This is a genomic window from Domibacillus tundrae, assembly GCF_000970675.1.
GTDB lineage: Bacteria > Bacillota > Bacilli > Bacillales > Domibacillaceae > Domibacillus > Domibacillus tundrae.
Map to the genome: position 1 here is coordinate 1 of NZ_LAJA01000005.1, position 97,859 is coordinate 97,859.

Consider the following 97,859-nt stretch of genomic DNA (forward strand, 5'->3'; position numbering starts at 1 on the left):
GAAAGGTACAGAAGAAACGGATGAGCAGGATAAAAAAGAACTTTCTACTTGGATAGAAGCAAAGGATGAGAGAAGAAAAAATGAATCATCTTTGAAAGGTACAGAAGAAACGGATGAGCAGGATAAAAAAGAACTTTCTACTCGGATAGAAGCAAAGGATGAGAGAAGAAAAAATGAATCATCCTCCGAAGGTAAAGCAGATATGGGTGAACATGAAGAAAAAGAACTCACCGCTCGGACAGAAGCAAAAGATAAAACAAGTGAAAATAAAACATTTTCTAAAGATAAAGAAAAAATGGAAGTGGTAAAAAAGATAAAGAACCAATTAAAACAAATAAAAAAATCACAAAATTCTGCAAAGCCTCAAATTCCTAATGAGGCAGATGAAGAGATAGTGACTGGGGAGAAGATGGGAAAAGATGTTTCTGCTGTTAAAGCGATAAAAAAGGTTATCAAGAATTCCCAGGAAGATTCTCCATTTAATCAAACACATGCTCAAAAAAGCCGAGCGAGAAAAAGATTGAAAACAAGAAAAGCGGAAAAGTGCGCGGATTCAACAATAGACGAGTTAAGTACACATGCTCCTCTAGAGATAATAGTAGAAGAAACCAAAGAACCATGGACATCTGTCATTACAATCGAAGAAACAGAAAAACAGCTTGAATCTCAATATTATTCCCTGATGAAGCAGACAGAAAAACAGCTTGAACCTCAATATTATTCCCTGATGAAGCAGGCAGAAAAACAGCTTGAACCTCAATATTATTCCCTGATGAAGCAGGCCGAAAAACAGTATAGGGAATTACGAGAAAAAAGGATCGGACGGGAAATGATGAACAACTAATGTACTCTTTTTTTGCAGGGAGGAGGAGCAGGGATGGCGATGACGGTTTTTTATTTAGCGACTGGAGGCTGTTTTTACTTTCTGTTTATTAAACCATCTTTTTTAACCAATTCAAAGAGAAAGAAAAGTGAACTCCTCACTATGAAAGGAGCTTCTTTAAAGAAGAAGGCGGCGAAAACGAATGCTTGATTCAGAGCTTTTCTTAATGGCCATGACCTTTTTTGTTGTCATTACCATTATGCTGTGGAGGCCTTTCGATGTAAATGAAACCATCCCGACGTCGGCGGGAGCAGTGTTCGTTTTAGCATTAGGTATTGTACCGCTTGCGGATATTAAAGATATTTTCAACATCGTAAGTGGTGCTTCACTGACGATTTTATCAACAATTATGATGTCCATCGTGCTGGACAGCATTGGATTTTTTAAATGGATTGCACTAAATATCATCATTCGGTCAAAAGGGTCAGGGAGGCACTTATTTTTTTATGTTATTCTTCTCTGTTTCTTCATGACGATGTTTTTTAACAATGATGGCAGCATTTTAATTACAACACCGATTATTATTCATATTATGTTACTTCTGAAAATGAAGCCAAAACAGGCTTTTCCATACTTAATTTCAGGCGCTTTAATTGCCACTGCTGCAAGTGCCCCGATTGCCGTCAGCAATATTTCCAATCTGATCGCTATTAAAATTGTCGGACTTAGCTTAAACAGCTACATCGAGATGATGTTCGTTCCTTCTTTAGCAGGAATTCTTCTGATTGCGCTTATGCTTTATGTCTATTTTCATGGAGATATCCCGAGAAAAATACCTATTTTACAATTAAAGTGGAACCGATCCACAAACAATATAAAGCTGGACCACCCTTTGAAATTGACAGATACAAATGAAAAAGTGGATTGGTGGCTGTTTAAAGTTTGTTTATCGATCGTCGTGATCACCAGGGCCGGTTTTTTCTTGTTATCTCCACTTGGGGTTCCAATTGAATGGGTCGGGTTAAGTGGAGCATTTCTCCTTATTCTAATCAGGTGGTTCCGAACGAAAGATGGAATAATGGATATCGTGAAAAAAACACCGTGGCACATTTTATTGTTCGCTTTTAACATGTATGTTCTTGTATACGGATTGAAAAATGTCGGATTAAATGAACTTATTGTCGTTTATCTAAAAGAAATAGTCACAGAAAACCATTTTTATGCGAGCATGGTCATGGGGCTGTTTTTGACAATCCTTTCAAACATAATGAATAACCTGCCGGCTGTTATGATCGGTACATTGTCGATAACCGAAATGGGGCTGGATCATAAAACGATGCAGATCGCCTATCTGGCAAACGTAATCGGCAGCGATATTGGATCGCTTTTGACGCCTGTCGGAACATTAGCTACATTAATATGGATGTTTTTGTTGAAAAGACACAATGTTCATATTTCCTGGAGGCAGTACATGAAAGTAACATTTATCGTCATTCCGATCGGTCTTGTGGCCAGTCTTCTTTTTCTTTATTTATGGAACAGTTGGCTTTTTTAAGGGAGAAGGAGGTTTCATGAAATGAAGAAATACATTGGTGAACCGGTCTATTTAAATCTTGTCGGCAAAAAAGAGCTGACAGGTGTCTTGATTGATTACGGCAGCGACGTACTTGTGCTGCTAAGCCAAAACGACTTTTACTATATCCCGCTATTTCACATCCGGGAAATACGTTCTTTATCCAAAGAAGAAGCCGGCTCTTTTTCGCAGTCTGATACCGCCATGACACTTTCGTTTGATGAACAATTATCATTAAAAGAAGTTTTGCACGCTGCGGCGAAAGGAAGCTTCGTTGAAGTGAATATAACGGCCGCTCACGCTATTCATGGCTATATAACAAATGTGCTGGATGATTATCTGGTACTGTTTACACCTATTTATGAAACGATACTTATCCCGATTCATCATATCAAATTTCTAATTCCTTACTCTAAAGATTCCCGTCCTTACGGGTTCAAACTCACAAAAGCGCCTGTTTCAGTCATCAAAGGGCCTCCATCTGCTTTTGAAGACCATCTGGCAAAATTAAAAGGCTCTTTTATTACATTAAACATTGAAGGAAAAGACAGCATAAGCGGCCAACTGATTGGAAAAGAAGCTGAATTTATAGAATTGCTGACAGTGAGGGAGCAGCAAATTCATTTAAATATTCATCATATTAAAACGGTTATGCCATTTGTATTTAAAGAAGAAAAACAACAGTTATAAAAAAAGAAACGGCTCTGCTGTATGAACTGTATCCCGAATAGTGGACATTAAAAAAGTCTCTATTCGGGCTTTTTTATGTTTACTTTAACAAAAATGAAAAAAAGATTTAACGTCAACACAAAGCACATCCCGGTGTGGCAGGTGGTTGTCACCAAATGGCAACACCATAATCGTCACCCGCAGCGAAGTGAATGGACACGATCTCATCCTTTGAACTGTAGCCTTCCAATTTTGAATATTGTTTCCGGACAGGAAGCCGGCTGCATTCAGAGACGATTCCATCCACTTTCAGTAAATGATCATCGCCAAGTGTATTACCAAAAATCACATAAGCACCAAAAGCGAACAAAAACGATAATGAAAAATAATGAATTTTTATCTTTGCTTTCATATACTCAGTACGATCAAGTTTCTCATATTGGCAATGAAATCCGAAATGTTTCGCATCCATTGCATAAGGAGATGATAAAGCAGAAAAGAAAAGGAACAGCATCTGTATTGGACATGTTTTTTTATAATAACTATAATGAACTTACTATGTGCAAAAAACAATTGCTTAAAGCAAAAGGAGCATCAATATATGAAAATGAATTCAAGTATCAATGTAGGCGGGCTTGACTTTGAATGGGATCTGGAAAAAGGAACATTTCTATTTGAAGGGGAGGATGCGGTTCTTTTCTGGGTTTCTTCCGCAATGAGAACGTTCTTCGATACGATTGAAGAAATTTCAGGCGAAGAAGCATCAAACCTTGTTTTTGAGACAACCGGTTTTCGGCAGGGATTAGTGGTAGGGCAGTACTTTGAGAAAATAAAGGATGTCAGTATCGCGCAAGCAGCAGAATTGATTACGAATACATATGCTTCAGCTGGCTGGGGACGGACCACGATTAAAAATTTAGACTTCGAATCAAAAGCGTTGACGGCTCATATTCAAGACAGCTGGGAATATAAAATCAACCTGGCACAAGGAAAGACACAGGGCGGCAATTATCTTCCCGCACACTATGCTGGAATCTTTACCGGACTGTTCGGTACAAATATTTGGTATAAAGTCGTGCAGCAGCAACTGGAAGGCCATGAATATAGTGTGATTGAATATTTTCCGTCAGATGTGACGATTACAAATAATATTCATCAATTAGCGAGAAAAAAGGAAGCAGAAGAAATTCTCCGCTTAGAAGCTCTTGTAGAAGAAAAAACGAGAGAACTAAAAGAACTGGTGAAAAAGCTTTCTTCACCCATTATTCCCGTTCTTGAAGGAATCGTGGTGGTCCCACTGCTCGGAAAATATGATGAGGAACGTTCAGAAGAACTTGTTGTTAAAACGTTAAATAATCTTCCTGCATATAAGGCGAACTATCTTGTGCTGGATTTAACTGGACTGGATAAAGACATAAGTGGCCATACGGTAAGCCTTATTGAAAAAATCGGCTCTGCGGCTTCTCTAATCGGGACAAATACGATCCTTGTTGGCATTTCTCCTGAACTCGGCATGATTATTTCGCAATCAAATATCAATTTGTCTATATTTGATTGTTTTCAAACTTTGCAGCATGGAATTTATTTTGCTTTAGGACAGCATGGGCGAAAGATTATTTAAAAACGAATGGAACACGAAACGGCACTTCACTAGAGGAAGTGCCGTTTTTTTGTATGCGTAAGATAAACTAACAGGCGCGTTCGTAAGGATAATGTCACGATTCATCCTTCATTCGCTCAGCAAGTTTGATCGGGACAATATTTTTCAGGCCATACGAGCTGTCTGTTCGTTTCAGCCGGCCATTTGTCTTAATGGATGGAACAGGTTTATTTTGCTTGTTTTTGCTGTTGGATGTGGACAATGCTTCGCTCCATCGCATCCATTAAGCTAAGAATATGTGAAGCGTCTGGAACCGGTTCAGCCCGTTTCGGCATTTTGGTTTTGATCAGCTTTTCCAGTTTCTCACGGTATTCGTCGTAGTAGTTGGATGGATCGAACTTTTCGGTCATCTGCTCAATCAGTGCAAGTGCCACTTCTTTTTCCTTCTTCGTCAACTTTATGCTGGATAGGTTGGACAGCTCCATCGTTGAGCGGATCTCGTCGGGAAAATGAAGCGTTTCAAGGACAAGATAATTATTAAAAACCCGGATTACTGCCAGCCGTTCCTTTGAGCGTATCGTAATTTTTACGATACCAACCTTTCTTGTTGTCATTAATGATTCTTTTAATAATGCGTATGCTTTTGTTCCTGCCGTATTAGAAGCCAAATAATATGTTTTGTCAAAGAAGATCGGATCGATTTCACTTAATCGAATAAATTCGATGATCTCGACCGATTTATCTTCAACGTCACTTTTTATACCTGCCAGCTCTTCATCCGAAATAACGATAAAGCGGTCCGAAGCATATTCATACCCTTTAACCAATTCATTTAAATCGACTTCTCTGTTACAAACTGGACAAAATTTAAGCTGCTTAACCGGATTTTTACATTCTGCATGCAGCTGGCGCAATTTAATATCTCTGTCTTCAGTAGCGGCATGAAGTTTGATCGGGATGGAAACCAATCCAAATTCGATTGAGCCTCGAAAAATTGTTTGCATATTTTTTCACCTCGGTCTTATTTTGTGGCCTAAGAGAGTTTGCTATGCATGAAGAGTGGCAATCATGGCCGTTTTTAACGAAAATATGTTAGCTGAATGATTGAAAGTGGTCTTAAAAAAGGAAAAGCATAAAAGGACTTTAAAAGGGCACAATTTGGATAATGATTTAGTTGGGGAGGAATATGATTTTGAACACAGCGGAAAATAAATTATCTATATTTGCTTTAGGCGGTGTGAATGAAGTCGGGAAAAATATGTATGCGGTACAATATGCAGACGATATTGTGGTGATTGACTGCGGGTCCAAGTTTCCAGACGAGAGTTTATTAGGCATTGATTTGATTATTCCGGATATTACATACTTGCGTGAAAACAAAGATAAAATCCGAGCTTTAATTGTGACACATGGTCATGAGGACCACATTGGCGGCATTCCCTATTTTTTAAAGCAATTGAATGTGCCTATTTATGCCACCCGGCTGACGCTTGGCTTAATTGAAATAAAGCTGACAGAACATGGGCTTCTTAGGGAAACAAAGCTTACGTCAATTGATTCCCATTCGAATATTGAGTTAGGAACGATCCACTTGACGTTTTTTAAAACAAATCACAGTATTCCTGATTGTTTAGGGGTGGCATTCCATACACCTGAAGGAACGATCGTACATACCGGCGACTTCAAATTTGATTTAACGCCGGTAAATGACCAATATCCGGATATTCATAAAATGGCCGATCTCGGCAAAAACGGTGTTTTAGCTCTCTTATCAGAAAGCACGAATGCGGAACGTCCCGGATTTACGCCATCAGAAAAGCTTGTCGGCACGCATATTCAAGAAGCATTTAACAAAGCGGATGGGAAAGTGTTTATCTCGACTTTCGCTTCGAATGTCCATCGTGTACAGCAGGTGGTGGATGCGGCGGTCAAAACAAACCGAAAGCTTGCTTTGCTTGGCCGGAGTATGGTGAATGTTGTGTCGGTTGCGATGGAACTTGGTTATTTGACGATCCCGGACGATATGCTGATTGAAGCAAATGAAGTGAATGACTGGGCTCCAGAAAGAGTGGCAATTCTTTGTACGGGAAGCCAGGGAGAACCGCTGGCGGCTTTATCCCGTCTGTCCAGTTCAAAATATCGGCAAGTGGAAATCTTCCCGGGCGATACGGTTATTTTCTCTTCAACGCCAATACCAGGGAATGAACGGAATGTTGCGCGGATCATCGACAATTTGTTCATGCTGGGAGCGAAAGTGATCTATGGATCGGGAACAGCCACGGGTATGCATGTTTCCGGACATGCTTACCAGGAAGAATTAAAATTGATGCTTACATTAATGAAACCAAAGTATTTTATTCCTATTCACGGTGAATACAGAATGCTGTATCAGCACCGCCTGCTGGCTGAGTCTGTCGGTGTCGAAAAAGAGAATATTTTTGTTGTGAAAAATGGCGATGTAGTCGATATCAGCCAATCGACTGCCCGCCAAACGCGGAAAATACCTGCAGGAAACATTTTTGTTGACGGGTTAGGGATTGGCGATGTGGGGGATATTGTTTTGCGTGACCGCAAACAGCTTTCCGAGGATGGAATGCTTGTGATCGTCATTACGTTAAGCAAAACAGAGAACAAGATTATCTCGGGTCCGGATACCATTTCCCGTGGATTCGTGTATGCCCGGCAGTCAGAAGAACTTTTAAAAGATGTAAATCAAATTGTAACATCGACCATTAACAAGCTGCAGGAAGCAAATGTGACGCAATGGAAGATCATGAAGCAAAACTTAAAAGAATCCGTCGGCAAATTTTTATACGCTCAAACGAAAAGACGGCCGATGATTGTTCCGATTATTATTGAAGTATAATCTGATTGACCAGGTATTTCTGTGTTTTTGCTGGTTGCATTCACCACTCAAAACGTGTCGAAGTGGCACTGTGCTGCCTGTATAAAAGTAAAAAACATCCCCGGGATATGAGTGCCGGGGATGTTTACTGTTTCTTTATATTAATCGGTGTAGCGTCTCGCTCCTGCATATTCCTGTTTATATGGAGCTGTATTCATTGAGATGATTTCCACTCGTTTGCCGGCTTTTGGTGAATGAATCATTTGGCCGTTTCCGGCGTACATGGCAACGTGGTGAACGCTTCCTTTCCCATTATTATAAGCGAAAAACAACAGATCACCTGGCTTTAAGGACGACTTCGCAATCGCTTTTCCTTTTTTCGCCTGATCGGACGCGTCACGCGGAATGCTGATGCCGTGGTACCGGTAAACAGAAGATGTAAAGCCTGAACAGTCATAGCCATAAGCCGACACGCCTGACCATAAATAAGGAAGACCGAGAAATTGCTTGCCGGTTGTGAGCAGCGCTGTGCCGATCGGCTTCGGAATGACCGGAGTGGCGGCGAGAATGCGAATATCGCCCTTTTTTAACCATTTAGCGCCGTTGGCCGGGGTCATCACCTGCACCCAATTGGTTTCTGATTTGATAATCGGCAGCTCAGTATTAAAGCTCAGTTCCATAAAGGATGTCTTTTTATCTTGAAACAGGACAGCCGTATTTGATTTTACACCCGCCGTCTCGCATGCTTCATATGCGGCCGGCTGTGTTGTTACTTGTGCTTTTGGCAGCCAGCCGGGATAGCCTTTGCTGTTTTTAGGTGTAGACTGGTCTTTAACAGCAACCTGTGCCCAGCTGCCGCTCGTTTTCAACACGGTTACTTCCTGGCCGTACAGTGCCTGCGTTTCAGCTTTTCCTGTCAGCCAGAGCCGATCTTTGACCGTTGTCATTTTTGACGTCCATGCTTTCATGTTGACGGGATTGGAGAGGACGTGCTGATCCATTTGCCGTTTCGTGCCGGGTTCTTTCCAAAGAGTGGCGACGGATACATTAATGTATGTTTTTTTAGCGGGTGTTTTCGCATAACAAGTGGCGGGGGCGGCTGCTTTTGCAGCAGGAGGGACGAGTGAAAAAGCCATTACACAAAGCATGATTGCCATCATCACCTTTTTAAAGGTCATATCTTGAAGCTCCTCTATCTATATGGTATTTGTTGTCATGACTATATCACGATTTGAAAGTGTTGTTAATAAAATTTTTTCGGCGTTTGTGCATTCACCATCGCAACCTTTAGCTTTTTGTTAATAGTGTATGTGCTGTGAAGGATGACGTTGAATGGAAATTGACGGATATGCGCCTGCATCATGTATAATAAAAAGGAAAGAAAAAGGAGGCGTTTGTATGGGCAAGAAATTACCGATAAAAGAACAGGTGCTTCTCGCATATTATGTGCAGTATTATTTGGAGAACAAGCCGGATGTCATGTATGAATTGCATGAACGGATGAGTGAAAACATGGAACCGGCTGTCTATGAGATTGCGATGAATGATTTATTTGACCAAGGGCTGATCAATGGACTCGAAAAAATCCGCCATTATGATGAAACAGATGGGCAGATTATCAAACCGATGATTACAAACGAAGGCATTTTATACATTAATAACGTACTGAATATTCAATCATACGCGAGCGATGGCAATAAGCTTGAGTACGTGAAAAATAGTTTGACGACGAGCGGCCTGGAATTATCGATTCCGATCATTGCGGAATACATTAACGAGGCAGCGGCAAAGAAATAAAAACCTCTTAAATTGAAGAGGTTTTTTTAATGGCTGCCTTCTACAAGGAAAGAAAAGAGGACTTAGACGTGAAAAAGTGGATGACAATCATTCTATCCGGGGTTGCGGCTCTTTTTTTATCAGCTTGCACATTAGATGAGGTGAATGATGTTCTCGAAGTAACAGAAGATGTATTGACAGCAATTGAAAAAGAAAAGCAGGACACTGCAAATACGGACGATTCACAGGAGCCGGTTAACGAAACAAACAATGTTTTAAAAACAAAAGGGACGATGGACCCGATTCCGGCAGACCTTGTCCGTCCGGTTGACGGCGATACGGCCGTATTTGCATTTGATGCGGACAACGATGGGGAAAACGAGGAGTTCAGCGCCCGTTTTTTACTTATCGACACCCCGGAAACGCGCCATCCACAGCTTGGCAAGCAGCCGCTCGGGGAAGAGGCGAAAGAGCGGACGGCGGAGCTGCTGGAAAGCGGTAATATCACAATCGAATTTGATATTGGCCAGCGCCTTGATAAATATAGCCGGATTTTAGTATACGTATATGTGAATGGAAAAAGCGTTCAGGAAACGCTTCTTCAAGAAGGATATGCGCGGGTTGCTTACGTGTATCCGCCAAATACACGCTACCTTGATGAATTTGAAGCAAAACAGCAAATTGCTAAAAAGAAAGAAAAGGGTATCTGGTCAATGGATGGATATGTGACCGAACGTGGATTTAATTCAAAGTAGGAGGGAATTTTATGATTCGACTGTGGGAAAAAGAAGCACCTTTTCAGATTGAAGAGGAGGAAGCACCATATATGACGGCTTATCCGGCTGGAACAGAAACGGCGCCCGCGATGCTGATTTTTCCAGGCGGAAGCTATCGAAGACGGGCCGATCATGAAGGAGAGCCTGTCGCAAAATGGTTAAACAGTCTGGGCATTCATGCGTTTGTCGTTCATTATCGGGTTGCACCGTATAAGCATCCCGTGCCGCTTTTAGATGCATCGCGTGCGATTCGTATGATCCGGCAACAGGCAGAAAAATGGAATGTGGACGAAAAGAAGGTTGGTGTACTCGGCTTTTCGGCAGGCGGGCATCTTGCCTCAACACTTGCCACGAAATATGACCATGGAATCAGCAGTGCGGCGGATCAGATCGAACAACAATCATCTCGGCCGGATGTCGTCGTGTTAGGGTACCCGGTCGTTACATTTGGGGAGCATCGCCATGAGGGGTCTATGGAAAACTTACTCGGTCTCGGTTCCTCGGGCGAGCAGCGTTTATTTTTATCTAATGAACGGCACGTAACGAAAGACACACCACCCGCATTTCTTTGGCATACAGCGGAAGATGAACCGGTTCCGGTTGAAAACAGCCTTTTATTTGCTGGTGCTTTAAGCCGTGCTGGTGTCCCATTTGACCTGCACGTTTTTCAAAGCGGCCGCCACGGTCTCGGTCTCGCATCTGATCATTCGGAAGCTTTTTTATGGACGGCTGTGTGTGAGAAGTGGCTGAGAAAACAAGGATTTTAACGTGTTTTTTCCGCCGATAATGCAATGCGGGAGTATAAAAGGGAACAAGCTGTCATTATAAAAACGATAAAAACCAGACGGCATGCCGCTGTTCATCCGCTGCTGCACGGTTGAATACTTTTTTTATATATGGAAGGTGAGAAGAATCCGCTATTTGCCGGTAAAATTCAGACGTTTCCTGCTCATCTTGAAACGATAAAAGAACGCCTTGTTTAAAGATTTTTGGACAAGGTTTATTCATTTTAGGAGATGGAGCAGATCCGGTTAATGCATGATAAAGAGCGGAGAATGCTTCAAAATGCTGCAGTTCATCTTCACGAATGGCCAAAATCCGTTTTTTCGCTGAAGGGTTTGTCGCTAGATTGGCAAGCTTTTCATACCAATGAATGGCCGTATACTCTCCATTTATCGCTTTTGTGAGCTGCTCAGTCATCATAGAGAACACGTCCTTTTCTACATAGTAGTGCTATATCATATGCATGCTGTCGTTTTCTTGTTAAAATGGACGGGTAAATGGATGAGAAACGTCAGACAAAGGGGGAAAAACAATGAAAGCCATTTTATTGAAAGAAACAGGCGGTCCGGACATGGCAAAGTACACAGAGGTGGAAAAACCAGTTCCGAGCAGCTGGGAAATCGTCGTAAAGCTGAAAAACGCATCATTAAATCGGCGTGACGTGTTTATAACATATGGGATGTACCCGGGCATAAAACTGCCCTCCATTCTTGGGGCGGATGGAGCAGGCGTCGTTGAATCAGTTGGAGACGGAGTGGAGAGTCTTTGCCAAGGCGATGAGGTCGTTATCAATCCAGGTCTTCAATGGGGGGATGATATTCGGTTTAGCAGCTCTAAATTTCATACTCTCGGTATGCCAACCGATGGTACATATGCAGAATACGTGAAAATATCATGTGAAAATGTGTATAAAAAGCCACCCTATTTAACATGGTCCGAAGCAGCGGCGATTCCGCTTTCTGCTTTAACGGCTTACCGGGCTCTTATTACGCGCGGCGAGTTAACAAAAGGAGAGACTGTATTTATTCCGGGTATTGGGAGTGGTGTTGCGCTATTTGCCCTGCAAATTGCTGTCGCAAAAGGAGCTCATGTTTTTGTTTCATCAAGCAGCGATGGAAAAATTGAACGGGCGAAAGAAATGGGCGCGGCCGGCGGCATGAACTATAGGGCAGATGGCTGGGTAAAAGCACTAAAGAGCGAAATGGGCGGCGCCGATGTCATCATTGATGGGATCGGCGGCGAAACATTTAAAGACTTAGTTCAGCTCGCGAATCCAGGCGGACGAATCGTCAACTTTGGTGCAACGGCCGGACCGGTGCCAGAGCTTGTACTGCCGCGTGTTTTTTTCAAGCACCTTGATATACGCGGAACGACAATGGGCAGCCCGCAGGAATTTGCGGATATGCTGACGTTGTTTGAACAGCACGAAATCCGTCCAGTTATCGATAAGCAGTTTCCGCTTGAGGATGCCGTTTCAGCCCTCAAGTATATGGAAGACGGCGACTCGTTCGGCAAAATTGTGCTGAATATTGAATGAAAAAGTGGACAGCCTTTTTAACAACAGCTTCTATTGCGAAAGCAACAGGTATCTTTCAGGGAAGCGGCCTCGCTTTTTTACCTGGAACCGATAGGTGTTTTAGAAAAGCAGCAAGGGGATATTCCGGTAAAAAATTTAATTTTTCTACAATCTGAGTGGGCGCTTCCTAATAAGGAACGTCCACTTTTTCATTAAAGACATACAAAACTGGCTCATGAAGGTAATCCAAAACAAACGCATTTTTTTTAGCCCGACGCAGCTGACGGTACATTGAAAAGTCGCCGGCCGCTCCACCGATTAAAAAAGCGGATGTAATCATTAAAACAGCACTATTCAGCCAAATTCCCGCGATGAACGGAAGCAGGCCTGTTACCCAGAAAGGAAGGAGCAGCGCTCTTTTCATAGCAGAAACGGGCAGTATTTTTTTCGTGCCCGCATACGCAATGCCAAGTTCCCGGTTAATTCCATAAATGAGGTCCCTTCTTCTGCATTTCCCCCAAACTATAAAACCGATCAAGTGGAATATCTCATGCAGAACAATTAAAAGGATATACAAAATTGCCCACAAAACAAATCCCCACAATGAAAAAGAAAAGCCGCTTTCTAAATGGAGAAACGCCATAAGAAAGGCCCCGATGAATACAGAGATGAGCGTGAGAACAATTGCCCAGATATGAATACTTTTCATGTTTAATGTAATGACCTGGTCCGGTTCACGAGGAAGATTCATCGAAGTCACCCTTTCATTCCAGTTTTTGACGCACACATTGAACGATGCCGCTTAAGCTACATGTTCACGTGTTCCACGCTCCTTCAATTTTTTCGTATACCAGCTGTGCAGGATCATGCCGATAATAATCAGCACAATACCGCCGGATGCAATTGGACCTGGAAACGCCGCACTGAAAAGCAGCACTTCACCGATCAAAGTAACCAATACCTGCGCGGACTGGGTCGCTTCAACAGACGCAAGCTGACCTGGATTGTGGCGGGATCGGTCAGTTGCGATAAAAAAGAGTGTTGTCGCAATAACACCAGATGACACGCTGACAATAAATGTCTGAACCAGCTGGCTTGAGGACGGTGCTCCATCCGTTGCCCAGCCAAATGCACTAATGAGAATCCAAAATGGGAGACTCGCAATAATCATGCCGAGAATCCGCGAAAATGTATCAAGCCGGCCGCCGCACAGTTCCATCATCTTCCGGTTGCCAAGCGGATACGCACAAGCCGCGATCAGCACCGGCAAGACACCGGTCATAAAGGCGGACGTTGTCAAGCCATCTGATTTTTCGAATTGAAGCAATGCAACACCAATCAAAATGACACAGGAAATCGCTAACGCGCCGAGCGGAATTTTATGACGGATCACCTGCCCGTTTATTTTCTCCGTAAACAGCGGCGTTAAGAGAACACCGGCGACAATCGTTAGCTGCCACGTGCCGCCGACAACCCAGCCCGGTCCGGATGCCGCTGCATACGTAATCGGAGCATAAAAAAGCACAAATCCGAAAAAGCTCCACACAACCCATGCAATAGGATTGCGCTTCATTTCTGTAAATAGTGGTCGCAGTCTGCCGCGCATGGCAACAATGATCGCAAAAAACGGCACCATAAAGAAAAAACGAAGGGAGGCACTCCACATCCAGCTGCCGCCCGACAGCTCCATCGAACGATTTAAGATAAAGGTTACTGCAAAAAACACCGAAGCTAAAATGCCAATGGCTATTTCTTTCATAAAGCGCCTCCTTCCCGGTATCTGTCCCCTAATTCGTTAATGTGTCCATGCGCTGGGTGACAGGCACCGTTATATGTATGTTAAAATCATATCATACTGACAAAAAACAAGGGGGAATTTCGATGAAGGCGATTGTGCATGAAGGAGCCGCCGGACTTAGCGGTGTTTCTTGCCGTGAAACAGAGGAAGCGGTACCAAAACAAGGGGAGGTGCGGATTCGGTTAAAAGCAGCGGGGCTGAATCATCGCGATTTATTTGTACTGCACCGTCATCAAGAGCATGAGCCGCCGCTTGTGATCGGATCAGATGGCGCGGGTATCGTGGATGAAGTCGGCGCGGGTGTAACATCGGTTAAAGTGGGAGACGAAGTGATCATCAACCCGGGACTTGGCTGGTCGGAAAAAAGCGATGCGCCGCCTGCTGGATTTGAGATTGTTGGCTTGCCGTTTCACGGAACATTTGCAGAATCAATCATTGTGCCCGCAGAAAATGCGGTACTGAAGCCGCAACACTTGTCATGGGAAGAAGCAGGAGTCTTGTCACTTGCCGCTTTAACGGCATACCGCGCACTATTTACAAGAGGCAATGTTAAACCTGGCATGACGGTATTAATTCCAGGCATCGGCAGCGGAGTAGCGACGTTTTTGCTTCAATTTGCAAAAGCAGCAGGTGCTGCTGTGTACGTCACGTCACGTTCGGAAGAAAAGCGCCAAAAAGCGCTGGAAATCGGCGCGGACAAAGCCATTGATTCAGCGGGCAGCTGGACTGAAGCGCTCGGCGGAGAAAAAGTCGATCTTGTTATTGAATCTGTCGGTGCGGCGACATTTAATCAGTCGCTTGAGCAGTTGAAAACTGGCGGTACCATTGTTACGTTTGGTGCGTCGGCCGGGGATGAGGTGATGATTAATTTACGAACCTTCTTTTATGGCCAGTTTAACATGCACGGCTCAACGCTCGGCAGCGGTGAAGAACTGAATGAAATGCTTCAGTTTATCGAAAAACATGAACTACATCCTATTATGGACCGGACGTATACACTTGATCAATTTGAAGAAGCCTTTACAAGAATGGAAAAAGCCGAGCAGATCGGGAAAATTGCATTTTCTATTGAATGAAACGCTTTAGTGTGATAAAACTAGTAACAAGATCAAATTAAATAGGAATCACCGCTGGGGGTGCCCGTAATGGGGCTGAGAGAGGCGAGCTGCCTTAACCCTTATAACTTGAACCGGTTTGAACCGGCGTAAGGAAGAGGTGTTTTGACGTTTTACTTCAATTTGTCATGACAGCCGTTTCTTCCTTGCGAAGAAATGGCTTTTTTACGTTTTAGAAAGGAAGGCTGCTATGACCACGATCACACAATTACATACACAAATTGATAAGAGGAAAGATGAACTTATTGATTTATTGAAAACATTGATTTCATTTAAAACGCCGGCACCGCCTGCCCGTAATACGGAAGAAGCCCAGCAGTTTGTTGCTGCTTTTTTGCGTGAAAAAGGCTTCGCAATTGATAAATGGGATGTATATCCGGGAGATCCGAATGTCGTTGGTACATTAAAAGGAACAGACAGTGCCGTGTATAAAAGTTTAATTATAAATGGCCACATGGACGTGGCGGAAGTGAGCGCGGATGAGAAATGGGACGCCGATCCATTCATGCCGATTATTAAAGAGAATGCTGTAGTCGGGCGTGGCGCAGCAGACATGAAGGGGGGTCTCGCCGGCGCTTTATTTGCGATTCAGCTTCTCCATGAGGCGGGTATTGGACTGCCGGGTGATTTGATTTTTCAATCTGTCATTGGTGAAGAAGTCGGCGAAGCGGGCACCCTTCAATGCTGCAAAAAGAGCTACAGCGCCGATTTTGCCCTCGTCGTTGATACGAGTGATCTGCATATTCAAGGCCAGGGCGGTGTCATTACTGGGTGGATCACACTAAAAAGCGATAAGACATTTCATGATGCTACGCGCCGGCAAATGATTCATGCAGGCGGCAAGCTGCTAGGTGCAAGTGCCATTGAAAAAATGACAAAAATTATTCATGGCCTGCAGGAGCTTGAGCGGCATTGGGCGGTCATGAAAAGTTATCCTGGATTTCCGCCGGGAACAACAACGATCAATCCAGCAGTGATTGAAGGTGGACGTCACGCCGCTTTTATTGCCGATGAATGCCGCCTTTGGATTACGGTCCATTTTTATCCGAATGAAACATATGAAAGTGTGGCAAAAGAAGTAGAAGAATTTATCGGAAATATAGCAAAAGGCGACTTGTGGATGCAGGAAAATCCGCCACAGTTTGAGTGGGGCGGCACGTCCATGATCGAAGACCGCGGAGAAATTTTCCCATCGTTTGAAGTGGATCCTGATCATGCGGCCGTTCACACATTGATGGACATACACAGCAGGGTGCTAAAAGAAAAGCCAATACTTGACGTGTCACCATCCGTAACTGATGGAGGATGGCTGGCGGATGCCGGCATTCCAACCGCAATTTACGGACCCGGCAAGCTGCATCATGCCCATGCGGTTAATGAGCAGCTCGATATCGATGAACTCGTTCAATACACGAAAGTGATGGCTTCCTTTATATACAATTGGACGCACCAAAAGAAAGGAGACCAGTGACATGAAATTCAGCGATCAGCTAAAAGAAAAATGTCTGCCGATCTGGCAGCAAAACCATTATCACCCGTTCGTAAAAGGAATGGCGGACGGCACGCTCGATCCGGAAAAATTCCGTTTTTATATGGTGCAGGATTACTTGTATTTAATTCAATATGCAAAAGTATTTGCGCTTGGCGCCGTTAAAGCGGACGACATAGCGACAATGGGCAAATTTGCAGCGCTGCTGGACGGAACACTCAATGAAGAAATGGCACTGCACCGGCAGTATGCGGCCCGGTTCGGCATCACAGAAGAAGAGCTTGAGCAGGCGAAGCCGTCACCGATCACACTTGCGTATACGCACTATATGCTGCACGCCGCTCAGAACGGGACACTTGCGGATGTCGTTGCGGCTGTTTTGCCTTGTGCCTGGAGCTATTGGGAAATTGGCAAAGAATTAAGTAAGCGGCCGGGTGCTGCGGATCATGAGTTGTACGGTGAATGGATTCAAATGTACGCCTCGGAAGAATTCGGCCAGCTTGCAAAGTGGTGCATCGAGTTGATGGACGAGCACGCGGCTGGAAAATCGGACAAAGAACGCGAACGGTTAGAAGAGATTTTCTTAAATACGACCCGGTTTGAGTACATGTTCTGGGAAATGGCGTACAACGGGGAAATGTGGCCGATTAATGCGTAAGCCAGTGCTTGAGTTTCAAGATGTGTCGTTTTCATACGGCGGCAAAAAGCCAATTCTCGACCATTTAAATGTAACGGTTTACGAACGGGAATTTGTCACGATTATCGGCGCAAGCGGCTCCGGAAAAAGTACGCTGTTTCGCTTAATTACCGGTCTCGAAACGGAGGAACACGGACGAATACGGATAAATAGTGAGCAGCCCAAAAACCGCCACGGCCGCACCGGCTATATGCCGCAGCAGGATTTATTAATGCCGTGGCGAACGGTGCTCGAAAATGCTGCAGTTCCACTTGAGCTTGCGGGAGTGAGTAAAAAAGAGTCATCTATCCGTATTTTACCGCTTTTGAATGAATTTGGACTAAACGGTGCAGAACATAAGTATCCGTCTGAGCTGTCCGGCGGCATGAAGCAGCGAGTGTCCTTTTTACGTTCGATTTTAACAGGGTCCAATATTCTGCTTTTGGATGAGCCGTTTAGTGCGCTTGATGCCATTACGCGGCTGTCTATGCAGGAGTGGCTGCTGGACCAGTGGGAAAAACGGGAAAAATCAATTTTGTTTATTACGCACGATGTGAACGAAGCACTGTTTTTATCCGACCGGATTTTCGTTTTTCAGGATACACCGGTACGCACACTTCAGGAAGTCGTTGTGCCACTTGGCCGTCCAAGATCGCTGCGTGATTTAAATGATCCGGCCGTGATGGAACTGAAAGACAAGCTTATTGATCAATTGCGGGGCGGGGTGAAGAGATTGTGATGAAAAAATATGGACCCGCCGTGCTTATTGTCATTTTCCTGTTTGGGTTATGGGAATTGGCTTCCCGTTTCGTAAACTTGTCGTTTATTTTTCCGCCGCCATCTGGCGTCGCGATCCGGTTTTGGGAACTGCGGGAAACACTTCTTTTTGACCATTTGCCATCCACGCTTGCCATCATTTTAATCGGTCTTGCGATATCGATTGTGCTCGGTGTGGCACTTGCCGTCTGGATGGCGGTTAGTGAAACAGCGGAACGGGCTTTTTATCCGCTTGTCATTTCATCACAAATGATTCCGACCATTGCGCTTGCGCCGATTTTTATTATGTTTTTTGGCTATGGGATTTGGAGTAAGGTCGTTGTGACCGTTCTGATTACGTTTTTTCCGATCACTGTCAATACATTTGACGGGTTGAAATCAAGCAGCAAAGAGCTGCGGGAATTAATGCTGACGATGGGCGGAACGAAAAAAGATATCTTTTTAAAAGTGCAGGTACCTTCTGCGAAACCGCACTTTTATTCCGGCTTAAAAGTAGCCGTTACACTAAGTGTGATCGGCGCGGCGATTGGGGAATGGCTTGGTGCCCAGGCGGGACTTGGATACTTCAGCCGCCGGATGATGACTCAATTTGACGGCGCGGCCGTTTTTGCGCCAATTGTTCTGTTATCTGCTGTCGGTATTGTTTTATTTTTACTTGTGAAGGTACTTGAAAAACGATCAATGAAATGGAGGAATAAAGAATGAAAAAATGGACAGCAGGTATTCTTGCGGCAATGATGCTCGCAGGGTGCGGGGCAAGTGAAGAAGAAACACAGACAGAAACAGCAGGGGGCGGCGATCAAGAGCTGCAGGACGTCAGCATTATGCTCGACTGGTATCCGAATGCAGTACACAGCTTTTTATATGTAGCAGAGGAAAAAGGCTATTTTGAAGATGAAGGCATTAATCTTGATATTCAATTTCCGGCGAATGCGACCGATCCGATTGCGATGGCCGCGTCTGATCAAGTCACGCTTGCGATTACATACCAGCCGGATGTAATCGTAGCAAGTACGGAACAAAATGTAGGCGTGAAGTCCGTTGGCGCGATTGTGCGTGAGCCGTTAAACCGCGTCGTATCACTTGCTGAAAGCAACATTCAGTCACCAAAAGATTTAGAAGGCAAAACGGTCGGCTATACGGGTATTCCACTCAATGAATCCATTGTCAAAACAATGGTGGAACAAGATGGAGGAGACCCATCGAAAGTAGAATTGATTGACGTCGGTTTTGAATTAAATGCAGCGTTGATCAGCAAAAAAGCAGATGCCGTTGTCGGTGCGTATATTAACCACGAAGTGCCACTTTTAGAGTTTGAAGGGTACAAGACCGCCAATTTTGATTTAACCAAATACGGTGTGCCATCGTTTTATGAATTAATTACGGTCACAAGCGACAAAATGTGGGAAGAAAACCCAGAACTCATCCAAGCGTTCTGGCGCGCGGCAGGGAAAGGCTTTGACGATGTGAAAGCGAACCCAGATGAGGCCCTTGATATTTTGATGGCGAATCAGGAAGCCGAAAACTTCCCGCTTGAAGAAGAAGTAGAAAAAGAGAGCATGGATATTTTATTGCCGTTAATGGATTCAGAGCAAGGCTTTGGCTACCAGGAAGAGCAGCCATGGGCAGATACAGCCAAATGGATGAAAGAGACAGGCTTAATTGAAAAGGATCCGAAAATCGACGAACTGTTCGTCAATATGCCGGAATGAGAAAGGAACTGTCCCAAAATTTGGGCAGTTTTTGCTGTTATCGTGTACAATGTAAAGATAGGCAGGATGTAAAGGAGAGGGATGCACTTGTTAACAAATGATCTCGATTTTCGACTAGAGCCAAGACTGAAAGTCTTATACGATGAACATAAAACACGTTCTGCTAAAATTGACTGGGGCTACCATGAATTTTTGCCATGGGACAAAGCGCAGGATTTCCGCCGCGTGCCTTGGGATCCGTCGCAGGTTACATTACCGCCGAACGTTGTCACGGCAATTGAAACCGCTCTTTTGACTGAAGTGAATCTGCCTTGGTTTACGTCGCATCTTGCGCAGACGTTTAAAGGCTCGCTTTCTATCGTTAAAGATTTTGTTTATACGTGGACTGCAGAAGAAGATCAGCATTCAAACTTACTTGAAACGTATTTGCTCATTACACGCAGTGTTGATCCAAATCGGCTGCATGAGCTTCATAAAATGACCGTTGAAAACGGCTGGGAGCCTGATTTCCACACGCCGTTTGAAACGATGGTGTACACGTCGATGCAGGAGCTTGCGACCATGGTGTTTTACAACAATGTCGCCAAAGAAGCGAACAAGCACGATCCGGATCTGGGCAAAATTTTACGCCGTCTCGCTAAAGACGAAACGCTTCATTATGCTTTTTACCGTGACGTGATCAAGTTTCATTTAGAGCTTGAGCCAAATTACTGCTACCATCTCGGGCACGTTATTAAAAACTTCCAGATGCCGGGTGCCGTTATGCCGGATTTTGAAAATCGGATGGCGATTATTGCAAAAGAGGCAAACTATGGACCGCTGGAATATTTTGATCAAGTGCTTGATGTTATTATTAAGTATTGGGATATTGAAAATCTTCGTCCAATTGCGCCAGAAGCAGAAAAGGCCCGTCTGGACATTTTAAATTACCATGCCCGGATGAAACGGGTAAAAGAACGGTTTATGCGTTCACAAAAGTAATTCACTCATGGATAATATGAATAAAAAGGATAAAATGATAACAATCTGTTCGGAAAAGGGATGCAGTGTTACGATTATTTCATCCCCTGATGTGAACAGAAGTGTTTCACATCCCCAGGGAAAACGAAGCGCCGCGCTTCGTTTTCTTTTTTTATTTATTGGAGGCGTTTACAAGATGGCAGTCTTCACAAATGTGCTTATTCAAATTATTCTTCCTATGTTTTTGCTTATTGCAGCCGGCGCTTTTTTGCACCGGAAATATACATTGCACATGCCGACATTATCACAGCTGACCATTAATTTCTTTTTGCCGATGGTGTGCTTTGTGAATATATATGAAACAGAGCTATCGGGTACAACCGCTGTTATCGTTTTTGTTTATTTGCTGCTGTTTAATGGACTGTTAATTGCGGCAGCCATGCTCATCTCCAAGATGGCAGGGTTTGAGCGGAAATTATCATCCAGCTTTCAAAACAGCGCCGTTTTAAGCAATTCAGGCAATTATGGTCTTCCGGTAAGCGGTCTTGTGTTTGCCGCAAATCCGCTTGGCTTATCTGTTCAAATTATTATTTCGATTTTTCAAAATCTGCTGACGTATACGTGGGGGTTTTACAACTCTGTTTCCGCTTCGGCCGATAATGAGAACGTGCTGAAAAAAGTACTCAAGCTGCCGGTGCTTCATGCCCTTGTATTAGCTGTTGTGTTAAAAGCAGCCGGCATCAAAATCCCATTCTTTTTATGGTCACCAATCGAAAATTCATCAAATGCTTTTTTAGCGGTAGCTCTTATTACGCTTGGCGCACAATGTGCTTATATGAAAATCACATCTGTTTCTAAGCCGCTCATACTTGCCGTTTCAACCAGGCTGCTGCTTTCACCGGCGATCGGTCTGCTCGTCATTTTTCTGCTGGATGTTCAAGGGACGCTCGCCCAGGCGATGTTTATTGCCAGTTCGTTTCCTACATCACGAAATAGTGCGCTCTTGGCGCTTGAATACGATAATTATCCAGAATTTGCGTCACAGGCCGTTATTGTTACCACTGTGCTCAGCAGTGTAACAGTGGCATTGGTCATTTATTTGGCAAAAATATGGTTCCCGTTGTAAGCGCCGTTTTTTCTAAACCGCGCTCTTTTTTGTTGTGGTAAAATGTAAAGGACGAGGGAGGGATATGGATGATTGAAAACTGGATGGCAGAAGTACAGAAAACGCGCCGCGCGCTTCGTTCAAATATATTAGAGACGGTGCTGAATGAATTTGACTCACGGATCACCGGCCTGAGTCATGATAAACGCAAGAATAAATACAGGCAAATGGCGGAAAATCCATTTCGATTTTTCCGGGGCAGCGCGTATTTATTTTATTATGATGTAACAAAAATCCCATTTTCATTTCATACACCGGACGATAAACCGACGTGGATTCAAGGTGATATGCACGTGGAGAACTTTGGTGCGTTTCAAAATAGTGAAGGGGATATTGTATACGATGCCAACGATTTTGACGAAGGCTACATGGGTTCGTACGTATACGATTTACTTCGCATGACTGTCAGTATTGCACTTTACTGTGAACAGTACGGCTTTGGTGACGCAGAGGAACGCATGCGTGTATTTCTTGAAGCTTATTATAAGCAGCTGAAAAAGTTTGTAAAAGGAAAAGAAGACCCAATCACCCTTTTTTACACGGAGCACAACACGAAAGGTCCAATCCGCAAAGTGCTGAAAAAACTTGAAAAACGTGATTCAACGCGGCTATTGGAACAATGGACAGTAAAAGAAGACAGTACACGGACGTTTGACCTTTCAGAAGAACTCACACCGGTTACACAAAAAGAGCAGGAGAAGATCGAAGCGGTCTGGCATGCTTATATAAGCAGCTTGGATGATGCAGACCGGAAAAAGAGCGAATTTTATGAAATAAAGCATATTGTGCGCAGGCATGGTTCCGGTACGGCTTCGATCGGTCTCGACCGCTATTACATTTTAATAGAAGGTAAGCAGGAATGCATAGAGCAGCTTGATGACTTGATTTTGGAAATGAAAGAAGTTCGTGCACCCGTACCGGCTTATTTTATGCCGTATAATGAAGAATTTTGGCTGAAATACAGCCATCAAGGTGAACGTGTGGTCACGACCCAAAAAGCGATGCATCACTACGATGACCCATTGTTAGGTTATGTCACGATCGACAACCGGCATTTTTACGTACGGGAACGGTCGCCATACAAAAAGCGGATCAAGCCGGAAGATATTGAAAACGAAAAAGAGTTCGATAAAGTACTCGACGTCTTTGGCGGCATTGCGGCGAAGATCCACGCCCGCGCTGATGTAGACATCGCACATTCACTCTTAGACTATCATAGTGAAGAAGAGATTTTAAATGCGATTGGCGAAGATTTTGATGCGTTTTCTGAACAGCTCGTTTTTATGTCAATGGCGTACAAAGAACGTGTTAAACAAGATTACGTGCTGTTTTGCGGCTGGCTGAATACAAAATTTACGTAAGGAAAAAACTGCCGAGTGGGGCAGTTTTTTTCATGGAACAAGTTTTAAACCGATCACAGCGGCGATAATCATGCCAATAAATAAAAGCCGCTTGGCGTCACGCGATTCATTGTAAACAATCATGCCGACGAGTGCGCTGCCGACGGTACCGATGCCTGTCCAGACGCTGTACGCGGTGCCCATAGGCAGCGACGTCATCGCAATAGATAGAAAAAGAAAACTTAGTCCGAAGCCGCCGGTCAGCATAACCCAGGAGCGGATATTTTTCTGCTGATTGACCATCGTCATGCCGGCAACACCCACTACTTCTAAAAGACCTGCTGCGATTAAGAGAGTCCATGTCATGATGCCGCCACATCCTTTTCATGCGTCACCATTTTCAAGCCAGTGATGCCGGTAAGAAGAAGCACGATAAGCGCCACTTTCATCCAGCTGAACGGTTCGCCAAACACGGTCATATCGAGCAAAACCGTTCCGGCGGTACCAAGGCCAACGAAAGCCGCATACACGGTAGTGGCTGGCAGCTTTTTGGAGCAATAAATGAGCAGACCAAAGCTGACGGCAATCGCCACGGCTGTTCCGAGCCATTCAAAAAGCGAATCAGCATGTTTTAATCCCGCAGCCCATCCGACTTCAAAAAATCCCGCTAATAGTACGAGAAACCATTTCGTATTCATTACTTTTCCTGTCCTTTCAAAAACTGCTGCTCGTAAACCCGCCATGCCACATCCAGCCGTTTCTCCGACTTCTTCCGGGTACCATAGCATAGTTCAACAAACAAGCTGTCTAAAATAATCGTATACATAACCGCTGCATCATCCGCCTGATCAGGAGGCAATTTCAACAATGCCCTCACTTTGCTTTCAAGAGCGTCAAGATACGCCTCGTACTGTTGAAGAATGTTTTCTTTTAAAAAGTCAGGCGGAAAAAAAGAACTCGTTAAGAAAAAGCGGAAAAGTGAATCTTCATCGTAAAGAAAAAGGTACGATTCAAGCAGTCCATATAAATTATTTGTTTCCTCTACGCGTTTCATTTCAGCATTAAATGCATCGTGAAGCATATATTCAAATAGATGATCCTTGCTTTTATAATGCGCATAAATAGACGGTTTTTTTATGCCAACTTTTTCACTTATTTGGGCAAGAGACGTTCCTGCATAGCCGTGCTCGGCGAAAAGTGAAGCGGCCGCTTGTTTAATCATTTCTTTCATTTTTATCCCTTCCTAACGTTCGTTAGTTTAAATGATAACATAAAGGGATGAAAAACAAAAACTCCCGCCTATAAAAGGCGGAAGAGGTATTATGTTGTATATTCACCATTAATTTTTACATAATCATACGATAAATCACAGCCCCAGACGGTTGCGGTACCTGCGCCATTTCCGAGCGAGATTTTAATAAGCACCTCATCTGTTTTCAAGTATTCTTCAAGCTCTGCCCGTTTGTCTTCTGTCGGCGACCCATCTTTAAACACATAAACGTCCGCAAATGAAACAGAAACAGAAGTGGTATCAACCGCGTCTTCTGAATTTCCGATCGTCGACATAATCCGTCCCCAGTTCGGGTCTTCTCCAAAAATAGCCGTTTTCACAAGCGGCGAGTTAATAATCGACTTGCCTATTTTTTTCGCTGCTGCATCGCTGTCGGCTCCTGATACTTGCACTTCAATGAGCTTCGTGGCGCCTTCGCCGTCACGGGCAATTTCTTTGGCGAGTTCAATACAAAGATCGGTTAAAACGGATTCGAATTCGACTAAGTCCACATCGCCCGCCAAACCGTTTGCGAGCATAGCGACTGTGTCGCTTGTGCTTGTATCACCGTCAACAGAAACGCTGTTAAACGAAACATTGACTGCTTTTTTTAGCATTTTGTTTAAATCAGCCGCTTCTATTTTTGCATCCGTTAGAATATAGCTAAGCATCGTCGCCATGTTAGGCTCAATCATGCCTGAACCTTTCGCCATCGCGGCAATCGTGATATTCCCGATCGTGCGTGTCCGGAATTTTGGATATGTGTCCGTTGTCATAATCGCCTTTGCTGACTGTTCAAGCCCATCTGCTTTCAGCTGTCCTTTTAAGCCAGGAACAGCAGAGACGATTTTCTCAATGGGCAGCGAAACACCGATGACACCAGTTGAAGAAGGGAGAACGTCAGCTGAGTTGATGCCAAGTTCAGCAGCAACGGTTTCTGTCATCGTTCGGGCATCTTGAAGCCCTTTATCACCGGTTGCGACATTCGCGTTTTTGCTGTTGACGGCAATTGCCTGCAAATAGCCGTCTGCCACATGCTCTTTTCCAACCACAATCGGTGCGCCGCAAAATTGGTTTTTTGTAAACATGGCCGCAGCCGAAGCGCGAACATCAGAGTAAATAATCGTGAAGTCAAGTGTGTCATCTTTTATTCCTGCATTGACCGAGCACGATGTAAATCCTTTTGGAAAATGAGTCAAAGAAAATCCCCCTAGCGTTTATTTCGATGTTTTTATTATACAACGAGATATTGATAAACGCGAAGAATATTTGAATAATTATTCAAATAAAATGAATATAACATCTTGACATATAAATGAAAATCAGTAAGATAGAAAGATAGCATAGGAACAGAAAGGGTGAGAAATCATGATCGAAGTACGCAAAGCGGTGCTGGCTGACGTGGAGCAAGTATTTGAACTCGTGAATCATTATGCAAATGAAGGGCTGATGCTGCCGCGAACGAAAGATTCGCTCGTTTTAAACTTGCAGTCTATTTTTATTGCAGAGGAGGAAGGAGAGATTCTTGGCATTGCCAGCCTGGCGATACTTGGTCATGATCTTGCTGAAATTCGTTCGCTCGGTGTGAAAGAAAATGCGAAAGGACGCGGCATTGGAAAAATGCTAGTTGAACGAGTGGTAGAAGAGACGAAATTAATCGGTATTCCCAAACTCATTTCGCTTACGTATCAAGTTGTTTTTTTCGAAAAATGCGGGTTTGAAGTTATTCAAAAAACAGAAATGCCGCAAAAAGTGTGGACAGATTGTATTCACTGTCCGAAATTTCCGAGTTGTGATGAAATCGCAATGGCGATTCAAACAGCGTAAAGAAAATCGGCCGCCTCTCGCCGGGCCGCCGGTTTATTTTCATTTGACTGATCATTTTTTATGAAATTAGGGTATAAAGAGTTTATACAGTTTTTCACAAGCAGATGACAGGAGAGATGAAAATGGAACGAAATCGTACAATGATGCAATTTTTTGAATGGCATTTGCCGGCAGATCAAAAGCACTGGGCAAGACTGGAAGAGCGAGCAAAAGAATTAAAAGATGCGGGCATCGGTGCCGTATGGGTTCCACCGGTGACGAAAGGGCAGTCTGCCGAGGATACTGGTTACGGCGTGTACGACTTATTTGATCTCGGTGAATTTGATCAAAAAGGGACGATTCCAACAAAATATGGAACAAAAGAAGAGCTTGAAGATGCCATTAAAGCCTGTCATGATGCGGGCATTCACGTATATGTCGATGTTGTGATGAATCATAAAGCAGGAGCAGATGAAACAGAAAGATTCGCAGTCGTTGAAGTGGATGAAAATGACCGTAAAAAGGTGATTTCAGAAGAACCATTTGAAATTGAAGGTTGGACTAAGTTTACATTTCCTAGCCGTAAAGGCAAATATTCCGATTTCCACTGGCGTTTTCAGCACTTTAATGGAACAGATTACGATGCGAAAGAAGACCGGACTGGCATTTTCCGTATCGAGGGTGAATATAAAAATTGGAATGATAATGTTGATGATGAATTTGGCAATTACGATTATTTGATGTTTGCCAATATTGACTACCGTCATCCAAGAGTGCGTGAAGAAGTGATTAAATGGGGCAAATGGATGGCAGAAACGCTGGACTGTGATGGTTATCGTTTGGATGCTATTAAACATATTGACCACAACTTTGTGAATGAATTTACAAAAGAAGTAGAAGGTGAACGGGGAGACGACTTCTTTTTTGTTGGTGAATTTTGGGTGGCAGATTTGGAACCATGTGCAAATATGATTGAAGAAACTGATGGCCGCATTCACTTGTTCGATGTGCCCCTTAAATATAATTTATATAGTGCTTCTCAAGAAGGAGCAAAATACGACTTAACGAAAATCTTTGAAGGAACAGTCGTGGAAAATTATCCACAAAATGCTGTTACATTCGTTGATAACCACGATACGCAGCCAGGCGAATCATTAGAATCGTTTTTGGCAGATTGGTTTAAGCAAAGTGCCTATGCATTAACACTGCTTCGCAAAGATGGCTATCCGTGTGTGTTTTATGGGGATTATTACGGCATTGGCGGTGACAACCCGGTCGATGCAAAAAAAGAAGCGATTGATCCGCTGCTGTACAGCCGTTTGCATAAAGCGTATGGTGACCAGGATGATTATTTTGACCATCCAAATACAATCGGCTGGGTACGCCGGGGTGTGGAAGAGATTGAGCGTTCAGGCTGTGCAGTTGTTATTAACAACAGTGAGGAAGGCGGAGAGAAGCACATGTGCGTCGGCGAAGAACGTGCCGGTGAAAAATGGGTGGATATGCTGAATTCCCGCGATGAAATTATTGAAATTGGCAAAGACGGCTGTGCAACTTTTCCTGTTAATGCGGGATCGGTTTCTGTTTGGGCACTTCCAGAAGTTGATGTAGAAGAACCAGATAAGGGAGAAGATCGAAAGCAGGAATTAATGCAGGAATTGATGCTGGAAGTAAAGCAAGAATTAAAAGAGGAAGTAAAACAAGAATTAAAAGAGGAAATAAAAGAAGAATTAGAGCAGGAAATAAAAGAAGAGTTAGGACAGGAAACAACGAAAGAAGCAAAAAAGGAAACAAAGAAAGAAGTGAAGAAAGAACTAAAGAAAGAAGAAGCGAAAAAAAAGAATGAAGAATAAAACGTAAAAGAAAAGGCAGCTCTCGCCTACGTCGAGAGCTGCTTTTTTTGTTATAAACGAAATGAGCTTTTTAATGAAACAATCTGGTTAAAAACTGGTTTGCCAGGCTCTGAATGTTTCGGATCAACGTTAAAGTAGCCATGGCGGAAAAACTGTAATTTTTCCTGCGCGTCAATGTCTTTTAAATTTGGCTCGATGAACCCATTTAATGTTTCTAAAGACTTTTCATTCACGTAATCTAAGAACGTTTTCTCTTCGTCTTCTTCTTCGCTGTCCAAGATAAGCGGCTCGTATAAACGAAATTCGGCAGGAACCGCGTGTAGGGCATCTACCCAGTGAATCGTTCCTTTTACTTTTCGCTCATTAAAGTCTGATCCACTTTTCGTCCGGGGATCGTACGTGCAATGGATTTCAACTACATTTCCTTCTTCATCTTTAATGAAATCTTCACATTTCACAAAGTAAGCATGTTTTAAGCGCACTTCATTGCCAGGGAAAAGACGGAAATATTTTTTTGGAGGCTCTTCCATAAAGTCTTCCTGTTCGATATAAATCTCACGTGAAAATGGAATTTTACGCAAGCCCATTTCCGGATTTTCCGGATTCACTTCCGCATCCAGCCACTCTACTTGACCCTCTGGATAGTTCGTAATGACAAGCTTTAGCGGACGAAGCACACCCATCGTACGCGGCGCTTTCAGTTTCAAATCTTCACGGACAAAATGGTCAAGCATTGCTGAATCAACAACACCAGAACCTTTTGAGACACCCGTTTCTTTGACGAATTCACGAATGGCTTCCGCTGTAAAACCGCGGCGGCGCATACCGGAAATCGTCGGAAGACGTGGATCATCCCAGCCGTCTACATGCTGCTCATCAACAAGCTGCTTTAGCTTCCGTTTACTCATTACAGTGTTGGTAATATTTAAACGGCCAAATTCGATTTGCTGCGGCTGCATCTCCATTTCGCATTCGCGGACAACCCATTCATAAAGCGGCCGATGGTCTTCAAATTCTGTCGTGCACAGAGAATGTGTTACGCCTTCAATTGCATCCTCAAGCGGGTGGGCAAAGTCATACATCGGGTAAATGCACCATGTATCACCTGTATTATGATGAGACGTATGAGACACACGGTATAAAACCGGATCGCGCAAATTTAAATTTGGTGATGTCATATCGATTTTCGCACGAAGCACTTTCGTCCCATCCGCGAATTGACCGTTTTTCATCTGTTCAAACAAATGAACGTTTTCTTCGACAGAACGGCTCCGGTGTGGACTTTCTTTGCCCGGTTCTGTTAATGTGCCGCGATATTCGCGAATTTCGTCAGCAGATAAATCATCGACATAAGCAAGCCCTTTTTTGATAAGAAGTACAGCACGCTTATACATTTCATCAAAGTAATTGGAGGCATAGTGAAGAGCGTCCCACTCATAGCCGAGCCAGGTGACATCTTCTTTAATGGAATCAACATATTCCTGGTCCTCTTTTAATGGGTTTGTATCGTCAAAACGCAAGTTTGTTTTGCCTCCAAAATCGTCCGCAAGCCCGAAGTTGATGACAATTGATTTTGCGTGTCCAATGTGGAGATAACCGTTCGGTTCAGGCGGAAAGCGGGTAATAACATGATCCCGTTTGCCTGTTTCTAAATCTTGCTTAATAATCGTTCGAATAAAATTAGATGATTGTTCCAAGGTGATATCAGCCTTTCTCTGTTAAGGTCATGTATGTTTATTATATTTCACTGACCGCGTGAAAGAAAGGGCTGGACACTATTCTTTCACTTTTGCGGTAAATTTGTCGAACCGTTCTGTCATTACGCCTTCCATTCTTGTCAGCAGGCGCACGATTATAATGGCAGCAAGGGAAAGCGCCGATCCTGGAATCAACTCATATAAAAGATTGGCATAAAAGTCAGCTGCTCATATCCGATACACTGGCAGAAAGCGCCGTTAAAGCAAGATCTAACCCACGGTCTCTGAGCATATAGTCTGTTAAAGCAGCCGGTTTTTTATTCGCAAACGATCCACTAAACAGCATGGCGGCCATGTGAATCACAAATCATCCATTAAGATATCCTTTCTGTTTTTTGAGCGTAACAGTACCCATTAGAAAGAAATGTAAAAAAAAGCTTTCCGGCGTGGAGCCGAAAAGCCTTTTGTTCCTATCATATTAAGCTTTTGCCATTTTATTATTTTTTCTTGAAGCAGCGGCTGTTTTCGCCAGAAATTTCGCGTTTTGCGGAAGTTGCTTCGCTTCATTAACAGTCAATGTAACCGCTTGTTTCGCATGATCAACATCTGCCATAATATGCTCCTGATGAACCTTTAATTCATCCGTTTCCGTTTTAATTTTATCTGTTTCAGTTTGAATACGCTGCTGTGCCGTTTTTAAATGATCCATTTTCGGTTTCATTGATTTAAATGTTTGAAAAGCCGAAATTCCGAGAAAAATAAGTGCACCGACAACAATAGCAAGACTAAGCCATCCAATCCATTCCATAAAAAAACCTCCTGAAAATTCAATGCTTTTTTCTACTTTACCCTGAATCGAAGGAAAAGTAACAGAAAACGTTTTGGAAAACAGCCAAAACGGAAAAAGAAAGGAGAGGTGATTGTATGTTAAAGGAACGGACGAAACTGAAGCTGTCCCGCCATATTTGGATCGTGCCGGGGATCTACAGCATCGGAGCTCTGCTGCTGGCCAGTTTAGTCATTTGGATTGATATATTTCATTATGAAACGGTGAAAAAAGTTGTCCCAAACCGGTTGTTGACGAGCACGTCATTAACGAAAACGATTCTTGGCTCCATCGCTGGCTCGCTGCTGACGATGACATCGATTACGTTCTCAACGCTCATGGTTGTGTTAACTACCTATTCAGGCCAATTTTCACCGCGTATTTTGCAGAATTTTATTCATGATAAAGTGACACTCCGGGTGCTCGGTGTGTTTATGGGCGGATTTGTTTATTCGATGTTTTCATTGCTCTTTATTCGCGAAGTGAACAATGACGATCCAGTTATTTCCGCAGCAGTCGGAGTGTTTGTCGCCTTTATCTGCCTGGTTTTCTTCGCCCATTTCCTGCAGCATGTCGCAAATTCCATTCAAGTAACAAAATTGATTGCCCGTCTTGGGGATGAAGCAGTAGAAGCGATTGAGAAAATCGAAACGTCGGGTGAACGTGTAGATGTACGGCCCGATGTGCTGAAAGTGGAACCGGATCTGCTCATTTCTGGAAAAAGAGGGTATATACAGTTGTACGAAACAGAAAAGCTTTTGGCGATCGCCGAAAAAAATGAATGTGTCATTGAATTGATCGAGCCGATTGGCGCGTTTGTCACGAAAAAAACTCCGATTGTAAAGCTGTATCGAAGGCATTCGTTTTCTGAAGATGTTCGTGAATATATAAAGGTCGGGGAAGAGCGGATACATGCACAGGATGTAGAATTTGCGATCCAAAAGCTGGCTGAAATTACACTTCGAGCTTTGGCGCCGGGGGCAAATGATCCAAATACGGCAATCGAAGGTATTCGTCATATTGGAATGGCGCTTGAAGAAGCGAGTCGTCTGGACGGAAAGTATGTCGTTTTTCGAGATCGGCTGATCGTTCCGCAGCGGCCGTTTGAAGATATTCTGTACGAAACGTTTTACGAAATTTGTTATTCAGGGCGGGATCGCGTCTCGGTGCTTCTAGCTGTTTTTGATGCACTGCAAATGATCTCACGTGATAATACCCCGGCAATTGGAGAAAAGGTCCGCCATTTCGGTGACTATGTCCGGGCAAAAGTAGAGGAGGATATTTTAAATGAGACAGACCGGCGAAAGATTACCGAACGATTCGAACAGCTATAAGCCGGTTGGCGAAGCTTTTTTTAAATTGCCGACACTCACACTGGCGCGCAATTTACTTGGATGTCTTCTTGTAAAGGAAACGGAAGAGGGCATTGCTTCCGGTTATATTGTGGAAACGGAAGCATACCGGGGACCGCTTGATCAGGCTGCTCACAGCTATAACAACAGACGGACGAAGCGTACTGAAGTGATGTTTGGAGAAGCAGGCCGTGTGTACACATATTTAATGCATACACATTGCCTAGTCAACGTCGTCAGCGGGGAAGCAGGAGTGCCGGAAGCCATACTTATCCGGGCGGTTGAACCGTGTGACGGAATTGATTTGATGATTGAGCGACGGGGCAGCATGACGATGAAAAATTTAACGAGTGGTCCAGGCAAGCTGACGAAAGCACTCGGTATTCATATGACTGATTATGGCAGACGATTTGATGAGCCGCCTATATACATTGCGCCAGGGTTTGCGCCCGAAAAAATTGTAACAGGTCCCCGGATTGGTATTCCAAATAGCGGCGAAGCAAAAAACTACCCGTGGCGGTTTTGGGTAGCCGGCAATCCGTACGTATCGAAATAAAAAGCAGCGGCTGCTCAGCCTAGCCGCTGCTTTCAGAGTGTAAACAAATAAGTATTTCTTTGCTCTCTACAGTGAAAGGAAGAGGAGAGAGGTTTCGTTTGTTGCTTTTAAACGAGCCAGTCTGAGCTGGTTCATGTGAATGACCTTATGCAATAAAAAGGAAACATCCCCTATGCCCTCTGCCCGTGGAAAGCGAAGTCCGGCTGGCTTCACCTATCGGCTCTTTTCAAAAAAGCTGCCGACTTTGTCGACAGCCTGAAAGAAGCGGCTAATTGGCTGCTTCTTTTATTTTGGGTATTTTTTTTCGCTGGATGATGAATCTTTTGTTTTGTGCTTGTCTTTTTCATCACGCTGTTCGATTTTTAAATCCTCTAACGGAATGGCATCAACGTTTTGTTCTTCTTCAAATTTGTCATACAAGCTTTCTTTATCTGTATCGATTTGTTCAGGATTATCCATTTTTCCCTGATCAAGCTTTTTATCCATATAAATCACTCCTAAAAAATTGTTTTCTGTACTGTAACCTTATTTTGTCATTGTTAAACATCTGAAAAAAATGGATAATAGATAAAAACGAAGAAGGAGCTTTTATGTCGACACAACCAGTCTTTTTATCATCATTACAGCCATTTTTACAGGAATCTTGGGAGAAAGCGGGCTTTAAACAGGCGATGCCTGTTCAGGAAGAAGCCATTCCATTTTTATTGAACGGACGTGACGTGATCGCGGAATCACCGACAGGAACAGGTAAAACATTGGCTTACGTTTTACCAATGCTTCAGAAAATAGACCCGAAGCGCAATCAAGTCCAGGCGATTGTGATGGCATCATCACGCGAGCTCATTATGCAAATTCAAGAAGAAATCCGCACATTTGGCGGGGGTATCATTACATCTGCGGGCATGATCGGCGGCGCAAATATTAAACGCCAGACGGACCGGCTGAAAAAGCCGCCGCACATCATTTGTGGAACGCCGGGACGGCTGCTTGAACTTATTCAAATGAAAAAATTGAAAATGCATGAAGTAAAATTAATCGTGCTCGATGAAGGAGACGAATTGTTTAGAACGGCTCTTTTAGAACCGGTTCAATCGATTATTAAAGCAACGCAAAAAGACCGGCAGCTCGCACTTTTTTCGGCAACGCTTCCCGCTGCCGCAGAGCTAAAAGCGAAAGAGCTCATGAATGATCCGGAAATAATTCAAATTAAAAAAGAAAGCATGCCGCAGGAAGGGACGGTCCGTCATCTTTACTTCACGTGCGAATGGAAAGAAAAGCAGCAAATGATTGAAAAAGTGATGCGCACCTTTGAACCGGAGCGCATGCTTGCATTTATTAAAGATATTACCGATGTAAACGTTATGTCGGAGAAGCTATCATTTAAAGGGGTAAAAAACGGTGTTTTGCATAGTGAACTCCGTAAAGAAGAACGTCTGAAAGCAATTCGTGATTTCCGAAGTGGAAAAGCACCATTGCTGTTTGCGACAGATGTAGCTGCGCGGGGGCTTGATGTTAAAGGATTAACACATGTGCTTCACTTTGAAGCGCCGCACAATTTACGCGAGTACACACACCGCTCCGGCAGAACTGGACGTGCTGGCGGAGACGGAACCGTGATTACCCTTATTACGAGTGAATTTCAAGAAAAAGAACTGAAAAAAATTGCCCGCCAAATGGGCGTAGAACTCGAGAAATATGAATTTTTCAAGGGAAAAGCATTTCCGGTGAATAAATAAGCAAAAAGGAGACAGCAGTCATGCCGTCTCCTTTTTTTCATATAAACAATTCCAATCGGTATGAAGCTTTTGATTCAAGCAAAGGCCCGGTTTTGATCGGAATCGGCTCTTGAAACAACGGACCATTATACACAAACGTATGATATTCACCATTTTCACCCATGGGACAGCAATCTGTTTGGGCGATGTCTTCCGCAAACGACGCGTTAAGTACCATTCCGAGGTATCGTGGGGCGAGCATATCTTTTCGCACGCGGATGACCATCGCTTTATAACCGGTCAAAATAAATTCTTCTAACATTTGGGCTGCTTTATCGGGTTCACCGCGCAGGGGAAAGATCGCTTTCAACCCCACAGCCAGGGCTGTATTTTCTCCCCATTCAAAATGGGCGTCTGTGTAAATGTCACCGTACGCGATGCCGTCTAGTGAAAAAGATTCCTTCAGCATCTTCAAATCTTGAATAAAGTCTTCAGTATAATGATCGTAACGGCAGCGGATAAAATGAACAGGAAGACCAAGCGCTTTTCCCTGCGCTTCAATGAGCTCCATTTTTTCATTATGCCCAAATGTCCGTCCTGTTTCGATTGGCGCTGTCGTGATAAGACAGGCAACGTCCATTTGCTGTTTTTTCATCTTATGCAAAACCATCATGCAGTCTTTGCCGCCGCTCCACGATAACGCAAATCGTTTTGTTGTTCCCATTAAAAGACCTTCGTTGTCCACGATTCGCCGTTCCAAATGCCTGTCACAATGTCCTGGTAAAATTCAGGTTCATGGGAAATAAGCAAAACGCTGCCTTTATAGTCTTTTAGAGCACGCTTTAGTTCGTCTTTCGCATCGACATCCAAATGGTTCGTCGGCTCATCGAGTACGAGAATATTGGATTCCTGATTAATCAATTTGCACAGGCGGACTTTGGCTTTTTCGCCGCCGCTTAAGACAGATACTTTGCTTTCGATATGTTTCGTTGTTAAGCCGCATTTTGCAAGCGCCGCCCGAATTTCATACTGCGTAAAAGACGGAAATTCAGTCCACATTTCTTCAATGCATGTATTTTTATTATTGACTTTTATTTCCTGCTGGAAGTAGCCGATCAACAAATTTTCACCGCGCTCAACGATGCCGGAAACAGGCTTGATTTCGCCGAGCAGGCTTTTCAGCAATGTTGTTTTCCCGATGCCGTTTGCGCCGGTCAAGGCAATTTTTTGTCCGCGTTCCATCTGTAAGTTTAATGGACGTGATAGCGGCTCATCGTACCCAATAACAAGATCACGTGCTTCAAAAATAAGCTTGCTTGGCGTCCGGCCTTCTTTAAACCGAAACTCTGGTTTTGGCCGTTCAGATGAAATTTCAATAATATCCATTTTATCGAGCTTTTTTTGGCGGGACATCGCCATATTACTCGTTGAGGCACGCGCTTTGTTGCGGGCGACGAAATCTTTCAAGCCGGCAATCTCCTGCTGCTGCTTTTTAAAAGCTGCTTCCTGCTGCTGTTTTTTCATTTCGTGTACTCTCAAAAATTCATCATACGTACTGGCGTAGCGGGTTAATTCCTGGTTTTCCATATGATAAATTAAAGTGACCACTTCGTTTAAAAAGGGAATATCGTGTGAAATTAGGACAAAGGCATTTTCATATTCCTTTAAGTAGCGCTTCAGCCATACAATGTGTTGTTCGTCTAAATAGTTTGTCGGCTCATCCAAAAGTAAAATATCCGGCTTTTCAAGAAGCAGTTTTGCAAGCAATACTTTCGTCCGCTGTCCGCCGCTCAAGTCGTGCACATCGCGCTCAAGGCCAATTTCATCAAGGCCGAGTCCACGCGCCGTTTCTTCAATTTTGGTATCGAGAATGTAAAAATCGTTGTTCGTTAATAAATCCTGCATTGTTCCAGTTTCTTCAAGAAGCTTTTCCAGCTCCTCCGGCGTTACATCGGCCATTTGGCCAAACAGTTCATTCATGTTTGTTTCGATATCGAATAAATATTGAAAAGCCGTCCGAAGCACATCACGAATCGTCATGCCGGTCTTGAGCACGGCATGCTGGTCCAAGTAGCCGACACGGACATTTTTCGACCATTCCACTTTTCCTTCATCCGGCTGCAGCTGCCCGGTAATAATATTCATAAAGGTTGACTTGCCTTCACCGTTTGCGCCAATAAGTCCGATATGTTCGCCTTTCAGCAGTCGGAACGAGACGTCGTTAAAAATCACGCGGTCGCCAAAGCCGTGGCTCAGGCGGCTTACTGATAAAATACTCATGTAAGATAAAAACTCCTTGTTCTTTTTTGATCATTATATCATTCCCCTAAAAAAACGGGGCAAAACTGTTAAACAGGCGGTACTCATTATAGAATAAAGGTATGAAGAAATTCGGGAGGGATTGTGGATGCAGGAAAAGCAGGAAATCAACGTGATCGGGACGAACCTTCAATGGGACCGAACGAACGGATCATTTCAGTTTGAAGGGGCGGATGTTGTTCTTTTTTGGACAAAAACGGCACTGAAAACATTCATTGATACAATCGAAGAAGTAACAGGTACGGAACCTGCCCGGATCGTAATGGAAACAGCGGGCTACCGGACAGGGAAAATTGTCAGCGGTTTTTATAAAGAAATCGGAGAAGAAACAGAAGATGTGCTTGCGTTATTGCCAAATATTTATGCGGCGGCAGGATGGGGAGCGATTGAATTCAAGCAGCTTTGCTTAACGGAACGCCGCGCCATCTTGTCTATTCGAAACGACTGGGAAAGCAAAGTCGTGCGTGCGCAAGGGAAAGAAAGCCCCGGCACGTTTTTAGGCGGTCATTGGGCAGGACTGCTCAGCGGCCTGCTTGAAGAAACGATTTGGTATAAAGTAACAGAATATACGTCGACAGAATATACGTCGACAGATGAAGGATCTTATAAAGAAATTGAATTATATCCGTCTCCAATGACACCATCAGAAAATGTCCGGGAGCACATTCAGACGCAAGAGCAGCAAACAATTACGCAGCTTGAGGCGATGGTGGAAAATCGCACAATCGAACTGCGTAAAATGATTCGTGAGTTGTCCTCGCCGGTTATTCCGGTGCTGGACGGTATTCTCGTGACGCCAGTCATGGGCCGGTTTGATCAGGAACGGTCGGATGATTTTACGGAAAAAGCGCTGCAGGCGATTGTTGATCATAAAGCAAGCATGCTTATTCTGGATGTCACCGGTATTAAAGCGATGAACAATTTAATTTTGAGTACGCTTGAAAAAGTGACGCAGTCCGTACAGCTGATCGGAGCTGTCCCGATCATTGCCGGCATTTCACCGGAACTTGGCATGGAAATGGCCTCAAAAGGCATTTATTTGAATAATTTAAAATGCTTTGCGACATTAAAGCATGCCATTCATTATGCGATTGCGCTTGAAGGCATACAGATTGTGAAAAAGGAAGACAAATAATTTCATAAAATTTAGTGCAATTTGGTATGATAAAAGAAAATACGGGTATAGAAAACAACAACTTTTTTGCCCCAGGAGGTGAGGGGAAAAAGCAGCCAAGCTGCTTTTTCCACATTTTGATAGCTGTCAATTTATTGTTATTTGCTTTACTTATCGTGTTAACTGGTTTTTTCGTTGCGACGGAATTTGCCATCATTCGTGTGCGCCAGTCACGTATTAATCAGCTCGTTGAAGAAGGAAACAAACGGGCGATTGCAGCACAAAAAGTAACATCTAATCTGGATGAATACTTATCCGCCTGCCAGCTTGGAATCACCATTACTGCGCTTGGTCTCGGTTGGCTGGGTGAACCGACAGTCGAGAAAATTTTGCATCCGGTCTTTGAACGGTTCGAGATTGCCTCATCTGTTTCGAGCATTTTATCATTTGTGATTGCGTTTTCTGTCGTGACATTCCTGCACGTGGTTGTCGGGGAGCTCGCACCGAAAACGGTCGCTATTCAAAAAGCAGAGTGGGTCACATTAACATTTTCGCCGCTCATTATCATTTTTGATAAAATTATGTATCCGATTATTAAAGCGCTCAACGGCTCTGCACGTGGGCTTGTCGGACTCTTCGGCTTAAAGCCGGCGTCTGAGCACGAGATGGCCCATTCGGAGGAAGAGCTGCGCATCATTTTATCCGAAAGTTTCAAGAGCGGAGAAATCAACCAGTCTGAATACAAATATGTTGATCGTATCTTTGAATTTGACGAGCGCGTGGCCAAAGAAATTATGGTGCCGCGTACCGATATGATTACGTTGTCAAAAGATTTAACGTGGGATGAAATTACATCAATCATTGAAATTGAGAAATACACACGCTATCCGGTTGATGATGGGGATAAAGATAATATTCTCGGCATGGTCAACATGAAAGAACTGCTGTCGTATTATTTAAGCCGTGACAGCGACCGGAGCCGCCCGCTTGAAGAATTCGTCAAGCCGGTGATCCGGGTGATTGAAACGATTCCCATTCATGACCTTCTATTGAAAATGCAAAAAGAACGTATTCATATGGCAGTGTTAATGGACGAGTATGGCGGCACGTCCGGACTTGTGACCGTTGAAGACATTTTGGAAGAAATCGTCGGTGAAATTCGAGATGAATTTGATACGGATGAAAAACCAGAAGTTCAAAAACTCGGCGAGAAGCATTATTTGCTGAATGCCCGCCTGCTTATTTCGGAAGTAAATGACTTGCTTGGCACGGATCTGTCGGATGAAGAAGTCGATACACTCGGCGGCTGGGCGCTCACAGAAAACATTGATGTGAAGCTCGGTGATTCGATTGAACAGGATGGCTATGAATTTATTATCCGCGATGCAGAAGGCCATCATATTCATGAGATTGAAGTAAAAAAAACGAAGCCGAAAGAAGAAGTGGCAGCTGAGGGTGATTAACGAAAAGAGTCTGCGGTTTATCGCAGACTCTTTTTTGAAATTCAAATTGACGCAGCTAAACTACTGATTCATTCAATAAAGTGCTTAGAATTAGCGGCTTCTTCATTGCTGATTGTTTTAAGCTGCCATTTAATCGTTTTTCTTATGATGTTAATACCCCGTTGGAATATTCTTTCTATTCACTTTTATCATAAGCAATGTGAAAGAAGACGTTTTTTCTTTCACATTTTAACAGCGAAAAAGCGCCCGCAGCTGATTCATTCAGTTGCGGGCGCTTGAAATATTAATCTAGTGTTTTAGAGCCGATATAACGTTTGCTCCAATAGGAATTGGATGTTTTATCAATTGTTACGCCTTTAGAAGAAGACGCGTGGATAAATTGATTATCACCAAGGTAGATGCCGACGTGTGAAGCACCTTTTTTATATGTTGTAAAGAACATTAAGTCGCCTGGCTCCATATTTGCTTTCGAAACGGCTTGTCCTTTTTTATACATTTCAGCAGCAGTACGGGGAAGTGAGTAGCCTGTTTGCTTATGGGCATATTGGATAAAGCCCGAGCAATCAAACCCTGCTGGTGTTGTGCCGCCAAATTTATAAGGTGTGCTAATATGTTCTTTTGCTTCCGCAATCGCTGCATCTGCGGAGTAAGCTGCTTTTGTTTCTTGTGCCGGCAACAGTCCGCCGAACATCATGAAACAAATACTGAAAATCATAAATAATCCTTTTTTCAATGTAGTCCCTCCGGTCTGCTTTACCGCTTCTAAACGGGTTGTATATATGAACTTATATAAATATATCAGAAAATTTGGGTTATTGAGTTACAGTTCCATGTGTTTCACATTACAGTTTCATGACAAAAACCGCCCGGGGACATCCCGGACGGTTCATTAACGTAACGTTTCTAGAATCGCATCGCCATTTTGGGCAATACGGACGATCGCATGTGTTTTTTCTTCCCATTCTGTTCCGGTGTTTTCAGGGATGAAGAAATGCTCGATCCCGAGCGTTAACGTCCCGTATTGGCCTTTTCCTTTCAGGAAGAGCTCTTTTTTTATACCCGCTTCAACAAATTCTTCTGCTTTATAAACTGGGATTTTCTGGCCATTATATTCAATCGAGGTGGAAGAAGGCTTCAAGATGACATCGATTTTCCCCTCGGGCGGAGCTGTTGAGCTGTTTAAAAATTGGTCATTGTAATCAGCCTGAACGTCGTACCCCAGCTGAACATAATCTCCTTGAATAAAAGAACGCGGATCAACAGGCGCCAGCTCCAGTGCTGCGATTTCCCCATTTTGGATAAGCTGTTCTTTTTGCCACGCGGTTACTAGCACGAAAGCAGATTGCAGTACGAGGATAGCTGCAAACAAACCGGCACTCCATTTTTTCACAGAAACAGGAGTGGTATGCTTTCGTCCCCACACAAACCAGATTGTGAAAAAGAGAACGCTGATCAGCAAAAACGTAAGTGATTTATGCAAAAGCAGCCAGGCGTATTCGTAATACTTCCAAATGAAAAATCCGATAAAAGCTGCCCAGACCGGCCAGCGGTACAGCCGCGTCTCAAGAATAGGCTTAAACAGGTGCCAAAAAATGCAGACGAGAAAAGCGGCATGCAGGAGCAAAGAATCCCAGCCTTTTTCCGTTAACGAATAAAGCGCAAAGACGAGTGACAGCCAAAAAGCAGAGAGGCCAATTGGAAGGTTCTTTAATAAAAGAAACACAACGGCATTGCCAGCTGCGGCTGAAAATAAAACCCACGTACTAATGGAAAGAGACACATGGTTTTCGGAAAGCAAATGAAGAATGCCATAAAGAAGAGATGCATTCGCTGCCGTATAATACAAAATGGCTTCTTTCTTTTTAAACAGCAGCACTGTCAGCAAAACCAACGGAGTGGTGATAAAGAATGCTGGCCATACGTGCGGCCATTCCGAAATAATATAAGAAAACAAAAAAACAATTCCAGTAATTTGTAGGGTCATGCGGACGACTAACCATGCTTCTTTTTTCACGGCAAGGCCGACACTAACACACAGCACTGCCAAAACAAGAAAGCTGAGCGAAAAATTACCGCTGAATCCAAAAATCATCCCGACAAACGAACTGAGGGAGAACACGGCGATCAGCGTTCCAATAAAAGCGAGCACACCGGTAAAAAAAGTCACCATGTATCTTGCCCATTTCCGGTCGTGTCCGGCAGAGGACAGCTTAATCTTTCGCAGGCCGATAATGCTGAAGGCGAAAAGCAGCAGCAGCATAGGGAAACCGGTGTAGAAAATAAATTCACCAATTAATTGAAACGTCATGTAAAAGACGTTCGGAACAACGTATAAACCAAAAAATAAAAGATGAACGGCCAGATCAAACGGATGACTTTTTGGCGCATTCATAAAAGCTCTCCAAAAAATTACTATAAATGCAATATACAGGATATGAAGAAGAATAAAGACAGCGCGATAATCCATTTCGCTTGCAAACGTGTCGTACAGCATATGCTTATTCAGCAAATAAACAGCACAGCTTTGCATGACAATGAGAGAAACAAATGAAAGTTTTTGCTCTTGAACTTTGCGCCAAAAAACGTAGATGGCTCCGTGGAGGACAATCGCTCCGAAATAAATGAGCAGCTGTTCGCCGTCTGTATACGTAAGAAATGTACTAGTCGGATAAAGCTTGAGCCAAAATGTCAGTTCAAACAGGAAAAACGACAGCCAGTAAAGCGGACGGTAGCGGGTAAAGACTGCCAGTAATACGGATGGAATAAGCGTAACAAGAAATAAAATGTACGAATCCGCATGTGAATTGTACATTTGCCCGAGGAGTGCCGTCGCGACCGCAAAAGCGATGACAGATAAGAAAAGCCACCAATTGCTAAGATACGCAAACGTATGGCTGCGCCGATAAAAAAAGGCTCCGGACGCACAAAGGAGTAAAATCGACATACACAGCCCAATTTTTACCGGACGATCAAAGCCGGGCCAGTTGGAGGCAAAAAAGTATACAACCGCAGCGATGAAAAAAATGAGTCCGAGTAAATACGGAATATCCCTCCGTTTTTGCGTAATCATCCTATAACCCCCTCCTACTTTTTCTGTAGTATAAGTATACTATCTTTCTAGAAAAGAAGAGAGCAGAACGGCAACAGAAGCGGTAATTGCTGCATATGCAGCTAATGGTTCGCCATCCCAGTTTTGGACAGCAATGCCGGTAAGCCTCTAAACGAAAACGAACGGGTACGTGCGGTCGTCGTGTGAAAGCTGGTGGAGTGAAGAGCACTATTAATTTATCGGAAATTTCACCAGTTGTCTGCCCGTTCAATGGCAGAGCATTCGCCAGGCCATTCACTGAAATGACAAATATAAGAGTCAAAAGATGAATCCAAGAAATTCACAGAAAATCGCTCCCTTTTTCTTTCTGTTCCCTTTAAAAGCTATGCACTAACACTTGTCCTTTTTCTGATTGCTATTTCGAAATAATTTATTTGATTGTGATTTATCTCTATAAAAATGAATTAAAGAAAGGAAAAAAGACGTTGGTTATCTGATTTTCGATAATCAACGTCTTTTTCATTTAAGGATTAGTCAAATTTTAAACCTTTTAACGCCTCTGCAAGTGCATTGTTTAAAGGTTCTTCTTGTTTATCTTGTTGGTTTAAATATTTCTGTACGGAACGTTTATCCACTTTACCACCAGATTCTTTCTTACGTCTTGCTTCAAAAGCAGATAATTTCTCGCGATACCCACATTTACATGTAAAGATCTGACCGTCTCCTTCACCACGAAGTTCCAGCTTTTTCTTACATTGCGGACAACGTGCATTCGTTACACGTGCGACGTTTTTACGGTGACCGCATTCCCGATCTTGACAGACAAGCATTTTTCCTTTTTTGCCGTTCACTTCAAGCATCGGTTTTCCACAGTCCGGGCAGGATTTCGTTGAAATATTGTCATGCTTGTATTTTTTATCGCTGGATTTAATTTCAGAAACGATTTTCTTTGCGTAGTTTTTCATCTCTGAAATAAATACTTCTTTTTTCAGTTTGCCGTTTGCAATAGCCTCTAGCTTTTGCTCCCATTCGGCTGTTAGGGTAGGGGATTGTAACTCTTCGGGCACTAAATCAAGCAGCTGCCGGCCTTTTGAAGTAATGTGAATGTCTTTGCCGCGCTTTTCAATTAAGAATGAGTTAAATAGTTTATCGATAATATCAGCCCGCGTTGCAACCGTACCTAAACCACCAGTCGATTTTAATGTGTCTGCAAGCTGTTTGTTTTGCGTGTCCATATACTTCGTAGGGTTTTCCATTGCCGAAAGTAATGTCGCTTCATTAAAGCGTGCAGGTGGCTTTGTCTGTCCTGATGTTTGTGCAATCAATTTTACGTTTAATGTATCGCCTTTTGCGATGCGGGGTAAAATTTGTTCTTTCAGATCATCTGCTGCCTCGCCATCTTCAAATTGATTTTCGTATGCTTCTTTCCAGCCACTAGATAAAATTGTTTTCCCTCTAGCAACAAAATTCTCATTACCAATTTTTGCCCGAAGCGTTAATTGCTCATATTCAAATGGTGGGAGTAATACAGCTAAGAACCGTTTAACAACTAAATCATAAATTTTGCGTTCTTTATCCGTAAAAGCTGAAAAATTTACGTAATCTTCTGTTGGAATAATAGCATGATGATCTGATACTTTACTGTCATCAACAAATGCCTTAGAAGCTTTTATAGGCTTGTTTAATATCTTGTTAGTTAATGAACGATATTCTCCTGCTCCACAGGCTTTAAGACGCTCAGGAAGAGTTTCCACGATATCTGAAGAGATATAACGTGAATCTGTACGAGGGTACGTTAACACTTTGTGCTGCTCATACAGCTTTTGCATAATGTTTAACGTTTCTTTTGCAGAGTAACCAAAAATCTTATTCGCATCACGTTGTAACTCCGTTAAGTCATAGAGGCCAGGAGCAAACGACTTCTTCGGCGTTTTTTCAATTTCTGTTACGGAAGCATTTTGTGTGCCCAGTTTTTTCACAATGTCATCGATTTTGTTTTTATCAAAACTGCGGCCATTCCCTTTTTCGTCTTGCCACGTGAGCTTCAACTTGTCTGATGTTTGAGCTTCGATGCCATAATATGTTTGAGCTTTGAAGTTTTTGATTTCGTCCTCACGCTCTGCAATGATCGCGACAACCGGCGTTTGTACACGTCCACAATTAAGCTGCGCGTTAAATTTTGTTGTCAGTGCACGAGTAGCATTAAGACCGATATACCAGTCTGCCTCAGACCGAGCTACTGCAGAATGATATAGGTTTTCATATGCTTTACCTGGTTTTAAATTATTAAATCCATCTTTAATTGCTTTATCCGTTACAGATGAAATCCATAGTCGCTTCACAGGCTTATTTACTTTTGCCTTATCAATAATCCAGCGAGCTACTAGTTCACCTTCACGGCCAGCATCTGTCGCAATTATAACGTGTGACACATCACCACGTGTAAGTTGAGATTTAACAGCATTAAATTGCTTGCCCGACTGCTTAATAACTGTTAATTTCAAGCGTTCTGGCAGCATCGGCAAATCTTCTAAGTTCCACGTTTTATATTTCATATCATAATTTTCAGGATCAGCTAGTGTTACAAGATGTCCTAAAGCCCATGTAATGATATATTTATCTCCCTCAAGAAATCCGTTGCCTTTTTTATTACAATTCAATACACGCGCAATATCACGAGCTACTGACGGCTTTTCAGCTAAAACTAAGCTTTTTACCATTTTAAACATCCTTTCTTACATACATAAAATAAATATTAGCATAGATGTAAGGAGGAAGTGGAGTGATCGCTTTAACAAATGAAAATTACAAGTCTAAATCCTCATTATATGAAAGAAATCTGTGGCTGCGTAAAAAACGCGACCAAAGAAATTAAAAACAGCGAGACGTTCTTCTGTTTGTCTGCAAATGCGGCCGGCAGGAAAAGTTATCCACTTTTGAAAAACGAAAGTAAAAAAAGCGGCCAAGGTGCTGCTAACAAACGCGATGTGAATCAACATTTGAAAAAGGAGGACAAAGACGAACCGATCAACACGGTACTTGCCGATGTATTAAAAATTTGGAATTATAATCAGGAAATCGTTCTTGAATTTATTATTGGAAAATAATAATCGGGAACGGTTGTTTTTTTTCAGAAAAGGTGTCTATAATTATTTGACAAAGATATATCTTGTTTTAAAGGGAGGAAAATTATGCCGATTACTATACCGCATCAGCTGCCGGCACGCGAAGTTTTAGAAAGAGAGAATATTTTCGTTATGGACGCGGATCGTGCCAGAATGCAGGATATCCGCCCGCTTAATATTTTAATTTTGAATCTAATGCCGGAAAAAGAAAAAACAGAAGCCCACCTTTTGCGCCTGCTTGGTAACACGCCGCTTCAGGTAAATGTTTCGTTTTTATATACAGCGACCTATGAATCGAAAAATGTAAGCAAATCACACCTTGAGCAGTTTTATATTACGCTTGAGGATGCAAAAAGCCGCCGCTACGATGGATTGATTATTACCGGTGCACCGATTGAGCTAATGGAATTTGAAGACGTCAATTACTGGCCGGAGCTGCAGGATGTTATGGATTGGGCGAAAACGAATGTGACATCCACGCTTCATATTTGCTGGGGTGCCCAGGCAGCACTGTACCATCATTACGGCATCGGTAAATTTGAGCTGCCGAAAAAGTGCTCTGGTATATTTAAACATACAATCACGGATCCGACCGTGAAATTGCTGCGGGGTTTTGATGACGAATTTTACTCACCCGTTTCGCGCTATACGGATGTGAGCCAAGAAGCGATTGAAACGCATGAAGACTTAATTTTGCTCGCCTCTTCGCCGGAAGCGGGTCCTCTGTTAATGATGTCTAAAGATGCACGAAACATTATGATTACCGGTCACCTTGAGTACGATGCGACCACACTAGCGGAAGAATACGAACGCGACTGTGCGAAGGGCGTTGAGGCTGAATTGCCGGAGAATTATTTTCCGGATAATAATCCCGGGAAACGGCCGCCGAACAAATGGCGCTCCCACGCTCATCTGTTGTACTCCAACTGGCTGAACTATTATGTTTACCAAGAAACACCATACGAGTGGAAATGAAAGAGCAAGACCGTCCATGTGTAATGGACGGGTTTTTTGTTTACCGGCTGGATCCAAATGATGATAAGTGGACATGAAAGAGTAAGGAGTAGATAAAAACTGAGCAAAATGGACATAAAACGATGTGTGTGGAGGAGCGAAGACTTAAAAGTGCGATATCCTGGCAGCGCCTTTATTAGCACATCCTGTGCGTCAAAAGCGCCGCCGATGATACATCGGGGCGCCCAACTATTACTTAATAAAATGATTCGCGCCGGTCTTCAAATACTGGAATGCGGCTGCGGATTTCATCAATGGCATCAAAGTCAACATCGCCAATGAGCATTTCTTCGTTTTCTCCTGCTTCGGCAATCACTTCACCCCAAGGCCCGACAATAATGGAATGCCCGGCAAACTGGTTGTCAGGGTCAGAACCCGAACGGTTGCACGCTACAACATATGCCTGATTTTCAATCGCGCGGGCCATCAGCAGCGTACGCCAGTGATCGACGCGGGCAAGGGGCCATTCCGCGGGTACAAATAAGACACGCGCCCCGTTTAAAACCTGCTTTCTAAACCATTCCGGAAAACGGATGTCATAGCAAATAAAGCCGGCCATCGTTTCGCCGGCAAGTTCAAACAAGCCGTCACCGTCGCCATCGATCAAATATTTTTCTTCGTTCATAAGCCGGAACAAATGCAGCTTGCTATACTCATGAACAATGGCGCCAGTTTTATCCACAACGATCATCGTATTTTTCACGCCATCGCCTGTATCATTGGCGACAGAACCGCCCACGATGTGCATATTGTATTGTTTCGCCATTTTCGTCAAAAACGCTTTAGCCCGTTCAGCTCTGTGGTCCGCAATTTCATCCAATCTCGTTAAATCATAGCCGGTTGTCCAAAGTTCCGGCAGCACGGCCAATTCACAGCCGGCGTCACTCGCTTTTTTCAAAAAGTCCGCCGCCTGGTCGTAATTCGCTTCCGGATCGCCAAACGTTATGTCCATTTGCAAGCAAGCTATTTTCATCTCGTCATCTCCAGATTCATTTTCAAAAATTGTAACACGGTTGACAGTGAAAATGAAACGTGGCATAATCCTTCTTAATAAACAAACGGACAACTGAATACATCTTATCAAGAGCAGGTGGAGGGACAAGCCCGATGATACCCGGCAACCGACCTATTTTAGGCACGGTGCTAATTCTTGCAGCGAAAGCTGAGAGATAAGAAGATGAACAAGGAACCTTTCTTCTTATTTCGTGAAGAAAGGTTTTTTTATTTTCCAAAAGGAGGCGTCGGACATGACCGTTATCGACAAAACAGACAAACCATTGAAAATTGAACAAGGAAATTTATACGCCACAATTCATCCGCAGCAAGGAGAGCGCGTCATGATTATCGGCGGCTCCGAAACGCTGATGGCTCGATGTTCAGACGCAGGCGCGGCTGTTTTGCCGGCTGCTTCTTTTTCACAGGTGAAGCAAAATGAATTCGATACCGTGGCCGCTCCTTTGTCGATTCACCCCTATGCAGACGGCGCGCAGTGGACGGCAAAAGCGTATGAAGCATTAAGGCAGGGCGGCCGGTTTGTGGCAGATTTTGCAGAAGCTGATTCCCTGCCATCTGCTACTGACTTTCCATATGCGGAATCACTGGCCGGCTATTGGGAGCGCCTGAAAGCGGCCGGTTTTTCAACGATTTTTTTTCAGCAGCTGTCAGCGGACTCAGCAAAAGAAGCAGTTTTAAACGGCTGGACGGAGCTTGTGCCCTCGAAATACCCGGTCACGGTCAATCGGTTTATCGCAGTGAAATAGCCTAACCATTTTCAAAACGGGTGCCTCCGTATTATGATGTAGTCATCAACATGCGAAAGGTGGCACCACGTGAACATTTTTTACCAGAAAACTAACTACACAAAAGAGCAATTTTTTCATCAATATACAGCATTATCGAAAAACGAGATGCATCACGCCTTTTTAGAAAGCGGACGCGGCGGACGCTATAGCTTCGCTGGTATCAAGCCTGCCGCCACCGCGGTTTCAAGCGAAGAAGGGCTTTTACTTAATGAAAATGGTAAAGAAGTATTGTTAAAAGGAAATCCGATTCATGCACTTGTTTCCATCTTGAATAAACGACATGTCCCAAAGCACTCGGATTTGCCGGATTTTCAAGGCGGCGCCATTGGCTGGATCAGCTACGACTACGTCCGGTTTATTGAACTTTTGCCCGAGACTGCCGTCAATGATCTTGGGCTGCCGGATGTTTGTTTCTTATTTTTCAACGAATGGGCGGCGTTTGATCACGAAACAAATGAATTGTATGTGATGACACTCGCTGAAACAGATGAGGGACTTGAAGACTTGCTTAAACAGTGGCTTGATCCTGCTGAACCAATTCAGTGGGCAGCAGGAACCGGAATGGATAAGATAGATGTCTCGTTTCCGGAAGAGCAATTTAAAATAGCTGTAGAGAAAATTCGTGAATACATTGCAGCAGGCGATGTGTTCCAGGTCAATTTATCCGTCCGCCGCGCCCGTCCGTTAACCGTGCCACCGCTTTCGGTTTATGCCACACTTCGAGCGTTAAATCCGTCTCCATATATGGCTTATATTCAAACACCGGATTTTCAAATTGTTTCCGGATCACCGGAGCTGCTTGTGAAAAAAGATGGCCAGCACCTTTCGACAAGACCGATTGCGGGCACACGTTCACGTGGAAAAGACGATGCGGATGATGAGCGGCTGGCGGCAGAGCTGATTCATAATGAAAAAGAACGGGCCGAACACGTGATGCTTGTGGATTTGGAACGCAATGACCTTGGGCGTGTTTCACGATACGGTTCCGTTCATGTGGATGAGTTTATGGTGATTGAAAGATATTCACATGTTATGCACATTGTGTCAAATGTGCGCGGGGAGCTGGCAAAAGGAAAAACAAATGCGGATGTCATTGACGCTGTTTTTCCGGGAGGTACGATCACCGGAGCACCGAAAGTACGGACAATGGAAATTATTGAAGAGCTGGAGCCGGTGCGACGCGGGATTTACACGGGTTCCATCGGCTGGATTGGCTACAATGGAGACATGGAGCTGAATATCGTCATCCGGACGATGCTGAGTGCGGGAGGCTATGGATATGTTCAGGCCGGTGCAGGGATTGTGACCGATTCAAAGCCAGAATATGAATATAAAGAGTCGCTGAAAAAAGCGGCCGCAATGTTAAAAGCGATGGAACTGGCGGAGGATGCAAAATGATTTTAATGATTGATAATTACGATTCATTCACGTATAACCTTGTTCAATATCTTGGGGAATTGGGCGAAGAACTTGTGGTCCGCCGGAATGATGAAATGACGGTTGCAGACATTGAAACGATGAAGCCGGATTTTGTGATGATCAGTCCGGGACCCTGTACACCAAATGAAGCGGGCATTAGTTTAGAAGCAGTGGAAAAGCTGTCCGGCCGCATTCCGTTGTTTGGTGTCTGTCTCGGCCAGCAATCCATTGCGCAAAGCTTCGGCGGTGATGTGGTGCGCGCCGAACGGCTTATGCACGGGAAGACATCTCCTGTTTTCCACGATGGAAAAACCATTTTCAAAGACGTCCCGAATCCGTTCCGGGCAACGCGTTATCATTCACTAATTGTTAAAAAAGACACGCTGCCGGATTGTTTTGAAGTTTCTGCCTGGACTGAAGAAGGCGAAATTATGGCGATTCGTCATAAAGAGCTGGCGGTCGAAGCAGTGCAGTTTCACCCGGAATCCATTATGACGGAGTATGGAAAAGAGATGCTGCAAAACTTTATTGACACGTACAGAGGTGTGCCATGTATACGTACGTAAACGGGCAGGTCATTCAAAACAATGAAGTACGCATTTCGCCATTTGACCACGGATTTTTATACGGTGTCGGTGTATTTGAAACGTTCCGTACGTATGACGGCAAACCGTTTTTGCTGGATGAACATCTCAGCCGGCTGAACGACAGCATGCGGGAACTGAATATTGACCTTCATGTAACACGCGGCCAGGCAGAATCCATTTTGGCGCAATTAAATGAAGCGAATGGATGGAACAATGCGTATATCCGTTTCAATGTGTCTGCCGGCGACGGAGAAATTGGCCTGCAGACCGCGCCGTATCAATACCCGAACGTAATTGTTTTTCAGAAGGAATTAAAACCGGCCGGTGCTACGACAGAAAAGCAGGGCGTTTGGCTCGACACGCGGCGCAACCGTCCGGAAGGCGGGTACCGGTTAAAGTCTCACCATTATTTAAACAACATTTTCGGTAAGCGGGAAGCCGGGAACGATCCTTCTATAGAAGGGTTATTTTTGACCGAGGATGGATTTGTAGCGGAAGGCGTCGTGTCGAACCTGTTCTGGACGAAAAAAAAGACGCTATACACACCAGCGCTCCAAACAGGTATTTTAAACGGCGTCACCCGTCAATTTGTTATGAAAATCGCACATAAAGCAGGGTTGAATGTAGAAGAGGGGCTTTATACGGTAGATGATGTAGCAGCGGCAGACGAAGTTTTTGTCACCAACTCCATTCAAGAAATGGTGCCGCTCCATCAGGTCGGAAAAAAAGCGTTTCCCGGCAAAGCAGGAAACGCGGTGCAGCAGTTATTTACAATGTATCGGGAAGCTGTTCGTCTGTGACGAGCAGCACTTTTTCTTTTGCGAGCCCATCGTGGTACTTTTCCGCATCTTCTTCAGACAAGCCGAAGTCGAGCAAGGCATCTTTCACCGGCTTCTCGCGTGTAAAGATGGATTTTACTTTTTCCTTCATCGAAGGACCAGTTGTTTCCACATTTGCTTCCGTCCTGTTTTGAATCGTTAAATAAACGTCCGCATCTTTCGTCAGCGCGGTCATTTTTGACGGATCATATCCCTCCACCTTTAAGTCCTCTATTTTTCGAATAACCTCAATTTCACTGTTAAATAAGCCGATGACATATTTCATGATGGGACCCCCTGCAAAATGATTTACCTTTACTTTTCCCCTGCGTGGACAAAAGAAAACCAGCAGGAAAAGCGTGTTTTTTGTCGAAAATATTCAGAAAGGGGGAATGGATTGAATGGTGAAAACAGCAGATTTGTGTGATGATCACGCGGATAAGCTGACGCTTGTCCGATTGGAGCTGAAATCGTATGGGGGAAAGAAACAGTTTGACGGTCCGATTTCAACGGTGAAGGTGTTTGAAGACAATGTGCTTGTGAAAAAAGCGCTGCAAACGATTCCGGAAGGGCATGTGCTCGTTGTGGACGGGGACGGATCGAAAAATTGTGCGCTTGTCGGGGATTTGCTTGGCGCGATTGCGGAAGAACGAAAACTTGCCGGCATTATTGTGAACGGCTGCGTGCGCGATACAGCGGAACTTGGTGCGCAGAATATTGGTGTACTGGCACTCGGCAGCAATCCATTTAAAAGCATAAAAAAAGGTGAAGGGGAAACGAATATTCCGGTTACCTTTGGCGATGCGGAGTTTGTGCCAGGTCATTACGTATATGCAGATGAAGACGGGATTGTCTTGTCAGTGGAAAAAATAAATTAACAAAAAGCACGCGGAGCCTCCGCGTGCTCATTTTTTATAATTTTTCGGCATGCGATGAGTCACGTGGATTTAAAAAGCTGTCATGATTATCTGGTACATTATCAATACGATGTGAATCAGTAGAATTAAAAGAGCCGCGAATAAAGTAAATGAAAATTAAACCGATCACAACAATAATGGCAAAAAGCAAAAAGACTGTTAAACCTTCCACTTGAATCGCCTCCTGTATTAGTTTCCTTCCACTAATACTATACGATAAACTTGCTTTTAACCCCTTTTTAAAAACTGAATTTTCTAAAAAAACATTTTCTTTCTATTTTCGTGTATAATGAGCCCTGACGGAAAACATACATATTGAACGATCCGGGTGAAGCCGCTGTGTGCGGTTTCTTAAAAGGGAAGCTGGTGAAAATCCAGTGCGGTCCCGCCACTGTAAATGGGAGTAAACGACAGACTTGCCACTGTACGCTACGTGCGGGAAGGCGTCGTTTGCGATGAACATGAGCCAGGAGACCTGCCCGGACAATGCACCAAAAACCTGCGCGGATAGGTGGTGTGACAGACCGGATTTCCCTGTCTTTCACGCGCCTTTACTCCTGTAGAGGTGTTTTTTTATGTTCCGAAAAAAGGAGGAAATACATATGAAAAAAACATGGATGACGCTTGGATTATCGGCGGCGCTGCTTGCGGGCTGCGGGTCAGAGGAAGCAGATGCACCGGAAACAACAAACGAAGAGAACGCAACGGAAGAAACAGCAACAGAAAAAACAGCGGCTTTTCCGGTAACCGTAACGGGAGCAGACGATCAGGAAGTAGAGGTTGAAGCGGTACCGAAGCGTATTGTGACGCTTGCACCGAGCAATACGGAGATCGCATATGAATTAGGGCTTGGCGAAGAAATCGTCGGTGTATCGGATAACGATACATACCCGGAAGATGTACAGAACAAAGAAAAAGTGGGCGGTATGGAATTTAACGTTGAAAAAATCATCAGCCTTGAGCCCGATTTGGTCTTGGCACATGATTCTGCCGGCGCCGCCGCAGAAACAGGTGTTCAGCAGCTGCGCGATGCAGGCATCGATGTTCTTATTATTAACAACGCTGACAGCATTGATCAAATGTACAAGTCGGTTGAATTAATTGGCGAAGCAACAGGTACAACAGCGGAAGCGGAAACAGAAGTAGAAGAATTGAAAGCCGGTTTTGCGGCGCTTGAAGAAAAAGCAGCATCGATTAAAGATGAAGACGTGAAAAGTGTGTTCTTTGAAGTCGATCCAACGCTTTACACAGCAGGAAATGGCACATTCTTAAATGAAATTTTTGATCTTGTAAACGTTGAAAATACAATGGCAGACCAGGAAGGCTGGCCACAAGTAACTGAAGAAGCGGTGATTGAAAAAAATCCGGATGTGATTTTGCTGAACTACGGTTCTTATGTGGAAAATGCGGTTGACGGCGTGTTGACGCGTGAAGGCTGGGAAAATGTTAATGCGGTGAAAAATAAAGAAGTTGTTGAAGTGAATGCGGATATTACGAGCCGAACTGGCCCGCGTCTTGTAGAAGGAGCTGAATCCATTGCGGAAGCGGTCTACCCGGACGTTTTTGCCCAATAAAAAAACGGCATACGCTTTTGCATTAGTGTTTCTGTTTGCCGCTGGCTTTATCGGGACAGCAGTAGGAACCATTCACGTTCCGTTCAGCCACATTGCCGCGATTTTAGCGCATCACTTATTCGGCATGAGTCTTGATCTTGATGCGTCGATTGACAACATCGTCTGGAAAATCCGTTTTCCGCGTGTTGTTCTGGCTGGATTGATCGGGGCGTCACTGGCAATTGCGGGAGCCGCTTTTCAAGGGCTTCTCCGCAATCCACTGGCTGATCCGTATACACTCGGTGTTTCCTCCGGGGCATCAGTTGGTGCAGTGCTTGTGCTGTTTTTTCACGTGTCGATTCCATTTCTCGACGGATTTACGCTGCCGATTATCAGTGTGGCAGCAGCCATTTTAACAATTTTTTGCGTGCTGCTGTTTGCCCAGACCATTGAGCGGTCGATGAAGCTTGAAACGATTATTTTAACAGGCATTATTTTCAGTTCGTTTCTCGGTTCGTTTATTTCATTGATGATCGCGCTCACCGGGGAAGAGCTGCGGCAGATTATTAATTGGCTGCTTGGCAGTGTTTCAATGCGAGGCTGGCCTTATGTACAGCTAATGACGCCATTTTTCATCGCTGGCGCACTTATGCTCCTGTATATGGCACCGGAATTAAACGCGATGTCATTTGGCGAAGAAAAAGCGAAGCATCTCGGCGTGAATGTCCAGCGAAAAAAAATGATGGTGCTCATTGCAGGCTCCGTGTTAACAGGTGCGGCGGTTGCGGTGTCCGGCACGATCGGTTTTGTCGGTCTTGTCGTCCCGCATTTTGTTCGTCTTTTGATCGGACCGGATCACAGGCACCTGCTGCCGTTGTCGATGATTACGGGCGCTGGTTTTTTGATTTTGGCGGATTTAACGGCGCGTACGATTATTTCACCGACAGAGCTTCCGATTGGTGTCATTACGTCATTAGTCGGGGCGCCAGTGTTTGCGCTTATTTTATTGAATAAAAAACGAAAAGGGAGCGTCGCGTGATGCTGCAAGTAAACGAGCTTTCAGGAGGATACGGAAGCGGACTTATTGTCCGTGGCGTATCCTTTTCTGTTAAAAAGGGAGAACTATTCGGTATTCTCGGTCCAAACGGAAGCGGAAAAACGACTTTGCTGAATATGATCAGCGGGTTAACGAAACCAGAATCCGGCACGATTTTCGTGAAAGAAAAGCAGATCTCCACTTATACACCAAAAGAGCTGGCGCGTGTTGTGGCGGTGCTGCCGCAAATGACCTCAAGCCAGTTTGCGTATACCGTGAAAGAAACCGTATCACTTGGTCGGTACGCGCACCAAACCGGTTTTTTTAAATCATGGACAGATAAAGATGAAACGGCTGTACAGGAAGCGATGAATCAAACGGGTACGTCCTCATTTGCGGAAAAGCCGCTGTCTGCCCTATCCGGCGGCGAGCGGCAGCGCGTGTTTTTAGCTCAGGCACTGGCACAGGAGCCGGAAATTTTATTATTGGATGAGCCAACAAACCATTTAGATTTATCGTATCAAAAAGAGCTGCTTGATTTGCTGAAAAAAATGACAGCAGACGGCTTAACGGTTATTTCGATTTTTCACGATCTGAATTTATCTTCATTATATTGCGACCGGCTTTTATTGATGGATAAAGGCCAAATCCATACGATCGGCCAGCCTGCTGATATTATGATTGAGCAGCATATCCACGACGTATACGACACGGACGTTCAAAAGCAGCCGCATCCGGAAGTGCCAAAACCACAAATGAGCCTTCTGCCGGAAATGTCTTTGCAGGCAGAAGTCGACATTAATGAGGATTTAATAGAGCGTCACAGCGATTATATCGCGATCCGTCCGCCGGTGCCGCTTAAATCCCTGTCATCCGGGGTCATTGGTGCTGGTTGGGGGTGGCGGAGCGCTTTTGTGAACCGTCATGTCGATAAAAATTACAATATGGATAACTTTGAAGAAGAAGCTGCAGCTTATTTTTTGAAAAACGGTTTTGATTTGCATGAAACGGTCGGGATGATGACTGCGGTGAAGATAGAGGATGCTGCCTGGCGAAAAGAAGCGCAGGAAGATGTGTCGGTGTTTGTTGTGGCAACAGCGGGTGTTGGTAACGCAGTCGATGTGACACAGCCCCGCAGCAGCTGGAAGGAGAATCTCACACCGGGAACAATCAACATTTGGGTATTTGCGAACGGAAAGTTATCGGAAGAAGCTTTTGTACAAGGATTGATGACCGCAACAGAAGCGAAAGTAAAAGCGCTTGCGGATGCGGGCGTACAAGATCCTGAAACGGGCACAATCGCAACCGGCACATCGACTGACAGCATGTTGATTGCTGCCACACAGCGCGGTGCGTATCAGCAGTTCGCCGGTTCGATTACACCGCTCGGCATTGCGATCGGACGGGCAGTTTATGAATCCGTTACAGAATCACTTCAAAAGACGGCCCGCAGAAAGGGGCTTTTATGATTGTGCAAGCTGTGGCGATCACCGCTGCACTTTTTCTCGATCGGCTTATTGGAGATCCAAGGAATTGGCCGCATCCGGTTAAATGGTTCGGGTCTTTGATCGCATTTCTCGATAAAAAGTGGAACAAAGGCCGCCGGCGGTTTGAAAAAGGGCTGGCGATGCTTTGTGTGGTACTTCTCGTCACAGGCACGTGTTCAGCTGGCCTTATTTTAATTGCATCCCGTATTCATCCGCTTCTTGCCGTGTTGATAGAAGCGATCATGATCTGGGCTGCTATTGCGCCAAGAAGCTTAAAAGAAGCGGGCATGGATGTGTACCAGCCGCTGATCGAGGGTGACCTAAAAGAAGCGCGTAAAAAGCTTTCATGGATTGTTGGACGGGATACTGAACGGCTGAACGAAAGCGAAATTACCCGCGGCGCGGTTGAAACCGTCGCGGAAAATACATCAGACGGAGTCATCGCGCCGCTGTTTTGGGCGGTAATTGGCGGCGGTCCAGCCGCACTTTTGTACCGTGCTGTCAATACGTGTGATTCAATGGTGGGCTACCGGAATGAACAATACAGCCAATTTGGCAAGGCATCGGCCCGGCTTGATGACATCGTCAATTTTGTTCCCGCCCGGATGACCGCGCTGCTGCTTATGGCAGCCGCGAAAAAGCCGGCAGCTGATCGCCGCTTCGCCTGGAGCATTGTACGCCGTGATGCAAAAAAACATCCGTCTCCAAACAGCGGCTGGTGTGAAGCGGCAGTGGCCGGTCTTTTAAAAATTGAATTAGGCGGTTTGAATACATATAAAGGTGTTGTATCGGACCGGGCACGAATGGGTGACCCTATCCATTCGCGCCGGGCTGAACATATTATTGAAGCAGCTAAACTAATGGAACGGGCCACATATTTGTTTGTGCTGCTGTTCCTTGCAGGAGTGATTGTTTATGAATTTTCCATCGCATGGAGCCAATCCATCTCATTTATATAAAGCTTCTGGAGTGGTAAAGCCGTCATCGGTCATTGATTTTAGTGTGAATACGAATCCAGACGGTCCGCCAGGCTGGCTGAAAGACATGTGGCCTTCTTTTTTTAAAACGGTGGGAGACTATCCAGATCCGTCAGGCCAAACTGCGGCGGAGGCGATTGCCGGGCGTTTGGCTCTTTTATTTGAAAACATTCTGCTTGGCAACGGAGCGGCTGAAATCATTCATTTTATTGCCCGTTACGCCTCAGGTCAAAAAGCGGTCATTGTTACGCCGGCTTTTTCTGAATATGAAGAGGCGTGCCGCGCTTACGGGTGTCCGGTTGAGTATGTGCCGGTCGATTTGCAAAATTGGACACTGCCAATCAATGCACTTGTTGAGCGGGCAAAAGAAGCGGCGGTTTTGTTTATTTGTACGCCAAACAATCCTACTGGCCAAGTATTTCAAAAGAAAGAGCTTATTACGCTGCTCGAAAAAACAAGCAGCTTTGGGGCAATCATTGTCGTTGACGAAGCTTTTTATGATTTTGCTGGTGACGAGTCAATCACATCAGAAATAAAGTCGTTTGCTCATTTAGCGGTACTGCATTCGATGACGAAAATGTATGCCGTCGCTGGTCTGCGTATCGGCTATGTGGCGGCTTCAAAAGAGATCATCACCAAACTGAAGCCATACCGTCCGCATTGGAATGTAAATGCCATCGCGCTGCAAGTAGCCCAAAAAATTGCGTCGGATACAGAATATGCTGTCCGGACACGAAAATGGATTGATAAAGAGCGGGAGAGAATGATCAGAGAGCTAATGGTGATCGGTTTTGTCGTTCTTCCGTCGGCTGTTAATTTTTATCTGCTAAAAGATCCGGCTCTTGATAATCAAAAGCCGCTGCTTCAATTTTTGCTTAAACAGGGTATTGTGCTGCGACACACAGAAAACTTTCCTGGATTGGATGGACAATGGCTTCGAGCAGCAGTAAAAAAAGAACAGGACAATAATCAGCTCCTTTCTGCATTGAAAGAGTGGAAAAGTCGATGATGATTTTTATTTCAGGTGGTGTGAGGAGCGGAAAAAGCAGTGTGGCAGAAAAGCTGGCGATACGTTATCGGCATTCAAATGGCCGGCTTGTGTATGTGGCATGTGGATCTCGGACGGACCGGGAAATGGATGAGCGTATTGGGCATCACCAACAGCGGCGGACAGCATCAGGCTGTAGCTGGACAACAATTGAGAAATCAATCGATGTAGCGGCGATTGGAGTGGAAGCTTCCGATACGCTGCTAATCGATTGCGTGACCACCCTTTTAGCGGGTGAATACTTTCGCGAGGATAAGGCGGCTTTTGATGCAGACGAGCGGATTACAAAAGATATTTTAACGCTCGCAAAACAAGCACACGCTGTGATCGTTGTATCAAATGAATTATCATTTGAGATGCCAGCCAGTGAGTTAACAGCCAATTATATGAAAAAACTTGGTCTGATCCACCAGCGGCTCGTGCAGGAAAGCGACGCAGCGGTTTTAGTGGAGCATGGCCTTCCAATCGTAAAGAAAGGCGTGATTTCATGCGGGGAATTATGATTCAAGGAACATCGTCCGATGCTGGGAAAAGTTTTGTGGCGGCCGCTCTTTGCCGCCTTCTTTTACAAAAAGGCTACCGACCGGTTCCGTTTAAGCCGCAAAATGTCTCGAATAATTCGTATGTTACAGCGGACGGAAAAGAAATTGGCCGGGCACAGGGATTGCAGGCGGAAGCGGCGGGACTGGAAGCGAGCCCGTTTATGAATCCCATCCTGTTAAAACCATCAGGGAACGGTTCATCTGAAATTGTCCTGTTTGGTGAGCGTCTTGAGGTTATGTCTGGTATGGCGTACAGAGAATCCTATTATGAGCGGGCAGTTGCTGCCATTCAAACCGGACTGAAAGAAACGGCGAAGCTCGGTGACACACTGGTCATTGAAGGAGCCGGCAGCCCAGTGGAAATGAATTTGAAAAAACGTGAAGTGGTCAATATGAAAACGGCGGAGCTTGCGGATGTACCGGTGTTGTTAATTGCGGATATTGACCGCGGCGGCTTGTTTGCCTCCGTTGTCGGGACGCTTGCACTTTTAGAGGAAGTAGAAAGGAAAAGAGTGAAAGGAATCATTGTGAATCGATTCCACGGCGACCCGGCTCATTTTGAAGATGGCAAGCGGTGGCTGGAAGAATATACGGGCGTTCCTGTGCTCGCTGTGCTCCCGTTTTTGCCTGGACACGCGCTGGAAGGAGAAGACTCTCTTTCGATTCGTGATGTGCGCCGTGACCAAGCCGATCTCGACGTGGCGGTAATCCGGCTGCCGTACGTGTCGAACGGCAGTGACATCGAGCCGTTTGCGTTTGAAGAAGACGTGAATGTACGCTGGATACAGACGGAAAAAGCATTTGGCCAGCCGGACGCGGTGATCATTCCGGGAACGAAAAGTACATTGGCGGATTTGCATTTTTTAAAACAAACTGGGCTGGCTGAAAAAATAAGCACATACGCGGAAAATGGCGGCACGGTCATCGGCTTGTGCGGCGGCTTTCAATTAATGGGAAACACGCTTGTCGACCCTGACGGAAGCGATACTGGCATTGCTGGTTCCATCGAGAAAGGACTTGGGCTTATTCCGGCGGATACGACTTTTAAAAAAAACAAAACGATTATTCGGACGAAAGGGATGGCATCCGGCATTCCATTATCCGGTTATGAAATACACTTCGGTCAAACAATCGTGAATGGCACGCCTTTTTTAACGGACGGCGATCATCGAGATGGCTACCGTTCCCGTGACGGCCGGATTTGCGGCACGTATTTGCATCATTTATTTTACAATGACCTGTTCCGAGCGGATTGGCTGAACCGGATTCGCCGTGCAAAAGGGCTGGAAGAGCGCCTGCCGGCAGCGTTAAACCGAAATGGCACGTATGACGCGATTGCAGCGCATGTTGAAAAACATCTGGACTGGCCGGTATTCGAAGCCGTTTTGGAGAGACAGCGATGAGGTCATACGTATACGCCGCTGGAATCATCATTCAGTTTTTTACCGTTCTGCCGCTGCACCGGACATTGCCGATGGACAAAGCGGAATTGAAAGCGGTGCTGCATTTGTTTCCGCTGCTTGGGATCGTGAAAGGGCTGCTGTACGCCACTGTTTTTTGGGGCTTAATCGAATGGAGTCCATTTTCACCGCTATCGATTGCATTTCTTGTCTGGCTGCTTCCAATTATTTTGACGGGCGGCCTTCATTTGGATGGCTGGATGGACTGGGCGGACGCTCATTTTTCATACCGGGATAAAGAAAAGCGCCTGTCTATTTTAAATGATCCGCGGGCTGGCGCGTTTGGGGTATTAGCACTCGTTATCCTGCTGACCGCTAAATTTATTTTTATATATGAAACCGTGCAGGCGGGCAGTTTGTACACAGACATCATCGTCCTTATTCCGCTTTTTGCTCAAATACTAACCGGGCTGTTTTTACAATATGTGCCGCCAGCTAAAACGGAAGGGCTCTCTGCTTTTTTTCAAAAAGGTCATTCGAGGACATTGCCGTATGTTTACAGCTTTTTTCTCATAATCGCTGCGTTTTTTTACATATGGCAGCCGTTATTTTGGATCATGGCTGGCGCTTCATGGATGTATTTTGTGTTTGTTAAACAGGGGATGCAAAAAGAATTTGGCGGCACAACGGGTGACCTGCTCGGTGCGGCGCAGGAAGGGGCGGAGCTTTTACTATGGATGATTGTGTGGCTGTCGGTCTCTTTCGCCACGGGCTGACCGATGCAAACCAAAATCGGCAGTTTTGCGGCTGGACAGATGTGTCGGTCAATGGAGAAGGGATTGCGGCGCTCAAGCAGCTGTCGGTTCCAGACTACGATTGGATTGTGGCGAGTGATTTAACAAGATGTGTACAGACAGCAAATGTTTTTTGGCCGCAAACTCATACAAAGTCCGAAAAGTTACGTGAGTTTCATTTCGGGGAATGGGAAAAGAAAGCCCACGCGGAACTTGAACAGTTGCCGGAATATATCGCTTGGCTTCACGATTATTCTCTTCAAGTACCCGGCGGCGATTCCTATGCGTCTTTTGCGAAACGGGTAGAAGACGGATTTCGAGATGTCTTAAAAACGATGGCGGATCAAAATATACGCCGGGCTGCTATTGTCACGCATGGCGGTGTTATCCGTCATCTGTTATCGGTATGGGCACCGGAAGCAAAATCGTTTGGGGATTGGTCGTCGGAAAATGGGCATGGGTATGAGCTGTCCGGTAGTCTTTCAGCACTAAGGAGGGGAGAACGATGCACTTCGTTACAGGCGGTGCCTTCAATGGCAAAAAAAAATGGGTAACACACTTTTACGGGCTGGATCACACGCCGCATCAATGGCATTCGTTTTATAATGAAAAAGAGGTCCCAGATTTCACGGAGAAGGTCGTTGTGCTCGAAGGAATTGAACGATATGTCCGGACGCTGCTCGAAAAAGCGGAGACACCGGCTGACGCCCGATTATTATTTAAAAAGAAATTAGCCCAGTGGCAGGCAGAAGACCGAACAATCGTTATGATCGGCACAGATATGATGAAAGGCATTGTGCCGATGAATGCCTTTGACCGGCATTTCCGCGATGCGGCCGGCTGGTGTTTTCAAGATGCAGCCGAAGCGGCAGAACGTGTGGATACGATTTGGTATGGGATTTCAGAAACGATAAAGGAGGAGAAAAAATGAGACTATATACACGAACAGGCGACAAAGGTGAAACGAGCATTATTGGCGGACGCGTGGGAAAAGACGATATTCGCGTGGAAGCATACGGAACAGTGGATGAACTAAATTCGGTCGTTGGGATGGCGATTACAGAGCTTGATCCGGCGAAATTTGGAGATGTTTTGTCCGATTTAGAGACGATTCAGCACGAATTATTCGACTGTGGCGGCGACCTTGCCACGATTAATGGCAAGCGCGGATTTAAGCTGCAGCAGGAATCGATTGATGAAATGGAAACGAAAATTGATGTATACATTCAGGAAGCGCCGGAGCTTGAACGGTTTATTTTGCCGGGCGGTTCAAAAGGGTCAGCTCATATTCACCTTGCACGGACAGTTGCGCGCCGGGCTGAGCGTCTTGTCGTTGCGTTAATGCGGACAGGGGAAGAAGTTCATCCGCTCACATTAAAATATTTAAACCGCTTGTCCGATTATTTCTTCGCAATTGCCCGCGTTGCTAACTTCCGTGAAGGTGTAAAGGATGTTGAATATGTACGCAGCGCGAACGTGTTTCGAGGCGGCAAACGGAAAGAGGACAACCAATGAATGTAAGAAAAATAAGCTGGCTAGCGCTGTTTGTTGCGTTATCGGTTATAGGAGGCATGATCAAGGTGCCAGCGCCTATCTCAAGTGTAGCGCTTGATTCGTTTCCAGCACTTGTGGCTGCGGTTTTATTAGGACCGGCAGCAGGTGCGCTGACCGGCGCATTTGGCCACCTTGTTTCTGCGTTAATGGGCGGTTTCCCGATGGGACCTTTGCATATCATTGTCGCGATTGAAATGGCCGCGGTTATTTGGTTGTTCGGAAAGCTTTATACAGCAGGAAATAAATGGAGTGCGAGTCTTTTTTTCATTTTGTTAAATGGACTTGTATCTCCCGCGCCGTTTATTCTATTCCTGGGCATACCGTTTTACATAAGTGCTGTGCCGGCGATTACGATAGCGGCGGCTTTCAATGGAATTGCAGCTTATGTTCTGATCCCCCGTATTGCACCAGTGTTTGCCAAACGATATGGCCGTCTGCATGCGTGATGTGATCCGGACGAACGGGCTGATCATTGCCGCGGATAATAGCGGCTCAATAGGAGAGAAAGAGCAAGACGCTGTTCAGGCACCATACGAAGTGGTCGGCTATTTTTCCGCCCGGGTTGCGTTAATGGAGTGTATAGCCGCTGGAGGGGAGCCTTTTGCGGTGGTGCTGCAAAATTTTTCAGGTGAAGCGGCGTGGAAATCGTTGTATAAAGGAATTCAGAAAGCGGCCGCTGAACTTGGCTGTGAGCTGGAGCTGACCGGCAGCACCGAGTCGAATTTCACCATGCAACAGTCAGCATCCGGTGTTGTGGTTATTGGCCGGCACGTCCGTGATACCGATCGAATTGAACAGGGGCGGGCAAAATTCGGAATTGTCGGAAAACCGCTTGTTGGTTCTGAAGTGATGGCGCATCCGAATGACATCGCACCACTTTCTGTTTTTCGGCAAATTGCTCATATGAATGGCGTATATGCGGTTCTCCCCGTCGGTTCTAAAGGGATCGCTTATGAACTGATGCAGCTTACTGGAAGAAGCGGACACTGCGAACTTGATATGACAAAATCTGCAGGGCCATCCACTTGTTTTATCGCAGCGGTCAATGAAGAAGTCTATAAACAAATAGAAGAAGTGACCGATCAGTTGTATTGGCTCAAGATGCATGAATAACTCTTAGTGCTCCACTGGCGTATGTGCCACGTGGAGTTTTTTGCTTGTAAAATTAAGGAATCTTCTTTTTGGAGATTCGATAGTAAGATAAAGATAGGAATAATGAAGGAAACGACAAAGGTGATGAGGACAGAATGAACATACATCAGGGGATCCAATCAATTATTGATTCTTTTCACGATCAAATTGTAATCGTAGATAAACACGGCATGATCGCAGCAGTAAACAAAGCATGGGAAAAGTTTGGGTTAGAAAGCGGTCAATCCAGCTCTACAATAGGTACTAATTATCTAGCAGTATTGCATAACGAACAAAACAGCGAAGCGCTGCAGGCAATGCTGCGTATTCTTAATAAGAGATCCTCCTATGAGGAACTGTCCTATCCATGCCATTCACCAAATGAAGAGCGCTGGTTTCAGATGGTTATTGGTGCTGCGCTGAAAAAATGAATCCATTTGTCTCTGTTTTTCGTATACAAAGTATAGAACGAATAGGAGGAAATGACATGATCATAAAATGGACCGCAGCAGCTGGATTATCCGCCATTATTTTGAGTGGATGCAGCTTGCTGGATGAAGCGAATAATACGTTGACATATGCAACTGATATGACAGAATTTTTAAATGAAACACAGCAATTTGCCACTGATATACCCGCTTTGCTTGAAAATGCCGCTTCGAATCCGGACATCATTCAAGACGTTCAAACTCAGCTTGAAAGCTTGCAGCAGGACATTGATGAAGTTCAGCAGATGGAGGCGCCGGTAATTGCAGAAGGCGTGCACGATAAGCTGCTTGATTACAGCACACAGCTTGAATCCGGCGTTAATGATGCGATGACCAAAATAGAAAATGGCGTGCTTGATCCAGCGGCTATTTTTGAAAACACAGAATTGATGCAAACGGTACAGGAACTGCAGCAGCTTCGGACGAAAATTGAACAGCTTGGACAATAAAACAGACGCGGCAATCATAGCCGCATCTGTTTTTTTATTTTCTCATCTTCATAAATTCCCGCTAAATAATGTTAGGAAATATAACATGAATCAAGAAACTTACGTTTGGATTTGCTAACTTAGAATAATAGATAGCAAGAGGAGGGAATTAGATGAAAAAACAAAATGAAAATGTCGCTTTATTTTTAACGAGTATAACAATGGGACTGAGTTTGTTTTCAACTACTGCGGGTGCCGAATTTTCCGATGTAGGAGGGAGCTTGGCAAAGGAAGTAACGGAAGCAAAAGAGCTAGGTTTAGTCAGTGGATACATAGACGGTACATTTAAGCCGAAACAGGCAGTTACACGAGGTGAATTTGCGCGTTTAGTTGTTACGGCTTATGAATCGATCAGCGATGAGAATTTGTCAGACGAAATGACTGGAAAATTCAAAGACGTATCTTCAACAAGCACATTGGGACCGTATATTTTAAAAGCAGCCGAGAAAGGATGGATTGCGGGGTTCAGTGATGGGACATTCCGTCCGAATGAGCCGGTTTTAAGAGAGCAAGCTGCACGTATATTAGCAGAAGCGGCAGATCTTGCTACCGAGTCAGAACCCTTTGATGATGTAGTAGATGGCAGCACATTTGCGGGCTCTATTGGTGCTGTAGAGAAAGTAGAATTAATGTATGGAGACACAAAGGGGAACTTCAATCCGAAATTACATATTACGCGCGAACAGTCAGCAGCGACCATTCTAAGGCTGTTCCGTTATCTTGAAGAAGAAATGGTTGCTCATTTTGAAATTGAAGAAGCGACTATATTTGAAATGAGCGCTGCGATGGAAGAAGGGAAATTAAAATCTGAAGAGCTTGTGCGTTTTTATTTAGAGCGTATTGAAAAATTTGATCAGCAGGGACCGATGATCAATTCAATGATTTCCTTGAATGAAGAAGCGATTGAAACAGCTAAACAATTGGATAAAGAACGGGCGGAAGGGAAAATTCGCGGCACGCTTCACGGCATTCCAATTGTCTTAAAAGATAATTACGATACCTTTGATATGCCAACAACCGCGGGCTCTCTTTCATTGGAAGGATCAATGGCACCGGATGATGCCTTTCAGACGGCAAAATTGCGCGCGGAAGGGGCTATTATTCTCGGAAAAGCAAATCTTCATGAATTTGCTTTTGGCTTCAACACATACAGCTCATTAGGCGGCCAGACATTAAATCCATATGATGTAACACGTTATCCTGGTGGTTCAAGCGGCGGAACAGGAGCAGCTGTCGCATCAAACTTCGCAGCTGTGGGACTGGGAACAGATACAGGCGGATCTATTCGAATACCGGCTACATTTAATAGCTTAGTTGGGATTAGACCGACAATGGGTCTTGCCAGCCGAGATGGAATTATTCCACTGGCGTTAACACAAGACGTAGGCGGTCCATTAGCTAGAACAGTAGAAGATGCAGCTGTAGTTCTTGATGCCATTGCCGGTTATGATGAAGCGGACCCTGTCACGGAAAAAGGAAATGGTCAAATTCCAGATAGCTATACAGACTATTTAGATAAAAATGGTCTTGAAGGTGCGCGAATTGGTGTCGTCAGAGCATTATTCGGTGAAGATGAACAAGTTATTGAGGCGACTGAACAGGCTATTGACGATATGGAAAGCTTAGGAGCAGAAGTCATTGATGTTACGATCCCTAATCTTGAAACGATCATGGCATATCCAAGCTTAAGCTCGTATGAATTTAAATTTCAGTTAAATGATTATTTGGCATCCTTAGGGGAAAAGGCACCGGTAAAATCATTAAGTGACATAATTGTCAGTGGAAAGTATCATCCAAGTCTTGACTCAGCGCTAAAAGCACGTGAAGCAAAAGTTTCTTTAGATGATCCAGCTTATGTAGAGATTGTGACAAACCGTCCTAAAATTACAACGGAAAACTTGATGGAAGTGTATAACGGTCAGGATGTAGACGCGTTGATGTATCCGACGTCAACGATGCTGCCACAAAAAATTGGAGAGGACCAAGGAGCAGGAACGAACAATCGTTTAAGCCCGTTCTCCGGGTATCCAGCAATGTCTGTTCCAATTGGGTTTAGTGAAGAAGGATTGCCAATTGGAATGGAACTTTTAGGAACAGCATTTAGTGAACCAACCTTGATTAAACTCGCGTATTCTTATCAAGAAGGAACGCATCATCGTCAATCACCAGATTTTCAATAAACATAATTCGACCAGATTGTTAATAAAGAACGCACAAAACCACGGAAATGATTTTATTCCCGTGGTTTTGTGCTGAAAATGTAGTGAGCATCTTATAATACGTACAAAAAGACACTTAAAAAGTGAGACAGGCTGCCAAGTAAAATGAAAATGTGGAAAATTTCGTGAAAACCCATTTGCTTTATTTGCATCCAAGAAGGCTTCAGCGCGTAAATCACACCGCCGATTGTATATAAACCCCCACCAGCAACAAGCAAGACGAGTCCGCCAGTTTCGAGACTTCCCGCAAGCGGTGAAAAAACAAAAACAGCCATCCAGCCCATAAAAATATACAAAGCCGTCGACAGCCATCTCGGACAGTTAAACCAAACCATTTTAAAGGCAATGCCCAGCAAGGCTATGAGTGATACGATAATAAAAAGTGTCCACCCGGTTTTATTATTCAAGCTGATTAAGCAAAAAGGTGTATACGATCCTGCAATCAAGACGAAAATCATCGAGTGATCCAGCCGTCTGAAAAAAGCAATAACGGAATCACGGGCTATGACCGAATGGTAAAGAGTAGAAGCAGAGTATAAAAGAATTAAGCTGACACCAAAAATGCACACAGCGGTAATGGAAGCTGCTGAAGCGGCAGACCCAGCTTTGACAATCATGGCAACAAGCGCTGCAACAGACAAAATGGCACCGGTCAAGTGAGTTAAAGCATTAATGGGTTCTCGGATGATTTGATTCATGTAAATACCTCCAAGTTGACAAGTAGTTTTTATAACTACTTATTATGATATGTCCATAACCTGATATAGTCAAGTTTTACATGTAAACAATATTCCCCTATAATAAAAGGAACATAACTATGTGAAAAGCAGGTGTTTATGTGGGGAAATTGCCAGGCATTTTAAAAGAACTTCATCTTGATAACCAGCTGACACCGGATAACATACCAAATATTGACTTATACATGGACCAAGTTATTCAATTGTTTGAACACACATTTGAAAGTTCAACCCGAAATGCGGAAGAAAAAGTGCTGACGAAAACAATGATTAATAACTATGCAAAAGGAAAATTGTTATTTCCGATTAAGCAAAAAAAATACTCAAAAGAGCATTTGCTTTTGATCAGCCTCATTTATCAGCTGAAAGGAACACTGTCTATTAATGATATTAAAACGACATTGACAGACATTAATGAGCAAATCGACGATATTAATTTGGATTCATTTTATGAAGAATTTTTAACAGTAGCAGCCGATAATGTGGAACATGGGAAGAAGGATATCACTGAGCGCATAAATGAAATGACAGCAGATACTGATGAACTCAGTGATGTTCTACAAATTTTGGCACTCGTTCATATGAGCAATATATACCGGAAAGCAGCAGAAAAACTCGTTGATCAATTGGCAGAAAAAAAGAACCTCTCCTGAAAAAAGAGGTTCTTTTTGAGTTTTATTGGGCTGCCATCCCGCCGTCAACACGGTATTGGCTGCCTGTGATAAAAGCACTGTCGTCTGAAGCAAGGAACAAAACAAGCTTGGCGGTATCATCCGATTCACCGTAGCGGCCAAGCGGGATCGTTTTCGCAAATGCTTCTTTTGCTTCCTCGCCGCGGCCCGGGTTAATGCCTTCTTCAAGAGACCGCATCATTTGTGTATTGACCGGTGACGGATGAATCGAGTTAACTCGTATGTTCGCAGCTGCCGCTTCAAGCGCGGCCGTTTTCGTTAACCCAATCACCGCGTGTTTGGAGGTTACATAAGGTGCGATGCCGGGGCTGCCAATAAAACCGGCTACAGATGACGTGTTAATGATGCTGCCGCTCTGTTGTTCTGTCATAACTGGGATGACGTGCTTTAAACCTAAAAAGACACCGCGTACATTAACGGCTTGGACTTTGTTGAAGTCTTCCACATCCTGTTCTACAAGAGGCGCTACTTTGCCTTCAATGCCCGCATTGTTAAAAAAGACATCGATCCGGCCAAATTTACTGACTGCTTTTTCAACATATTTTTTTACATCTTCTTCTTTCGAGACATCCGCTTGGACAGCAATAATGGATCCAAATTGCTCAAGTGCACCAGCGGCTTCATCTAATGCATCATCAAATAAGTCGACGAGCACAACATTTGCGCCTTCCTTTAAAAAAAGCTCCGCTGTCTTCTTGCCGATTCCATTCGCTCCACCTGTAATAACAGCTGTTTTTCCCTGCAATTTTGCCAAAATTTCTCCTCCTCATAATGAAACAACAATGATGAGAGTCTTAGGTGAATACTGCACTTTCACTTTTATCGTACGCTTTATTCGTAAAACGTCAACTCCTCCGGTTGCTAAAAACAATAAAAAACCAGGAACGCCGCTTAGCGGACATTCCTGGTTTGTATTATTTTACGCTTGATGCGCCAACGAGCGATTCAGGAGACCGGCCAAGGGCAAGCAAGCTGATTTTTGCATAGCCTGTTTCTTTGAACGAGGTAAAAAGCTGCTTTAACATGGCGATATGCTCGTCATTTTTTAACGTTTGCACTTCTTTTTTGTAAAGACGAAGCACAGAGCTGTACGGGATATTCGGCAGGCAGTCTGCCGAATCTTCATCCATAATCAAGCAGCCCATATACTGATATTTCAACTGTAATGCCCGTGTTAAACCCGCGACATGCACCATTTTGTCGAACAAATGAGGATAAGAATCCTGCAATTGATCGATGGCTTTTTTCGCTTCTTTTAACTCATCAATGCTGCACAATGTAGCAATCATTCTGTTTCCTCCTTTATCTGTCCCATGGTTTTTTGAGTGTCATGTATTCCGCAAGCTCTTTGCTTTTTGTTCTGCGATGCTTACGCACTTCCGCCCGGTCTTTCGCTGTTTCAAACAAAAACTTCTCTTCCTCTGTTTCTGGAATTACCCCTGGCACTTCTACCGGCTTTTTATTTTCATCCAATGCAACAAATGTTAAAAAGGCTGTAGCGGCAATCCGGCGGTTTCCAGTCGCAATATCTTCAGCAATGACCTTGCAGAAAATTTCCATCGATGTCCGTCCCGTAAAAGACACGAACGATTCAACACAAACTGAGTCGGTTTCACGGATGGCATCTAAAAAGTCGATCGAGTCTGTTGAGGCTGTTACACATTGCTTTACGCGAGAATGGCGTCTTGCAGAAAGACAAGCGGCGCTGTCAATTTTTTTCATCAGCACGCCGCCGAATAAGGTTTGATAATTATTTAAATCGCATGCTAACACTTGATCGGTGTGAACAATGCGGCTTTCACGTGTTTTAATTGCTTCTTTTAAGACAGTCATATTGGATCATTCCTTCCATATTGTCAGTGTACGCCCGTTCGAAAAGGAAGTAAAATGGTTGTTTTTTATTCTAAATATAGCTTTTATCTATGTAAATGCTTCCATGTATGAATAGCTGGCATGGGAAAACGGCTCTAATCGAGGAGAGCCGTTTTTGAAAAATGTTCTTTTGTAAAATGAAGCCACTCTTTAGCGGCATAGGATAAATATTGATTTTTCCCCCAAATGATTGCCAAATGCCAGTTGATGGACGGATTGACCACTTTCACTGCACACACGTGATCATGCAAGTGCCGGCAAATGCTTTCCGGCAAAAGAGAAATGCCGAGTTTTGACGCGACCATTTCTTCGATAAAGGACCACTGCGAGCTTTCAGAAATAACGTGTGGATGGAACCCCGCATCGTTACAGGAAGAAATGATCCGGTCATTTAAGGCAAAGTCTTTGTTGAACAAAATAAACGATTCAGAAGACAGCTCTGCCAAGTCAACTTCCGTCCGTTTTGCGAGCGGGTGGGAGATTGGCAAAATCAGCATTAAATCTTCTTCCATAAACGCGAAGTGATTGAATACATCGTCCTGTGTTGGGAGAACGATGACGCCGACGTCCAGCTCGTTTTGTTCAACGGCTTCTTCAATCGATTTCGAGCCTTCTTCTTTGAGCTGAAACGTAATGCCAGGGTACTTTTCGTGAAACAGGCCGACGACTTTTAAAAAAAAGTGTGCGTCAAAAATAGGCGGCAGTCCGATCCGGATGTGGCCGGTTTTTAATTCAAGCAAATTGTCGAGCTCTGTTTCCAAATTATGAAATGCCTTGTCTACGAGCTTCGCCTGCTCTAATAAAATTCTGCCCGCGTCGGTTAAAACGAGCTTTCTTTTTGAGCGGTCAAACAATTCCACGCCAAGCTCCGTTTCTAAATTTTTAATCATTTTACTTATGGTCGGCTGGGTAATAAACAAATGATCGGCCGCTTTTGAAAAGCTGTTGAAATTTGATACTTCAATAAAATACTGCAAATGTTTAATGTCCATTTCCTACACCTTTTTTTACTCTCATTATACACATGATGCCTTTTTTAATGAAAAATGATCCATCTATTTTTCGTTTTTCTGCTATAATGACAGAGTATTCAGACTGAAATGGAGGAATAACGATGGCGTTTTATGCTGCCCTTTTACACATGATTGATCCTGAAAAAAACCAGGAAGTACGTCCTCTTCATCTTGACTATTTAGCGGAACTGGGAGATAAGGTATTTGCGAAAGGGCCTTTTACGGACGGCTCTGGCGGCCTTGTTGTGTATGTAGCCGATACATATGAAGAAGCACTTGAATTAGCCGAAAACGATCCGGCCGTGACTCATAAAGTACGCCGGCTGGAATTAAAAGAGTGGAATAAGAACTGAATTTGGTGCCCGGACCAATCCGGGCATCTTTTTTTTTTTTTTTTTGAGTAAATAGTACTAATACGGTGAAAAGAGGGTATGTAAATAAAAAAGAGGGATTTCCATGGCAAAACTGCATGTACTGCATGATTTTTTTACAAAAGATCAATTAGAAGCAGCTGAAATGTTTTATGAAGGAGGTGCTTATTCCTGCGTCTATTATCATGTGTGCAAACTAGAAATGGAACGAGACTCCCATTTTGTAATAGAAAATGCGGCTTATATCCATTTATATGAAACAGCGTAAGATTTTTATACCGTCCCAAAGAGCTCTTTGGGGCATTTCTTTTGGCTTATTAATCAGATCTTAACAGGGATGAGGACGTTGTATGGTGAATGTAAAAGAATTTATTATTAATGCATCTTTACTGATCGCGATTGTTTCAGTAAGTGGTCTTTTATACAAACAATTTTTAGTGAATGCATCGCCGCGTTTGAAAAATACTTTGCTTTTGGCGCTCGCTATTTTTTCTGGATGGATATCAATGTTTTTTGGTATTCATTTGGATGATGAAGTCATTTTTGATCTTCGTTTCGTTCCGGTCCTTATTGCCGCACTGTTCGCTAAAAACGCCTTTTTTATTTTCGTTGTCGGATTTGGGATTGGCCTCGCGCGCTTAACGTTTGGAATAAGTGAAGCAGCGATTGTAGGATTGTGTAATATGGTCGTGTTGTCTACTGCAGGAATGTTTCTTCACTTGTTTTTTCCAAGGTTGACACGGATGAAACGTATTCTTTTGTCCGTTTTCACACTTAATTTTATTAATGTTTTATTCGTCGCATTTTTCGGCGTCATTTCTTTTGTAGACTATTTATCACTTATTATGCCTATCGTTCTCCCAATGAACATTTTACTCAGTTTCCTAATCGTTTGGATGCTTAACGATTTGTATCACGAATATGTATCGAAACGAAAATTGATTGAATCTGCCAGGAAAGACCCACTGACTAAATTATATAATCGACGTGCATTCATGAACTATTTTCAAAAATTCTCATCAGGTGAGCGTGGAGACGAACCGTTCGTTCTTGCATTTATTGATATCGACTACTTTAAAAAAGTAAACGATACATATGGACATATTGTCGGGGATCGTGTTCTCGAGACCGTAAGTGCACGGCTGCTTCATAATTTACGCAGTATTGATATTGTTGCCCGCTACGGCGGTGAAGAATTTGTTGTAATTTTACCGGATTGCACAAAAGAAAACGCAATAGAGGCGATCGAACGAATCCGTGAGATGATCGCCACGCAGCCCGTTTGTGTGAATGACTTAGAAATTCCTATTACGTTTTCCGCCGGACTGGCTGCGTCAAGCGAGTTCACAGCGGAACAATTATTAAAACTAGCAGATGATGCGCTTTATGAAGCGAAGCAAAAGGGACGGAACAAAGTCATCTGTGCGGCGGCAGAAGCAATTTGTTCTTAAATTATTTCTTTAATTTCACATAACCAATGTCCTCAATAAGCTGCTGTCCCTGATTGCCTTGCATCCAGTCAAGAAAAGGCGTTAAGGACGGCTTTTTGTTTTCTTTCAGTGTAATGGCATACAAAGTTGCAGTGAATGGGTAAAGTTCATCTGATATATTTTCCGGATCAGGTGTGACGCCGTTAACCGATAAAAACCGCAACTGTTCACTGTCACGCATGCCGGCAGCGAAAAAGCGAAAGGAAAAGCCGATGGAATTTTTGTAATTACGGTAATCTGCCACTTGTTCCAAAATGCCGCCCATTCCTTCCGGGACCTCTTCCTTCACGGGTGTCATAATGGTGTGGCCGGTCATGATTTTTTGCAGCCACGTTTGGCTCCCTGAATTTTCAGGGCGCTGAAAAGCAAGAATCCTTTTGTTTTTTCCGCCGACTTCGCTCCAATTTGTCGTTTCGCCGCTGTAAATCGATTGGATTTGCTCCACCGAAAGGTCAAGAACCGGGTTGTTTTCATTTACAAAAAAGACAAATGCTTCTTTGCCGATCGGTGTCATCACAAGTTCAACCCCTGCTTCATCGGCCATTTTCAGCTGTGCTTTTGACGGCTCAGCGCCAAAATAAATATCTACTTCTTTATGAACTAATCGCTCATAAGCAAAAATGGTGTTTGTGAACGTAATAAAGTTACTATTTTGTGCCGCATTTTTATAAACGGCCTGCGCAAAAGCCGAATAAACAGGAAAAGCGGCTTCCGCTCCATCCATCACAAGCATGTTTTGCCGTGTATCGATAGAAAAACTTGCTTCCTCAGCCAGCTTCGGCAGTATGTTGTTTGGGTTTGTTACATTATAGGGGGTTAAATCTGTACTGGAATTGCCGCCCTCATAGTGAAAACCATACGAGGGAAGTACAGTCTGAATCCGTTCCCATGTAATATATAAGCCAATACCAGCAAAAAACAGCACAGCCATAAGCATCAAAGCTGTTTTTCTTCCTGATTGAACGTTCAGCTTTTGTTTTTTGACGAGAAAACCAATGAAAAAAGCAAGCTCGTACAATACGGGAATGAAAATAAAAAGATAGCCGACTCCGTAAAGCGAAGAGAAAAAATACACCGGTGCAAGTGGAATATGTAAAATGGTAAACCAAAACCAGGCATCTGCCCCGTAAAAGCCCCCGCTTATTATCATAAACAGAGTCCATAACCCAAGCGTATAAAAAAGTGGATAAAGGAATGCGTGTAACGGTCTATCTGTCTTCCTGCCAGCCCAAATACCTGAAGCTAAACCTCCCACTACAAAAACAGTTGAAAAAACGATCGTTAACTGATCATAAACAGAAAGACCTGCCGCCGCTATAAAAGCAAGCAAAAATGGAACGAGCCCATAATTGAAAAAATAAAAGGCTCCTTTGTTTGTGTTCATCAATTTGCACCCTTTCATTAATCCTGAGTTTTTCTATCAAATCTTTCTGCCTTATGCTTCAACATTTGTTCAAACCATTATTGTCTTTACTTTTAGAGAGAATCCTTATTGTCTCCCCCGTATTCAGAAAAACTTCTATTGTTAATTGTGTTAATATCGGTGTAATATTACACTATTTGTGTTTATGTGACAAGGGAGATTATTTATTGCATCATTTTTTTGTGTGCAAAAGAATAAAAGCAATTATTTTTAAAAATACATTCTTTGAAAATAGGATAGTATTAAAAAGCTATGCTAAACATATCGCAGTGGTGAACCATGTTTTTCCATGAGAAAACAAAACGAATCATTCAAATGTTTGGTATAATGAAAAATGTTTGAAAAAGGAGGGAATGTTAAAAAGTGAATCCATATACAAAAGCGGCATCTGGCCTATATATCAATTATTTTTTGCTTGGAATGGTCAATATTATGCTCTCATCTAATATGGCCTCATTGTCTGAAAAATGGGACACAGACAAAGCGGGCATCAGTTACATTATTGCCGCGATTGGGATCGGGAAGCTGCTTACATACGCATTATCCGGTTATTTGTCTGACCGGTTCGGGCGGAAGCCGCTCGTTATTTTTGCGGCGCTCGCCATGGGGATTTTTCTCGTCGGCATTCCGCTGTCACCGATTTATCAAGCAGCTTTTATGTTTGCACTTTTAGCGGGTGTGGCCAACTCGGCAATGGATGCGGGTTCCTATCCGGGGCTGATTGAAATCTTTCCAAAATCAAGCGGATCGGCAAGTGTCCTGGTCAAAGCATTTATGTCTGTCGGCGCAGCAATTTTGCCGTTTATGATTTTGTTTTTTGCTAATCAGGGATCATCGTACAGCTATGCATTTTTCGTACCGGCTGCGATTTTCTTTTTAAACATGCTGTTTCTCATGACGGTTAAATTTCCGGATCACCGTGCGATTGTAGCCAGCCAGGCAGCCGAAAATGCCGGGCAGTCGAAATTTGCCATTGAGCCAAAATTTTCACGCGAAGGAATTGCTCTCGTCATTATTGGGTTTACATCAACCGGTCTGTTCACAGTCGCACAAATATGGCTGCCAAGCTATGGAGAAGAAGTGCTCGGTATGGCGGCAGAAAGCGCAATGAAATTGCTTAGCTACTATAGTATTGGGGCGCTTATCTCTGTATTATCCTTGTCAATTTTACTGAAAAAAATGCTTCGTCCGGTAACGGTTATTGTCATTTATCCAATCATTACATTTGTGGCAATCACAACAATTTTAACAGTGAAAATTCCAGAAGTTGCGGTTGTAACAGCCTTTTTTATCGGCTTTTCGACAGCAGGTATTTTCCAGCTGGCGATTACGATTATGACCGAGCTTTTTTGGCAGAAAAAAGGAACTGTAACAGGTATTGTCGCAACAGCAGCAGGACTGGCATCGATCGTCATGCCGCTCGTGACCGGTCTTTTATCCGAAACAGGCAATATCGCCATCATCTTTATTTTTGATGCATTTTTAGCTGTAATCGGCTTTGCAGCAGCTGCATTTGTTTACTATCGGTATGGCAAGATTTTAAACACATCAAAAGATGCAGATGCCGAACGAAAAGCGCTCTAGTAATCTAGATATAAAGTTTTGTTTTTTAAAATAAGATTGACTGAATAGAAGTTCATTTACTATACTTTTTTTGAAAAGAAGGAATGAACTTCTTTTTTTGCTTTTTAATGAAAGCGTTTGCATAAAATGCGAAAGGGGTTATGCTGGATGAAGAAAACAGCATACGTGTTTATGGCACTATTATTACTCATTGTGTCAGCAATTGGGGGAGGAACTCCGGCTCAGGCGGAAGTTCAGAAGGACTACAAGCTTTATGTGATGGCGCCGCTGACAGAAATTACGGACTGGAATGCATTTGAAGCAAAGCTTAAAACGATGAAAGAAAACGGCGTATATGCACTGACGACGGATATTTGGTGGGGCATGGTTGAAGGAAAAGCGGATAATCAATTCGATTGGTCTTATTATGAAAAGTACGCAGATGTCATAGAAGCGTCTGGACTAAAATGGGTGCCGATTATGTCGACGCATCAATGCGGCGGCAATGTAGGAGACGATTGCAATTATCCGATCCCGTCATGGCTGTGGAAAAAAGATAATATTGAAAATATGGTATTCGAAAGTGAAAGCGGTTATCTGAATAAAGAAGCATTAGCACCTTGGTGGAAAGGGGCTGCCAAGCAATACGAAGAATTTTACCGCTCATTTGCTAAGCAGTTTGCGGATGAAGAAGACTTGATTGCGAAAATTTATTTAAGTGGCGGACCGGCGGGCGAACTTCGCTATCCGTCTTATCAATTTGCGGATGGATGGGACTGGCCGGAACGTGGACAGCTCCAGGCTTATACTGATGGAGCGAAGAAAGATTTTCAAAATGCGATGAAAAAGAAGTACAAAAATGTGGAAAAGCTGAACGCGGCATGGGGCACAGCTTATAAAAAATGGCATGAAATTGGGCCGCCGGCGAACGGAGACGAATTTTTCACAAGCGGCACAGCTTATGAAACCGCATATGGACAAGATTTTATGAGCTGGTATCAAGGCGCACTCGAAGTACACATGAAGAACATTTCAAAAGCTGCACACAAACAGTTTGACCGTACGTTCGATGTGCCAATCGGGGTGAAAATTTCAGGCGTACATTGGAAAATGAATGATCCGGAGATGCCGCATGCGGCCGAGTATAGTACAGGTTATTATAATTATGAAAGACTGCTGGATGGAGTGAAAAAAGCAGATCTGGCCCTTACATTCACATGCTTAGAAATGGATGACAATAATGCGCAAGCTGCTCCTTACTACAGCGCACCGAAAACGCTTGTGACCCAAATCGCCACTTTGGCCAATGAACGGGGTATTTCACTGAACGGAGAAAACGCGCTGGCGATGATCAATAATGAGTGGGGCTTTGACAATTCAGCAGAGATGACATTCAACTATGGATTCGATGGTTTTACATTGCTGCGCATGAATTACTTGTTTGATGAAGCTGGGAACCCAACGAATGAATTTAACATGATGGTGGATAAGCTCGCGCTGACACAAATGCCGGTGACCATGAATATATCAGAAGTTCCTATATCGGCTGAGAAAGTATACGTCATTGGCGACCGCGGCGAAATCGGGCACTGGAATCCGGATGCGTATTCATATGAATTAATGAAAAAAGGAGATGGAACATGGAGTGGCACGTTTGATCTTGCAGCAAACCGTTCCTATTCATTTAAGTTTTTATATGAAACCGCATCAGGAGAGCGTGTTTGGCAGGACGGGGAAAATAATCAGTATACGACACCAGTATCAGGGAAAGCTATATATGATGGAAGCTGGTAAATTGCTAAAAACGATTAGGATTCTTCCTGGTCGTTTTTTATTTTTCTTGCCTTTTGTTTTTCTGATAATTATAATAATTCTATATTCCGAAATAAAGAATTATAGTTCCAATATTCGGAACAAGGGCGGTGAGAAAGATTCAAATGATGAAAAAAAAATTAGAAGAAATCCAAATGAAACCGTTAGGAGAGGCGGCAATAACCGTTCAATTTGGAACAGAAATCAATTCGTTCATTAATAAAAAAGTAAAAGCCCTAGCAACAAAACTTCAGCATGAATCATTCTCCGGTTTCATTGAATGTACACCTGCTTTTGCCAGTGTAACGATTTTTTTTGACCCATTTATTGTGAAGCAGGCATATGGCAAAATAGGGAAATCTTCTTTTCAAATTGTCCAGGCCATTCTTGAACGGATGTTGGAGACACTTGTGGAAGAAGAAGAAAGCACTCCGCGGATTGTGGATATTCCTGTCTGCTACGGCGGTGATTTTGGGCCGGATCTCGATTTTGTGGCAGGACACAACCATCTTTCGACCGATGAAGTGATTCATTTGCATGCATCCGCTGAGTATCCCGTTTATATGATTGGGTTTGCACCGGGATTTCCTTACCTTGGCGGTCTTTCAGAAAAAATAAATGCTCCGCGCCGTCCGTCCCCGCGCACGTCTATTCCGGCTGGAAGTGTTGGAATAGCAGGCAGTCAAACAGGCGTATATCCGATTTCCACACCGGGTGGATGGCAGCTGATCGGACGGACACCGATGGCTCTTTTCCGGCCGGATCGTGACCTGCCAAGCTTGCTGTCGGCGGGGGATATCGTGAAATTTGTACCAATTACAGTGGAAGAATTTGAACAGTATCAGGAGAGAGTGCAATGAGTGTACAGATCATCCGCCCGGGGCTCTTGGCAACGATTCAGGATTTAGGGCGATATGGATTTCAACAGTACGGAGTTGTTGTTGGCGGTGCCATGGATTCGTTTTCGCTTCGCTTTGCCAATGTATTAGTTGGAAATGAAGAAGGAGAGGCGGCCATTGAAGTGACGATGATGGGTACATCTCTTCAGTTCGAAGAAGATACATTGATTTCCATTACAGGCGGAAACTTAAACCCGGTCATCGACGGAAGTCCTGTTCCTTTATGGCGGCCCGTTTTTGTGAAAAAAGACGCCGTTCTTTCTTTTGCAGGCTGTAAAGTTGGATGCCGCGCATATATCGCTGTGGCAGGCGGTTTTTCAATTCCAAATGTGATGAACAGCAAAAGTACGTATATACGCGGCGAAATTGGCGGCTTCAAAGGGCGTGCCCTTAAGGAAGGCGATGTGATTCCTTTGGCAGAGGAAAACAGCTTTTCTATGAAAGCAAAAAGAGCACTTCAAAAGAAGCTGAAACACAATTCATTTGCGGCAGCTGACTGGTATGTGCCATTTGAACGTTATGTAAACGGGAAAGTTGTCCGTGTATTAAAGGGAGCGGAATTTGAGGAATTTTCTGAATTGGCTCAAAAGCAGTTTTTTGAACAGGAATTTCAAATTACGCCACATTCTGACCGGATGGGATATCGGCTTTCAGGTCCATCTCTTCAATTGAAACGGCCATTCGAATTATTATCTGAAGCAGTAGCCAATGGAACGATTCAAGTGCCGAGCGACGGAAATCCGATTGTGCTGCTTGCAGACCGGCAGACAACCGGCGGTTACCCGAGAATCGGACAAATTGCAACGGTTGATTTACCGATAATGGCCCAGATGAAGCCGGGAGATCACATCCGCTTTAAAGAAATAACACTTCATGAAGCAGAGCAGCTCTATATCGAACGTGAAAAGGAAATGAAACAAATCCAAACCGCTCTTTTGTTAAAAGAATGGTCATTTGAATGAATATGTAAGGAGATAGCACATGATTAAAATGAGTGACTTTCAAGAAATGGTGAACATTATTGACCGGTCTAGTGTCAATGTTTTCACTTTTGAATATGAAGGAATGAAAATGAAGCTTGAGAAACAGCCTGTCCTTCAAGATAAAGATCAAAAGCAAGAGTTCAATGTGTCAATGCCTAATCAGCCAACATCACATGAACAAACAAATGAAGCATCAAAGGATGAGGTCATCTCAAAAGATGAAGTCATTACTTCTCCGATGGTGGGCACCTTTTACGCGCGTGCAAATGAAGATGAAGACCCGTTTGTTCAAGCTGGGGATGCTGTTGAAAAAGGACAAGTTGTCTGCATTGTAGAAGCCATGAAGCTGTTCAACGAAGTTCAGGCCGATATGGATGGAGAAATTGTGGAAGTACTGGTGCAAGATGGAGATGTTGTGGAGTACGGACAGCCGCTTTTTAAGCTGAAGAAGCGATCGTAAAAGGAGCATTCATATGTTTAAAAAAGTATTGATTGCAAACAGAGGGGAAATTGCGGTACGTATTATTCGCGCTTGTAAAGAAATGGGCATCCAAACGGTTGCGGTCTATTCAGAAGCGGACCGTGAATCACTGCATGTAAAGCTTGCGGACGAGGCGCTTTGTATCGGGAAAACACCTGCTAAAGACAGTTATTTGAACATGCATAACATCATGAGTGCGGCGGATGTGACACAGGCAGACGCGATTCATCCGGGATATGGTTTTTTAGCTGAAAACGCCGATTTTGCAGAGATGTGCCGTGCATGCAACGTTGTGTTCATCGGACCGGAGCCGGAAGCGATCCGCAAGATGGGGGAAAAAGCGGTGGCGCGCTCCACGATGAAAGAAGCAGGAGTTCCAACGGTGCCTGGTACAGAAGGAATCATTAAAAATCAAGATGAGGCCTTGAAGGTGGCAAAAGAAATTGGCTATCCGGTTATTGTTAAAGCGACAGCGGGAGGCGGTGGAAAAGGGATGCGCCTCGCGGCAACAGAACAGGACTTGCAGCAGGCGATTCATCAAGCACAGTCTGAAGCGGAAAAAGCCTTTGGCAACGCTGCTGTTTATCTTGAAAAATATATCGAGGAACCGCGCCATATTGAAATTCAAGTGTTAGCAGACCGCTTCGGGCATGTGATTCATCTTGGTGAACGAGACTGTTCCATTCAGAGAAGGCATCAAAAACTGGTGGAAGAAGCTCCTTCCCCGGCGTTAAGTGAACAACTCCGCCGTCAAATGGGTGAAGCGGCAGTGAAAGCAGCCAAAGCCGTTCAGTATCACAGTGCGGGAACCATTGAATTTTTGCTTGATAAACACGGCCAGTTTTACTTTATGGAAATGAACACCCGTGTTCAAGTCGAACATCCTGTGACGGAACTTGTGACAGCAGTGGATATTATTAAAGAGCAAATAAAGGTCGCAGCCGGCCGGCCGCTTTCGTATAAACAAGAAGATATCACCATTTCGGGCTGGGCTATTGAATGCCGGATTAATGCGGAAAGCCCTGAACATGACTTCCGGCCGTCTCCGGGACGCGTGATAAAATATCTTCCGCCAGGTGGTTTTGGGGTCAGGGTGGATAGTGCGGTTTACGCTGGGTATACGATTCCTCCTTTTTATGATTCAATGACTGCAAAAGTCATAGTTTGGGCAGAAACAAGGGAAGAAGCGATACAAAAAATGAAACGGTCATTAAATGAAATGGTCATCACAGGAATTGAAACAACGATTCCGTTTCATTTGCGGCTGCTTGATCAGGAACTGTTCCAAAAAGGAACATTTACTACACGTTTTTTAGAAGAGGTTGATCTTTTTTCAATAGAACAAAAGGAGGCGTAAAAATGGAAACATCTTTGGAATGGGTTCGCAAGCAGATTCGGGAAAACAAATGGACGACGCCAACAGCGGGTCTGGCCCCTGGGTATACACAAGCCAACCTTGTGATTTTGCCGAAAAAACAGGCATATGATTTTTTGCTGTTTTGCCAGCGGAACCCAAAAGCGTGTCCGCTTCTTGAAGTAACGGATGCAGGATCGCCGGTTCCTCGACTGACTGCACCAACAGCTGATTTGCGGTATGACACACCAAAATACCGGATTTACCGTCACGGGGAGCTTGTGGAAGAAGTAACAAGTATTGAATCCTACTGGCAGGAAGATTTTGTTTCCTTTTTAATCGGATGCAGCTTTACATTTGAACATGCCTTGCTTGAAAATGGACTTTCCATTCGTCATATCGAAGAACAGCGAAATGTACCGATGTATATTACGGACAAGCCATGTGAACCAGCTGGCGTTTTTCATGGGAATCTTGTGGTCAGCATGCGGCCGTTCCAATCCAAAGATGTGATACGCGCAGTCGAAGTAACGTCCCGCTTTCCGGCGGTGCACGGTTCACCGGTACATATCGGCATGCCGGAGCAAATTGGTATAAAACAGATTGACCGGCCGGATTTTGGTGACGCAGTGACGATAAAAGAAGGGGAAACACCTGTTTTTTGGGCATGCGGTGCAACCCCGCAATCGATTGCGATGTCAAGCAAGCCGGAATTGATGATTACACACGCGCCTGGACATATGTTTATTACCGATCAAAAAGACAGCCACTATTCTGTTTTATAAAATGGACTGTTTCCCTTTTCATTGTTTCATATATAATGGAACAAAACGGTAAATGGACAAATCATTCCATTTATTGGAACAGGGGGAAGGCAGAAAAATGAATAAAACCGTCCTTAAATCAATGGAAATCATTAAACTGTTTTTTACGGAAGAAAAATTAACATTGGTGCAAATGATAGAAAAAACAGGGCTGCCGAAAACATCTGCTTATCGAATGGCGGAATCACTGGTTGAACTCGGATTTCTGGAGAAAGACCGAGAAGGTGCTTACCATTTAGGGCTTATTTTCCTGGCACTTGGTAATCTTGTCGCAGAACGGCTGGATATCCGGTCGGTCGCATTGCCTCATATGCAAAGACTTCGGAAAGAAACAGGAGAAGCCGTGAATCTTGTGATCCGGGACGGAAATGAAGCAGTTTACATTGAGAAAGTTGATACGCAGGAGCGAGTCCGCGTTTATACACAAATCGGCCGCCGTGCCCCTTTATATGGAGGGGCATGTCCGCGTATACTGCTGTCTTTTATGGAGCAGGCAGAACGAGAGCGGTTAATTGAATCATTTCAGATGGTACGGTACGCAAAGGGAACACCGGCAAATAAAGAAGAACTGCGGCAGCTCATCCAAAAAACACGGAAGAAAGGCTGGTCTATCAGCCATTCCGAATTAGAAGATCATTCCTCCGCTATTGCTGCCCCCATTTTTAATCATAAGGGGGATGTGATAGCCGGGATCAGCCTGGTCGGTCCTGAAGTCCGCTTTCAGGATGAAGCGCACGCAAAAGAGATGATTAAAAAATTAACAGAAGCATCACGGCGAATTTCCATTGAATTAGGAGCCGATGACCGCTGATTTTGGAGGTGCAGCTTGTGAAGATTGACATTAACTGCGATATGGGAGAAAGCTTTGGCGCATACTCAATTGGCCATGATCAAGAAATTATGCCATACATTACTTCGGCAAATATTGCCTGTGGATTTCACGCTGGCGATCCGGATGTCATGAAAAGGACCGTTCATTTAACGATGGAGCATGGTGTGAAAATGGGTGCCCATCCAGGCTTTCAAGACTTAGCCGGTTTTGGGCGCCGAAATATGGCACTTTCACCGGAAGAAGTGTATTCACTTGTTGTGTACCAAATCGGTGCCCTTCAGGCGTTTGTCAACATAGAAGGAACTGCGCTGCATCATGTAAAGCCGCATGGAGCACTTTATAATATGGCAGCTTTAAATGAAGAGATGGCTTCTGCCATCGCGGCAGCCGTTAAAGACGTGGATACGTCCCTCATTCTGTACGGTTTGGCTGGAAGCAAATTGATTGAAGCCGGCCAAAAAGCAGGTCTGAAAACAGCAAGTGAAGTTTTTGCAGACCGTACATACACACGGGAAGGCATGCTGACGCCGCGCCGTTTGTCAAATGCATTGATTGAAAGCACGGAAGAAGCAGCCGCACAGGTTGTCCGCATGGTAAAAGAAAAGAAAGTACGGGCAACAGATGGAACAGATATCGAGATACAAGCGGACACTGTCTGTATTCACGGTGACGGACCCCATGCGCTGTCTTTTGCCCGCCTGATTCAGACAAAGTTGAAGGAAGAAACGATTGATGTGAGATCAATCGCACTGGAGGAATAGAAATGTCAAAAAAACAACAGCTTCAACAGCAAGAAAAATCAAATTGGAGTATTCTTTTAGGCGCTGCCTTTTTAATGGCGACTTCCGCCATTGGACCGGGATTTTTAACGCAGACAACAGTCTTCACCGAACAGCTGGCCGCCAGTTTCGGTTTTGTTATTTTAGTTTCGATCTTACTTGATATTGGCGCTCAGACGAACATCTGGCGAATCCTTGTTGTAGCGGAGAAACGGGCACAGGATATTGCGAATCTTGTATTCCCGGGTTTGGGCTATGTACTTGCCGCACTTATTGTTCTTGGCGGCATTGCCTTTAATATCGGCAATATCGGCGGAGCGGGCCTTGGCGTCAACGTGATTTTCGGTATAGATCCGGTGACGGGCGCCATTATCAGTGCTGTGATTGCCATTGCGATCTTTCTTGTGAAAGAAGCGGGTTTGCTGATGGATAAGTTTACACAGATAATGGGATTTGTCATGATTGCCCTTACCCTTTTTGTGGTATTTAAAGCAAGCCCGCCAGTAGGGGAAGCGGTTGTTAAAACATTTGCCCCGGATACGATTGATCTCCTTGCCATCGTCACTCTTGTCGGCGGTACCGTTGGCGGCTATATTACATTCGCTGGAGGACATCGTCTTTTAGATGCGGGAATAAAAGGTATCGACGCAGTTCCACAAGTAACAAAAAGCTCAGTGTCTGCTATTGGGATCGCTTCTATTATGCGTATTTTCCTATTCCTCGCTGCACTCGGTGTTGTGGCGCAGGGCTTGCCGATTGACCCGGAAAACCCACCGGCGTCTGTGTTCCAGCAGGCTGCAGGAAACATCGGATACCGCTTGTTTGGTGTGGTCATGTGGGCTGCGGCAATTACGTCTGTTGTCGGAGCGGCTTACACATCTGTTTCATTTATCCGCACGTTCCACCCAATGATTGCAAAATATGACAAGGCTATTATTGTCGGGTTCATTTTAGTATCGACTGGTATTTTTACAATAATTGGTAAACCGGTGAAAATGCTTATTTTAGCCGGAGCATTAAATGGCCTGATTCTGCCGGTTGCGCTTAGCGTTATGCTGATTGCGGCTTATAAAAAATCAATCGTTGGTGAGTACCGTCATCCGATCTGGATGACAATCGCGGGGATTATTGTTGTGGTATTAATGGCTTTTATGGGCGGCTACACATTAATCAATCAATTGCCAACATTATTTTAATAAAAAACAGGGCTTTCAATCTGAAAGCCCTGTTTTTTTGTGAAGTGGTGGTTATTGGAACCGGATTATGTCGTCAAACCGGATTCATTAAGGAATTCATGCATCTTTAATGATGGATTTAGATAAATTTAAAAAGGTAAACGATCAATTTGGCCACGAAGAAGGAAATCGTATGCTTGAAAAGACCGTTTCGATTATAAAAAGCATTATCCCGGAAGATTCATACGAATTTCGGTTTGGCGGGGATGAATCTGGCGTCTCGGTTATGAACCGATCCGTACAAGAGGCGCGTACATTGGCAGAAGAACTCGTGAAAAAAAGCGCGGCATTTCAAAATGGTCGAGTAAATGGAATCTGCCTGTCAGCTGGTCTTGTGGATACGAAAGAAGTGCCGGTTGATAAGCTTATGAGAGAAGCAGGCCGTTTATTATACCGTTCAAAAAACAAAGGCCACTGATTCAAATTTCACGATGGATTTATCCATTTAAAGAAGAAATTCTATGCCTATTAGTATCATGACCAAGCAAATGAGACAAAAAATTTACCAGTTTGAGCAAAAATGAAAAGCGGGAATAGAATAGAAAGAATAGGAATACGAGGAGGGATATAAGATGCCAGTGAAAAATGAAATTGCTTCAAAAGCCCACGAAGCAAAACCATGGATTCGACGGTTCGGCCGATTTGGCCATATGGCAAAAGGGACTGTTTATGCGCTAGTTGGCATTTTTGCAATGCTCGCAGCGGCCGGAATGGGCGGGGGAACGACAGGAACGAGCGGCGCGCTGTCAACCGTTGCACATGAACCGTTCGGTAACTTGCTGCTCTGGCTGATTAGCATTGGATTGATCGGGTATGTGGTATGGCAGCTGCTAAAATCAATCAAAGATGTTGAACATAATGGCTCAGATGCAAAAGGAATTGTAAAGAGAGTTGGTTATTTAGTCAGTGCCGTTATTTATGGAAGTTTAGCGTTGACAGCTTTCAAACTTGCTATGCAAACAGGCGGTGGCGGCAGCTCCGAAAAAACCATATCAGCGAAACTGCTTGCCCAGCCATTCGGACAATGGATTGTCGGGCTGATTGGACTGATTATTATCATTTATGGACTGATTGAATTATATCGAGGTTTCAAAGAAAAATTCATGAAATACTTTAAAACGCATGAAATGAAGAATAAAGAAGTCCGTCTTGCACGGAATGCTGGAAAAGCGGGGTTGATGGCGCGCGGAGTTGTTCTTGCAATGACCGGATTTTTCTTTATTCAGACGGCAATCACGGCGAATCCAGATGAAACGAAAGGGTTTGGAGGCGCACTCGCAGAACTCGCCTCTCAGCCGTTCGGACAGTTTTTGCTTGGTCTTGTCGCAGCGGGACTTATTTTATATGGCGTATACGAAGTTGTTCGCGGGCGCTATCAGCGGATGGACTTTGGCAGAAGGTAAAGCACCCACTAACGGGTGCTTTTTTCTTTGAGAAGAAATCTCAATGTGCTACATTTGATCTATTAACATTCGGAGGTGCCTGATGCTTTTTATTGATAATAAAGGAATTACAGATCCGCGGCTGAACCTTGCAATTGAAGAGTATGCGGTTAAGCATTTAGATATCGAGGAGTCTTATTTGCTTTTTTATATTAATGAGCCATCGATTATTATCGGCAAAAATCAAAATACAATTGAAGAAATAAATATTGATTACGTGGAAGACAATCATATTCATATTGTTCGAAGATTGTCAGGCGGCGGGGCTGTGTATCATGATCTTGGCAATTTAAACTTCAGTTTTATTACAAAAGACGACGGAGACAGCTTTCATAATTTCCGTAAATTCACCGAACCAGTTGTGGAGGCGCTGAACAAACTCGGGTTAAATGCGGAGTTAAGCGGACGCAATGATCTGACAGCGAACGGATTTAAAATTTCCGGAAACGCTCAATTTTCAACAAAAGGGCGAATGTTTACACATGGTACGCTTTTATTCGATACCAATATGGATGAAGTTGTTTCAGCTCTTAAAGTACGCAAAGACAAGATTGAATCGAAAGGCATTAAATCGATTCGAAGCCGCGTCGCAAATATTTCGGATTTGATTAATTCAAAAATGACGATTGAGGAATTTCGCCTATTTGTGCTGCAAAATATTTTTGGCGGTGAATCGAAAATCGAAGAATATGTACTGACTGAAGCAGATTGGGCAGCGATTCATCAAATATCGAAAGAACGGTATCAAAACTGGGAATGGAATTATGGCAAATCGCCAGCCTTTAATGTTGAGCGCTCTCATCGTTTTCCAGTCGGGCTCATTGATATCCGTCTTGATGTGAAAAAAGGAAAAATCGAAAAAACACGTATTTTCGGTGATTTTTTCGGTGCGGGTGATGTACATGAGGTCGAAAAAGCGCTGATCGGCGTTAATCACGAAAAAGAGGCAATCCGCCGGTCACTGGACTCATTAAATATGCAGTACTATTTTGGAAATGTAACGCTGGATGACATCGTTGAACTAATTTATTAAGACTAAAAAGCGCCGGGATAAAAAAACCGGCGCTTTTTGGTGTTAATATGTGAAATAGGAAAGCAGCCCGTCGCGAATACCAGCTGCAGCCTTTGCTTGATACGCAGCTGAAACGATGGATGATTCCTCGTTTGGGTTTGTTAAATAACCGAGTTCTAATAAAATAGCTGGCCGGTGATTTTCACGAAGAACAAAATAGTCCCCTGTTTTTATTCCCCGGTTAGAAGACGATAACGTCCCATATAATCCTTGATTAACGGAACGGGCCAGCTGTTTGTGCCCGGAATGATAATAATAGGTGGTGAAGCCGGCTGCTTTTTGGCTGTGCGCCCCATCATAGTGAAGACTGATAAAAGCATCCGCACCGTGCTGTTGTGCATCTTCTGTCCGCGCAGGAAGCGGGACAAACTGGTCATCAGACCGCGTTAAAATAACTGTAGCACCGCTTCTTGTTAACTCATCAGAAAGCCTCTTAGCTGTTTGAAGCGTCACGTTCTTTTCGATCGTGCCGAGGGAACCGGATGTCCCTCCGTCAACGCCGCCATGGCCGGGATCAAGAACAATGACTTTGCCTTGCAGAGTGGATGCAACAGCTTTTGCAGAAGAAACCACCCAGTCTGCTACATAGGCTTCATTTCCACTTGCGAGACGGATTTTAATCCAGTCGCCACTGCGGCCGACGATCGGGTAACGCTCTCCAACAGACCCTTTAACAACTACAGCGGACGAAGTAGAAGGGCCGCTCCGCAAATTAGTTCCCTCTGTTTGTATATGGACAAATTGATTGGATGAAGCCGGCCGTTCGTTTTTACCTGTGCGAATATATTGCCCGCTCACCCAGGCCGTTTCGTTTCCATAGGCTATACGAATCCAGCCATTTTGAGAAGAAAGAATGTCAATGCGTTCACCCATACTTATTTGTCCAAGCACAGAAGCCGTAAGTGATGGTGATTCCCGCACGTTAACGCGATCCCCTGTAATCGTGCCTGTTTGTGAATGAGCAAAAGCCTGGTGTTCTTGTACTCCCATTACAACAAAGCTCATTAAAAAGATAAATAAAATGCCCAATCTTTTATTTTCCATAATCCACCGCCTATTTGATAATTTCACTTTCATTGTATCATTTGGAAGAAACGGCCACATCCGCAAAAATAATGATTAATTTTGTAAGAAAATCGATCGGAATAAAAGGGAAATTCCCCTAATTATTTTTGATTTTCAAAGAATTTGTTGGAAAACGTGCTTTGAAGTAAAACAAAATCCATGAAATTAGCCCGAATTTTAAAATGATTCTAAATTAATTGTTTTGTCCCTCTGAAAAAGTGGTACGTAATGTAAGAATGAGTTTTAACTTAATTATTAAAGAGGGGGCTGCCACATGGCAATTAATGAAAACAGCAAGGATAAACAGCTTGACGAGTTTCGTGTAAAGGATCAAGGGGAAAAAATGACTACTAACCAAGGACTTCGTGTATCAGAAGATGAGCACTCTTTAAAAGCAGGAGAACGCGGACCTACGCTAATGGAAGATTTTCATTTCCGTGAAAAGATGACCCATTTTGACCACGAACGTATCCCGGAACGAATCGTCCATGCACGTGGTTATGCGGCGCATGGTTATTTTGAAGTATATGAATCAATGAAAGAATATACAAAAGCAGGCTTCCTGCAGGACCCTTCTAAAAAAACACCTGTATTTGTCCGTTACTCAACGGTGGCTGGTTCTCGCGGATCAGGTGATACAGTACGCGACGTACGCGGCTTTTCGACGAAATTTTACACAGAAGAAGGAAATTATGACCTTGTAGGAAATAACATTCCCGTCTTTTTTATTCAAGATGCCATTAAGTTTCCTGATTTGATTCATGCAGTGAAACCAGAGCCACATAATGAAATGCCTCAGGCGGCTAGTGCACATGATACGTTTTGGGACTTTGTTGCCAATAACCAGGAATCCGCTCATATGATTATGTGGCACCTGTCCGATCGCGCGATTCCGCGTAGCTACCGGATGATGGAAGGCTTTGGTGTACACACATTCCGCTTTGTGAATGAGCAAGGGAAAGCACGCTTTGTTAAGTTCCATTGGAAGCCGGTGCTGGGCATTAAATCGCTCGTTTGGGATGAAGCACAGAAAATCGCCGGGAAAGATCCGGATTTCCACCGCCGCGATTTGTGGGAGTCAATTGAGATGGGCGACTATCCTGAATTTGAGTTTGGCGTACAGATGATTGACGAGGAAGATGAATTTAAATTCGACTTTGATCTCCTGGATCCGACAAAAGTGTGGCCGGAAGAAGATGTACCGGTTAAAATAATTGGGAAAATGACGTTAAATCGTAATGTGGATAATGTATTTGCCGAAACAGAACAAGTCGCCTTCCATCCGGGCCACGTTGTACCGGGGATCGATTTCACAAACGATCCACTTCTGCAAGGAAGACTTTTCTCTTATACAGATACGCAGCTGATCCGCCTTGGCGGTCCGAACTTCCATGAGCTGCCGATTAATCGTCCGGTTTGTCCGTTCTTTAACAACCAGCGGGATGGGTATGGACGTCAAACAATCAATGTCGGACAAGTGAGCTACCATAAAAACTCGCTGGCTCAAAATACTCCGGCACCGGCGACGGAAGAAGACGGCGGATACGTTCATTATCAGGAAAAAGTAGAAGGGCGTAAAGTGGCCCGCCGCAGTGACAGCTTTAAAGACCACTTCTCTCAAGCAACCATGTTTTGGAACAGCATGACAGACGTGGAAAAAGAACATATTATTGAAGCATTTAGCTTTGAGCTTGGTAAAGTAAACAGCAAAGACGTTCGTCAGCAAGTCGTGAATATGTTTGCGAATGTAAATGTAGAATTGGCAAAAACAGTGGCGGAAGCGATTGGTGTACAGGCGCCAACGGACGTACCAGAATCAACGGTGACAAAATCCTCTGACGCATTAAGCCAGGAAAAAAATCCGGTAAAAGGTGTGGCGACACGTAAAATTGCAGTGCTCGCGGGTGAAGGATTCTCAGGAAAAGAAATGACAGAAATTTATAAAGCCTTTGAAAAAGCGGGCACCCGTCCTGAAGTCGTGAGTACGAAGCAGGGAACGCTGAAAGGCGACGACGGAGCAGAGCTTGAAGTGGATCATACATTTTTGACTGCGGATTCCGTTTTGTTTGACGGTGTGTACGCAGCAGGCGGGTTAGCCGCTGATCCGAAAGCGAAAAAGCAGGCAAAAGCCTTTTTGACAGAAGCGTACGAGCATTTTAAAACGGTTGGTGCAACAGATGACGGCGTTGATTTAATCGCAAATCTTCCTGCAGATCAAGGCGTTGTCTCGGAAGCATCCCCTTCAAAAGAATATGCAGATACGTTTTTAACTGCATTGGCCGAGCATCGTCATTGGAATCGACAAGTGTAAAGAAGTGAAGAGCATCAGTGGCAACACTGGTGCTTTTTCTTTTTTCAAAAATCATTTTTACTGTGATTATTCATATTATGGTATACTCAAAATGTATTGTTATAGAACAAGGGGGGGAGAAAAGATGAGCGTTCAATTTAGCCAGGAGATGGCCGCACTGCCGGAAGATGCTAATTTACGCGATTACAAGAAAGCGGTTACAGAGGCGGATTGGGGAAAAGTATCAGAGCATTTTACTTGGTTCAAAACAGGCAAAGTGAACATGGTCCATGAAGCGATTGACCGTCATGTGGAAGAAGGAAAAGCAGACAAAATCGCTCTTTACTTTACAGACGGAAAACGCGATGAGCAGTATACATATGAAGAAATGAAAGTGAATTCGTGCAAATTTGCCAATGGCTTAAAACATATTGGCATTGAAAAAGGGGATCGCGTCTTTATTTTTATGCCGCGCAGCCCAGAGCTCTACTTTGCGATGCTCGGCATTATCCGAATTGGCGCAATTAGCGGGCCATTATTCGAAGCGTTTATGGAAGAAGCCGTGAAAGACCGTTTAGAAGACAGCGGTGCAAAAGCAGTCGTAACGACACCTGAGCTGCTGGAGCGCATTCCGTTTCACGACTTGCCGGATCTTGAAAAAGTGATTGTTGTTGGTGGACAAGAAACAGATGAAGAACACATCATCTCATTTGACAAACTGATGAGTCACTCAGATGAGTATGTCATCGAATGGGTGGATCGTGAAGATGGGATGGTCATCCATTATACATCTGGCTCAACCGGTAAGCCAAAAGGGGTATTGCAAGTGCATGATGCGATGGTGCATCAATATTTGGCCGGCAAGTGGACGTATGATTTGCATGAAAATGATGTGTACTGGTGCACTGCCGATCCAGGCTGGGTAACAGGGACGTCTGCCGGCATGTGGTCCCCGTGGCTGAATGGTGTGACGAATGTACTTCGCGGCGGCCGCTTCCGGGCAGAAGAGTGGTTTGAAACGCTGGAAAAATACAGGGTAACTGTCTGGTTTAGTGCACCGACTGCGTTTCGCCTGTTAATGGCATCCGGCAACGAGCTGCCAAAACAATATGACCTGTCAAAATTGCGTCATCTTTTATCAGCAGGCGAACCGCTTAACCCGGAGGTCATTCGCTGGGGAGCAGAAGCATTAAACATGCGCATTCACGATAACTGGTGGATGACCGAAACCGGTTCATCGGTTTGTGCCAATTTCCGCTGTAACGTCATGCGTCCCGGCTCAATGGGCAAACCGCTTCCCGGCATTGAAATGTCGATTATTTCGGATCAAGGTGATGAGCTGCCGCCAAACCGGATGGGCAACTTAGCGATTAAACCGACGTGGCCGGCCATGATGCGGAAAATTTGGAACAATGATGACAAATATGAAAGCTACTTTTTAAACGGCTGGTTTGTGACCGGTGACTCTGCTTATAAAGACGAGGATGGCTTTTTCTGGTTTGAAGGACGCGTCGATGACGTCATTAACACGTCAGGAGAACGAGTTGGGCCGTTTGAAGTGGAAAGTAAATTGGTGGAGCATCCGGCAGTTGCGGAAGCTGGTGTAATCGGAGTTCCAGATCCGGTCCGTGGAGAAGTGATCAAAGCTTTTATTACATTGAGACCGGGCTATGAAGAAAGCAAGGAGCTGCTTGAAGAGATTCGCCAGCACGTAAAAACAAAGCTTGCTGCTCATGCGGCGCCAAAAATGGTTGAAGTACGCGATTCGATACCGAAAACGAGATCCGGCAAAATCATGCGCCGCGTATTAAAAGCATGGGAGCTCGGACTGCCCACAGGTGATCTGTCCACAATGGAAGAGTAAATAGAAAAGAGAATCCTGCTTGAGCGGGATTCTCTTTTTTATACGCAAAAACAGGACCGTTAACATGGCCGCCCTTTAATTTACAAGGTTTTGGCTTGTTTGGGCAGAAGCTGTATCCACCTTTACCTGCTCATCTAAATTATAGGGATGATAATATCCTTTTTCAATCATATACCTGCTGATGCTTTCATGGGTTGAAATGGCCGCCATCAGCTGCTCACGCAAGGCCGACCGCAATTCGGGCGTTGCGGCTTCTGTGAGTGCAAATGCCGTAGTCTTCACGCCGGATTTGGCAGAAATCAAAAAGTCGGATGCAATAACCTGATCCGTCAAGCCGCCCATCCCTGCCATGTTTTTAAATAAATCATTCATTGGTTTGTTTCCCCTCCTGGTAAAAATTGCTTCAGCTGCTGAAGGTGCTGCTGGCCTGATTGTGCATCTGCATCCAGCAGTGCTTTTAATTCCGGATCCTGTGCCAGCGTACTCATTGTGTAAGATTTTGCCGTACATGTGTTTTTAAAAACGACTAATTCATGCACCTCTAATGATTCATGCTGTCCTAAACTGTTTTCCACGTTTATCACCCTTCCAGTTATTCATATACGCTTCTTATTGTGGCTTTTTGCTTTCTGCTTATTCAACAATCAGCTAATTTCGGTTTTATGAATAAAACGGGAAAACAAAAGGAAAAATGAATAGTGTGACTAACTATGGGGGTGATGAACATGGACCAGAAAGGGCTGGCTTTTCATGAAACAATGGAGCTGCATGAAATGGTGAACTTTAAAACCATCTGTATGCTGAAATCAAAATTGATGCAGGGTGTCTGCTTTGACAGTGATTTAAAAGCGATGATGGAAAAAGATGCACAGCAATCGATTCATCAGATGAATGAATTATTAGAGCTTTATAAAGGAGCCAGAACATTTTAATTTTTGGAGGTGGAAAATGTGAACGATTATTTAGATCCGATTAATTCAGTGGGAATGCCTGAACTTGCTGATTCCGCCATTGCGCTTGAATTTTTGCTGTCTGTTAAAAATGGGGTAAGGAACTGTGCCGTTGCGTTAACGGAATCAGCTACCCCGGAAGTCCGATCCGTGCTTATAAAACATCTGGAGCAGGGTATTGATCTTCACGGCGAGGTAACCGAGTTAATGCTGCACAAAGGCTGGCTTCATCCATATGACGTGGACAAACAGGTTCAAATGGATATTAAGTCCGCCGAAACAGCCGTGGATATTGCCCGGCTGCCGCTCTTCCCGAACAACACAAATCGAAAAGGGTTGTTTCCAACCCCGCCAAAATAAACATAACCATCGTGGAGGAGGCTCAACAAATGAAAGCTGTCACATTTCAAGGCGTAAAAGAAGTTGTTGTAAAAGAAGTAAAAGCGCCCACTATTCAAAAACCGGATGATATTATCGTCAAGCCTACATTAACGGCAATCTGCGGTTCTGATTTGCATTTGATTCACGGCATGATCCCGAATCTTCAAGAGGATTATATTATCGGACATGAACCGATGGGAGTCGTAGAGGAAGTAGGCCCGGCTGTCACAAAGGTGAAAAAAGGGGACCGTGTGATTATTCCATTTAATATTAGCTGTGGGGAATGCTGGTTCTGTAAGCATGAGCTTGAAAGCCAATGCGACAATTCCAACGACAACGGCGACATGGGTGCTTATTTTGGATATACCGGCACGACAGGAGGATATCCCGGCGGGCAAGCAGAATATATGCGCGTACCATATGGGAATTTTACACCGTTTAAAATCCCGGAAGACAGTGAGGTCGAGGATGAGAAGCTCGTTCTGCTTGCGGATGCCGCTTCAACCGCACACTGGAGTGTTGACAATGCCGGTGTAAAAGCAGGCGACACAGTCATTATCCTAGGCTGTGGACCGGTGGGATTGCTTGCCCAAAAATTTGCCTGGTTAAAAGGGGCAAAACGCGTGATTGCGGTCGATTATGTCGGTTACCGCCTTGAACATGCGAAGAGAACAAACAAAGTGGAAATTGTAAACTTTGAAGATGAACAAAATATTGGCAATCATTTGAAAGAAATGACAAGCGGCGGAGCAGATGTGGTTATTGACTGCGTTGGAATGAGCGGGAAAATGACGCCAATTGAATTTCTCGCCACCGGAATGAAACTTCATGGCGGCGCTATGGGCGGTCTTATTATCGCCAGCCAGGCTGTTCGTAAAGGCGGTACCGTTCAAGTAACCGGTGTATATGGCGGTGCATACAATGGATTTCCAATGGGGGATATCTTCCAGCGGAATGTTAATGTTCGAACAGGCCAGGCGCCGGTTATCCACCGCATGCCTCATTTGTATCAGCTGATCGCGGAAGGAAAAGTAGATCCGAGCGATGTAGTCACGCATATTTTACCGCTTGATGAAGCAAAAAAGGGCTATGAAATGTTCGACACAAGAACACATGACTGCATAAAAGTTGTGCTGAAACCATAAAAACAAAAAGAAGCGCCTTATAGGGCCGCTTCTTTTTTGTATCCATCAACAACAAGATCCAGTTTGCCCGTTGAAGGGTTAATAACAAGCCCGTGTACCGGGATAGAATCCACCATTAATGGATGGGACTTTACCATTTCTACGCTGTGCTGGACACTTTCTTCTACGCTGTTAAAGCCACTCAGCCATTTGTCTACATCAATTCCGGCGTGACGAAGTGTGTCTACTACTTCCTGCTGAATGCCTCGTTCCTTCATCGCATCGATCATCACATCGCTTGAAAGAGATCCCATGCCGCAATCGTGATGGCCGACAATTAATATTTCATCCGCTCGCAGCTGATACACCGCAACGAGAAGGCTGCGCATAATCGATCCGAATGGATGATTGACGATCGCGCCGGCATTGCGGACAATTTTCACGTCCCCGTTTTTGAAGTTCATTGCTTCCGTTACAAGCTCGACTAAGCGTGTATCCATACACGTTAAAATAACTACACGTTTGTCCGGGAATTTATCTGTCGCAAATTTTTCGAATTCCTTATTTTCTACAAACGTTTCATTAAACGATAAAATATCAGTCAGTAATGTCACTATTCTCTCTCCTTTCAGTTCTCACTTATTATTTTGAAGGATTTTATGTTTTTTTGTCAAACTATTTTCACGGCATCGGCAATACTTTTTCTTAAGCCCCCGATTGGAACAAAGCGCGCCACGCGGAATAATTCCTTGCCTTTTGCAAAGAAAAGTACAGCGGGCACGGAAAAAACAGTCAATTGGCCGGCAATGTCCGGCGCTATTCCCGTATTTGCATAAACAGATGTCACACTGGGAAACTCCTGCATAAGCGCTTTAACCTGCGGCAGCAGGGCATGACAAACGGAACAGCCAGGGCTTGAAACATAAAGCAACACCGCTTCGCTGGATGAAAGAACGTCTGAAAATTCCGTATATGAAGTTACGTGCTGCATTCGTACCACTCCTTTTTCTCATTGTAAACTGTCTCTGCTATAATGAAAAAGAATATGATTTATAAGGAGGCTCCGGCATGGCTGGACGAAAAGAAGAGGAACTGAAAGACATTACGCTGCTCGGCAATCAAGGCACAAAATACGTATTTAACTACGACCCATCCGTCCTGGAGACGTTTGACAATAAACATCAAAACCGCGACTATTTCGTAAAATTCAACTGTCCGGAATTCACGTCGCTTTGCCCGATGACCGGCCAGCCAGACTTTGCGACCATTTACATCAGCTACATCCCGGATGTGATAATGGTCGAAAGCAAATCGCTGAAACTATACTTATTTAGTTTCCGCAATCATGGCGACTTTCATGAGGACTGTATGAACATTATCATGAATGACCTCATTGAATTGATGGACCCACGCTACATTGAAGTATGGGGCAAATTCACGCCGCGTGGCGGTATTTCCATCGATCCGTACACGAACTACGGCAAGCCGGGTACGAAATATGAGGAAATGGCGGACTTCCGCATGATGAATCATGATTTGTATCCGGAGAAAATTGATAACCGGTAAGGGCAGGAAAATAAGCGTGGTCACACGAAATTCGCTGAAATGTGACCACGAAAACAGCCTTTTTTCTAAAAATGTGACCAAATGTGTGACCAACAGAAGTTTAAAATAAAGTGATGTGACCACGCATTATACGTAAAAAAAGGTATCTCCAAATAGAGATACCTTTTTTTATTTTAATTTGTTAAGCAATATTAGTTTGTCATTTTTTAAATTGGAGCACCTTTTAAAATTTTGTCGGAAAATGCTTTTTTATTTTTAAATACATTTACTTAAATACTCAGTAATATAGAAGGTAAAGAAATTATAAAAAAGGAGGGAAGAAACCATGGGTTTTTGGTTGGTCATATCAATTCTTATTTTAGTTATCAATAGCGGGTTTTGGGGCAGTATCTTTATTTTAGCGTTCATGGCTACAATAGTTTTTTTGATTCAAGGGATTATCTTTTTTAAATTAAAAAATGGAAATGCAAAGAAATTATTTAAAGTATCGGGTGTTACTTTTTCGATTTTTATAATAAGCCTTATTTTTGTGATAGCTTTTGATAGTAATACTGCAACACCAACGCCTTCGACTACTGCTTACAATCAAAAAGAAGCTGAAAAAGCCAAAGAAGAAACTGAAGAAGCCAAAAAAGAAGCCGAAGAACAAGCTAGAATAGCAGCAGAAGAGAAGGCCAAGCAAGAAGCAGAAGAAAAGGCCAAAAAAGAAGCCGAAGAACAAGCTAGAGTAGCAGCAGAAGAGAAGGCCAAGCAAGAAGCCGAAGAACAAGCTAGAATAGCAGCGGAAGAGAAGGCCAAGCAAGAAGCGGGAACGATGTCACAGCAACAAGCGGTAAAAAAGGCTGAAGATTATATAGATCACACTGCATTTTCAAGAAGCGGCTTAATCGAGCAGTTAGTGTTTGAAGGTTTTAGCAATAGTGATGCCAGTTA

Annotated in this window: 105 protein-coding genes, 2 pseudogenes and 3 riboswitches; of the genes and pseudogenes, 73 read left to right on the forward strand and 34 right to left on the reverse strand. The window is 44.0% G+C overall.

Features of this window, described 5'->3' with window-relative positions:
* From VQ00_RS18800 to VQ00_RS06505, 3 genes are all read left to right on the forward strand, one after another.
* Nucleotides 1-844: hypothetical protein (locus VQ00_RS18800; RefSeq protein ID WP_046179348.1), on the forward strand; the 844-nt coding region annotated here is incomplete at its 5' end.
* Between the two features lie 181 nt (nucleotides 845-1,025).
* Complete coding sequence (locus VQ00_RS06500) at nucleotides 1,026-2,378, forward strand: arsenic transporter (RefSeq protein ID WP_046179349.1); 1,353 nt, start codon at nucleotides 1,026-1,028, stop codon at nucleotides 2,376-2,378.
* 21 nt (nucleotides 2,379-2,399) lie between these two features.
* Nucleotides 2,400-3,086 (forward strand): hypothetical protein, encoded by a 687-nt coding sequence (locus VQ00_RS06505; RefSeq protein ID WP_046179350.1) that lies wholly within the window; start codon nucleotides 2,400-2,402, stop codon nucleotides 3,084-3,086.
* Nucleotides 3,087-3,234: 148 nt separating this feature from the next.
* Here the strand turns inward: VQ00_RS06505 and VQ00_RS06510 are convergent, their stop codons facing one another.
* Nucleotides 3,235-3,477 carry a hypothetical protein gene (locus tag VQ00_RS06510; RefSeq protein WP_156153992.1) on the reverse strand — a complete coding sequence of 81 codons (243 nt, stop codon included), beginning with the start codon at nucleotides 3,475-3,477 and terminating at the stop codon, nucleotides 3,235-3,237.
* A gap of 189 nt (nucleotides 3,478-3,666) precedes the next feature.
* On the opposite strand from VQ00_RS06510, the gene VQ00_RS06515 reads away from it, so the two are divergent.
* Nucleotides 3,667-4,686 carry an STAS domain-containing protein gene (locus tag VQ00_RS06515; protein ID WP_046179352.1) on the forward strand — a complete coding sequence of 340 codons (1,020 nt, stop codon included), beginning with the start codon at nucleotides 3,667-3,669 and terminating at the stop codon, nucleotides 4,684-4,686.
* Between the two features lie 206 nt (nucleotides 4,687-4,892).
* Here VQ00_RS06515 and ku read toward each other — a convergent pair whose 3' ends face one another.
* Complete coding sequence (gene ku, locus VQ00_RS06520) at nucleotides 4,893-5,669, reverse strand: non-homologous end joining protein Ku (RefSeq protein ID WP_046179353.1); 777 nt, start codon at nucleotides 5,667-5,669, stop codon at nucleotides 4,893-4,895.
* Between the two features lie 182 nt (nucleotides 5,670-5,851).
* On the opposite strand from ku, the gene VQ00_RS06525 reads away from it, so the two are divergent.
* Complete coding sequence (locus tag VQ00_RS06525) at nucleotides 5,852-7,531, forward strand: ribonuclease J (protein WP_375143359.1); 1,680 nt, start codon at nucleotides 5,852-5,854, stop codon at nucleotides 7,529-7,531.
* 140 nt (nucleotides 7,532-7,671) lie between these two features.
* Here VQ00_RS06525 and VQ00_RS06530 read toward each other — a convergent pair whose 3' ends face one another.
* Nucleotides 7,672-8,688 (reverse strand): C40 family peptidase, encoded by a 1,017-nt coding sequence (locus tag VQ00_RS06530; protein ID WP_046179354.1) that lies wholly within the window; start codon nucleotides 8,686-8,688, stop codon nucleotides 7,672-7,674.
* Nucleotides 8,689-8,908: 220 nt separating this feature from the next.
* On the opposite strand from VQ00_RS06530, the gene VQ00_RS06535 reads away from it, so the two are divergent.
* The 3 genes from VQ00_RS06535 to VQ00_RS06545 are packed head-to-tail and all read left to right on the forward strand — an operon-like array spanning nucleotide 8,909 to nucleotide 10,829.
* Nucleotides 8,909-9,307 (forward strand): hypothetical protein, encoded by a 399-nt coding sequence (locus VQ00_RS06535; protein WP_046179355.1) that lies wholly within the window; start codon nucleotides 8,909-8,911, stop codon nucleotides 9,305-9,307.
* Nucleotides 9,308-9,336: 29 nt separating this feature from the next.
* Nucleotides 9,337-10,041: a thermonuclease family protein gene (locus VQ00_RS06540; RefSeq protein ID WP_052728392.1), complete on the forward strand. Its 705-nt coding sequence runs from the start codon at nucleotides 9,337-9,339 to the stop codon at nucleotides 10,039-10,041.
* 11 nt (nucleotides 10,042-10,052) lie between these two features.
* Entirely contained in the window at nucleotides 10,053-10,829 is a 777-nt protein-coding gene (locus VQ00_RS06545; RefSeq protein WP_046179356.1) for an alpha/beta hydrolase fold domain-containing protein, read from the forward strand.
* 55 nt (nucleotides 10,830-10,884) lie between these two features.
* Here the strand turns inward: VQ00_RS06545 and VQ00_RS06550 are convergent, their stop codons facing one another.
* Nucleotides 10,885-11,265 carry a ferritin-like domain-containing protein gene (locus tag VQ00_RS06550; RefSeq protein WP_046179357.1) on the reverse strand — a complete coding sequence of 127 codons (381 nt, stop codon included), beginning with the start codon at nucleotides 11,263-11,265 and terminating at the stop codon, nucleotides 10,885-10,887.
* Nucleotides 11,266-11,377: 112 nt separating this feature from the next.
* On the opposite strand from VQ00_RS06550, the gene VQ00_RS06555 reads away from it, so the two are divergent.
* Both VQ00_RS06555 and VQ00_RS18500 read left to right on the forward strand, forming a co-directional pair.
* A complete protein-coding gene (locus VQ00_RS06555) occupies nucleotides 11,378-12,382 on the forward strand; it encodes a zinc-binding dehydrogenase (protein WP_046179358.1) in 1,005 nt (334 codons plus the stop codon).
* On the forward strand, nucleotides 12,379-12,537 hold the full coding sequence (locus VQ00_RS18500) for a hypothetical protein (protein ID WP_156153994.1): 159 nt from the start codon (nucleotides 12,379-12,381) through the stop codon (nucleotides 12,535-12,537). Before VQ00_RS06555 ends, VQ00_RS18500 begins: the two co-directional genes overlap by 4 nt.
* Before the next feature lie 11 nt (nucleotides 12,538-12,548).
* Here the strand turns inward: VQ00_RS18500 and VQ00_RS06560 are convergent, their stop codons facing one another.
* Nucleotides 12,549-13,112 (reverse strand): DUF3267 domain-containing protein, encoded by a 564-nt coding sequence (locus VQ00_RS06560; protein WP_046179359.1) that lies wholly within the window; start codon nucleotides 13,110-13,112, stop codon nucleotides 12,549-12,551.
* A gap of 51 nt (nucleotides 13,113-13,163) precedes the next feature.
* Nucleotides 13,164-14,120: a DMT family transporter gene (locus VQ00_RS06565; protein ID WP_046179360.1), complete on the reverse strand. Its 957-nt coding sequence runs from the start codon at nucleotides 14,118-14,120 to the stop codon at nucleotides 13,164-13,166.
* Nucleotides 14,121-14,242: 122 nt separating this feature from the next.
* On the opposite strand from VQ00_RS06565, the gene VQ00_RS06570 reads away from it, so the two are divergent.
* From VQ00_RS06570 to VQ00_RS06610, 9 genes are all read left to right on the forward strand, one after another.
* Nucleotides 14,243-15,235 (forward strand): zinc-binding dehydrogenase, encoded by a 993-nt coding sequence (locus tag VQ00_RS06570; protein ID WP_046179361.1) that lies wholly within the window; start codon nucleotides 14,243-14,245, stop codon nucleotides 15,233-15,235.
* A 46-nt stretch (nucleotides 15,236-15,281) separates the two neighbouring features.
* A riboswitch (TPP riboswitch) is annotated at nucleotides 15,282-15,387 on the forward strand.
* Between the two features lie 77 nt (nucleotides 15,388-15,464).
* Complete coding sequence (locus tag VQ00_RS06575) at nucleotides 15,465-16,745, forward strand: acetylornithine deacetylase (RefSeq protein WP_046179362.1); 1,281 nt, start codon at nucleotides 15,465-15,467, stop codon at nucleotides 16,743-16,745.
* A gap of 1 nt (nucleotide 16,746) precedes the next feature.
* The gene (tenA, locus tag VQ00_RS06580) at nucleotides 16,747-17,421 is read left to right on the forward strand and encodes a thiaminase II (RefSeq protein ID WP_046179363.1); all 675 of its coding nucleotides are present in this window, start codon (nucleotides 16,747-16,749) and stop codon (nucleotides 17,419-17,421) included.
* On the forward strand, nucleotides 17,414-18,178 hold the full coding sequence (locus VQ00_RS06585; RefSeq protein WP_046179364.1) for an ABC transporter ATP-binding protein: 765 nt from the start codon (nucleotides 17,414-17,416) through the stop codon (nucleotides 18,176-18,178). The genes tenA and VQ00_RS06585 overlap by 8 nt, the downstream gene beginning before the upstream one ends.
* The gene (locus tag VQ00_RS06590) at nucleotides 18,178-18,921 is read left to right on the forward strand and encodes an ABC transporter permease (protein WP_046179365.1); all 744 of its coding nucleotides are present in this window, start codon (nucleotides 18,178-18,180) and stop codon (nucleotides 18,919-18,921) included. Before VQ00_RS06585 ends, VQ00_RS06590 begins: the two co-directional genes overlap by 1 nt.
* Nucleotides 18,918-19,928, forward strand: coding sequence for an ABC transporter substrate-binding protein (locus VQ00_RS06595; protein ID WP_046179366.1), 1,011 nt, complete (start codon nucleotides 18,918-18,920; stop codon nucleotides 19,926-19,928). Before VQ00_RS06590 ends, VQ00_RS06595 begins: the two co-directional genes overlap by 4 nt.
* Before the next feature lie 87 nt (nucleotides 19,929-20,015).
* Nucleotides 20,016-20,909, forward strand: coding sequence for an acyl-ACP desaturase (locus tag VQ00_RS06600; protein WP_046179367.1), 894 nt, complete (start codon nucleotides 20,016-20,018; stop codon nucleotides 20,907-20,909).
* A gap of 175 nt (nucleotides 20,910-21,084) precedes the next feature.
* Nucleotides 21,085-22,014 (forward strand): AEC family transporter, encoded by a 930-nt coding sequence (locus tag VQ00_RS06605; protein WP_046179438.1) that lies wholly within the window; start codon nucleotides 21,085-21,087, stop codon nucleotides 22,012-22,014.
* A 68-nt stretch (nucleotides 22,015-22,082) separates the two neighbouring features.
* Nucleotides 22,083-23,414 carry a DUF2252 domain-containing protein gene (locus VQ00_RS06610; RefSeq protein ID WP_046179368.1) on the forward strand — a complete coding sequence of 444 codons (1,332 nt, stop codon included), beginning with the start codon at nucleotides 22,083-22,085 and terminating at the stop codon, nucleotides 23,412-23,414.
* A gap of 30 nt (nucleotides 23,415-23,444) precedes the next feature.
* On the opposite strand, the gene VQ00_RS06615 is transcribed toward VQ00_RS06610, so the two are convergent.
* The 4 genes from VQ00_RS06615 to argJ form a co-directional block, all read right to left on the reverse strand.
* A complete protein-coding gene (locus VQ00_RS06615; RefSeq protein ID WP_046179369.1) occupies nucleotides 23,445-23,759 on the reverse strand; it encodes a DMT family transporter in 315 nt (104 codons plus the stop codon).
* Nucleotides 23,756-24,091 carry a DMT family transporter gene (locus tag VQ00_RS06620; RefSeq protein WP_046179370.1) on the reverse strand — a complete coding sequence of 112 codons (336 nt, stop codon included), beginning with the start codon at nucleotides 24,089-24,091 and terminating at the stop codon, nucleotides 23,756-23,758. Before VQ00_RS06620 ends, VQ00_RS06615 begins: the two co-directional genes overlap by 4 nt.
* The gene (locus tag VQ00_RS06625) at nucleotides 24,091-24,624 is read right to left on the reverse strand and encodes a TetR/AcrR family transcriptional regulator (protein WP_046179371.1); all 534 of its coding nucleotides are present in this window, start codon (nucleotides 24,622-24,624) and stop codon (nucleotides 24,091-24,093) included. The genes VQ00_RS06620 and VQ00_RS06625 overlap by 1 nt, the downstream gene beginning before the upstream one ends.
* An 89-nt stretch (nucleotides 24,625-24,713) precedes the next feature.
* Nucleotides 24,714-25,862 carry a bifunctional glutamate N-acetyltransferase/amino-acid acetyltransferase ArgJ gene (gene argJ, locus VQ00_RS06630; protein ID WP_046179372.1) on the reverse strand — a complete coding sequence of 383 codons (1,149 nt, stop codon included), beginning with the start codon at nucleotides 25,860-25,862 and terminating at the stop codon, nucleotides 24,714-24,716.
* A 169-nt stretch (nucleotides 25,863-26,031) separates the two neighbouring features.
* On the opposite strand from argJ, the gene VQ00_RS06635 reads away from it, so the two are divergent.
* Nucleotides 26,032-26,490 (forward strand): N-acetyltransferase, encoded by a 459-nt coding sequence (locus VQ00_RS06635; protein ID WP_046179373.1) that lies wholly within the window; start codon nucleotides 26,032-26,034, stop codon nucleotides 26,488-26,490.
* Nucleotides 26,491-26,612: 122 nt separating this feature from the next.
* Nucleotides 26,613-28,070, forward strand: a pseudogene (locus VQ00_RS06640) (alpha-amylase); the annotation flags it as partial.
* A gap of 302 nt (nucleotides 28,071-28,372) precedes the next feature.
* Here VQ00_RS06640 and VQ00_RS06645 read toward each other — a convergent pair.
* The 3 genes from VQ00_RS06645 to VQ00_RS06650 form a co-directional block, all read right to left on the reverse strand.
* The gene (locus tag VQ00_RS06645; RefSeq protein ID WP_046179374.1) at nucleotides 28,373-30,019 is read right to left on the reverse strand and encodes a glutamine--tRNA ligase/YqeY domain fusion protein; all 1,647 of its coding nucleotides are present in this window, start codon (nucleotides 30,017-30,019) and stop codon (nucleotides 28,373-28,375) included.
* A gap of 220 nt (nucleotides 30,020-30,239) precedes the next feature.
* Nucleotides 30,240-30,383, reverse strand: a complete 144-nt coding sequence (locus tag VQ00_RS18505; protein WP_156153995.1) for a hypothetical protein — start codon at nucleotides 30,381-30,383, stop codon at nucleotides 30,240-30,242.
* A 114-nt stretch (nucleotides 30,384-30,497) separates the two neighbouring features.
* Nucleotides 30,498-30,827 carry a DUF948 domain-containing protein gene (locus VQ00_RS06650; RefSeq protein WP_046179375.1) on the reverse strand — a complete coding sequence of 110 codons (330 nt, stop codon included), beginning with the start codon at nucleotides 30,825-30,827 and terminating at the stop codon, nucleotides 30,498-30,500.
* 116 nt (nucleotides 30,828-30,943) lie between these two features.
* Between VQ00_RS06650 and VQ00_RS06655 the strand changes: the two genes are divergently transcribed.
* On the forward strand, nucleotides 30,944-32,179 hold the full coding sequence (locus tag VQ00_RS06655; RefSeq protein ID WP_052728393.1) for a DUF2254 domain-containing protein: 1,236 nt from the start codon (nucleotides 30,944-30,946) through the stop codon (nucleotides 32,177-32,179).
* Nucleotides 32,133-32,753 carry a DNA-3-methyladenine glycosylase gene (locus VQ00_RS06660; protein WP_046179376.1) on the forward strand — a complete coding sequence of 207 codons (621 nt, stop codon included), beginning with the start codon at nucleotides 32,133-32,135 and terminating at the stop codon, nucleotides 32,751-32,753. Before VQ00_RS06655 ends, VQ00_RS06660 begins: the two co-directional genes overlap by 47 nt.
* Before the next feature lie 285 nt (nucleotides 32,754-33,038).
* On the opposite strand, the gene VQ00_RS06665 is transcribed toward VQ00_RS06660, so the two are convergent.
* Nucleotides 33,039-33,239 (reverse strand): hypothetical protein, encoded by a 201-nt coding sequence (locus tag VQ00_RS06665; RefSeq protein ID WP_046179377.1) that lies wholly within the window; start codon nucleotides 33,237-33,239, stop codon nucleotides 33,039-33,041.
* A gap of 104 nt (nucleotides 33,240-33,343) precedes the next feature.
* On the opposite strand from VQ00_RS06665, the gene VQ00_RS06670 reads away from it, so the two are divergent.
* On the forward strand, nucleotides 33,344-34,489 hold the full coding sequence (locus tag VQ00_RS06670; RefSeq protein ID WP_046179378.1) for a DEAD/DEAH box helicase: 1,146 nt from the start codon (nucleotides 33,344-33,346) through the stop codon (nucleotides 34,487-34,489).
* A gap of 37 nt (nucleotides 34,490-34,526) precedes the next feature.
* Here VQ00_RS06670 and VQ00_RS06675 read toward each other — a convergent pair whose 3' ends face one another.
* Entirely contained in the window at nucleotides 34,527-35,192 is a 666-nt protein-coding gene (locus tag VQ00_RS06675; protein WP_046179379.1) for a Dph6-related ATP pyrophosphatase, read from the reverse strand.
* Nucleotides 35,192-36,748 carry an ABC-F family ATP-binding cassette domain-containing protein gene (locus VQ00_RS06680; RefSeq protein WP_046179380.1) on the reverse strand — a complete coding sequence of 519 codons (1,557 nt, stop codon included), beginning with the start codon at nucleotides 36,746-36,748 and terminating at the stop codon, nucleotides 35,192-35,194. Before VQ00_RS06680 ends, VQ00_RS06675 begins: the two co-directional genes overlap by 1 nt.
* A 127-nt stretch (nucleotides 36,749-36,875) precedes the next feature.
* Between VQ00_RS06680 and VQ00_RS06685 the strand changes: the two genes are divergently transcribed.
* Both VQ00_RS06685 and VQ00_RS06690 read left to right on the forward strand, forming a co-directional pair.
* Entirely contained in the window at nucleotides 36,876-37,922 is a 1,047-nt protein-coding gene (locus VQ00_RS06685) for an STAS domain-containing protein (protein WP_046179381.1), read from the forward strand.
* Between the two features lie 116 nt (nucleotides 37,923-38,038).
* On the forward strand, nucleotides 38,039-39,364 hold the full coding sequence (locus VQ00_RS06690) for a hemolysin family protein (protein ID WP_046179441.1): 1,326 nt from the start codon (nucleotides 38,039-38,041) through the stop codon (nucleotides 39,362-39,364).
* 283 nt (nucleotides 39,365-39,647) lie between these two features.
* Here the strand turns inward: VQ00_RS06690 and VQ00_RS06695 are convergent, their stop codons facing one another.
* The 4 genes and pseudogenes from VQ00_RS06695 to VQ00_RS06705 form a co-directional block, all read right to left on the reverse strand.
* Nucleotides 39,648-40,058 (reverse strand): C40 family peptidase, encoded by a 411-nt coding sequence (locus VQ00_RS06695; RefSeq protein WP_375143361.1) that lies wholly within the window; start codon nucleotides 40,056-40,058, stop codon nucleotides 39,648-39,650.
* A 195-nt stretch (nucleotides 40,059-40,253) separates the two neighbouring features.
* The gene (locus tag VQ00_RS06700) at nucleotides 40,254-42,434 is read right to left on the reverse strand and encodes a GDYXXLXY domain-containing protein (protein WP_046179382.1); all 2,181 of its coding nucleotides are present in this window, start codon (nucleotides 42,432-42,434) and stop codon (nucleotides 40,254-40,256) included.
* Nucleotides 42,435-42,618: 184 nt separating this feature from the next.
* Nucleotides 42,619-42,753: pseudogene (locus VQ00_RS19500) on the reverse strand (tryptophan-rich sensory protein); the annotation flags it as partial.
* A 190-nt stretch (nucleotides 42,754-42,943) separates the two neighbouring features.
* A complete protein-coding gene (locus tag VQ00_RS06705) occupies nucleotides 42,944-45,133 on the reverse strand; it encodes a DNA topoisomerase III (RefSeq protein WP_046179383.1) in 2,190 nt (729 codons plus the stop codon).
* A gap of 78 nt (nucleotides 45,134-45,211) precedes the next feature.
* Here VQ00_RS06705 and VQ00_RS06710 point away from each other — a divergent pair, with 78 nt between their 5' ends.
* Both VQ00_RS06710 and metA read left to right on the forward strand, forming a co-directional pair.
* Nucleotides 45,212-45,520 carry a hypothetical protein gene (locus VQ00_RS06710; RefSeq protein ID WP_046179384.1) on the forward strand — a complete coding sequence of 103 codons (309 nt, stop codon included), beginning with the start codon at nucleotides 45,212-45,214 and terminating at the stop codon, nucleotides 45,518-45,520.
* Between the two features lie 84 nt (nucleotides 45,521-45,604).
* Nucleotides 45,605-46,513, forward strand: coding sequence for a homoserine O-acetyltransferase MetA (gene metA, locus VQ00_RS06715; RefSeq protein WP_046179385.1), 909 nt, complete (start codon nucleotides 45,605-45,607; stop codon nucleotides 46,511-46,513).
* A 235-nt stretch (nucleotides 46,514-46,748) separates the two neighbouring features.
* Here the strand turns inward: metA and VQ00_RS06720 are convergent, their stop codons facing one another.
* Nucleotides 46,749-47,525: a carbon-nitrogen family hydrolase gene (locus VQ00_RS06720; RefSeq protein WP_046179443.1), complete on the reverse strand. Its 777-nt coding sequence runs from the start codon at nucleotides 47,523-47,525 to the stop codon at nucleotides 46,749-46,751.
* Nucleotides 47,526-47,626: 101 nt separating this feature from the next.
* A riboswitch (SAM riboswitch) is annotated at nucleotides 47,627-47,728 on the forward strand.
* Nucleotides 47,729-47,799: 71 nt separating this feature from the next.
* On the opposite strand from VQ00_RS06720, the gene VQ00_RS06725 reads away from it, so the two are divergent.
* The 4 genes from VQ00_RS06725 (at nucleotide 47,800) to pabC (ending at nucleotide 51,160) form a co-directional block, all read left to right on the forward strand.
* Complete coding sequence (locus tag VQ00_RS06725; protein WP_046179386.1) at nucleotides 47,800-48,312, forward strand: class I SAM-dependent methyltransferase; 513 nt, start codon at nucleotides 47,800-47,802, stop codon at nucleotides 48,310-48,312.
* A gap of 69 nt (nucleotides 48,313-48,381) precedes the next feature.
* Nucleotides 48,382-49,752, forward strand: a complete 1,371-nt coding sequence (locus VQ00_RS06730) for an anthranilate synthase component I family protein (RefSeq protein ID WP_046179387.1) — start codon at nucleotides 48,382-48,384, stop codon at nucleotides 49,750-49,752.
* Nucleotides 49,749-50,339 carry an aminodeoxychorismate/anthranilate synthase component II gene (gene pabA / locus VQ00_RS06735; protein ID WP_046179388.1) on the forward strand — a complete coding sequence of 197 codons (591 nt, stop codon included), beginning with the start codon at nucleotides 49,749-49,751 and terminating at the stop codon, nucleotides 50,337-50,339. The genes VQ00_RS06730 and pabA overlap by 4 nt, the downstream gene beginning before the upstream one ends.
* A complete protein-coding gene (gene pabC, locus VQ00_RS06740; RefSeq protein ID WP_046179389.1) occupies nucleotides 50,324-51,160 on the forward strand; it encodes an aminodeoxychorismate lyase in 837 nt (278 codons plus the stop codon). The genes pabA and pabC overlap by 16 nt, the downstream gene beginning before the upstream one ends.
* On the opposite strand, the gene VQ00_RS06745 is transcribed toward pabC, so the two are convergent.
* Complete coding sequence (locus VQ00_RS06745; protein WP_046179390.1) at nucleotides 51,129-51,464, reverse strand: YflT domain-containing protein; 336 nt, start codon at nucleotides 51,462-51,464, stop codon at nucleotides 51,129-51,131. The genes pabC and VQ00_RS06745 overlap by 32 nt on opposite strands.
* A gap of 115 nt (nucleotides 51,465-51,579) precedes the next feature.
* On the opposite strand from VQ00_RS06745, the gene rraA reads away from it, so the two are divergent.
* Nucleotides 51,580-52,056 carry a ribonuclease E activity regulator RraA gene (gene rraA, locus VQ00_RS06750; protein ID WP_046179391.1) on the forward strand — a complete coding sequence of 159 codons (477 nt, stop codon included), beginning with the start codon at nucleotides 51,580-51,582 and terminating at the stop codon, nucleotides 52,054-52,056.
* Between the two features lie 34 nt (nucleotides 52,057-52,090).
* Here the strand turns inward: rraA and VQ00_RS18510 are convergent, their stop codons facing one another.
* Nucleotides 52,091-52,267 carry a hypothetical protein gene (locus tag VQ00_RS18510; protein ID WP_156153996.1) on the reverse strand — a complete coding sequence of 59 codons (177 nt, stop codon included), beginning with the start codon at nucleotides 52,265-52,267 and terminating at the stop codon, nucleotides 52,091-52,093.
* A 137-nt stretch (nucleotides 52,268-52,404) separates the two neighbouring features.
* Nucleotides 52,405-52,592: riboswitch (cobalamin riboswitch) on the forward strand.
* Nucleotides 52,593-52,697: 105 nt separating this feature from the next.
* On the opposite strand from VQ00_RS18510, the gene VQ00_RS06755 reads away from it, so the two are divergent.
* The 16 genes from VQ00_RS06755 to VQ00_RS06830 all read left to right on the forward strand — a co-directional run bounded on the left by VQ00_RS06755 (nucleotide 52,698) and on the right by VQ00_RS06830 (nucleotide 66,773).
* The gene (locus tag VQ00_RS06755) at nucleotides 52,698-53,669 is read left to right on the forward strand and encodes an ABC transporter substrate-binding protein (protein WP_046179392.1); all 972 of its coding nucleotides are present in this window, start codon (nucleotides 52,698-52,700) and stop codon (nucleotides 53,667-53,669) included.
* Nucleotides 53,632-54,687, forward strand: coding sequence for a FecCD family ABC transporter permease (locus VQ00_RS06760; protein WP_046179393.1), 1,056 nt, complete (start codon nucleotides 53,632-53,634; stop codon nucleotides 54,685-54,687). The genes VQ00_RS06755 and VQ00_RS06760 overlap by 38 nt, the downstream gene beginning before the upstream one ends.
* Nucleotides 54,687-56,153 carry an adenosylcobinamide amidohydrolase gene (locus tag VQ00_RS06765; RefSeq protein WP_046179394.1) on the forward strand — a complete coding sequence of 489 codons (1,467 nt, stop codon included), beginning with the start codon at nucleotides 54,687-54,689 and terminating at the stop codon, nucleotides 56,151-56,153. Before VQ00_RS06760 ends, VQ00_RS06765 begins: the two co-directional genes overlap by 1 nt.
* The gene (cbiB, locus tag VQ00_RS06770; RefSeq protein ID WP_046179395.1) at nucleotides 56,150-57,130 is read left to right on the forward strand and encodes an adenosylcobinamide-phosphate synthase CbiB; all 981 of its coding nucleotides are present in this window, start codon (nucleotides 56,150-56,152) and stop codon (nucleotides 57,128-57,130) included. Before VQ00_RS06765 ends, cbiB begins: the two co-directional genes overlap by 4 nt.
* Nucleotides 57,087-58,157 carry a threonine-phosphate decarboxylase CobD gene (gene cobD, locus VQ00_RS06775; protein ID WP_046179396.1) on the forward strand — a complete coding sequence of 357 codons (1,071 nt, stop codon included), beginning with the start codon at nucleotides 57,087-57,089 and terminating at the stop codon, nucleotides 58,155-58,157. The genes cbiB and cobD overlap by 44 nt, the downstream gene beginning before the upstream one ends.
* The gene (locus VQ00_RS06780) at nucleotides 58,154-58,699 is read left to right on the forward strand and encodes a bifunctional adenosylcobinamide kinase/adenosylcobinamide-phosphate guanylyltransferase (protein WP_046179397.1); all 546 of its coding nucleotides are present in this window, start codon (nucleotides 58,154-58,156) and stop codon (nucleotides 58,697-58,699) included. The genes cobD and VQ00_RS06780 overlap by 4 nt, the downstream gene beginning before the upstream one ends.
* The gene (locus VQ00_RS06785; RefSeq protein ID WP_046179398.1) at nucleotides 58,684-60,141 is read left to right on the forward strand and encodes a cobyric acid synthase; all 1,458 of its coding nucleotides are present in this window, start codon (nucleotides 58,684-58,686) and stop codon (nucleotides 60,139-60,141) included. Before VQ00_RS06780 ends, VQ00_RS06785 begins: the two co-directional genes overlap by 16 nt.
* Nucleotides 60,138-60,914, forward strand: coding sequence for an adenosylcobinamide-GDP ribazoletransferase (cobS, locus tag VQ00_RS06790; RefSeq protein WP_046179399.1), 777 nt, complete (start codon nucleotides 60,138-60,140; stop codon nucleotides 60,912-60,914). Before VQ00_RS06785 ends, cobS begins: the two co-directional genes overlap by 4 nt.
* Nucleotides 60,872-61,486, forward strand: coding sequence for a histidine phosphatase family protein (locus VQ00_RS06795; RefSeq protein ID WP_046179444.1), 615 nt, complete (start codon nucleotides 60,872-60,874; stop codon nucleotides 61,484-61,486). The genes cobS and VQ00_RS06795 overlap by 43 nt, the downstream gene beginning before the upstream one ends.
* Nucleotides 61,438-61,863, forward strand: coding sequence for a bifunctional adenosylcobinamide kinase/adenosylcobinamide-phosphate guanylyltransferase (locus tag VQ00_RS06800; RefSeq protein WP_046179400.1), 426 nt, complete (start codon nucleotides 61,438-61,440; stop codon nucleotides 61,861-61,863). Before VQ00_RS06795 ends, VQ00_RS06800 begins: the two co-directional genes overlap by 49 nt.
* Entirely contained in the window at nucleotides 61,860-62,447 is a 588-nt protein-coding gene (locus VQ00_RS06805) for a cob(I)yrinic acid a,c-diamide adenosyltransferase (protein ID WP_046179401.1), read from the forward strand. Before VQ00_RS06800 ends, VQ00_RS06805 begins: the two co-directional genes overlap by 4 nt.
* A complete protein-coding gene (locus tag VQ00_RS06810) occupies nucleotides 62,444-62,932 on the forward strand; it encodes an ECF transporter S component (protein ID WP_046179402.1) in 489 nt (162 codons plus the stop codon). Before VQ00_RS06805 ends, VQ00_RS06810 begins: the two co-directional genes overlap by 4 nt.
* Complete coding sequence (locus tag VQ00_RS06815; protein WP_046179403.1) at nucleotides 62,925-63,599, forward strand: AIR synthase related protein; 675 nt, start codon at nucleotides 62,925-62,927, stop codon at nucleotides 63,597-63,599. The genes VQ00_RS06810 and VQ00_RS06815 overlap by 8 nt, the downstream gene beginning before the upstream one ends.
* Before the next feature lie 134 nt (nucleotides 63,600-63,733).
* Entirely contained in the window at nucleotides 63,734-64,048 is a 315-nt protein-coding gene (locus tag VQ00_RS06820; RefSeq protein ID WP_046179404.1) for a PAS domain S-box protein, read from the forward strand.
* A gap of 56 nt (nucleotides 64,049-64,104) precedes the next feature.
* The gene (locus VQ00_RS06825) at nucleotides 64,105-64,554 is read left to right on the forward strand and encodes a DUF6376 family protein (protein ID WP_046179405.1); all 450 of its coding nucleotides are present in this window, start codon (nucleotides 64,105-64,107) and stop codon (nucleotides 64,552-64,554) included.
* Between the two features lie 152 nt (nucleotides 64,555-64,706).
* Nucleotides 64,707-66,773 carry an amidase family protein gene (locus VQ00_RS06830; protein ID WP_052728395.1) on the forward strand — a complete coding sequence of 689 codons (2,067 nt, stop codon included), beginning with the start codon at nucleotides 64,707-64,709 and terminating at the stop codon, nucleotides 66,771-66,773.
* 92 nt (nucleotides 66,774-66,865) lie between these two features.
* On the opposite strand, the gene trhA is transcribed toward VQ00_RS06830, so the two are convergent.
* The gene (trhA, locus tag VQ00_RS06835) at nucleotides 66,866-67,510 is read right to left on the reverse strand and encodes a PAQR family membrane homeostasis protein TrhA (protein WP_046179406.1); all 645 of its coding nucleotides are present in this window, start codon (nucleotides 67,508-67,510) and stop codon (nucleotides 66,866-66,868) included.
* A gap of 140 nt (nucleotides 67,511-67,650) precedes the next feature.
* On the opposite strand from trhA, the gene VQ00_RS06840 reads away from it, so the two are divergent.
* Nucleotides 67,651-68,202 (forward strand): DUF1836 domain-containing protein, encoded by a 552-nt coding sequence (locus VQ00_RS06840; protein ID WP_046179407.1) that lies wholly within the window; start codon nucleotides 67,651-67,653, stop codon nucleotides 68,200-68,202.
* 22 nt (nucleotides 68,203-68,224) lie between these two features.
* Here VQ00_RS06840 and VQ00_RS06845 read toward each other — a convergent pair whose 3' ends face one another.
* The 4 genes from VQ00_RS06845 to cidR form a co-directional block, all read right to left on the reverse strand.
* Entirely contained in the window at nucleotides 68,225-68,995 is a 771-nt protein-coding gene (locus VQ00_RS06845) for an SDR family NAD(P)-dependent oxidoreductase (RefSeq protein ID WP_046179408.1), read from the reverse strand.
* A gap of 160 nt (nucleotides 68,996-69,155) precedes the next feature.
* Entirely contained in the window at nucleotides 69,156-69,530 is a 375-nt protein-coding gene (locus VQ00_RS06850) for a hypothetical protein (protein WP_046179409.1), read from the reverse strand.
* 13 nt (nucleotides 69,531-69,543) lie between these two features.
* Nucleotides 69,544-70,074: an acyl-CoA thioesterase gene (locus VQ00_RS06855; protein ID WP_046179410.1), complete on the reverse strand. Its 531-nt coding sequence runs from the start codon at nucleotides 70,072-70,074 to the stop codon at nucleotides 69,544-69,546.
* A 134-nt stretch (nucleotides 70,075-70,208) separates the two neighbouring features.
* Nucleotides 70,209-71,105 carry a cidABC operon transcriptional activator CidR gene (gene cidR, locus VQ00_RS06860; protein WP_046179411.1) on the reverse strand — a complete coding sequence of 299 codons (897 nt, stop codon included), beginning with the start codon at nucleotides 71,103-71,105 and terminating at the stop codon, nucleotides 70,209-70,211.
* Nucleotides 71,106-71,227: 122 nt separating this feature from the next.
* Here cidR and VQ00_RS06865 point away from each other — a divergent pair, with 122 nt between their 5' ends.
* The 3 genes from VQ00_RS06865 to VQ00_RS06875 all read left to right on the forward strand — a co-directional run bounded on the left by VQ00_RS06865 (nucleotide 71,228) and on the right by VQ00_RS06875 (nucleotide 72,948).
* Nucleotides 71,228-71,479 (forward strand): YciI family protein, encoded by a 252-nt coding sequence (locus tag VQ00_RS06865; RefSeq protein WP_046179412.1) that lies wholly within the window; start codon nucleotides 71,228-71,230, stop codon nucleotides 71,477-71,479.
* A 103-nt stretch (nucleotides 71,480-71,582) separates the two neighbouring features.
* Nucleotides 71,583-71,765, forward strand: a complete 183-nt coding sequence (locus VQ00_RS06870) for a hypothetical protein (protein WP_046179413.1) — start codon at nucleotides 71,583-71,585, stop codon at nucleotides 71,763-71,765.
* An 82-nt stretch (nucleotides 71,766-71,847) separates the two neighbouring features.
* The gene (locus VQ00_RS06875) at nucleotides 71,848-72,948 is read left to right on the forward strand and encodes a diguanylate cyclase (RefSeq protein ID WP_046179414.1); all 1,101 of its coding nucleotides are present in this window, start codon (nucleotides 71,848-71,850) and stop codon (nucleotides 72,946-72,948) included.
* 1 nt (nucleotide 72,949) lies between these two features.
* Here the strand turns inward: VQ00_RS06875 and VQ00_RS06880 are convergent, their stop codons facing one another.
* A complete protein-coding gene (locus VQ00_RS06880; protein ID WP_046179415.1) occupies nucleotides 72,950-74,371 on the reverse strand; it encodes a PstS family phosphate ABC transporter substrate-binding protein in 1,422 nt (473 codons plus the stop codon).
* A 402-nt stretch (nucleotides 74,372-74,773) separates the two neighbouring features.
* On the opposite strand from VQ00_RS06880, the gene VQ00_RS06885 reads away from it, so the two are divergent.
* From VQ00_RS06885 to lplA, 13 genes are all read left to right on the forward strand, one after another.
* The gene (locus tag VQ00_RS06885; RefSeq protein ID WP_281175908.1) at nucleotides 74,774-75,994 is read left to right on the forward strand and encodes an MFS transporter; all 1,221 of its coding nucleotides are present in this window, start codon (nucleotides 74,774-74,776) and stop codon (nucleotides 75,992-75,994) included.
* 147 nt (nucleotides 75,995-76,141) lie between these two features.
* On the forward strand, nucleotides 76,142-77,767 hold the full coding sequence (locus tag VQ00_RS06890) for a family 14 glycosylhydrolase (RefSeq protein ID WP_082091496.1): 1,626 nt from the start codon (nucleotides 76,142-76,144) through the stop codon (nucleotides 77,765-77,767).
* Between the two features lie 146 nt (nucleotides 77,768-77,913).
* Complete coding sequence (gene pxpB / locus VQ00_RS06895) at nucleotides 77,914-78,645, forward strand: 5-oxoprolinase subunit PxpB (protein ID WP_046179447.1); 732 nt, start codon at nucleotides 77,914-77,916, stop codon at nucleotides 78,643-78,645.
* Complete coding sequence (locus tag VQ00_RS06900; RefSeq protein WP_046179417.1) at nucleotides 78,642-79,646, forward strand: 5-oxoprolinase subunit C family protein; 1,005 nt, start codon at nucleotides 78,642-78,644, stop codon at nucleotides 79,644-79,646. The genes pxpB and VQ00_RS06900 overlap by 4 nt, the downstream gene beginning before the upstream one ends.
* Before the next feature lie 19 nt (nucleotides 79,647-79,665).
* The gene (gene accB / locus VQ00_RS06905; RefSeq protein WP_046179418.1) at nucleotides 79,666-80,127 is read left to right on the forward strand and encodes an acetyl-CoA carboxylase biotin carboxyl carrier protein; all 462 of its coding nucleotides are present in this window, start codon (nucleotides 79,666-79,668) and stop codon (nucleotides 80,125-80,127) included.
* Between the two features lie 13 nt (nucleotides 80,128-80,140).
* A complete protein-coding gene (gene accC, locus VQ00_RS06910) occupies nucleotides 80,141-81,505 on the forward strand; it encodes an acetyl-CoA carboxylase biotin carboxylase subunit (RefSeq protein WP_046179419.1) in 1,365 nt (454 codons plus the stop codon).
* A 2-nt stretch (nucleotides 81,506-81,507) separates the two neighbouring features.
* Nucleotides 81,508-82,287, forward strand: coding sequence for a putative hydro-lyase (locus VQ00_RS06915; RefSeq protein ID WP_046179420.1), 780 nt, complete (start codon nucleotides 81,508-81,510; stop codon nucleotides 82,285-82,287).
* 97 nt (nucleotides 82,288-82,384) lie between these two features.
* Nucleotides 82,385-83,137, forward strand: a complete 753-nt coding sequence (locus VQ00_RS06920) for an IclR family transcriptional regulator (RefSeq protein WP_046179421.1) — start codon at nucleotides 82,385-82,387, stop codon at nucleotides 83,135-83,137.
* 17 nt (nucleotides 83,138-83,154) lie between these two features.
* Complete coding sequence (locus tag VQ00_RS06925; protein ID WP_425388355.1) at nucleotides 83,155-83,919, forward strand: LamB/YcsF family protein; 765 nt, start codon at nucleotides 83,155-83,157, stop codon at nucleotides 83,917-83,919.
* Nucleotides 83,920-83,921: 2 nt separating this feature from the next.
* Nucleotides 83,922-85,133: an NRAMP family divalent metal transporter gene (locus tag VQ00_RS06930; RefSeq protein WP_046179422.1), complete on the forward strand. Its 1,212-nt coding sequence runs from the start codon at nucleotides 83,922-83,924 to the stop codon at nucleotides 85,131-85,133.
* 109 nt (nucleotides 85,134-85,242) lie between these two features.
* Nucleotides 85,243-85,590, forward strand: coding sequence for a GGDEF domain-containing protein (locus VQ00_RS06935; RefSeq protein WP_046179423.1), 348 nt, complete (start codon nucleotides 85,243-85,245; stop codon nucleotides 85,588-85,590).
* A gap of 154 nt (nucleotides 85,591-85,744) precedes the next feature.
* Nucleotides 85,745-86,575 (forward strand): DUF1206 domain-containing protein, encoded by an 831-nt coding sequence (locus VQ00_RS06940; RefSeq protein ID WP_046179424.1) that lies wholly within the window; start codon nucleotides 85,745-85,747, stop codon nucleotides 86,573-86,575.
* Nucleotides 86,576-86,657: 82 nt separating this feature from the next.
* Nucleotides 86,658-87,647 carry a lipoate--protein ligase gene (gene lplA / locus VQ00_RS06945; RefSeq protein WP_046179425.1) on the forward strand — a complete coding sequence of 330 codons (990 nt, stop codon included), beginning with the start codon at nucleotides 86,658-86,660 and terminating at the stop codon, nucleotides 87,645-87,647.
* A 42-nt stretch (nucleotides 87,648-87,689) separates the two neighbouring features.
* Here the strand turns inward: lplA and VQ00_RS06950 are convergent, their stop codons facing one another.
* On the reverse strand, nucleotides 87,690-88,730 hold the full coding sequence (locus VQ00_RS06950; protein WP_052728396.1) for an N-acetylmuramoyl-L-alanine amidase family protein: 1,041 nt from the start codon (nucleotides 88,728-88,730) through the stop codon (nucleotides 87,690-87,692).
* Between the two features lie 295 nt (nucleotides 88,731-89,025).
* On the opposite strand from VQ00_RS06950, the gene VQ00_RS06955 reads away from it, so the two are divergent.
* Together VQ00_RS06955 and acsA are read left to right on the forward strand one after the other, a co-directional pair.
* Nucleotides 89,026-91,062: a catalase gene (locus tag VQ00_RS06955; RefSeq protein WP_046179426.1), complete on the forward strand. Its 2,037-nt coding sequence runs from the start codon at nucleotides 89,026-89,028 to the stop codon at nucleotides 91,060-91,062.
* 124 nt (nucleotides 91,063-91,186) lie between these two features.
* Nucleotides 91,187-92,905: an acetate--CoA ligase gene (gene acsA / locus VQ00_RS06960; RefSeq protein ID WP_046179427.1), complete on the forward strand. Its 1,719-nt coding sequence runs from the start codon at nucleotides 91,187-91,189 to the stop codon at nucleotides 92,903-92,905.
* A gap of 75 nt (nucleotides 92,906-92,980) precedes the next feature.
* Here the strand turns inward: acsA and VQ00_RS06965 are convergent, their stop codons facing one another.
* Together VQ00_RS06965 and VQ00_RS06970 are read right to left on the reverse strand one after the other, a co-directional pair.
* Nucleotides 92,981-93,277, reverse strand: a complete 297-nt coding sequence (locus VQ00_RS06965; RefSeq protein ID WP_046179428.1) for a spore coat protein — start codon at nucleotides 93,275-93,277, stop codon at nucleotides 92,981-92,983.
* Nucleotides 93,274-93,480, reverse strand: a complete 207-nt coding sequence (locus tag VQ00_RS06970; protein ID WP_046179429.1) for a hypothetical protein — start codon at nucleotides 93,478-93,480, stop codon at nucleotides 93,274-93,276. Before VQ00_RS06970 ends, VQ00_RS06965 begins: the two co-directional genes overlap by 4 nt.
* 150 nt (nucleotides 93,481-93,630) lie before the next feature.
* On the opposite strand from VQ00_RS06970, the gene VQ00_RS06975 reads away from it, so the two are divergent.
* The 3 genes from VQ00_RS06975 to VQ00_RS06985 are packed head-to-tail and all read left to right on the forward strand — an operon-like array spanning nucleotide 93,631 to nucleotide 95,381.
* On the forward strand, nucleotides 93,631-93,837 hold the full coding sequence (locus tag VQ00_RS06975; protein WP_046179430.1) for a hypothetical protein: 207 nt from the start codon (nucleotides 93,631-93,633) through the stop codon (nucleotides 93,835-93,837).
* An 18-nt stretch (nucleotides 93,838-93,855) separates the two neighbouring features.
* Complete coding sequence (locus VQ00_RS06980) at nucleotides 93,856-94,215, forward strand: spore coat protein (RefSeq protein WP_046179431.1); 360 nt, start codon at nucleotides 93,856-93,858, stop codon at nucleotides 94,213-94,215.
* Nucleotides 94,216-94,244: 29 nt separating this feature from the next.
* A complete protein-coding gene (locus VQ00_RS06985; protein ID WP_046179432.1) occupies nucleotides 94,245-95,381 on the forward strand; it encodes an alcohol dehydrogenase catalytic domain-containing protein in 1,137 nt (378 codons plus the stop codon).
* Nucleotides 95,382-95,398: 17 nt separating this feature from the next.
* Here VQ00_RS06985 and VQ00_RS06990 read toward each other — a convergent pair whose 3' ends face one another.
* Both VQ00_RS06990 and VQ00_RS06995 read right to left on the reverse strand, forming a co-directional pair.
* A complete protein-coding gene (locus tag VQ00_RS06990) occupies nucleotides 95,399-95,974 on the reverse strand; it encodes a beta-class carbonic anhydrase (RefSeq protein WP_046179433.1) in 576 nt (191 codons plus the stop codon).
* Between the two features lie 56 nt (nucleotides 95,975-96,030).
* A complete protein-coding gene (locus VQ00_RS06995) occupies nucleotides 96,031-96,351 on the reverse strand; it encodes a thioredoxin family protein (RefSeq protein ID WP_046179434.1) in 321 nt (106 codons plus the stop codon).
* A gap of 77 nt (nucleotides 96,352-96,428) precedes the next feature.
* On the opposite strand from VQ00_RS06995, the gene queF reads away from it, so the two are divergent.
* Nucleotides 96,429-96,926 carry a preQ(1) synthase gene (gene queF / locus VQ00_RS07000; protein WP_046179435.1) on the forward strand — a complete coding sequence of 166 codons (498 nt, stop codon included), beginning with the start codon at nucleotides 96,429-96,431 and terminating at the stop codon, nucleotides 96,924-96,926.
* A gap of 325 nt (nucleotides 96,927-97,251) precedes the next feature.
* Nucleotides 97,252-97,859 (forward strand): Ltp family lipoprotein (locus VQ00_RS07005; protein ID WP_052728397.1); only part of this gene is annotated, 608 nt, incomplete at its 3' end.

What these genes read in the sequence shown, in the direction of transcription:
- VQ00_RS06500 (WP_046179349.1), top strand. Translation starts at nt 1,026, where the DNA reads ATGCTTGATTCAGAGCTTTTCTTAATGGCCATGACCTTTTTTGTTGTC.
- VQ00_RS06505 (WP_046179350.1), top strand. Translation starts at nt 2,400, where the DNA reads ATGAAGAAATACATTGGTGAACCGGTCTATTTAAATCTTGTCGGCAAA.
- VQ00_RS06510 (WP_156153992.1), bottom strand. Translation starts at nt 3,477, where the DNA reads ATGAAAGCAAAGATAAAAATTCATTATTTTTCATTATCGTTTTTGTTC.
- VQ00_RS06515 (WP_046179352.1), top strand. Translation starts at nt 3,667, where the DNA reads ATGAAAATGAATTCAAGTATCAATGTAGGCGGGCTTGACTTTGAATGG.
- ku (WP_046179353.1), bottom strand. Translation starts at nt 5,669, where the DNA reads ATGCAAACAATTTTTCGAGGCTCAATCGAATTTGGATTGGTTTCCATC.
- VQ00_RS06525 (WP_375143359.1), top strand. Translation starts at nt 5,852, where the DNA reads ATGATTTTGAACACAGCGGAAAATAAATTATCTATATTTGCTTTAGGC.
- VQ00_RS06530 (WP_046179354.1), bottom strand. Translation starts at nt 8,688, where the DNA reads ATGACCTTTAAAAAGGTGATGATGGCAATCATGCTTTGTGTAATGGCT.
- VQ00_RS06535 (WP_046179355.1), top strand. Translation starts at nt 8,909, where the DNA reads ATGGGCAAGAAATTACCGATAAAAGAACAGGTGCTTCTCGCATATTAT.
- VQ00_RS06540 (WP_052728392.1), top strand. Translation starts at nt 9,337, where the DNA reads ATGGCTGCCTTCTACAAGGAAAGAAAAGAGGACTTAGACGTGAAAAAG.
- VQ00_RS06545 (WP_046179356.1), top strand. Translation starts at nt 10,053, where the DNA reads ATGATTCGACTGTGGGAAAAAGAAGCACCTTTTCAGATTGAAGAGGAG.
- VQ00_RS06550 (WP_046179357.1), bottom strand. Translation starts at nt 11,265, where the DNA reads ATGATGACTGAGCAGCTCACAAAAGCGATAAATGGAGAGTATACGGCC.
- VQ00_RS06555 (WP_046179358.1), top strand. Translation starts at nt 11,378, where the DNA reads ATGAAAGCCATTTTATTGAAAGAAACAGGCGGTCCGGACATGGCAAAG.
- VQ00_RS18500 (WP_156153994.1), top strand. Translation starts at nt 12,379, where the DNA reads ATGAAAAAGTGGACAGCCTTTTTAACAACAGCTTCTATTGCGAAAGCA.
- VQ00_RS06560 (WP_046179359.1), bottom strand. Translation starts at nt 13,112, where the DNA reads ATGAATCTTCCTCGTGAACCGGACCAGGTCATTACATTAAACATGAAA.
- VQ00_RS06565 (WP_046179360.1), bottom strand. Translation starts at nt 14,120, where the DNA reads ATGAAAGAAATAGCCATTGGCATTTTAGCTTCGGTGTTTTTTGCAGTA.
- VQ00_RS06570 (WP_046179361.1), top strand. Translation starts at nt 14,243, where the DNA reads ATGAAGGCGATTGTGCATGAAGGAGCCGCCGGACTTAGCGGTGTTTCT.
- VQ00_RS06575 (WP_046179362.1), top strand. Translation starts at nt 15,465, where the DNA reads ATGACCACGATCACACAATTACATACACAAATTGATAAGAGGAAAGAT.
- tenA (WP_046179363.1), top strand. Translation starts at nt 16,747, where the DNA reads ATGAAATTCAGCGATCAGCTAAAAGAAAAATGTCTGCCGATCTGGCAG.
- VQ00_RS06585 (WP_046179364.1), top strand. Translation starts at nt 17,414, where the DNA reads ATGCGTAAGCCAGTGCTTGAGTTTCAAGATGTGTCGTTTTCATACGGC.
- VQ00_RS06590 (WP_046179365.1), top strand. Translation starts at nt 18,178, where the DNA reads ATGAAAAAATATGGACCCGCCGTGCTTATTGTCATTTTCCTGTTTGGG.
- VQ00_RS06595 (WP_046179366.1), top strand. Translation starts at nt 18,918, where the DNA reads ATGAAAAAATGGACAGCAGGTATTCTTGCGGCAATGATGCTCGCAGGG.
- VQ00_RS06605 (WP_046179438.1), top strand. Translation starts at nt 21,085, where the DNA reads ATGGCAGTCTTCACAAATGTGCTTATTCAAATTATTCTTCCTATGTTT.
- VQ00_RS06610 (WP_046179368.1), top strand. Translation starts at nt 22,083, where the DNA reads ATGATTGAAAACTGGATGGCAGAAGTACAGAAAACGCGCCGCGCGCTT.
- VQ00_RS06615 (WP_046179369.1), bottom strand. Translation starts at nt 23,759, where the DNA reads ATGACATGGACTCTCTTAATCGCAGCAGGTCTTTTAGAAGTAGTGGGT.
- VQ00_RS06620 (WP_046179370.1), bottom strand. Translation starts at nt 24,091, where the DNA reads ATGAATACGAAATGGTTTCTCGTACTATTAGCGGGATTTTTTGAAGTC.
- VQ00_RS06625 (WP_046179371.1), bottom strand. Translation starts at nt 24,624, where the DNA reads ATGAAAGAAATGATTAAACAAGCGGCCGCTTCACTTTTCGCCGAGCAC.
- VQ00_RS06635 (WP_046179373.1), top strand. Translation starts at nt 26,032, where the DNA reads ATGATCGAAGTACGCAAAGCGGTGCTGGCTGACGTGGAGCAAGTATTT.
- VQ00_RS06650 (WP_046179375.1), bottom strand. Translation starts at nt 30,827, where the DNA reads ATGGAATGGATTGGATGGCTTAGTCTTGCTATTGTTGTCGGTGCACTT.
- VQ00_RS06655 (WP_052728393.1), top strand. Translation starts at nt 30,944, where the DNA reads ATGTTAAAGGAACGGACGAAACTGAAGCTGTCCCGCCATATTTGGATC.
- VQ00_RS06660 (WP_046179376.1), top strand. Translation starts at nt 32,133, where the DNA reads ATGAGACAGACCGGCGAAAGATTACCGAACGATTCGAACAGCTATAAG.
- VQ00_RS06665 (WP_046179377.1), bottom strand. Translation starts at nt 33,239, where the DNA reads ATGGATAAAAAGCTTGATCAGGGAAAAATGGATAATCCTGAACAAATC.
- VQ00_RS06670 (WP_046179378.1), top strand. Translation starts at nt 33,344, where the DNA reads ATGTCGACACAACCAGTCTTTTTATCATCATTACAGCCATTTTTACAG.
- VQ00_RS06675 (WP_046179379.1), bottom strand. Translation starts at nt 35,192, where the DNA reads ATGGGAACAACAAAACGATTTGCGTTATCGTGGAGCGGCGGCAAAGAC.
- VQ00_RS06680 (WP_046179380.1), bottom strand. Translation starts at nt 36,748, where the DNA reads ATGAGTATTTTATCAGTAAGCCGCCTGAGCCACGGCTTTGGCGACCGC.
- VQ00_RS06685 (WP_046179381.1), top strand. Translation starts at nt 36,876, where the DNA reads ATGCAGGAAAAGCAGGAAATCAACGTGATCGGGACGAACCTTCAATGG.
- VQ00_RS06695 (WP_375143361.1), bottom strand. Translation starts at nt 40,058, where the DNA reads ATGATGTTCGGCGGACTGTTGCCGGCACAAGAAACAAAAGCAGCTTAC.
- VQ00_RS06700 (WP_046179382.1), bottom strand. Translation starts at nt 42,434, where the DNA reads ATGATTACGCAAAAACGGAGGGATATTCCGTATTTACTCGGACTCATT.
- VQ00_RS06705 (WP_046179383.1), bottom strand. Translation starts at nt 45,133, where the DNA reads ATGGTAAAAAGCTTAGTTTTAGCTGAAAAGCCGTCAGTAGCTCGTGAT.
- VQ00_RS06710 (WP_046179384.1), top strand. Translation starts at nt 45,212, where the DNA reads ATGAAAATTACAAGTCTAAATCCTCATTATATGAAAGAAATCTGTGGC.
- metA (WP_046179385.1), top strand. Translation starts at nt 45,605, where the DNA reads ATGCCGATTACTATACCGCATCAGCTGCCGGCACGCGAAGTTTTAGAA.
- VQ00_RS06720 (WP_046179443.1), bottom strand. Translation starts at nt 47,525, where the DNA reads ATGAAAATAGCTTGCTTGCAAATGGACATAACGTTTGGCGATCCGGAA.
- VQ00_RS06725 (WP_046179386.1), top strand. Translation starts at nt 47,800, where the DNA reads ATGACCGTTATCGACAAAACAGACAAACCATTGAAAATTGAACAAGGA.
- pabA (WP_046179388.1), top strand. Translation starts at nt 49,749, where the DNA reads ATGATTTTAATGATTGATAATTACGATTCATTCACGTATAACCTTGTT.
- pabC (WP_046179389.1), top strand. Translation starts at nt 50,324, where the DNA reads ATGTATACGTACGTAAACGGGCAGGTCATTCAAAACAATGAAGTACGC.
- VQ00_RS06745 (WP_046179390.1), bottom strand. Translation starts at nt 51,464, where the DNA reads ATGAAATATGTCATCGGCTTATTTAACAGTGAAATTGAGGTTATTCGA.
- rraA (WP_046179391.1), top strand. Translation starts at nt 51,580, where the DNA reads ATGGTGAAAACAGCAGATTTGTGTGATGATCACGCGGATAAGCTGACG.
- VQ00_RS06755 (WP_046179392.1), top strand. Translation starts at nt 52,698, where the DNA reads ATGAAAAAAACATGGATGACGCTTGGATTATCGGCGGCGCTGCTTGCG.
- VQ00_RS06765 (WP_046179394.1), top strand. Translation starts at nt 54,687, where the DNA reads ATGCTGCAAGTAAACGAGCTTTCAGGAGGATACGGAAGCGGACTTATT.
- cbiB (WP_046179395.1), top strand. Translation starts at nt 56,150, where the DNA reads ATGATTGTGCAAGCTGTGGCGATCACCGCTGCACTTTTTCTCGATCGG.
- cobD (WP_046179396.1), top strand. Translation starts at nt 57,087, where the DNA reads ATGAATTTTCCATCGCATGGAGCCAATCCATCTCATTTATATAAAGCT.
- VQ00_RS06780 (WP_046179397.1), top strand. Translation starts at nt 58,154, where the DNA reads ATGATGATTTTTATTTCAGGTGGTGTGAGGAGCGGAAAAAGCAGTGTG.
- VQ00_RS06785 (WP_046179398.1), top strand. Translation starts at nt 58,684, where the DNA reads ATGCGGGGAATTATGATTCAAGGAACATCGTCCGATGCTGGGAAAAGT.
- cobS (WP_046179399.1), top strand. Translation starts at nt 60,138, where the DNA reads ATGAGGTCATACGTATACGCCGCTGGAATCATCATTCAGTTTTTTACC.
- VQ00_RS06795 (WP_046179444.1), top strand. Translation starts at nt 60,872, where the DNA reads ATGGATGATTGTGTGGCTGTCGGTCTCTTTCGCCACGGGCTGACCGAT.
- VQ00_RS06800 (WP_046179400.1), top strand. Translation starts at nt 61,438, where the DNA reads ATGCACTTCGTTACAGGCGGTGCCTTCAATGGCAAAAAAAAATGGGTA.
- VQ00_RS06805 (WP_046179401.1), top strand. Translation starts at nt 61,860, where the DNA reads ATGAGACTATATACACGAACAGGCGACAAAGGTGAAACGAGCATTATT.
- VQ00_RS06810 (WP_046179402.1), top strand. Translation starts at nt 62,444, where the DNA reads ATGAATGTAAGAAAAATAAGCTGGCTAGCGCTGTTTGTTGCGTTATCG.
- VQ00_RS06815 (WP_046179403.1), top strand. Translation starts at nt 62,925, where the DNA reads ATGCGTGATGTGATCCGGACGAACGGGCTGATCATTGCCGCGGATAAT.
- VQ00_RS06820 (WP_046179404.1), top strand. Translation starts at nt 63,734, where the DNA reads ATGAACATACATCAGGGGATCCAATCAATTATTGATTCTTTTCACGAT.
- VQ00_RS06825 (WP_046179405.1), top strand. Translation starts at nt 64,105, where the DNA reads ATGATCATAAAATGGACCGCAGCAGCTGGATTATCCGCCATTATTTTG.
- VQ00_RS06830 (WP_052728395.1), top strand. Translation starts at nt 64,707, where the DNA reads ATGAAAAAACAAAATGAAAATGTCGCTTTATTTTTAACGAGTATAACA.
- trhA (WP_046179406.1), bottom strand. Translation starts at nt 67,510, where the DNA reads ATGAATCAAATCATCCGAGAACCCATTAATGCTTTAACTCACTTGACC.
- VQ00_RS06850 (WP_046179409.1), bottom strand. Translation starts at nt 69,530, where the DNA reads ATGATTGCTACATTGTGCAGCATTGATGAGTTAAAAGAAGCGAAAAAA.
- VQ00_RS06855 (WP_046179410.1), bottom strand. Translation starts at nt 70,074, where the DNA reads ATGACTGTCTTAAAAGAAGCAATTAAAACACGTGAAAGCCGCATTGTT.
- cidR (WP_046179411.1), bottom strand. Translation starts at nt 71,105, where the DNA reads ATGGACATTAAACATTTGCAGTATTTTATTGAAGTATCAAATTTCAAC.
- VQ00_RS06865 (WP_046179412.1), top strand. Translation starts at nt 71,228, where the DNA reads ATGGCGTTTTATGCTGCCCTTTTACACATGATTGATCCTGAAAAAAAC.
- VQ00_RS06870 (WP_046179413.1), top strand. Translation starts at nt 71,583, where the DNA reads ATGGCAAAACTGCATGTACTGCATGATTTTTTTACAAAAGATCAATTA.
- VQ00_RS06875 (WP_046179414.1), top strand. Translation starts at nt 71,848, where the DNA reads ATGGTGAATGTAAAAGAATTTATTATTAATGCATCTTTACTGATCGCG.
- VQ00_RS06880 (WP_046179415.1), bottom strand. Translation starts at nt 74,371, where the DNA reads ATGAACACAAACAAAGGAGCCTTTTATTTTTTCAATTATGGGCTCGTT.
- VQ00_RS06890 (WP_082091496.1), top strand. Translation starts at nt 76,142, where the DNA reads ATGAAGAAAACAGCATACGTGTTTATGGCACTATTATTACTCATTGTG.
- pxpB (WP_046179447.1), top strand. Translation starts at nt 77,914, where the DNA reads ATGAAAAAAAAATTAGAAGAAATCCAAATGAAACCGTTAGGAGAGGCG.
- VQ00_RS06900 (WP_046179417.1), top strand. Translation starts at nt 78,642, where the DNA reads ATGAGTGTACAGATCATCCGCCCGGGGCTCTTGGCAACGATTCAGGAT.
- accB (WP_046179418.1), top strand. Translation starts at nt 79,666, where the DNA reads ATGATTAAAATGAGTGACTTTCAAGAAATGGTGAACATTATTGACCGG.
- accC (WP_046179419.1), top strand. Translation starts at nt 80,141, where the DNA reads ATGTTTAAAAAAGTATTGATTGCAAACAGAGGGGAAATTGCGGTACGT.
- VQ00_RS06915 (WP_046179420.1), top strand. Translation starts at nt 81,508, where the DNA reads ATGGAAACATCTTTGGAATGGGTTCGCAAGCAGATTCGGGAAAACAAA.
- VQ00_RS06920 (WP_046179421.1), top strand. Translation starts at nt 82,385, where the DNA reads ATGAATAAAACCGTCCTTAAATCAATGGAAATCATTAAACTGTTTTTT.
- VQ00_RS06930 (WP_046179422.1), top strand. Translation starts at nt 83,922, where the DNA reads ATGTCAAAAAAACAACAGCTTCAACAGCAAGAAAAATCAAATTGGAGT.
- VQ00_RS06935 (WP_046179423.1), top strand. Translation starts at nt 85,243, where the DNA reads ATGATGGATTTAGATAAATTTAAAAAGGTAAACGATCAATTTGGCCAC.
- VQ00_RS06940 (WP_046179424.1), top strand. Translation starts at nt 85,745, where the DNA reads ATGCCAGTGAAAAATGAAATTGCTTCAAAAGCCCACGAAGCAAAACCA.
- lplA (WP_046179425.1), top strand. Translation starts at nt 86,658, where the DNA reads ATGCTTTTTATTGATAATAAAGGAATTACAGATCCGCGGCTGAACCTT.
- VQ00_RS06950 (WP_052728396.1), bottom strand. Translation starts at nt 88,730, where the DNA reads ATGGAAAATAAAAGATTGGGCATTTTATTTATCTTTTTAATGAGCTTT.
- VQ00_RS06955 (WP_046179426.1), top strand. Translation starts at nt 89,026, where the DNA reads ATGGCAATTAATGAAAACAGCAAGGATAAACAGCTTGACGAGTTTCGT.
- acsA (WP_046179427.1), top strand. Translation starts at nt 91,187, where the DNA reads ATGAGCGTTCAATTTAGCCAGGAGATGGCCGCACTGCCGGAAGATGCT.
- VQ00_RS06965 (WP_046179428.1), bottom strand. Translation starts at nt 93,277, where the DNA reads ATGAATGATTTATTTAAAAACATGGCAGGGATGGGCGGCTTGACGGAT.
- VQ00_RS06975 (WP_046179430.1), top strand. Translation starts at nt 93,631, where the DNA reads ATGGACCAGAAAGGGCTGGCTTTTCATGAAACAATGGAGCTGCATGAA.
- VQ00_RS06985 (WP_046179432.1), top strand. Translation starts at nt 94,245, where the DNA reads ATGAAAGCTGTCACATTTCAAGGCGTAAAAGAAGTTGTTGTAAAAGAA.
- VQ00_RS06995 (WP_046179434.1), bottom strand. Translation starts at nt 96,351, where the DNA reads ATGCAGCACGTAACTTCATATACGGAATTTTCAGACGTTCTTTCATCC.
- queF (WP_046179435.1), top strand. Translation starts at nt 96,429, where the DNA reads ATGGCTGGACGAAAAGAAGAGGAACTGAAAGACATTACGCTGCTCGGC.